The following is a 105,499-nucleotide window of genomic DNA, read 5'->3' on the forward strand; positions in this document are numbered from 1 at the left end:
GGGCTGAGGTAGCCACGGTCGAACTGCATGCCCTCGACCACGTCGGTCTCGGTCTCGAGGCCTTTGTTCTCTTCGACAGTGATGACACCCTCGTTGCCGACTTTCTGCATCGCTTCTGCGATCTGACGGCCAATTTCGGCCTCGCCATTGGCAGAAATGGTGCCGACCTGCGCCACTTCGGCGCTGTCGGTCACGGGACGGGCGGCTTTGCGGATGGCTTCGACGACCTTGGCGGTGGCCAGGTCGATGCCGCGCTTCAGATCCATCGGGTTCATGCCGGCGGCAACCGATTTCATGCCTTCCTTGACGATGGCCTGGGCCAGAACGGTGGCGGTGGTGGTGCCGTCGCCTGCTTCGTCATTGGTGCGGCTGGCGACTTCTTTCACCATCTGCGCGCCCATGTTCTCGAACTTGTTTTCCAGTTCGATTTCCTTGGCAACCGTTACACCGTCCTTGGTGATGCGCGGTGCGCCGAAGGATTTCTCGATCACGACATTGCGGCCTTTGGGGCCGAGGGTAACCTTGACGGCATCCGCGAGGATGTTGACGCCCTTAAGCATCTGGTTCCGGGCTTCTGTGCCGAACTTGACGTCCTTAGCAGCCATTTTGCTTGCTCCTGGTTGTCTGAATTTCTGTTATCTGCGAGCGCCTCAGGCGATGATGCCGAGAATGTCGCTTTCCTTCATGATCAACAGCTCTTGGCCGTCGAGCGTGATCTCGGTGCCCGACCATTTGCCGAACAGCACGCGGTCGCCAGCCTTGACGTCCATTTTCACGCGCTTGCCGTCTTCGTCACGGGCACCGGCGCCAACAGCGATGATCTCGCCTTCGGCGGGCTTTTCTTTGGCGCTATCGGGGATGATAAGACCGCCCTTGGTTTTCTCGTCGCCTTCGATGCGGCGCACAAGCACACGGTCGTGCAGCGGAGTGAATGCCATCTCTGAACGCTCCTTGGTTCATATGTTTCGCAAATATTAGCACTCACCTTCATCGAGTGCTAACGTGCTGGATTTAAGGAACGCCCCTGACAGTGTCAACTGCCGCTATGCGAAATTATCATGACACCCGCCAACATGCCGCCCGCCCCCGTGACAAGCCCCGGCGCGGGCCGTATAAAGCGCGCGATTGACCTGAAATAACCGGACGCATCACATGACCATCAAAGTCTTCGGCCACAAATCCCCCGACACCGATTCCACCGGATCGCCGCTGATCTGGGCGTGGTATCTGTCTGAAGTAAAAGGCACACCCGCCGAGGCCAGGCTGTTGGGCGAACCCAATACCGAAGCCGCCTTTGTCCTGAAACGCTGGGGCTTTGATCAGCCGGAAATCATCAGCGATGTCGCCGCTGGCGACAAGGTTGTCGTGGTCGATACCAACAACGTCGCCGAATTGCCGCCCTCTATCAACGAGGCGGACGTGATCGAAGTAATCGACCATCACCTGCTGCAGGGCGGCCTGAAAACCAAAGGCCCGATTACCATTACCATCCGGCCGCTGGCCTGCACCGCGACAGTCATGTTCGACCTGATGGGCGATGACGCGGCAAAGATGCCCGAAAATATCAAGTGCCTGATGCTGTCTTGCATCCTGTCGGACACGCTTGAATTCCGCTCGCCCACCACAACGCCGCATGACCGCGCCGTTGCACAACAGCTGGCATCGGAACTGGGCATTTCCATCCCCGATTATGCGGCCGAATTATTCGCTGCAAAATCCGATGTTTCCGCCTTTTCCGAGGCCGAGCTGCTGCGCATGGACAGCAAGGAATACAGCATCGCCGGCAAGGACTTCCGGGTATCGGTTCTGGAAACCACGGCGCCCAAGGTCGTGCTGGATCGCAAGGAGGCCCTTATGGCGGCCATGCCGGGTGTCGCCAGCGAAGATGGCGCCGATCAGGTCTTGTTGTTCGTAGTGGATATCCTGAACGAAGAAGCCACGCTTTTGGTGCCCAATGATCTGGTCAAGACCATCGCCGAAAAATCCTTTGGCGCGACTGTTGCGGGCGATACGGTTGTTCTGCCCGGCATCATGAGCCGGAAAAAACAGATCATCCCGAACCTGAAGCTGTAACCACGGCACAGACAACAAGGGGTGCGACCGGCACCCCTTTCAATGAAAGCGCAATCATGACCCGGCTGATCGAAACCCTGCAAGAAGTATCCGCCGGATATGATGCGCTTTTCGTCGATCTTTGGGGCTGCGTTCATAACGGACGCACGCCTTTCCCTGCCGCGGTGATGGCCCTGCAACGCTATCGTGCAAACGGTGGCATCGTCATTCTGGTCACCAACGCCCCGCGCCACCGCGAAAGCGTGGCCGCCCAGCTGGATCGCATCGGTGTCGCCCGCGATTGCTGGGACAGCATCGCCACATCCGGTGACAGCGCACGCGCTGCGATGTATCGCGGCGTGGTCGGCGAAAAGGTGTTCTATATCGGCGAACCAAGCGACCACAGCTTTTTTGACCCGATCCAGATCGTCGAGGATCCGGTCGCCATTGAACGTGTCCCGCTGGATCAGGCCGAAGGCATCGTCTGCACCGGTCCCTTCGACCCCCATGCAGACCCGGCCAACCTGCGCCCGCAATTCCTGTATGCCAAACAAAAAGGCCTGAAACTGCTTTGCGCCAACCCCGATATCGTGGTGGACCGGGGCGAAAGCCGTGAATGGTGCGCGGGTGCCCTTGCCGCGCTTTATATGGATATGGGCGGGGAATCGCTGTATTTCGGCAAGCCGCATCCGCCGATCTATGATCTGGCCCGTCGTCGGCTGAGGCAGATCGCGCAAGTGCCCGATGATCGTATTCTGTGCATCGGAGATGGAATCGAAACCGATATTCGCGGGGCTATGGGCGAAGGGCTGGACAGCCTGTTCATCACCGGCGGATTATCGGCACTGGAAACCGGCACACATTACCAGCCCGACCCAACCATGCTGACGGCATTCCTGAACAAGGCCCAAGCCGCCCCCGATTTCGCCATTGGCTTCCTGCGATAGTCTATTGAAATATAATTTCAAAAATGAACATTCATTCATAAGATTATTTCTATCTTTTCTTGCGCCCTGCAATTTCGCTCGCTAACATTCCCTTATATTGCTCAGGGGAACAGGATGCTGGAAGAAATCACGCGCGGGTCGATCTTCGTCGAAGATATCGAAATCGGGATGCAGCGGCGGCTGCGCAAGGAAGTGACAATGCAGGACATCCAGATGTTCGCCAATGTCAGCCTGGATCACAACCCGGTGCATCTTGACGATGATTTTGCCAAAACGACCCGGTTCAAGGGCTGCGTCGCCCATGGCATGCTCAGCGCGGGCCTGATATCGGCGGTGATCGGCGAACAGCTTCCCGGTCACGGCTCTGTCTATATGGGCCAGACGCTGCGGTTCATGGCCCCCGTTCGCCCCGGCGATATCGTCGTGGCCGAGGTCGAAGTCACAGGCGTTGATCGCGAGCGCCACCGGGTTAGCCTTGATTGTCGCTGCATGGTGGGCGATACGGTCGTCATAAAGGGCGAAGCGCTGGTATTGGCGCCCAGCCGAAAATCTGAATAGACGGCCCCGTTTATCGGTGCCAGCGCTTTGGGACCGATGAAAACCATATCCGCATGGACCGGCCTTGACCCTGAAGATCGCGGTGCCAGCGCCGCGATCGGCAATTTCGATGGCATCCACCTGGGCCATCAGGCCGTGATCGACCAGGCCCGCACATCCGCGCAGACCCTTGGCGCGCCGCTGGGTGTCGTGACCTTCGAACCTCACCCCCGCGAATATTTCACCCCCCACGCCCCCGCCTTTCGCCTGATGAACGCTGAATCCAAGCGCAACCGGCTGGCCAAGCTTGGGGTGGACCTTCTGTATCAATTGCCGTTCAACGCACAGATGGCCGCCCTGCCCCCGCGCGCCTTTGCACAGGATGTGCTGGCCGACGGGCTGGGGCTGCGGCACGTCGTGGTCGGCGCCGATTTCTGCTTTGGCAAGGCACGCGCCGGCTGCGTCGATGATCTGGTGCGCTTCGGGGCGGAAATGGGCTTTGGCGTTACGATATCGACGCTGCTGGAAGGCGATGCCGGCGCAGTCTCGTCCACCGCGATCCGTGATGCAATCAGCCAGGGCCGCCCCCGCGACGCCGCTGCCATGCTTGGCCATTGGCATCGTATCGAAGGCGAGGTGATCCATGGCCACCAGCGCGGGCGTGAGTTGGGCTTTCCCACCGCGAACATGAACTTGGATGGGCTTCACCTGCCGAAATTCGGGGTATATGCGGTAAAGGTCGATGTGCTGGAAGGCCCGCACAAGGGCAGCCATATCGGTGCGGCGTCGATCGGGGTGCGGCCGATGTTCGGGGAAAACCGGCCCAACTGCGAAACCTTCCTGTTCGATTTCAGCGGCGATCTATACGGTGCGCATCTGTCGGTCGCGCTTGTAGAATATCTGCGGCCGGAATTGACATTTGACGGGCTGGCACCATTCATCGCCCAGATGCAGCGTGACTGCGATCAGGCCCGCGCCATTCTTGCCGCACTGTAACGCGCCCCCCAACCCGCGAAGGCCCGCGCCGATGAAAGACCCGATCAACCGCGACGGCCTGCGCCCCAAATTCTGGGAACGGGTTCCCATGAAAAACATGGCCCCCCGCGAATGGGAGGCCCTATGCGACGGCTGCGGCAAATGTTGCCTCAACAAGCTTGAGGATGCCGATACCGGCGAGGTGGTATTCACCCGCATCGCCTGTCGTCTGCTGGATGATGAAACCTGCCGCTGCGCCCATTACGAGGTGCGCAAGACCATCGTGCCGGAATGCGTGGTTCTGAAACCGGGTACCATCGCCGAGGTGGCCTATTGGATGCCGGCGACATGTGCATATCGGCTTATTTACGAAGGCAAACCGCTTTATGACTGGCATCCGCTGATCTCGGGCGATCCCGAAAGCGTGCACCGGGCGGGGGTTTCCGTGCGGGGCTGGACCGTCCCGGAATTCGACGTGCCCGAAGAAGACTGGGAAGACTATGTTATCGACGAAGAAATATGATCGTCTCCCCAACGCTGCGTCACCCGCCCTTGTCGCCGGTCTTTCCTCTGCCCTCATGCCAGACAAGGTTTGCAACCGCGTCATCGGGTGGTAAGCGATGTCAACGTCACGAATCCGTCATTTGACACTGCTGCCGCGGGGATCTGCACATGCCGTCTATCACTGAACCTAAACTGATTTCCGGCAATGCCAACCGGCCGCTGGCGCTGGCCATCGCGCGCCGGATGTCGATGCATCGCGGCATGAATGTCGGCCTGGTCGAGGCCCGCGTCGAACGCTTCAACGATCAGGAAATCTTTGTCGAGGTATACGAAAACGTCCGTGGCGAGGATATGTTCATCATCCAGCCCACGTCACGCCCCGCCAATGACAACCTGATGGAATTGCTGATCATTGCCGACGCACTGCGCCGGTCTTCGGCCTCGCGCATCACCGCCGTGATCCCCTATTTCGGCTATGCTCGTCAGGATCGCCGCACCAAGGCCCGCACGCCGATTTCCGCCAAGCTTGTCGCCAATATGCTGGTCGAGGCCGGCATCGAACGCATTCTGACGATGGACCTGCATGCCGTTCAGATTCAGGGCTTTTTCGATATTCCGGTCGATAACCTCTATGCTTCGCCGATTTTCGCGCTGGATATCCAGCACCAGTTCCGCGACTGCATGGATGATCTGATGGTGGTGTCGCCCGATGTTGGGGGCGTGGCGCGCGCACGCGAACTGGCCCAGCGGATCAACGCGCCGCTGTCGATCGTGGACAAACGCCGGGAAAAGGCCGGCGAGGTCGCGGAAATGACAGTTATCGGCAATGTGCAGGGCAAGAAATGTATCATCGTCGATGACATGTGCGACACGGCCGGCACATTGTGCAAAGCCGCCGCCGTGCTGACCGAGGCCGGCGCGACCGAGGTGCACGCCTATACAAGCCACGGCGTCCTGTCGGGCCCGGCTGTTTCGAATATCACCAATTCAGTGCTCAAAAGCCTTGTCATCACGGATTCGATCCAGCCCACCGAAGCGGTGAAGGCCACCCCGAATATTCGTATCGTGCCGACCGCGCCAATCTTTGCGCAGGCCATCATGAATATCTGGCATGGCACCTCGGTATCGTCGCTGTTTGAACATGAAACCCTGTCGCCCATCTACGAGGGCATGTTCAACGGCTAGGGCCTTCGAAAAGACCAGCCTAGTAGAGCTCCCAGTCGTCCTCTGCAGCCACCGGCCCGATTGCGATCCAATCGGCGCGTATACGGGCCACCCGCGTGTCGCCCCATGTGCGGAACACGATGTCGAACCCAGTGGGGGTGACATTTTCCGATGTCAGGTCGGCACGTGGGTTTGTCTTGCGATCCATGTCCCACATGGCGATGTGGACGCTGACGATCGGCGCATCGCGAAAGGGTTCGCTGAATACAACCGGCCAGCGCGCCATACGCGGCCCGGTTCCGGTCCACATCACCCCGTCATGTTCGAAATCTGAAAACAGGGTCTCTGAGCCCTGATCGACTCCGACAAAACGCGCGTCAAACCTGCGCATGGATGCTCCTTCTTCTCCCTTGCGTCTGCATAGTGACGAAAAACGGCAGGAATTCGACCCGAAAAGACAAAAGGCCCCGCAAGCGGAGCCTTTTGCGAACATCGTTCCGCATGGAATGTCAGGCGTTGGGCAGCTTGGGCTCCAGCCCGATGTAACCACCGATTGCGACCATGTCAGCCAGAAGCTTGGCCGCTGAATCGACCATATCGGGATGCGCTTCCTTGTGAAGCGCATGCGCCTTGGCCACCATTGCGTCTATCACCTCTTGCGTCACCTCTTCCGACGGAAAGGCCTCTTCGGCCAGAACCGAAGTGCCGTCATTCGAAATCTCGGCAAAGCCGCCGGTCACGACGTAATGCTTCGTACCTTCACTGCTGACCACTTCCAGAACGCCGGGGCGCAGGGATGTAATCAGCGGCGCGTGATTCGCCATAATCGTCAGATCGCCCTCGGACCCGGGCACCCGAACGGCAGTGGCCTGAACGGAAACCAGCCGGCGCTCGGGCGAAACCAGATCGAATTGCATCGTATCAGCCATAAAGGCCCCCTTTAGGCAGCTGCTGCCATTTTCTCGGCTTTGGCGATCACATCCTCGATGTCACCGACCATATAGAAGGCGGCTTCGGGCAGGTGATCGTATTCGCCGGCAACGACAGCCTTGAACGAGGCAATGGTTTTTTCCAGCGGAACCTGAACACCGTCCGAACCGGTGAATACCTTGGCCACGTCGAAGGGCTGCGACAGGAAGCGCTGGATCTTGCGGGCGCGGGCCACGGTCAGCTTGTCCTCTTCGCTCAGCTCGTCCATGCCCAGGATGGCGATGATGTCCTGCAGCGACTTGTAGCGCTGAAGAATACCCTGCACATCACGGGCGACTTGGTAATGCTCTTCACCCAGAATCTGCGGATCCATCAGGCGCGAGGTGCTGTCCAACGGGTCCACCGCCGGATAGATCCCCAATTCCGAAATGGCGCGCGACAACGTGGTCGTGGCATCAAGGTGCGCAAATGACGTGGCCGGTGCGGGGTCGGTCAAGTCGTCCGCAGGCACATAGATCGCCTGAACCGAAGTGATCGAACCGGCGCGGGTCGAGGTGATACGCTCTTGCAGGGCACCCATGTCGGTGGCCAGCGTCGGCTGGTAACCCACCGCCGAAGGAATACGGCCCAGCAGCGCCGACACTTCCGAACCCGCCTGGGTAAAGCGGAAGATGTTGTCGACGAAGAACAGAACGTCGGTGCCGGACTGGTCGCGGAATTGTTCTGCCAGCGTCAGGCCGGTCAGCGCGACGCGGGCACGCGCACCCGGCGGCTCGTTCATCTGGCCATAGACCAGGGCCACCTTGGATTCTTCCAGGTTATCGATGTTGATAACACCGGCTTCGATGAATTCGTGATACAGGTCGTTGCCTTCACGGGTCCGTTCGCCCACACCGGCAAAAACCGAAAAGCCCGAATGCACCTTGGCGATGTTGTTGATCAGTTCCTGGATCAGAACCGTCTTGCCCACGCCGGCACCGCCGAACAGGCCGATCTTGCCGCCCTTGGCGTAAGGGGCCAGCAGGTCGATGACCTTGATCCCGGTCACCAGAATTTCCGATGCTGCCGCTTGCTCTGAAAAATCGGGCGCCGGGCGGTGGATGGCGCGGGTTTCGTCCGCATTCACCGGGCCTTTTTCGTCGATCGGCTCACCGATGACATTCATGATCCGGCCCAAGGTCGCGTTGCCGACGGGCACGGAAATGGCGGTGCCGGTATCGGTGACCTTTGCGCCGCGAACCAGACCTTCGGTCATGTCCATCGCGATGGTCCGCACGGTGCCCTCGCCCAGGTGTTGGGCAACTTCCAGCACCAGACGCTTGCCGTTGTTATCAGTTTCCAATGCGTTCAGAATCTGGGGAAGCTCGTCTTCGAACTGTACGTCCACGACGGCGCCGATCACCTGCGTGACTTTGCCCACTGCGTTTGCCATGTTTCGTCTCCGGTTCCTTAGAGCGCTTCGGCGCCCGAAATAATCTCGATAAGTTCTTTGGTGATCGCGGCCTGACGCGAGCGGTTATAGACGATCGTCAGCTTGTCGATCATCTCGCCGGCGTTGCGCGTCGCGCTGTCCATCGCGCTCATCCGCGCGCCCTGTTCCGACGCCCCGTTTTCAAGCAGTGCCGTGAACAGCTGCGTGGCGATGTTGCGCGGCAAAAGATCGGCCAGGATACCCTCTTCCGACGGTTCGTAATCATAGGCCGTTCCCAGCGCGGGCGCATCGGCCGATTGATCGTCGAACACAGCCGGGATGATCTGCTGCGCGGTCGGCACCTGCGATATCACCGATTTGAATTCGGCATAGAATATCGTCGCAATGTCGAACTCACCGGCATCAAAGCGTGTCAGAATATCCCGCGCGATGCTTTGAGCATTGGTGTAACCCACACGCTTGACCTCGGACAGATCGACATGCGCGACGAAATACTGGCTGTATTCGCGCTTGAGCTGTTCGCGACCCTTCTTGCCGATGGTCATGATCTTGACCGTCTTGCCAGCCGCGATCAGTTCGTTAATGCGCTGGCGTGCCAGGCGCACGATGGTCGTATTGAACCCGCCGCACAACCCGCGCTCGGATGTCATGACCACCAGAAGGTGGGTCTGGTCGGAACCGGTCCCGGCCAGCAGGCGCGGGGCCGTTTCGGACCCTTTGACAGAGTTCGCAAGACCGCTCATTACGGCGGTCATGCGTTCGGCATAGGGGCGGGCCGCTTCGGCCGCCTCTTGCGCGCGGCGCAACTTGGCCGCGGCGACCATCTGCATGGCCTTCGTGATCTTTCGCGTCGACTTGACGCTGCCGATCCGGTTCTTGAGGTCCTTTAGGCTTGGCATCTATCCGATCCTTACCCGCCCTCAGGCGAAATCTTTGGCGAATGCGTCCAGCGCGGCCCTGATCTTGTCCTCCAGCTCGCCCTTCACCTTGCGGTCGTTATTGGTGATGTCGGCCAGCAGGTCGGCATGTTTCTGGCGCAGATGTGCCAGCAGGCCCGCCTCGAAACGGCCCACCGATTTCACCGGGATCTTGTCCAGATAACCGTTGGTGCCGGCATAGATCACGCAGACGATTTCCGCATTGGTCAGCGGCGCGTATTGCGGCTGTTTCATCAGCTCGGTCAGGCGCGCGCCACGGTTCAGCAGCTTTTGCGTGGACGCATCCAGATCGGACCCGAACTGCGCAAAGGCCGCCATTTCGCGATACTGTGCCAGTTCCAGCTTGACCGGACCCGCGACCGATTTCATCGCGTTGGTCTGGGCAGCAGACCCCACGCGGCTGACCGACAGACCGGTATTCACGGCCGGGCGGATACCCTGATAGAACAGGTCGGTTTCAAGGAATATCTGGCCATCGGTGATCGAGATCACGTTGGTCGGAATATAGGCCGAAACGTCACCCGCCTGGGTTTCGATGATCGGCAGCGCGGTCAGCGAACCGGCACCGTTATCTTCGTTCAGCTTCGCCGAACGCTCCAGCAGGCGCGAGTGCAGATAGAACACGTCGCCCGGATAGGCTTCGCGGCCCGGCGGACGGCGCAGCAGCAGCGACATCTGACGATAGGCAACGGCCTGCTTGGACAGATCGTCATAGATGATCAGGGCATGGCGGCCATTGTCGCGGAAAAACTCGGCCATCGCGGTGGCCGAATAGGGGGCCAGGAACTGCATCGGCGCGGGGTCGGACGCGGTGGCAGCGACGATGATCGTGTAATCAATCGCGCCGGTTTCTTCCAGCTTCTTGACCAGCTGCGCCACGGTCGAGCGTTTCTGCCCGATGGCGACATAGATACAATAAAGCTTCTTGCTTTCGTCATCGCCGGCAGCGTCGTTATACGATTTCTGGTTCAGGATCGTATCCAGCGCGATGGCGGTCTTGCCGGTCTGACGGTCGCCGATGATCAGCTCGCGCTGGCCCCGGCCAACCGGGATCATGGCGTCAACCGATTTCAGACCGGTGGCCATCGGTTCGTGCACCGATTTGCGCGGGATGATGCCCGGCGCCTTGACGTCGGCCACGCGGCGCTCGGATGACGCGATCGGGCCCTTGCCGTCGATCGGGTTCCCCAGGCCATCGACAACCCGGCCCAGCAACGCATCACCGGCGGGCACGTCCACGATCGACTTGGTCCGTTTGACGACATCGCCTTCCTTGATGTCGCGGTCGGCGCCGAAAATAACGATACCCACGTTGTCTGCTTCAAGGTTCAGGGCCATCCCGCGAATGCCGCCGGGGAATTCGACCATTTCACCGGCCTGGACATTGTCCAGCCCGTGAACGCGCGCGATACCGTCACCGACGGACAGCACACGGCCAACCTCGGCAACCTCTGCTTCCTGACCGAAATTCTTGATCTGCTCCTTGAGGATCGCAGAGATCTCAGCTGCTTGGATACCCATTTATCCGACCTCTTTCATGGTGTTCTGAAGTGCTGCAAGCCGCGAGCGGATCGAGGTGTCGATCATCTTCGAGCCTACTTTGACAATGAGACCGCCGATAAGGCTTTCATCGACGGCCATGTTGATCTTTATTTCCTTGCCCAGGCTGGCTTTCAGCGACGCGGCCAGCTTGGCCTTCTGGTCGTCGCTCAGAACCTTGGCAGCGGTCACATCGGCGGTGACCTCGCCTTTCCTGTCGGCAATCATGCTGCGCAGGGCGGCGGCCATTTGCGGCAGCACGAACAGGCGCCGCTTTGATGCCATCAGACCCAGCGTATTTGCCAACAGCGGCGTCAATTCCGCACGCGCGGCGATCGCTGCAACGGCGCGGGCCTGTTCTTCGCGCGAATAGATCGGCGACGAGATCAGGTCGCGAAATTCCGCACTGTCCGCCAGCGCGCCCTCGATTGAATCGAGATCACGCTCGAGCGCGACGAGTTGTTTATCTTGGTCGGCCAGTTCAAAGACCGCCTTGGCATAGCGCGCAGCTATGCCGGATGAGATCGAAGCTGGTTCGGACACGTCCACCCTTCCGATGTAAATCGCCCCTTGATGCCGCTGTTGCGACGAGGCTTGCTCATGTTGCGTGCCACAGGCGGCACGCAGCCGAAATCGGCGTGGGTGTAGCAGAGCCCGTTCACCCTCGCAACCGCCAAGAACACTGTCGCGTGATCGCATTCAAGGCTTAATTTGCGATGTCCGACGCTATCATTGGCAACGTTTCGGCCGATGCGCAGAATCAAGGCAGGATTTCCGCTCGGGATTCGGGCGCGCCGGCGTTTCAGATCGGCTCGGCAGAGGGTCTGGGCAGGCCGTCCAGCACCCGCAGGGGATGTCTTTCCGCCACGTCGGCGCGCAGCCCGCTGGGGTTATAAACCTGCTTTGACGCCTCGACCATCAGCACCCCCCCTGCGTAATAGGCCGACAACCTGCGCCCCGCGCGCTCGACCAGCGCCGAGGTCTTGAGCCAGAACCGTTTTGTGCTGGGCGGGGCATAAAGTGCGGCACGGTGGCCTTCAGGCTGGAAGCCGTGCATCTTCAACTGCGCCTCAAGCTGGCCCAGCGTATAGGGCCGCCCGAACCCGAAAGGCGTGCCATCGCGCCGCGCCCAAAGTCCGGACCGGTTCGGCACGATGAACAATGCGCGCCCACCCGGCCCCAGCACGCGCGCGCATTCTTCCAGCAAGGCGGCCGGGTGCTCGCTGGTTTCCAGCCCGTGCATCAAGATCAGCTTGTCCACCATGCCATTGGGCAACGGCCAGCGCGTTTCTTCCGACAGGACCGATACATTGGCCATACCGGCCGGCCAGGGCATCACACCCTGCTGGCCCGGCATCACCGCCACAACCCGTCGCGCATCGGCCAGATAGGGGCGCAGCAAGGGTGCCGCAAACCCGAAACCCGCCACGGATTGCCCCTTGGCCTCAGGCCATATCTGCAGCACCTGATCCCGTATCGCACGCTGCGCCACCCGCCCCAGATTGGTGCGATAATAGAAATTCCGAAGCTCAAGTACGTCCAGATGCATTGCGGCCCGCCCATGGATCGGCAACAGTCAGTAAACAGAATAGACAAGCAGAGACAGAATGCCATGCCCATTGAAATTGTCACCGTCCCCTGCCTGCAGGATAATTATGCCTATATTGTGAAAGGGCCCGATGGCGTCTGCCTGATCGACGCCCCCCAGGCCGCCCCGATCATCGCCGCGCTTGCCAGCCGCGGCTGGCAACCCGACAGCCTGCTGATCACCCATCATCACAATGACCATGTGGCCGGGGTGGACGAACTGCGCGCCCTATACGGCTGTCAGGTAATGGGCCCCGCCGCCGAACAGGCCAGACTGCCCGACCTTGACCGCGCGCTGTCGGATGGCGATGTCATCGGCGCGGACGATGCCCAGATCGTGGCCCTGTCGGTGCCGGGCCACACGATGGGCCACATGGCCTATTACTTTCCTGCGGCTGCGGCCGTTTTCACCGCCGACAGCCTGATGGCGCTGGGCTGCGGGCGGCTGTTCGAAGGCACGCCGGAAATGATGTGGGACAGCCTGAGCAAACTTGCCGCGCTGCCGGGGGAAACAATGGTTTATTCTGGCCATGAATATACGGCGGCCAACGCAAAATTCGCACTGACCATTGAACCGGACAATCAGGCGCTTATTTCTCGGGCAGAACAGATCGACAAGGCGCGCAGTCAGGGGCAGGCGACCGTGCCCTGTGAACTGTCGCTGGAACTGGCGACAAATCCGTTTCTGCGCGCCTCGAACCCGCAGATAAAACAACTTGTTGGCATGACAGGTGCGCCCGATGCACAGGTCTTTGCCGAGATACGCCGCCGCAAGGATAATTTCCGCGCCTGAACACGCGGGCCTTGCTCACGTAAAACGCCCAATTGTTACGCGAACGCGCAACAGGTGATCAAAATTGATCAGAAAAGACTTGAAGACCGGCCTTAAAAACCGAAGCTTAATCATATGAGGCCTAGGTCCGAACGGGGTGACACCCGATCTGCCGCACAGGAAAGGAGCACTGAACGTGCCTGCATTTTCACATAGCCTGGAGCAGTCCATTCACGCAGCGCTGGCGCTTGCCAACGCACGGCGCCACGAACTGGCAACGCTGGAACATCTGTTGCTGGCCCTCATTGACGAACCCGATGCGGCCAAGGTGATGACTGCCTGTTCGGTCGATCTGGAAGACCTGCGCGAAACCCTCGTGGAATTCATCGACGAGGAATTGTCGACGCTGGTTACCGACATCGAAGGGTCCGAGGCTGTTCCGACAGCCGCCTTTCAGCGTGTGATTCAACGCGCCGCGATCCATGTCCAATCTTCGGGCCGCACCGAAGTCACCGGCGCCAATGTTCTGGTCGCCATCTTCGCCGAGCGTGAATCCAATGCCGCGTTTTTCCTGCAGCAACAGGAAATGACCCGTTACGACGCGGTGAATTTCATTGCCCATGGCGTGGCCAAGAATCCCAGCTTCGGCGAATCCCGCCCCATCACCGGTGCGCCGGAATTCGATGACGAAGCACAGTCTGCCGCCAGCCCCCATACCGAAGAGGCCGAAGCCAAGGAATCGGCGCTGGCCAAATATTGCGTCGATCTGAATGCGAAGTCGCGCAAGGGGGATATCGACCCGCTGATCGGCCGCGAGATGGAAGTCGAGCGCTGCATTCAGGTGTTGTGCCGCCGTCGCAAGAACAACCCGCTGCTGGTCGGTGACCCCGGTGTTGGCAAGACCGCCATCGCCGAAGGTCTGGCGCTGAAGATCACCCGCGGCGAAACACCCGAGGTTCTGTCGAAATCCACGATCTATTCGCTGGATATGGGCGCATTGCTGGCCGGCACCCGCTATCGCGGCGATTTCGAGGAACGGCTGAAAGCCGTGGTGACCGAGTTGGAAAACCATCCCGACGCCATCCTGTTCATCGACGAGATCCACACCGTGATCGGTGCAGGGGCTACGTCAGGCGGGGCGATGGATGCCTCCAACCTGCTGAAACCCGCGCTGCAGGGCGGCAAGCTGCGCTGCATGGGCTCGACCACCTACAAGGAATTCCGCCAGCATTTCGAAAAGGACCGTGCCCTGTCGCGCCGGTTCCAGAAGATCGACGTGAACGAACCTTCGGTCGATGACGCGGTAAAGATCCTGCAAGGGCTGAAACCCTATTTCGAGGACCACCACCACATCAAATACACCTCAGACGCGATCAAGTCCGCGGTGGAACTGTCAGCGCGCTATATCCACGACCGCAAACTGCCCGACAAGGCCATCGACGTGATCGACGAGGCCGGAGCGGCCCAGCATCTGGTTGCCAGCGCCAAACGGCGCAAGACCATCGGCACCAAGGAAATCGAGGCCGTCGTGGCCAAGATCGCGCGCATCCCGCCCAAGAACGTATCCAAAGACGACGCGACCGTTCTCAAGGATCTGGAAGGCAGCCTGAAGCGTGTGGTCTTTGGCCAGGACAATGCGATCGAGGCGCTGTCTTCGGCGATCAAACTGGCACGCGCAGGCCTGCGCGAACCGGAAAAACCGATCGGCAACTATCTGTTCGCAGGCCCCACCGGCGTTGGCAAGACCGAGGTCGCCAAACAACTGGCCGATGTGCTGGGCGTGGAATTGCTGCGCTTCGATATGTCCGAATATATGGAAAAACACGCCGTATCGCGTCTGATCGGTGCGCCGCCGGGCTATGTCGGCTTCGATCAGGGCGGCATGCTGACAGATGGCGTCGATCAGCACCCGCATTGCGTGTTGCTGCTGGATGAAATGGAAAAGGCGCATCCGGATGTCTATAACATTCTTCTGCAGGTCATGGATCACGGCAAGCTGACCGATCACAACGGCCGGACAGTCGATTTCCGCAACGTGGTCCTGATCATGACCTCGAATGCCGGGGCCGCCGAACAGGCCAAATCCGCCATCGGCTTCGGCCGCGACCGGCGCACCGGCGAGGATACCGCCGCGATCGAGCGCACCTTCACGCCGGAATTCCGAAACCGGCTGGATGCGGTGATCAGCTTCGCGCCGCTGCCAAAAGAGGTCATCCTGCAGGTCGTCGAAAAATTCGTGCTGCAACTCGAGGCCCAGTTGATGGATCGCAATGTCCATATCGAACTGACCCCGGCCGCCGCCGAATGGCTGGCCGACAAGGGTTACGACGACAAGATGGGTGCCCGCCCCCTTGGCCGGGTGATCCAGGAGCACATCAAGAAACCGCTGGCCGAAGAGTTGCTGTTTGGGAAACTCGCGAAAGGCGGCACTGTCTTTGTCAGCGTCAAGGATGGACAGATTGTTCTGGAAGTCGAAGAGCCGGCCAAAAGACAGCTTTCCTCAAAGAAACCCCCTCTGCTGACTGCAGAGTAATAGTCAGATAAAACCAAGATAGCCCGGCGCAAACGTGCCGGGCTATGCTTTTGTTGGGCGGGCGAGGGGCCAGCCCCTCGCGCACCCCGGGGTATTTTTCCAAGAATAAACAGCAGGGTTATCCTTGGTCCAAATACCCGTTGCGACGACAGACCCGGGCGCGCCACGATCGGTCAGCGTTCGGTCAGCTTCAATTCGATGCGCCGGTTCTGGGTCAGGGCTTCGGGGCTGTCGCCTGTGGCAACAGGCCGGTATTCGCCGAATCCGGTCGCAGCCAGGCGTTCAGGCGGGAAGCCCAGAACATCTGTCATATACCGCACCACCGACAGGGCACGTCCCTGGCTGAGTTCCCAGTTGTCGCGATACTGCCCCAGCCCGGACAAGGGTGTATTGTCGGTATGGCCATCGACGCGGATGATCCAGTCGATGGCAGGCGGGATCTGATCGGATATGTCACGCAGGATGGACACGACATTGGCGATCTGCGCCTTGCCTTCAGCCGACAGTTCGGCCGAGGCCGGCTCGAACAGAACCTCGGATGAAAACACGAAACGGTCGCCCACGATCCGCACACCCTCGCGCCCGGCCAGAACTTCGCGCAGTTTTCCGAAAAACTCGGAACGGTAGTTTTCCAGATTCTTGGCACGGTTTTTCAGCGCCTCGGCTTCGGCCTCGAGGCGCAGGCGCTCGGCCTCTTCCAGGGCGGCGCGGGCTTTTTCCTTGGCGGCCACCTGCGCCAGTGCGGCATTCAGCCGATTGCCCAGCGATTCAAGCTGAACCTGTGCGCTCGCATCACGGCTGCTGGCTTCGTCCAGCAAGGATTGCAGTGATCCAAGCTGCGCACGCAACGCGGCAACCTGCTGGTTCAGAACCTCGACCTTGCGCAGGCTTTCGGCGGATTTGTCCTGTTCTTCGGCCAGTTCTGCCTTGGCGGCATTCAGCAGCGCCGCGTCGCGATCGGCCTGCGACAGGGTGCCTGTCGCGCGCTGTTCGGCCTCGGCCTGCGCCAGACGTGCGGCGGCAAGAAGGGTCAGCGTCTCTTCGGCGCGCTTGCGCTGTTCTTCCAGCGCCAGCGTCATCGCCGTCAGTTCGGCACCTGAATTCTGCAGCTTGTCGCGCAGCGCCTGCGCGGCGGCGGCCTCGGCCAGGCGGGCGGCCTCTTCGTCCGACAGCTTTTGCTGCAGCGTATCGACCTGCCCGGCAAGCGCGGCTGATTTCGCGCCCTCCTGCGCCGCCTCGCGCTGCAGATCCGCGATCATGGCGGCAAGGGCATCGCGCCGGGCTGCCGCCAGCCGCGCGGCCTCGACCTGGGCATCGACCTCGGTTCGCAACTGTGACAGCGCCAGTTGCAGCTGTTCCTGTTCGCTTAGAAGTTCGTCGCGCTGCTCTTCCAGGGCCTGCCCACGTTTCAGCGCATCGTCACGCTGGGCCAGCAAACCGGCGACCTGCGCCTCGAACGAAGTTATCCGCGCATTGGCCGCGCCAAGTTCGGCATCCTTGCCTTCCATCTGTGCGGTCAGGGTCGCAATCAGGCTCGATTGCGACCTGGCCTGTTCCTGCGCGGCAGAAAGATCGCTTTCCAATGCAAAGCTGCGCTGTTGTTCCAGGCCCAATGCCCGCGACAGGGCTGCCAGTTCGGTGTTCAGCTCGCTCAGTTCCGTGGCCTGGCCGGTGATCGTTTCGCGCAGCATGAACTGGACGATCATGAAGATCGACAGCACGAACATCAGCACCAGCAACAGCGCCGTCATGGCATCGACAAAACCGGGCCAAATACTGGCCTGGAAGCGGGCCCCGGTGCGGCGGTTCAGGGCCATGACCCTATTCCTCCGGATCGCCTGTGGCGTCGCGAATGACCTGTATCAGAACCCGCAGATCGCCACGAAGGTCGGTCAGGGCCTCCTGACGACCGGCCGAGATCTCTTCCAGAATGCGCAACAGTTGCACGTCGATGGACCGCAGGCGCATGCGGCTTTCGGCATCGACATGGGCGCCGCCCTCTTCTTCGCGCCGGGACAGAAGATCGGCGACACGATCCTGCCCTTCCCCAAGCCGGCCAAGAGCCGCGATCGTTGCCGCAGGGTCAAGACGCGCCGTCAGCGTTTCGACGGCGGCGGTCAGCGCGTCAACCCGTTGTTCCGATGCCGCGCGGCGTTCTTCCGCCTGCGCCATCAGGCTGTGCAATGCCGCAATCTGCTGGGCGTTCTGATCGGCCATTCGCTCCAGCGCGAAGGTCAGATCTGTGCCGTCGCTTTCACCATCGCCGATTGCAACCCCAAGCCGGGTGATGCCGGACAACCATTCTTCCAGCTCGCGATAGAACCGGTTCTGGCCATGGCCTGCGAACAATTCCAGCAAGCCCACGACCAGCGAGCCGGCCAGGCCCAGAAGCGAGGATGAAAACGCTGTCCCCATGCCCCCAAGTTGCGCCTCGAGCCCGGACATCAGGCGCCCGAAGACCGCAACCGCGTCTTCACCCGGATTGGGGGCCAGCGAACGGATGGTTTCCACGACGGCCGGCACCGTCGTCGCCAGCCCGTAAAATGTGCCCAGCAAACCCAGGAAAATCAGCAGGCTGGCCAGATATCGGGTGATGTCGCGGGCTTCCTCGATCCGGGTTGCCACCGATTCAAGGATGGAACGCCCCGAAGAGGCATTGATCTGCATTTCGGCCCCGCGCGCGCGCAGCAATGCCGCCAGCGGCGCCAGCAGGCGGGGGGCCGTGGTCAACTCGTGCCCCGGGCGATGGGCTGCGAAACCTTCGATCCAGTTGACCGAGGCGATCAGTTGCAACACCTGCCAGAAACAGGCCAGCACGCCGAAGATGAAAACCAGGGCGATGATGCCGTTCAGAAACGGGTTTGACAGGAAGACCGACGCCACGCGGGGATAGGCGACATAGGCCCCGAAAGAGAACAGCCCGACAGACACCAGCATGAGAATGATCTGGCGGACCGGCTGGGAAAACTGGGGCTGGGATTGGCTTTGGGTCATGCTCATGTATCGGGTCCGGGCCCGTTGATCCTGCCTGAACACTAGGCGAACCGTCCGCAGCCCACAACACGCAAATATGGATGTTGCACTAACTGCGCCGCTGCGCCGAGATTTCATCCACGCGCTTCGCCAGCGACTGCAAATCGGGGTCGCTGATCCCAAGATCATGCAGATGCGCAACGGTGTTGGCCAGATAATCGCGGTTGGGGCCGCGTCCACCGACGGCGCGGGCGATGATACCTGCCTGGTCTTCCAGCGGCAGCCCGCCGCAATATTGCACATGGTCCGGGTCAATGACGAATGTAAGGGCCTGAACCCGGCGTCCGTCAGCCAGATCAACAGGCAAGTCCGCCTCGAGATAGGCCGATGAAATCAGTTCCCGTTCACGCAGATAGACCAGTGTTTCTGCCTCGGTGCCCGGCACCGCGCGAATGGCGACGCCTGCGCACACGGCATTCGGTGCCGCATCCAGCGCCAGCACCAGCCCGGGATCGGCCCGTGTGCCCCGATGATGGATCGAGCGCATACAAAAGCTGCGATGCCAGCCGCTCAGGCGCGCAACCTGTCGTTCCGCGATTGCAAAACCGGGACTCCAGATCAGCGATCCGTATCCGAAAACCCACAGGGGTGGTCCATCCATTGCACTGGCCCTCTTGTCCGCAGAACTGTAAACATCGTCCCAGGTCAAGAAAAGAGGCGGCAATGCGCAAACTGATCGGGGTGGTGATTGTCGCGGGGCTTGTATGGGCGGGCTATTGGTTCGTGGCGGCCCGCACGGTCAAGTCGGGGCTGACACAATGGCTGGGGGCGCAGCAGGCGGCAGGTTTGCAGGTTTCCTATACCGATCTGGCCGTCGCCGGCTTTCCCAACCGGCTGGACAGCACGCTGCACGATCTGCGCATCACCGACCCGGCGAATGGCATCGGCTGGCAGGCCCCCTTTGTGCAAATTCTGGCGCTCAGCTATCGACCCAACCGGGTGATCGTCGTCTTCCCCCATGACCAGATCATCGACACAGGCCTGGGCCAGATCGCCATAGCCAGCACCGATATGCGCGCCAGCGCCACCTTCCGTCCAGCGCCCAGCCTGCCGCTGGATCACTCGGCTTTGGTGGCCCAGGGCCTGCGACTGACCGGGGCGCCGGGGCACAGCCTGTCGGCCGATGATCTGCGCTTTGCCACCCGCGCTGTTGTGGGGCTGACCGACACACATCGGATCGGCCTTGCTGCAAGCGGCCTGACCCTGTCACAAGATCTGTGGAACCAGATGCTGCCAGGCACCCCCCTGCCGGCGGGCACAGGCCAGATCAATCTGGACGCCGATCTTGCACTCGACGCGCCGCTGGATCGTTTCGCGCTGTCCACCCCCCCGAATTTGACGGCGATCGACCTGAAGTCCTTGGTGCTGCAATGGGGCGACATTCGGCTGAATGCCAGCGGCACTCTGACCGCATCCGGCATCGGTCTGGCGGAAGGCACAGTGATGCTGCGCGCTGAAAACTGGCGGCAGGTCATTCCACTGGCCGTCACCGCGGGCCTTCTGGATGCCTCTGCGGCCCCTCGGGTTGAACAGGCGCTGTCCTTGCTGGCAGGTCTGGATGGCGACAAGGCGACGCTGGACCTGCCCCTGACCTTTCGCAACGGGTTGACCAGCCTTGGCCCCGTGCCGCTAGGTGCCGCCCCCCGCCTGCGCCGCTATTGATCACGGCGCCGATGGCGGATCACTGGCAATAAGGCCCTGACCGGCGCACAGTAATATCCACATGGATATGATCGGCGTGATGCTGGTCTGCGTTGGGGCCCAGAACCGTGCCGAACGGGCCGCAGGCGCTGCGATGCATCCAGCGCAACACGCTGGCCTGCGCCGGATCGCGCCACCCGTCCAGCACCGTAAACGCCGTACCGTCTTTCAGCGTGACACCCGAGACATCTATCGCCCGGCCCCGCGCATGTTCCGAGACCTTGGCGCGAGGCTGGTTGTTACGGGTCCGGCACGTGTAACTGCCCGCGATTTCCAGCGATCGCAGCCCGCCGCCCAACCGCCCGACCGTCGGCTTGATACCTTCCTGAACCCAGCGGCGCAGCGCCTGCGCGGTGTCGCAATCCACCACCACCGGCTGGCTGAGCGCGACACCATCCACCCAGCGCACCCGCACCGGGGCAGCGATGTCGCAGGCGTCGAACTTGGCTTTGATCGGCGCCAGAACATCCCCCTGCAATTTGGGATCGCCACACAGGCCATTCTTGCGGGGCACGCTGGAAACGGGGGCGGCAGACACCGCCATATCCGCGCCGGAAAGCGGGCGCGGCGGCGGCGGGATCGTCGCCATCGCAGGCAGGTCGGCCCCGGCCAAACCACCGGTTTGCGTTGTTGACTCATGCACCTGCGGCACAGCTGCGGTCTCGGCGAATGCGGTCCCGCCCGCCCACAGCATGATCGCCGCGACAGCCGAGCCCGCGCGGGTCATCCCGGCCTCTTGGCGCGCCCGAAATCGGGGGCTTCGGTATCCTGACCCGCCTCGATAATGCCGCGCCGTATCGCGCGGGTGCGGGTGAAATAGGCCTGCAACAACGCGCCATCCCCGGTGCGGATCGCGCGTTGCAGCGCGAACAGTTCCTCGGTGAAGCGACCCAGAATCTCCAGCGTCGCGTCCTTGTTGTTCAGGAATACATCGCGCCACATGATCGGATCGGATGCTGCGATGCGGGTGAAATCGCGAAACCCCGCAGCCGAGTATTTCACGACTTCGCTGTCGGTCACCCGGCGCAAGTCATCAGCCACACCCACCATCGTATAGGCAATCAGATGCGGTGCATGGCTGGTGACAGCCAGCACCAGATCATGGTGATCGGCATCCATTTCATCGACATGCGCGCCCATGGCTTCCCACAACCGGCGCAACCGATCCACCGCGGCGGGGTCACTGCCGGGCACGGGCACCAGCAGGCACCAGCGGTTTTCAAACAATTCGGCAAAGCCTGAACGCGGGCCGGAATGTTCCGTGCCGGCCAGCGGATGGCCCGGCACGAATTGCACGCCATCCGGGATATGCGGGGCCACCGCATCAATCACCGCGCGCTTGACCGATCCCACATCGGTAACGGTTGCCCCCGGCTTCAGATGCGGCGCCATCTGTTCGGCCACCTCGCCCATCGCGCCGACCGGCACGGCCAGCACGATCAGATCAGCGCCCTGCACGGCTTCGGCCACGCTGTCGACCACGCGATCACACAGGCCGATATCGACCGCGATCGCCCGCGTTTCAGCGGATCGCGCGGTGCCGACAATTTCACCGGCCAGCCCGCCACGCCGCATCGCCAGGGCCATCGACCCCGCGATCAGGCCCAGCCCGACCAGCGCAACACGATTATACAACATTGTCATTGCGCCTGCCCCTTGAAGGCCCGCACCGCATGCGCGACGCGGCGACAGGATGCTTCGTCACCGACCGTTATACGCAGACAATTGGGCAAACCATAACCGCCGACACGCCGCACCAGAATGCCTTGGGTTTTCAAGAATGCATCACACGCCTCGGCCTCGGCGGCCGATGCAAAGCGCGCCAGCACGAAATTCGCCGTGGATGTATCCGACGGCACGCCGATTTCGGCCAGTGCCTCGGCCAGCCAGGCCCGGCAGCGGGCGTTTTCGGCCCGACATTTGGCGACATAATCCTGATCGCGCACGGCAGCCTCGGCGGTGGCCATCTGCACCTCGGACAGGTTGAAGGGCTGGCGCAGCCGGTTCAGCACCTCGATGATCGGGCGCGGCGCATAGCCCCAGCCAACCCGCAAGCCGCCCAACCCGTATATCTTCGAAAAAGTGCGCGTCATCACCACATTGTCATGGCTTTCGACCAGCGAAGCCCCGCCATCATAGCCTTCGACAAATTCGGTATAGGCCCCGTCATGCACCAGAATGGCACCGGAGGGCAGCCCGGCGGCCAGTCGCGCGACTTCGTTACCGCCGATCATCGTGCCCGTGGGATTTGCCGGGTTGGCGATGAACACAATCTTGGTGCGTTCCGTGCAGGCCGCCAGTATCGCATCCACATCCACGGTGCGTTCGCGTTCAGCCACCTTGACAGGTGTCGCCCCCACGGCATGGGCCAGGATCGGATACATCGAAAACCCGTGTTCGGTATAGATCACCTCATCCCCCGGACCGGCAAAGCCCTGGGCCACGAATTGCAAAATCTCATCCGATCCGACACCGCAAATAATGCGGTCTGCATCCAGGCCATGCACCTCGGCGATTGCGGTGCGCAGGGCGGTGTGATCGGTGTTGGGATAGCGGTGCAACTGATGCACGGTGCGCGCGAATGCCTCGCGCGCCTTGTCCGACGGGCCGAACGGGTTTTCGTTCGACGACAGCTTGATCACATCCGAAACACCGTCCAGATGCGACTGACCGCCCTGATACAGGGCGATCTCCATGATACCAGGCTGTGGCACGATCTGCGACATGGGACCCTCCGGCTTGGCCGGGTTCTAGACGCAAGCCCAAGCCATGACCAGCAGGAAACCGCTGACCATGCCGCAGGTGTTGCGAAAATTCCGCGCGCGCCTCACGACGCCAGAACATTCACGAATTGCCAGGGGTCGCTTTCGTCGATCTCTTCGGTGAATTGCGACCAGCGTTTGGTCAGTGGCGTCCAGTCGGTGTAATGCGCCTCGACCGGCCCCAGATAGGGTCGCTGCACCTGCAGACACCGCGCATGATCCATCTCGTCGGCCTCGACAATCCCGGCATCGGGGTTTTCCAGCGCCCAGACCATTCCGGCCAACACCGCCGATGTCACCTGCAACCCGGTCGCATTCTGAAACGGCGCCAGCTTGCGGGTTTCCTGAATCGACAGGCGCGACCCATACCACAGCGCGTTCTTCTCATGCCCGTACAGCAGCACGCCCAGCTCGTCTATGCCATCAACGATCTCGTTCTCGTCCAGAATTTTCAGCGTTTCCTGCACCATCCCGGAACCCAGCGTTTCATGAAACGATAAAACCGCGTCGTCACAGGGGTGATAGGCATAATGGCAGGTCGGCCGATATTCGGGGTCGGATGCATCCCCCACCGTATAATAATCGGAAATCGAGATCGCCTCGTTATGGGTCACAAGAAACCCGTATTGCGGGCCCGGCGTCGGGCACCATGTATGCACCTTGGTCAGGGCGCCGGGCTGGTCCATCCAGATCCCGGCCTGACACCCGGCCTGATTGCGATGCCCATTGGGCGGGAACCAGCGCTCATGCGTGCCCCAGCCCAGTTCGGCCGGTTGAAACCCCTCGGCGATGAACCCCTCGACCGACCATGTGTTCACAAAGGTGCCGATCGGCTTGTGCACCACCGATTTCTGAGTGTCGCGCTCGGCGATATGCACGCCCTTCACGCCCAGCGACTGCATCAGGCGCGCCCAGCCCGCACGGCTGTCGGGAATCGCGGCCGGACGGCCCAGATCGGCGGCCAGGGTCAGCAACGCCTCCTTGACGAACCACGACACCATGCCCGGATTTGCCCCGCAACACGACACCGCTGTCGTGCCCCCCGGATTGGCGCGCTTTTCCGCCAGAACCGTCTCGCGCAGCGCGTAATTTGTGCGGGCGGCATTGTCGGTGGTTTCGAAATAGAACCCCGCCCAGGGTTCCGTCACCGTGTCGATATAGGGCACACCCATTTCACGACACAGCCGCATGATATCCAGCGATGATGTATCGACCGACAGGTTGACGCAAAATCCCTTGCCCGCCTCCAGCCTCGCCCCAAGAACGGCGCGGTAATTGTCGGGCGTCAACGCGTCCTGCACATGGGTGATGCCCCGTTGCACCATGAAGACATGATGCTCGTCCGAAGGCTCGATCACCACCACCCGCCTGGGATCATATTCGAAATGCCGCTCGATCAGCGGCAGCGTGCCGCGCCCGATCGACCCGAATCCTATGATGACAATCGGGCCGTCAATGCGGCCATAGCTGGGATACGAGGGCATTCAGCGCTTCCTTCCATAAGTGCAGGTCGTCCGGCCCACCTTACCCGAACGGCTGTCGCCTGCCAGCCTTGCACCGGCTTCCAGCATGTAAAACTCGGCGATTGCCACAAAACTGTCCACTTGGCCAAGCACGCACCACTTTCCCCCATCACCTTGGCGCAAATACTCGCCCGCCGCAGGCGAGCGAAGCCGCGCAAGCGGCGCCCCATGACCTGACGCCGCAGGCGTCGCCATTCAAGGCTCGAAACGAAAAGACCCGCCTTGCGGCGGGTCCCTGTCATCTTGATGAACCGAAAAGGATCAGTTTTTGGCGTAGAATTCCACAACCAGGTTCGGTTCCATCACCACCGGATAAGGCACATCCGACAGGCCCGGCGTGCGGGTGAAGACGGCCGTCATCTTGGAATGATCGACTTCCAGGTAATCCGGCACATCGCGTTCGGCCAGTTGCACGGCCTCCAGCACCAGCGCCATCTGCTTGGAACGATCCCGCACTTCGATCTTGTCGCCTTCGGACACCCGATAAGAGGCGATGTTCACACGCTTTCCGTTCACGGTCACATGGCCATGGTTCACGAACTGGCGCGCGGCAAAGATGGTCGGCACGAACTTGGCGCGATACACGACCGCGTCCAGGCGGCGCTCCAGCAGGCCGATCAGGTTTTCACCGGTATCGCCCTTCACGCGCTCGGCCTCGGCATAAATGCGGCGGAACTGCTTTTCAGTCACATCGCCGTAATAGCCCTTCAGCTTTTGCTTGGCGCGCAGCTGAGTGCCGAAATCGGACAATTTGCCCTTGCGGCGCTGACCGTGCTGGCCGGGGCCGTATTCGCGACGGTTGACGGGGGATTTCGGGCGGCCCCAGATGTTTTCACCCATCCGGCGGTCAATCTTGTACTTGGCAGAGGTGCGTTTTGTCACCGTCTGATCTCCTTCTGCAGGCGATACCCATGCGGATATCCATGAAGGGCGTTGTCCTTCTCCGCGATTCCGCGCGGATGACAGGCATCCCCTTGCGGGGGCCACCAACACCAATGAATAAACCGGCCCAAAACGGACCGGAATGGCGGGCTTATAACCCCCGCCAGCCCAGAGTCAATGCCGCAGCCCGCCCTCATACTGCAAAATCGCGGCCTCGGCGGCGGTCAGATTGCGGCGCGCAAAATCGCCATAGGCAAACCGATCGCGATCAATGGCCGGAAACCGGCCCAGCAGCCGTTGCAATTGATCCGGGCTGACACTGTCGAGCGACGTATTGGCCGGGTGGAAGCTTTCGGTTTCGACACCGTTCGCCCAGACCACCTGATGTGCGTCCAGCATCAGATGGATATAGGTCACCTCGGCCAATCCATGATCCACCAGAATGGAATGGTCATTGATCAGATCCTCGGCCGCAACCAGAACCTCGGGCGTCTGAAACAATGTCTGCGCGGCACGCCCCCTGATCAAGACGCGGTGCTGGGGGGACACGATCAGATCATCGCCCGGGCGGTCATCCCCCAGCGCCCCGGCCCGGATACGAACCGGGCGCAGATGCGGCATGGCATAAAGCCGCGCACCAGACATGCGCCGGCGGCCCTTCCACTGAATTTCGCGCGGGCCATTGTCTTTGGTCAGAATGAAATCGCCCTCGTCCAGATCCTGCACGGGGCGCGCGCCTTCGGGTGTGTCGATCAGCGTTCCCGCCGCAAAACAGATTACCCCGGCCTGGTCGCCCGGCCGGCGCTGTGGCTGCGGATGATCGGCGATGCAGCGCACCACCCACATTTCCACCCGTTCGGGCGGCAATTCGTCCAGAAACATCAACAGCGGCGGCCGCCCCGGCCCGGTGACGATTTCCGTTGCCACATAAGACCGCCGTCCATCCGAAACGACAAAGCCACGGTCTGCCAGCGGATGTGCCGGTTCTTCGTCCAGTGACCGCATTGGGTCCAGCGCCACCCCGACCAACCGGTGAACCGATTTCGCCGCCCTTTTGCGAAGGTCGGCCTCGCCATCTGAATCGTCCAGCCGAAGAAGATCCGCCGGTCCATCCAGCCGCATTGCCTGACCCGTCCTGACCCAGGACGCTCCTACCGTCAAAGCATCGACCGATGCACCCTGCACACCGTCTATTTCAGTCTGTGACCATGGAATGACGAACGTGCCTCGAAAGCCCGTTTTCATACCTGCCTGCCTCTGTTTCTTTTTTTATTGCAGGCAAGCTAGCACAACATGTCAATTCTGGGAAGCCACCCGTTTCATGAAACGAATCAGAACTTCAGCCGCAGGTCCAGCGATCCGACCAACTGTTCGTCAGTCTGGGAGCGGAACTCTTTTCCAAGCCATGTAATACCATAAAACAGCCCGACCGAACCGGTCTGAAACCGAACGCCCGCACGCAGCCGTTTGCGCAGCGGTGTCAGGTCATACCCTCCTGAAGACGGCAGATAGGCGCTGTAACCAACCAGCGCCATATCACCGCCAACAATGAATTCCGCCCCCGAGGCAATGCCCGGAATACCGCTGAACACCTGCCCCGTCACCATATCGCGCAGCCCCATGCTGCCCATGGACAACGTTCCGAAAACAAGATCGCCACCGATCCGGACAAGGCTTTCAACGCCAAGCTGCGCCTCGATAAAGGGCATCGCGCGGATATCGGTCCCGATCCAGACAGGACGCACCGCCTGTGCCAGAACGGTGGGATATACCGCATTGCCCAACTGATTTGACAGTGCCGCCGAGGGCGAAGGCTCACCTAACCAGTCGTGCATGCGGGCATGAAACCGCCCGACCCCCGTCTGCGGACCGACAAAGACCAGATCGGCCCCCAGCGCATAATCTGTCGCAGCGCGGTTGAAATGTGTATGAACCCCGAACGACATGATCCCCGCATAGCGGCGATCACCTGGCTTGGGGCTGTTCAGGCTGTCGGGGGCGATGATCTCGCTCTGGAAACGGTATTCCAGTATTTCTCCCGGTGCATCGGGAAGTTTGCCGCTCCACGCAGGCCCCCGTATCGCGCTCAGACGATAAGATCCGCTGCGCCAGCGATCCTTGCCGTCCCCCAGATAGTCGTTATTGAAGATTGTCCCATAGCCCAGCGTATGTCGCTCTTGGGCGGCGGCCTTCCCAAATGGAAGCATCACCAAAACCAGCACAGCCCAGATGAGCGTTCTCATACAGAGCCCTCCGATTGAATTTGTATTTCATATTCGCGCTGCGGTCGAAGTTACGAAAGCTGTTCACGATTGCACAGCGTGCAAATACGCAAACACGGTTTCGCATAACGTGTTTGCGCGCCTTGATGAAACAGATCGGCCTGTCTTACAGACCGTTCAACCGCACTTGGAATGGCCGCAACTGGCGCAGGTCAGACAGCCCTCGATCATGCGCAGGTCATACTGGCCGCAACTGGGGCAGGCCGGGCCGCGCGGGCGCTCACCCACCGCCATCGCCTCCGACTGCGGATCGGTCTTCAGCCCCATGCCCTCGCCATCAATGAAGCCGATACTGACCAGATGGCGTTCGATGACGCCACCAATGGCCGCCAGGATGCTGGGCACGTATTTGCCCTGCATCCAGGCCCCGCCGCGCGGGTCGAACACGGCTTTCAACTCCTCGACGACGAAGGACACATCGCCGCCGCGCCGGAACACCGCCGAAATCATCCGGGTCAGCGCCACCGTCCAGGCGAAATGCTCCATATTCTTGGAGTTGATGAACACCTCGAACGGGCGGCGGCGTCCGGCCATCACTATATCATTGATGGTGATATAGATCGCATGTTCGCTGTCGGGCCATTTCAGTTTATAGGTATTCCCCTCAAGCGCCTGCGGCCGGTCCAGCGGCTCAGACATATAGATGACCTCGGCGCCGGTTTCGGCCTCGGGCATCTTTTCGGATTTTTCCGACACCGCCAGAACCGAGCCCGTCACATCGTTAGGCCGATAGGTGGTGCAACCTTTGCACCCCGTTTCATAAGCCTGCAAATACACACCCTTGAATGCGTCAAAGCTGATATCGACGGGACAATTGATCGTTTTGGATATGCTTGAATCGATCCATTTCTGCGCGGCGGCCTGCATGCGCACATGGTCCAGCGGCGCCAGGGTCTGGGCATTGACGAAATAGCCGGGCAAAGGCGCATCGCCGAATTTTTCGCGCCACATCTGCACCGCGTAATCGACCACCTCTTCTTCGGTGCGCGAGCCGTCCTTTTGCAGCACCTTGCGGGTATAGGCATAGGCAAAGACCGGTTCGATCCCGCTGGACACATTGCCTGCATAAAGGCTGATCGTGCCGGTGGGGGCGATGGATGTCAGCAACGCATTGCGGATGCCATGGGTGCGGATGGCGTCGCGCACATCGGCGTCCATCTGCGCCATATTGCCCGAGGCCAGGAATTTTTCCGCATCAAACAGCGGGAATGGCCCCTTTTCGCGGGCAAGATCGACCGAGGCGAGATATGAGGCCCGCGCGATGCGGTGCAGCCATGCCTCGGTCTTACGGGCGGCCTCCTCTGACCCGTAACGCAGCCCGACCATCAACAGCGCGTCGGCCAGCCCCGTCACTCCCAGCCCGATACGGCGCTTGGTGCGGGCCTCTTCGGCCTGCTGGGGCAATGGAAAGCGGGACGCATCCACGACATTGTCCATCATGCGCACGGCGGTGGCGGTCAGATCGTCCAGCGCATCCTCGTCCAGTGCCGCATCCGGTCCGAACGGGTCGCGCACCAGCCGCGCCAGATTGATGCTGCCCAGCAGGCAGGCGCCATAGGGTGGCAGGGGCTGTTCGCCGCAAGGATTGGTGGCGGCGATGGTTTCGCAATAGGCCAGGTTGTTCATTGCGTTGATGCGGTCGATAAAGATCACGCCGGGTTCGGCATAATCATAGGTCGCCCGCATGATCTTGTTCCACAGATCGCGCGCCTGCACCGTATGATAGATCGTCCCATCGAACACCAGATCCCAGCCCGCATCGGCCTTGACCGCCGCCATGAAGGCATCGGTCACCAGAACCGACAGATTGAAGTTGCGCAAACGCGCCGCATCCTGCTTGGCGGTGATGAACTGTTCGACATCGGGATGGTCGCACCGCATCGTCGCCATCATCGCGCCACGACGTGACCCCGCCGACATGATCGTGCGGCACATCGCGTCCCAGACATCCATGAACGACAGCGGGCCCGAAGCATCGGCGGCCACGCCCTTGACCCCAGCCCCCTTGGGCCGGATCGTGCTGAAATCATAACCTATGCCGCCACCCTGCTGCATGGTCAGCGCCGCCTCGCGCAGCATGTCGAAAATGCCGCCCATGCTGTCGGGGATCGTGCCCATGACAAAGCAGTTGAACAGCGTGACGCTGCGCGCGGTGCCGGCCCCCGCTGTGATCCGGCCCGCCGGCAGATATTTGAAATCTTCCAGCGCGCTATAGAATTTTTCTTCCCACTGTCCGGGGTCGTTTTCGGGGGCCGCCAGCGCCCGCGCGATCCGCCGCCATGTATCCTCGACGGTTACGTCCCGAGGCGTGCCATCGGCATCCTTCAGGCGGTATTTCATATCCCAGATCTGTTCGGCAATCGGGGCGGCAAAGCGGGTCATCGTTGGGTCCTTGATCCGGTCGGGAAGGGCTGACAAGATACGCGCTCGGGCAGCGTTCCGCAACAAGATGTGCGGGGCGGCCCGCCTTAAACACGATCTTGAGGGCTTTGATGCCGCAACCCTATGTCAATCTGGTAAAGCTTTGCGTCGGCGCCGATCAGGTCAGCGATCTGACCGACTGGCAAAGCGCGCGTTTCGCCGATACCGGCACCCCGCCGCGCCATGTCACCCGGATGTGGCCGAAGCGGGCCGATGAATTGCTGAACGGCGGCAGCCTTTACTGGGTGTTCAAGGGGCTGATCCTGGCCCGTCAGCGCATCGTGGCACTGGACGAGGTGCCGGGGAGTGATGGCATCACCCGCTGCGGCATCGTGCTGGAGCGCGATGTGGTGCTGACAGAATCGGTGCCTCGCCGCCCGTTTCAGGGCTGGCGCTATCTGTCCGCCGCCGACGCGCCGCGCGATCTGACGCAGGCGCGGGCGGGCGACGATACCCTGCCCCCGTCGCTAAGCGCGGCCCTGGCCGATATCGGGGTGCGATAGGAAGAAAATTCACGAATTTTCTTGCCGCGAAAAATCTTCGGGAAGATTTTTCTGGCGACCCTGCTAATCCTCGATGCCCAACCGGTCACACAGCGCGCGGAAATCGGCGCGCATCTGGTCGCTCCACCCCGTCCGGCGCGACCGGAACAGCGTCGCCTGGCTTTTGTGAACGCAGCCATCGGACAGGATTTTCAGGTGATTGGCGCGCAACGTGTCGCCGGTCGAGGTGATGTCCGCGATCGCTTCGGCCGTCAGGTTCTTGACTGTGCCTTCGGTCGCGCCCTGGCTGTCCACCAGTTGATAGTCGGCCACACCCGCATCGCGCAGGAAATCGCGGATCAGCCGGTGATATTTGGTGGCGATCCGCAGCCGGAAGCCATGGCGCGCCCGAAAGGCCGCCGCCGCGGCGTCCAGATCATCCAGCGTATCGACATCGGCCCAGCATTGCGGCACCGCGATCACCAGATCGGCATGGCCAAACCCCATCGGGGTCAGTTCACGCACCCGGTTTTCCCAATCGGCCAGCTTGTCGCGCACCAGATCGGACCCGGTCACGCCCAGCTGGATCCGCCCAGCGGCAAGTTCACGCGGGATCTCGCCCGCCGACAGCAGCACCAGTTCGACCCCGTCGATACCTGCGACAGCACCGGCATATTCACGTTCCGACCCGCTGCGCGACAGGGTCACGCCACGTTCGGCGAACCAGTCGAAGGTCTTTTCCATCAGCCGCCCTTTGGACGGCACGCCCAGCTTCAGCGTCATTGCGCAGCCCCCGACAGCATCAGCATCAGTTCGGGGCGCAGCACCCCGCCCACTGCCGGAATGGCCCGCCCCTGCCCCAGCACGCGGGTCAGCGCGTCATATCGCCCGCCGCTGGCCACAGGTGGCAGATCGGGCCGCGCCTCGGCGTAAAAGCCGAAAACGAAGCCGTCATAATATTCCAGTGTGGTGCGGCCATAGCTGGCTTCAAAATCCAGACGGTCCACATCCACCCCGCGCGCCGTCAACGCGGTCAGACGCCGGTCGAACAGGGTGACGGCAGGGGCGATATTGGGCAGATCCACCGCGATATCGCGCAGATGTTCCAGCGCATTGGGCGCGGTTTCCCGCAGCGACAGGATATGGTCCAGAATCTCGACCTCGCCCTCGGAAATCGCCGGCAGATCGGCATCCTCTTGCAAGGTGGCGATCCGGGCCGCGACCTCGTCGCGGGCGCGCAGGCCGATCCCGGCCCCGGCCTGATCCAGCAGCGCCTCAACCCCGATCCGATCGACCTGATCCAACAGCCGCAGACGGCTTTCGGGCACCGGGCTGCGCCCGCCGAACCGGTCCAGCAGCGTGCGGAACCGGCGCGGTCGCCACAGATGACGTTTGAGCGCCGCCTTGCGCTTGTCCGATGTGGTCAGCCCATCGACGGCGGCCAGCAAAATGCCGATATCGCCGGTCGCGGCGCGCAGGTTCAGCGGGGCCAGAAGCTCGGCGAACAGGGCAAAGACCTCGGCATCGGCCGCTGCCGGATCGCTGCCGTCAAAGACTTCAAAACCGACCTGGATATATTCGCTGGACCGGCCAAGATCCTGTTCCTGTTTGCGAAAAACCTCGCCCATATAGGTATAGCGCGCAGGTTCCGCCCCGCCTGCCATATGGGCCTGCACCACGGGCACGGTGAAATCGGGCCGCAGCATCTGTTCGCCGCGCAGCGGATCGGCGGTGACATAGGCACGCGCGCGGATGTCTTCGCCGTAAAGGTCCAGCAGGGTTTCGGCGGGCTGCAGGATGTCAGCCTCGACCGGCACGGCCCCTGCCGCCTGAAACGCGGCGAACAGGCGTTCGGCCTTGGCGCGGATGGCGGGTTTATCGGTCATTGGCCCAATATCCGGCGGACCTGCGCCACCAGATCGGCGCGGGGCACCTCGATCTGGGCGGGCTGGGATTTCCATTCCTCGACACTGGCGCTGGCGGCGATTTTCGCGCCCAGGATCAGGTCCTTGATCTGGACGACACCGCGCGCGGCCTCGTCGCTGCCCTGGATGATCGCGGCGGGGGATGCGCGTTTATCGGCGTATTTCAACTGGTTGCCAAAGTTTTTCGGGTTACCCAGATAGACCTCGGCGCGGATACCGGCGGCGCGCAGTTCCGACGCCATCGCCAGATAATCAGCCATCCGGTCGCGGTCCATCACGGTCACGATCACGGGGCCTTCAGCAGCGGTGCCGATCCGGCCCTTTTCGCGCAGGGCGGCCAGCAGGCGGTCAACGCCGATGGACACACCTGTTGCAGGCACCTTTTGCCCGGTAAAGCGTTCCACCAGATCGTCATAGCGCCCGCCGCCCGCGACCGAGCCGAACTGGCGCTTGTTGCCCTTTTCATCAAGGATTTCAAAGGTCAGTTCCGCCTCATAGACGGGGCCGGTGTAATAGCCGAGGCCGCGCACGACCGAGGGGTCGATGACGATTTGATCAGCGGCATAGCCCCCCGAGCCCAGAAGATTTGACATCTCCTTAAGTTCTTCAACTCCAGCTAGTCCTTGGTCGGAGCCTCGAACAATTTCTGCTAGATATGAAAGGGTGAAGGTATTCTTCACACGCGCCGAACCCGGAGTGTGACTCTCGCCCCTTGCCCTACCGGCGCCCCGCTCAAGTGAGAGCGCATGAGCAACGTCTTTGAAATACTGGCGTCCCTGTTCAGCCTGATCGGCTGCAGTCCAGTATCCCTCCATTCGGTCAAGCACCGATTTTGGCGCCTCAACAAAGGTCATAACAATGTCAACCTGCTCGGCTGATAGTTCCGCGCCCTTCGTAAAGTCCCCACTCTCATCCTTCCGGCCCTTGCCCAGCAGCGCCCGCACACCTTCCGGCCCCAACCGGTCCAACTTGTCGATGGCGCGCAGGACGATGCCGCGTTCGGCCTCTTTATCGTCACCGGCAAGGCCCGCCACCTCCATCACCCCGTTCAAAACCTTCCGGTTATTCACCCGCACGATATAGTCGCCGCGGGCAATCCCCACGGCCTCTAACGTATCGGCCAGCATGGCACAAATCTCGGCATCCGCCGCCACGCTTGCCGACCCGACCGTATCGGCATCGCATTGATAAAACTGCCGATACCGCCCCGGCCCCGGCTTTTCGTTGCGCCACACCGGGCCCATCGTGAACCGACGATAGGGGCTGGGCAGGTCATTGCGATATTGCGCCGCCACCCGCGCCAGCGGCGCTGTCATGTCATAGCGCAGCGCCAGCCAGCCGCTGTCTTCTTCCTGCCAGGCGAACACGCCTTCGTTCGGGCGATCGACATCGGGCAGAAATTTTCCCAGCGCCTCGACCGTCTCCACGGCAGGCGTTTCCAGCGGGTCAAAGCCATAGCGATGATAAACCTCTGCGATCGTGGCCAGCATGGCATTGCGTTCGGTCACATCCGTGCCGAAATAGTCACGAAAGCCCTTGGGCGTTTCCGCCTTGGGGCGCCGGGGTTTGTTATCCTTGGCCATCGCCGTTTCCTGCCATATGGGTCCGGGCGGGGCATAGCGGATGGCGAGCATCGGGGCAAGCCGGGCTATGATATCGGGGCGTCACAGCCCCCGAACGCAGGAGAACCACCATGATCGAAGACCAGCTCACCGCGCTTGAGGAACGCATCGCCCATTTGACCGCTGCAATGGACGATCTTTCGGATATCATAACGGCGCAGGGGCGCGAGATTGCGCTGCTGACCAACCGCGTTCGAATGCTGATGGAGCGCGAGGCAGAACGGGAATTCGATGCAGGCGGCACCGTCCCCCTGGCCGACCAAAAACCGCCCCACTGGTAGGTCTCAGACCTCTTCCACCATGATCACACCCGGCAATGACTTGATCGCCCCGCGAATTTGCGGGGTCACGGGGTAATCATCGGGCAGATCGATCTCGACCTCGCCGGGCAGGCCCGACGCCATAAGACAAAACTGCACCGGCCCCCCCGGCCGCGTCGCCTGAGCCCGCGCGCCGTTCAGCACATTGGCCACCGGAGAAATGGCCGCAGGCGCATCAATATAGATCCGCAACCCCGCGCCGCCCGCATCGGCCACAACCAGGTCTATTGGCTGAACCGACTGGGCCAGCAGCTTCAGCTGATCGGATTCCAGCTCGGCCTTGACGACAAGAACCACGTTCGTTCCCGTCTCGAGATGCTCGCGCGCGGTTTCCAGAACATCCGAAAACAGCGTGACCTCATACAGGCCGGTCGGGTCGGAAAGCTGGGCAAAGGCAAAGCGGTTTCCCTTGGCCGATTTGCGTTCCTGCCGCCCCGAAACCGACCCGGCAATCTTGCCTATGAATGCGCCGCTTTGCGCCTTTTGCATCACCTCGGCCAGCGTCAGCACCTGCTTGCGCTTCAGCGCGCCCATGTAATCGTCCAGCGGATGCCCCGACAGATAGAACCCGATGGCCTTGTGTTCCTCGGCCAGACGTTCGTTAGGCAGCCAGTCCGCCACGGGCGACAGGCGCGGTTCGGGCAGGTCGTCGCCTGCCTCGCCGAACAGAGAAACCTGATTTGAGGAACGCTGTTCATGGATGGCCGCGGAATAGTTCACCAGCGCATCCAGGCTGTCGAACACCCGGCGGCGGTTCGGATCAAGCTCATCGAACGCGCCAGCGCGGGCCAGCATTTCCATCGGGCGCTTGCCGATACGTTTCAGATCAACCCGGCGGGCAAAATCATAAAGCGTGGCAAAGGGTTTGTCGCCCCGCCCGGTCACGATCAGGCCCATGGCATCGGCACCAACGTTTTTCAGCGCGCCCAGCCCGTAAACCAGCCGCCCTTCCGACACACCGAACAGCGCGTCGGATCGGTTGACGCAGGGCGGCACGATCTCAATCTCTAACCCGCGGCGCACCTCTTCGGCATAGGTGTTCAGCTTGTCCGTCAGATGGATATCGCAATTCATGACGGCGGCCATGAATTCAACGGGGTAATTAGCCTTCAGATATCCGGTTTGATAGCTGACCACAGCATAGGCGGCGGCGTGGGACTTGTTGAAGCCGTAATTGGCGAATTTCTCCAGCAGGTCGAAAACCTCACCCGCCTTTTTCTTGTCGACCCCGTTGGCGGTTGCGCCCGCAATGAATTTCGGGCGTTCCTTGGCCATTTCCTCGGCGATCTTCTTGCCCATTGCGCGGCGCAAAAGATCGGCACCGCCAAGGCTGTAACCAGCCATTTCCTGCGCGATCTGCATCACCTGTTCCTGATAGACGATGATGCCTTGCGTTTCCTTCAGGGTGTGGTCGATCAGCGGGTGGATGCTCTCCAGTTCCTTCAGCCCGTTTTTCACCTGGCAATAGGTCGGGATATTTTCCATCGGGCCGGGACGATACAGCGCCACCAGCGCCACAATATCCTCGATACAGGTCGGACGCATCTGGCGCAGCGCGTCCATCATGCCCGAGCTTTCAACCTGAAACACCGCGACGGTCTTTGCACTGGCGTAAAGATCATAGGTCTTCTTGTCATCGAGCGGGATCAGCCCGATGTCGATCTCGATACCGCGCCGCTTCAGCAATTCCAGCGCGCCCTGAATGACGGTCAGGGTCTTCAGCCCCAGAAAGTCAAACTTGACCAGCCCGGCCTGTTCCACCCATTTCATGTTGAACTGGGTGGCGGGCATGTCGGAACGCGGGTCCTGATACAGCGGCACCAGCTCATCCAGCGGGCGGTCGCCGATCACCACACCGGCGGCATGGGTCGAGGCGTTGCGCAGCAAGCCTTCGACCTGCTGGCCATACTCCAGCAGGCGGGCGACAACCTCTTCGGCCTTGGCCTCCTCGCGCAGGCGGGGCTCGTCGGCCAGCGCCTTTTCGATGCTGACGGGCTTGACGCCTTCGACCGGGATCATTTTCGACAGCCGGTCCACCTGACCATAGGGCATCTGCAATACCCGGCCGATATCGCGCACGGCGGCCTTGGACAAAAGCGCGCCAAAGGTGATGATCTGCGCCACCTTTTCGCGACCATATTTGGCCTGCACATACTGGATCACCTCTTCGCGGCGATCCATGCAGAAATCGATGTCGAAGTCGGGCATCGACACCCGTTCAGGGTTCAAAAACCGTTCAAACAGCAGGGAATACCGCAGCGGGTCCAGATCGGTGATGGTCAGCGCATAGGCCACCAGTGAGCCGGCCCCCGACCCGCGACCGGGACCAACCGGAATGTCGTGATCCTTGGCCCATTTGATGAAATCGGCCACGATCAGGAAATAACCGGGGAAGCCCATGCTGGTGATGATGTCCAGCTCGAACTCCAGCCGCGCCTCATACTCGGCGACGGGCGCGGCATGCGGAATTACCGCCAACCGGTCGGCCAGCCCGGCGCGGGCCTGACGGCGCAGTTCTTCCACCTCGTCATCCGCGAATTTCGGCAGGATTGGCGCGCGCCGTTCGGCCATTACCGCACAGCGGCGGGCGATCTCGATCGTATTCTCCAATGCCTCGGGCAGATCGGCGAACAGGGTCGCCATTTCCTGCGGCGTTTTGAAATAATGCTGGGGCGTCAGGCGGCGGCGCGGGCCGGATTGATCGACATAGGCGCCCTCGGCGATGCAGATCAGCGCATCATGCGCCTCGTACATTTTTGCATCGGGAAAATAGACATCATTGGTCGCAACCAGCGGCAGGCCCATCGCATAGGCGATCTCGATATGGCCGGGTTCGGTCATGGCCTCGGCCTCGGGCAGCCCGCCCTCGCCGGGGTGGCGCTGCAATTCCACATAAAGCCGCGTGGGATAGATCTGCGCAAGCCGCGCAACCAAGGCCTCGGCCTTGATGCGCTGACCGGCCAGCAATAACCGCCCCACAGGCCCGTCGGGACCACCCGACAGGCAGATCAGCCCGTCGGCATATTGCGCCAGATCATCCACCGTGACCTGCGGCAGCGCCCCGGCCTTGCCCAGATACAATGCCGAATTCAGTTTCAGCAGATTGCCGTATCCCGCCTCGTCCTGCGCCAGCAATACAATCGGTGCCGGCGGACGCGGCTTTTCGCCCGGCGCGGCGGGATCATGATCAAGGCTGATCTGGCACCCGATGATCGGCTGAACCCCGGCCCCGGACGCAGCCACTGAAAATTCCAGGGCTGCGAACATGTTGTTTGTGTCCGTGACCGCCACGGCGGGCATACCTGCAGCAAGGCACAAGCCCGGCAGTTTCTTGATGCGCACCGCGCCTTCCAGCAGCGAATATTCGGTATGCACACGCAGATGGATGAATCGGGGAGGGCTGGTCATGCGATCAGACTACTGCGGCGGGCACGCGACAGGAAGGCGCTAATTTGTACGCGCGGCCCGGTCAGCACGCCTCTGCACGTAGATCGGTTACAGTGCCCTGGTAATAGGCCTGATACCCGTCGGGATAGACATAGCCCACCTCGGCCTCACCCGGCACGCGGCGCGGCCCGATCTGTCGGTAGTCGCTGAAAATCCCGCGCCAATCGCGCAGGACGGTCAGGCCGTCTTCTGTGGCGGGTCGATCTTTCGCTTCGGCCGATGCGATATCGCCATGCTCATCGAATAGCAGGTCAACCGATACATCCTGCCCCTTCACCCGCAGGGAAACCCGCGCGCGATCAGGGGCCACCATCTGCCAATGCAATTCCGGATTGCCCAGAATCGCATCGGGCGCCCAGGGCAATTCGGCCAGATACCGCATCGCCTCGGCGCGCGTCACGTCAGGGCCGGTGGCATTCGCCACCCGGATCATCCCCAGCAGCCACACCTGCAACCCGCCCTGCCCGGCCACAAAACTGTCGCTGACCCGCATCAGCGTAAACGGCCCGCGCCGCTGCCTTGCCATCCAGACAAAACCCGGCGCGCCGCTAGAGATGCGTTGCCGCGCCGTCAATCCGGTAAAAGGACCATCCTTTTTCAGCCGGATCCGCGCCACCTGACGCAGATGCAGCCCGCAAGCAGGCCCGGAGGCATCTGCCCCGCCGCGCAGGGCAAAGGCGCGCACCAGTGGTGGCAGGCCAGCCGACACATCGCGCGGCAAGGGCGTTGCGTCCATACCCGCCATCAACGCCGCGCGCGCCCGCGCGGCCTGAAACAGACCGAAAGACAATGCCCCGATCACCACAAGGGCGATACCCAATATAAACAGGAATGAAACGCGCATCCCGCACCTCGGCTTTGCTGCATCAGTTTAGCCAACCCGGACCCGGTGCAAATGATCCAGCGCAAAACCCGCCTGCACAAACAGCAGGCCCATGCGGGCGCCTGATCCCAAAATGCGGGTCTGGTCGCGCTCAATGCTTGCCAAGCCGGTTCATTCCCGCTTTGCTGCCCCTATCACAGGCCACATCCCCACTTTACGCCGCATCGGGTGGGGAGGACAGGGCCGGACCCAGACAGCGGCGGGTTTCGTGAATGCAGATAGAGTTTCTTCTGAACGGAGAGACGATGCGCGTGGCCGATCAACCGCCGACGCGCACCTTGCTGGACTGGCTGCGTGAAAATCGCCGCCTGACCGGCACCAAGGAAGGCTGCAACGAGGGCGATTGCGGCGCCTGCACCGTGATGGTGTCCGATGGCAAGGGCGCGCGGGCCCTGAACGCCTGTATCCTGTTTCTGCCGCAACTGCATGGCAAGGCCGTGCGCACCGTCGAAGGCATCAGCGGGCCGGATGGCGCGCTGCATCCCGTGCAACAGGCAATGGTGGATCATCACGGATCGCAATGCGGGTTTTGCACGCCCGGTTTCGTGGTCTCGATGGCAGTGGCGCATCTGAATGGCGCGACCGATCACGACGAACAATTGGCCGGCAACCTGTGCCGCTGCACTGGCTATGCCCCGATCATCCGCGCGGCGCAGGCTGCCCAGACCGCCCCGGTTCCAGACTGGATGGCCGACAAACCCCCCGTTCCCGCATCGCCCCCGCCCGAGGCAGACCAGCCCTTCGCCCTGCCGCGCAGCGCCGATGAACTGGCTGCCTGGTATTCCAACAACCCGGGCGGCACACTGATCGGTGGCGCCACAGATGTGGGCCTGTGGGTGACGAAACAGATGCGCGATCTGGGCCCGGTCGCGTTTCTGGGTGGCTGTGACGATCTGAAAACCATCAGCGTCACCGACACCGATATTCGCATCGGGGCCGGTGTCACCATCACCGATCTGGGTGCGCTGATGCAGGAACATCACCCTGATTTTGCCGCGATGATCCGCCGATACGGATCGGTCCAGGTGCGCAATGCCGCCACGCTGGGGGGCAATATCGCCAACGGATCGCCCATTGGTGACGGCCCGCCCGCGCTGATCGCGCTGGGGGCCAGCCTGCACCTGCGCCGGGCCGGCCGGCGGCGCGTGATCGCGCTGGAGGACTTCTTTGTCGATTATGGCAAGCAGGACCGCAAAGAGGGCGAATTTGTCGAGGCCATCAGCATCCCGCGCCAACCCGACCGGCTGAAGTGTTATAAGGTGTCAAAACGCTTCGATCAGGATATTTCGGCCCTGTGCGGCTGTTTCAATATCACCGTGGAAGACGGCATCGTGACGGGGGCACGCATCGCCTTTGGCGGCATGGCGGGCACGCCCAGACGCGCGACCCATGTCGAAGATACCCTTATCGGGCAAAGCTGGGATAGTGATACCATCACCACCGCGTGGGAAGCCTGGGAAGAGGATTTTCAACCGCTCAGCGATATGCGGGCCTCGGCGCAATACCGGCTGGATGCGGCGCGGGGCCTTTTGGCGCGGTATTACCATGAAGATCAGGGAACGCAGACCCGCGTGCAGGCGGTGCAGGCATGAGCGTGGGCAGCCCCCTGCCCCATGATGGGGCGCATCTTCATGTGACCGGGCAGGCCCGCTATGTCGATGATATTCCGGCGCCGGGGCCCGCGCTGCATCTGGCATTCGGGCTGTCGGCGGTGGCGCGCGGCACGCTGGTATCAATGGATCTGGACCCGGTGCGCGCAGCGCCCGGCGTGGTGGCGGTGCTGACGGCGCTGGACCTGCCCGGCGCCAATGATGTATCGCCTTCAGCCCATGACGAACCCCTGCTCAGCACGGGCGAGGTATATTACGCGGGCCAGCCCATATTCCTGGTGGTGGCCAACAGCCATCTGGCCGCGCGCCGGGCGGCGCGGCTGGCCGAAGTGGAGTATGCCGAAAAACCCGCCGTGCTGAGCATTGATGATGCGCTGACGGCAGGCAGCCTGTTCGAGGATGGCCCCCGCATCTGGGAAAAAGGGGATGCATCAGCCGCCATTGACGCCGCCCCGCGCCAGATCAGCGGCACCATCGAGATCGGCGGACAGGAACATTTCTATTTGGAAGGTCAGGCCGCGATGGCGGTGCCGCAGGAAGGCGGCGATATGGTCGTCTATTCCTCGACTCAGCACCCGACCGAAATTCAGCACAAGGTGGCCGAGGCCCTGGCGCGCCCGATGAACGCCGTTCGGGTTGAATGCCGCCGGATGGGCGGCGCCTTTGGCGGCAAGGAAAGCCAGGGTAATGCGCTGGCCGTCGCCTGTGCGGTGGCCGCGCAACTGACGGGGCAGGCCTGCCGGATGCGATACGATCGTGACGACGATATGATGATCACCGGCAAGCGGCATGATTTTCGGATCAAATACCGCGTGGGGTTTGACGCGGGGGGCCGGATCGCCGGGGTTGAGTTCGTCCAATATGCGCGCTGCGGCTGGTCGATGGATCTGTCGCTGCCGGTCGCGGACCGGGCCATGCTGCATGCCGACAATGCCTATCATCTGCCCGCCTGCCGGATCGAAAGTCACCGACTGAAGACCAACACGCAATCGGCGACGGCGTTTCGCGGCTTTGGCGGGCCGCAGGGCATGGTGGGGATCGAGCGGGTGCTGGATCATGTCGCCCATGCGGTTGGCCGCGATCCGTTGGACGTGCGGCGGCTGAATTTCTATGCCCCGCAGGTGGAGGGGGCGGATGCCTCCGGCGGGGGTATTTCGACCAAGAATAAGCGCAAGGCGACAGTTTCTGATGGGCATACCGACCTGACATCGCGCGGGGCGCCGCCTGATCCGGGCGGGGTGCCCATGGTGCCGACAGGCGTGCAGACCACGCCCTATCACATGGCGGTCGAGGATTTCGTGCTGCATGATCTGGTGGCTGAACTGGCGGATACGGCCGATTACGCGGCGCGCCGGGCCGCCATTGCCGATTGGAACGCGACCAGCCCGATCCTGAAGCGCGGCATTGCACTGACGCCGGTGAAATTCGGCATATCGTTCACGCTGACCCATCTGAACCAGGCCGGGGCGCTTGTGCATGTGTATCAGGATGGGTCGATCCATATGAACCACGGCGGCACTGAAATGGGTCAGGGCCTGTTTCAGAAAGTCGCGCAGGTGGCCGCCAGCAGTTTCGGGGTGGATATCCGCGCGGTGAAGATCACCGCGACCGATACCGGCAAGGTGCCCAATACATCGGCCACCGCGGCATCGAGTGGATCGGATTTGAACGGTATGGCCGTGAAAGCCGCCTGTGACACGATCCGCGAGCGGATCGCCGCGCATTTGGCCGAGCTGCATCAGACTGACCCCGCCCAGGTCTTCTTTGAAAACGGCAAGGTCTTTGTCGGCACGCAGGAGATGAGCTTTGCCCAGGCTGCCGCCAGCGCCTATCAGGCGCGGGTCAGCCTGTCGGCCACCGGGTTTTACGCCACGCCCAAGCTGGAATGGGATCGCATCGCCGGCAAGGGGCGGCCGTTCTTCTATTTCGCCTATGGGGCGGCGGTGACCGAGGTGGTCGTTGACATATTGACGGGTGAGAACCGCATATTGCGGGCGGATATCCTGCATGATGCCGGGACCAGCCTGAACCCGGCACTGGACATCGGGCAGATCGAGGGCGGATTTGTGCAGGGCGCGGGCTGGCTGACGACCGAGGAACTGGTCTGGGATGCCAGGGGGCGGCTGCGCACGCACGCCCCATCAACCTACAAGATCCCGGCCTGTTCGGACCGGCCCGCCCTGTTCAACGTGGCGCTGTGGTCCAGGGGACGCAACCGCGAGGAAACCATTTACAGGTCCAAGGCGGTGGGCGAGCCGCCGCTGATGCTGGGTATATCGGCGCTGATGGCACTATCGGATGCGGTTGCAGCCTGTGGCGCGGATTATCCCGCGCTGGATGCGCCCGCCACGGCCGAGCGCCTTTTGGCCGCAATGCAACGGGTGCGCGCATGAGCATCGACCGGGCCGAACTGGCAGAAAAGGTGGCGCTGCATGGCCGGGTGGCGCGGGTTGTGGTGGCCGCTGTCGATGGATCGGCCCCGCGCGAGGTGGGGGCGGCGATGCTGGTCTGGGCGGGCGGGCAGTCTGGCACCATCGGCGGCGGCGCGCTGGAACATTCTGCTGCGCAACAGGCACGCCGCTTGCTGGCGGACGGGCCGGGACCGCGCCTGCACCGCATCCCGCTGGGCCCCGCGCTGGGGCAGTGCTGCGGTGGCGCCGTGCAGATCCTGACCGAGTTATTCGATCAGTCCGCCGTTCTGGAATTGCCCGAACATGTTCATGCACGCCCCGTCATCGCCGGAACGGCCATGCCGTTTGCAGTCAGGCGAATGCTCCACCGGGCACGTGCATCCGGCCAGCCACCGTCGCCGGGCCTGATATCTGGCTGGATGGTGGAACCGATCACAGCCCCCGCCACAATGCTGTGGATCCATGGCGCGGGCCATGTCGGGCGGGCACTGGTGGCTGTTCTGGCCCCCCTGCCGGGCTTTGCCATCACCTGGGTCGATACAGCGGCCGACCGTTTTCCCGAAGACGTGCCTGCCGGGGTGACAAAACTGGTCGCCGCAATCCCTTCCGATGCGGTGCCCCGGGCGCCCGCAGACGCGCATCACCTGATCCTGACCTATTCCCACGCGCTGGATCTGGCGCTGTGCCACAGCCTGTTATGCCACGGATTTGCCAGTGCGGGTTTGATCGGCTCGGCAACGAAATGGGCCCGGTTCCGCAGCCGGCTGTCGCAACTGGGGCATTCCGATGCCCATATTGCACGCATCTGCTGCCCCATCGGGCAACCGTCACTGGGCAAACACCCACAGGCCATTGCCGTGGGCGTGGCCTCGGCGCTACTGTCGCAACACCGGGAAAGACAGGCCATGGGGGGCACTGCGGGGTGAAGACACTGCTGACCATCGAAGGGCTGACCAAGGCCTATCCCGGCGTCATCGCCAATCAGGATGTGTCCTTTACCATTGCCGAAGGCGAGGTTCACGCCTTGCTGGGCGAAAACGGCGCCGGTAAATCGACGCTGGTCAAGATGATCTATGGGTTGGTCAAACCCGATTCCGGGCGCATGGTCCTGCACGGCCAGACCTATGCGCCGACGGAACCCCGCGCCGCCCGTGCTGCCGGGGTGGCGATGGTGTTTCAACATTTTTCACTGTTCGATGCGCTGAACGTGGCCGAGAATATTGCTCTTGGCATGGAAAATCCGCCCCCCCAGGGCCAATTGGCGGCCAAAATCCGCGCCGTCAGCGAAACCTATGGCCTGCCTTTGGACCCATCGCGCATGGTGGGCGATCTGTCGGCTGGCGAACGCCAGCGGGTGGAGATCATCCGATGTCTGCTGCAGGATCCCAGGCTGCTGATCATGGATGAACCCACCAGCGTTCTGACCCCGCAGGAAGTGCAGATCCTGTTCACCACCCTGCGCAAACTGTCTGCCGAAGGCACCGCGATACTCTATATCTCGCACAAGCTGGAAGAAATCCGCAGCCTGTGCGACCGGGCCACGATTCTGCGGCGCGGGCAGGTGGTCGGCAGTTGCAACCCGCGCGAAACCTCGGCTGCTGAACTGGCGGAAATGATGATTGGCGCCAAATTGCAGCCCCCACGCCGCATGGACAAGACGCCGGGCGATATTGTCCTTCAGGTCGATGACCTGGTCCTGACCCCGGCCGACCCGTTTGGAACGCATCTCAGGAATATCAGCTTCACGCTGCGCAGCGGAGAAATCCTTGGCATAGGCGGCGTCGCCGGAAATGGTCAGGACGAATTGCTGGCGGCCCTCTCGGGAGAGGCGCTGACAACCTCGGGCGCCATCACGTTGCGCGATCAGCCGATAGGGCATCTGGGGCCCAGCGCACGCCGCCGCATCGCCGTCCTGTCTGCACCCGAAGAACGGCTGGGCCACGCGGCCGCCCCCGATATGAACCTGACTGAAAACGCTGTCCTGACCGGCGCGATACGCGAACGCCTGACGGCAGGCGGTTTTCTGAAATGGCCCGCCGCACGCGCCTTTGCGGATAGGATCATACAAACCTTCGATGTCCGCACCCCCGGCGCCCAGAACACCGCACGCTCTCTGTCGGGGGGCAATCTGCAAAAATTCGTGATCGGGCGCGAAGTTCTGCAACGCCCCGACATATTGGTCGTGAACCAGCCCACCTGGGGCGTGGATGCCTCGGCAGCCGCGGCCATCAGGCAATCCTTGCTGGATCTGGCAAGCGATGGCGCGGCAATCATCGTCATAAGCCAGGATCTGGACGAGCTGCTGGAAATCTCTGACCGTTTCGCCGCCCTCAACGAGGGCCGCCTTTCCCCGCCAAGACCGGCACAGGGTCTGGGAATGGAAGAAATCGGCCTGATGATGGGTGGCGCCCACGGTATGGAGGTGGCGCATGTATAATGGAAGCTGCGCCATAGGCGCCTTCGGCGAGGGTATTTGGACCAAGAATAAGCACAGGGTTTATTCTTGGCCCAAATACCCATTCTCTTGCGGTCGCCTGTACGATCAGGGGGCGGCAACATGATCCGGCTGGAAAAGCGGGCGGCGCCTTCGCGGATCTGGATGATCGCGACCCCCTTTCTGGCGGTCTTGCTGACCATGCTGGCGGGCGGCGTGCTGTTCATGGCATTGGGCAAGGATCCGATCCTGGCAATCCGCACGATTTTCTGGGATCCGGTCCTTGGCGAATTCGCATCCTATTACCGCGGGCAATTGCTGGTGAAGGCGACCCCGCTGATCCTGATCGCGATCGGGCTAAGCCTGGGGTTTCGTGCCGGAATATGGAATATCGGCGCCGAAGGGCAGTATATCATCGGCGCTGTCTGCGGCGCTGCGGTCGGGCTGGCCTTTTACCCTGCGCAACACTGGTATGTTTTGCCGCTGATGGTGATCGCGGGCGCGCTGGGCGGATGGGCCTGGGCGATGATCCCGGCGCTGTTGAAAGTGCGTTTCGGCACGAACGAGATACTGGTTTCACTGATGCTGGTCTATGTGGCCGAGCATGTGCTGGCCTCGATGGCATTGGGCGCTTTGAAAAATCCCGAGGGGCATGGTTTCCCCGGATCGCGCAACCTTGCGCAATATGACAGTGCATCAAGCTGGCTTTGGGAAAGCGCGGGTCTGCATTGGGGCGGCGTGGCGGCCCTGCTGGCGGTGATCTGTGCCTATATCCTGTTGAATCGCCATATGCTGGGGTTCCAGATCCGGCTGACCGGACAAAGCCCGCGCGCGGCGCGCTTTGCTGGTGTCAACCCGAATGCGCTGATCCTGTTCTGCATGGGGGCGTCCGGCGCGCTGGCAGGTCTGGCGGGCCTGTTCGAGGTATCCGGCCCGGCCGGGCAGATCAGCATTGATTTCAATATCGGCTATGGCTTTACGGCCATCATCGTTGCCTTCCTTGGGCGCCTGCATCCGGTGGGCATCCTGCTGGCCGGGCTGCTTATGGGCCTGACCTATATCGGTGGCAGTCTGGCCCAGCTTGTGTTGGGGCTGCCTGCGGCTTCGATCCAGGCGTTTCAGGGCATGCTGTTGTTTTTCCTGCTGGGCGTCGATTTTCTGACCCATTTTCGTGTTCGTTTTACCAGATCAGAGGTTGCCTGATGGACCTGTCCGCCATTAACCCCGCCATATTGATCGCATCCCTGATGATCGCGGCGACGCCCATCCTGCTGGCGGCACTGGGCGAGATGGTGGTGGAAAAGGCCGGGGTGCTGAATCTGGGCGTCGAGGGCATGATGATCGTTGGTGCGATTTGCGGATTTGCCATCACGATCGAAACGGGCAGCCCCGCCCTGGGCTTTGTTGCGGCGGCGGCAGGAGGGGCTGTCCTGGCGCTGATATTCGGGGTTCTGACCCAGATTCTGTTGGCCAACCAGGTTGCAACCGGCCTTGCGCTGACGTTGTTCGGGCTGGGGCTGTCGGCGCTGCTGGGCCAGGGCTATACCGGGCTCAAGCCACCCGCTGTGCCGCAACTGGACCTTGGAACGTTATCCGATATTCCGGTGCTGGGCCGTATCGTATTTTCGCATGATATCATCGTCTATATGTCGATCGCGCTGGTGGTCGGGCTGTGGGCTTTTCTGAAATACAGCCGCGCCGGGCTGGTCTTGCGGGCGGTCGGCGAAAACCACGACGCTGCCCATGCACTGGGATACAAGGTCGTGCGGATCCGGCTGATGGCGATTGCCTTTGGCGGGGCCTGTGCCGGGTTGGGCGGGGCCTATCTGTCGCTGGTGCGGGTGCCGCAATGGACCAATGGCATGACCGCAGGCGCGGGCTGGATCGCACTGGCGATTGTGGTTTTCGCCTCGTGGAAACCAGCGCGTGTCTTGCTGGGTGCATATCTTTTCGGCGGCGTGACGGTTTTGCAGCTGAACCTTCAGGCGGCAGGGGTTGCGATTCCTGCCGCCTACTTGTCGATGAGCCCGTATTTGATAACGATTATCGTGCTGGTAATCATCTCGGCCGATCGCAGCCGGGCCGCCCTGAACGCGCCCGGCTCGCTTGGCCGCGTTTTTCATGCCTCAAGCTAGGGGCGCTGTGTCAACTTCGGGCCTGTGCCCGCACCTAAGGGGAGTAACCAAATGAAACGCAGAACATTATTGGCCGGGATGGCACTTGCCGTCAGCATGGGCACTGCCGCCCTTGCTGCCGACAAGGTCAAGGTCGGCTTTATTTACGTGGGCCCAAAGAATGATGGCGGCTGGAGCCAGCATCACCACGAAGCGGCCATGAAGATGAAGGAACATTTCGGCGACAAGGTCGAACTGATCGAACAGGAAAGCGTGCCGGAAGGTGCCGACGCCGAAGCCACGATGACCCAGATGGCGCTGTCGGGCGTCAATCTGATCTTCACCACATCCTTCGGCTATATGGACCCGACGATCAACGTGGCCAAGAAATTTCCCAAGGTGAAATTCGAACACGCCACCGGATATAAGACCGCCGATAACGTGTCGGTCTATTCCGCGCGCTTTTACGAAGGCCGCGCCGTGACCGGTTTTCTGGCTGGCAAGATGACCAAGACAGGCAAGATCGGCTATATCGCCTCTTTCCCGATCCCCGAGGTCATTCGCGGCATCAACTCGACCTATATCCACGCCAAGAAGGCCAATCCCGATGTCCAGCTTTCGGTGATCTGGGTCAGCACCTGGTATGACCCGGCCAAAGAGGCCGACGCCACGCAGGCGCTGCTGGATCAGGGCGTGGACGTTGTTCTGGCCCATACCGATTCCACCGCCCCGCTGGCCGTGCTGAAAAAGGCGGGTGGGTTCGGATTTGGCCAGGCCGCCGACATGGCCGAATATGCCCCCGCCCCGCGCATTTCGTCGATCATCGACGAATGGGCGCCTTATTACATCGACCGCGTGCAGGCGGTGCTGGACGGCACCTGGACCAGCGTGAACACCTGGCAGGGCATCAAGGACGGCATGGTCGGCATCGGCGAGTTTTCGGATGCGATCCCCGCCGAAGTGCGGGCCGAGGCCGAGGCGCTGAAAAAATCCATCGAGGATGGCAGCTATCATCCCTTCACCGGCCCGCTGAATAAGCAGGACGGAACGCCCTGGCTGGCCGCCGGTGAAGTGGCCGATGACGGCACGCTGGCCGGCATGGGCTTTTACGTCGAAGGCGTGGTGGGCGATATTCCCAAATAGTCCGCGCCAAGAACGACAAAATGAAAGCCCCCGCGCATACGGGGGCTTTTTTGTCAGGCGGTTTGCAGACTGGTCAGAAAGGCGCGCCAGTCACCGAATTCGGTGATATCCCGTGCGCCGCTGATCCCGGCCTGTTCGCAGATAAAACCCTGCACCGTTCCACCATCGGCCAGCATCAGCGTGCCTATGCCCAAGGGGGCGGGAATGGTTTTCATGAAACTGCCGAACCCCGCTTGCGGCATTTCCCAAATCTCCAGCGCGATCGGCGCGCCCTGCCCCGGATCGCGCACCAGACCGGGGCGAAATGGCGGCCCGCCCGCCAGCGCATAAAACCGGTAATCGGCGCTGGTCTGCGCCTTGCGCAAGAACCGCGCGCCGCGCAGGGTCAGATCCTTGTTCAGCGGCAGCCCGGACATATGCGCACCGCAGACGGCCAGCCGAATGGTATCGTCTTTCGCCTTGGCGGCCCCAGATGGGGGTGGCACGGTCCAGCCCGTGGCGCCCAGGGTGCGTCTGCCGACCCGTTCCAACCCGCGCGCGGCGGCCGCGATCAGGGCATCCTGCCCAGTGGGGGCCAACAACGTCACCCCGCCGGGCCGCCCGTCGGGCCGCGCCGGGGTCGGCACGGCGATACCGCACATATCCATCAGGTTCACGAAATTGGTATAGGTGCCCAGATTGGAATTCGGGGTGATCGGATCGGCCTGCAAATCGGCCAGCGAATAGAATGTCGGCATCGTCGGCACGCACAGCAGATCGACCTTTTCCAATTGCGGCTGGGCGGCGCGGATCAGGTCTTTCAACTGGTACATGCCACGAAAGGCGTCGGTCGCGCTCAGGCTTTCGGCCTTGGTGATGATCTGGCGCGTCACCGGCAACACGGCCCCCGGATCGCGCGCCAGCAGGTCTTCGATCACGGCATAGCGTTCGGCGACCCAGGCGCCTTGATACAGCATATCGGCCACAGCATAGAGCGGCGCGAAATCAACCTCGGTCACGCTTGCGCCCGATGTGCGCAACGCCGCGACTGACGCGCCGAATGACTGCGCCTGCACCGTATCGCCAAAAAACCGGATCGTGTCGGCACTGGGGATGCCGATTTTCAGACCCGGTGGCACCTCGGCCAGATCGGGGGCCGGGATGGCGCGGGCATAGCTGTCGGCGGGGTCAAACCCGGCGGCGGCCTGATAGGCGGCATAGGCGTCATCGACCGTCAGCGCGAAGACCGAAATCGTATCCAGACTGCGGCAGGCAGGCACCAGACCCGTTGCCGACAATACACCCAGCGAGGGCTTGAGCCCCACGATATTGTTCAGCGCCGCCGGCACCCGCCCCGATCCTGCAGTATCGGTGCCCAGCGCGAAACTGACGATGCCATGGGCCACAGCGACGGCAGACCCTGACGACGACCCACCCGGCACGATCAGCGGATCAATCGCGTTGCGCGGCACCCCATAAGGCGAACGCACCCCCACCAGCCCGGTGGCGAACTGATCCAGATTGGTTTTCCCGATGACGATCGCGCCTGCCGCGCGCAGCCGGGCCACCACGAAGGCATCGGCCTGCGCATCATAGGCAAAAGCCGGGCAGGCGGCCGTGGTGGGCATTCCGGCCACGTCGATATTGTCTTTGACCGCAAATGGGATGCCCCATAACGGGCGCGCTGGGTCATGATCACCCAGGGTGGCCGCTGCAGCGTGAAGGTCATCGCGGCTGGCAAGATGCAGAAATATGGCAGGATCACCAACCGCAGCGATCCGGTCAAACACCATGTCGATCATTCGGGCGGGGGTCAGGCCATCGGCATAAGCCTGCTGAAGAGCAGGCAAGGTGAACGGCAAATGATCCAAATGAATACTCCTTCATCGCGGGCGCATGTTTTCAACCTCGCGCGGCGGAAGGGTTAGAACAAATGCTAATAATACACTAAAGTGGTGCAAATTATGCACCGCTCGGGGGATCATATGAAACATCTTCAGGATTTCGACTTTATCGAGGCCGTGATGCGCGCGGGATCCATCCGCAAGGCGGCCGAGGATATGAATATCACGGCATCCGCGCTGAACCGGCGGATCAACCGGTTCGAGGATGAATTCGGTTACGAAATATTCGAACGCCTTGCGCGCGGGGTGCGCCTGAACCCGGCGGGCGAGATGCTGATCCAGCATATACGGGCCCAGCGGTCCGATCTGGCGCGCCTGCAATCGCAGGTCGCCGATCTGGCGGGTGAACGGCGCGGGCATGTGTCGATCGCTTGCTCGCAGGCCTTGTTGCCCTATTTCCTGCCGGACCAAATCGCGCAATACCGGCGCGACCACCCCGGCGTGACGTTCAGCGTCAATGTCCGCGACCGGGTGCAGGCGGAACGCGAACTCAGCACCTTTCGCAGCGATATCGCGCTGGTGTTCGAACCCCGCCATCTGGTCGACTTCGAGGTGATCGCCGCTGTGACGCAGCCGATATTCGCGCTGATGCGGGCCGATCATCCGCTGGCGCGGCACGAAACTGTCAGGCTGCGCGAATGTTTGGCACACCCGCATGTCGCGCCTGATCCCTCCTTTGGTGTGCGAATGCTGCTGGACGAGGCCGCGAAAAAAACCAGTTCCAGCCGGGTATCGCCCATCGCGGAATCGGAATCCTTCGATTTCATGCGCCATTATGTGCTGCATGAAAACGCGATCAGCTTTCAGTTTCCCATCGGCCTGAACCCGCAACCCGAAACAGGTCTGGCGATGCGTCCGCTTTCGGCGCGCGATGTCGAGCCGGGCAACCTGTTACTGGGCCAGTTGCGCGGGCGCACGCTGCCCGTGGCCTCGGCACGGTTCGTGCACCAGTTGACACAAGCCCTGGAAGCCGCACCGGTTTGACACATGCCGAACAAGCGGTGCATCACATGCACCGGTCTAGCCTGAAAATAGCATAAGTCAGAACCGCTCATCCGATCTATGGTTGATTCCATGGATTGGACACCGGCCGATCTTCGATGCAGGGGGCTGCATCCCTGCCCCTTCGCGCGAACCACCCTGCGGCCGGCAAAGGAGAGTGCTGATGTCAAACACCCGAAATATCTCGCGCCGCGGTTTTCTGAATTCGACCGCCGCACTGGCAGGCGCCGCGGCCCTGGGCGCAACCCTGCCGGTGGGCCGCGCATTGGCGGCCACTGACCTGACCGTGGGCTTCATCTATGTCGGGCCCAAGGACGACTATGGCTATAACCAGGCCCATGCCGAAGGCGCCGCAGCGGTCAAGGAAATGGCTGGCGTCACCGTCGTCGAAGAAGAAAACGTGCCCGAGACCAACGATGTGCAGAACACCATGCAGTCGATGATCAATTTCGATGGGGCATCACTGTTGTTCCCGACCTCTTTTGGCTATTTCAACCCGCATATTCTGGAACTTGCGCCGAAATTCCCCGATGTGCGGTTTGAACATGCGGGCGGCCTGTGGAACCCGGCAACCGACCCCAAGAACGTGGGATCGTATTTCGGCTATATCGGAATGGGCCAGTTCCTGAACGGTATTGCCGCCGGACATGCGACCAAATCCAAGAAAATCGGCTTCGTCGCGGCAAAGCCGATCCCGCAGGTTCTGCTGAATATCAATTCGTTCCTGCTGGGCGCGCGTCAGGTCGATCCGACGATCACCTGTCAGGTGATCTTTACCGGCGAATGGTCGCTGGCCGTGAAAGAGGCCGAAGCAACCAACGCGCTGTGCGATCAGGGCTGTGATGTGATCACCTGCCATGTGGACGGTCCAAAGGTGGTGATCGAAACCGCTGCCGGGCGCGGGGCCTATGTTTGCGGCTATCACGCCAACCAAAGCCCGCTGGCGCCAGAAAAATATCTGACCGGGGCCGAATGGAACTGGGCCAATGTCTATACCAAGATGGTGAAAACCACATTGGAGGGCGGCATGATCGACAATTTCGTACGCGGCGGCCTGGCTGAAGGTTTCATCAAGATGAGCCCCCTCGGCCCCGCCGTATCGGATGCCGCGCGCGCCCAGTTCGAAGATACGAAAGCCAAGATCATGGCGGGCGGCTATGCCGTGATCAACGGACCGATGAAGGATAACAAGGGCAATGTGATCGCCACCGAAGGGCAATCCTTCGTTGAAACCGACGTGGCGCTGGAAAGCATGGATTACCTTGTTGACGGCGTTCTTGGGTCGACCAGCTAGGGAACAGCGCCATGACGGCAGCCACGCATATCCCCGCCCCGACGCGGCGCGCATCCTTCCTGCAGGACATGGTGCCCCGTCTGGAAGGGGTCGCCATCCCGCTGGGGGCGCTGCTGGTCGGAATGGCGGTGTTTTCGCTGTTCCTGCTGATCATGGGCAAATCACCGGCCGATTTTTACGGGCTGGTCTACAAGGCCGGGTTCAGCTCGGCCTTTTCCTGGCAAAACACGCTGTCGCGGGTATCGCCGCTGTTGCTGGCGGCGCTTTGCGTTGCGCTGCCGGCGCGGCTGGGTCTGGTGGTGATCGGCGGCGAAGGCGCAATTGCGTTGGGTGGCCTGGCGGCGGCTGTAACCGGCACATGGCTGGCCGCGGCGCCGTCTTTTATCGGATTCATAGGCATGGGCCTGGCCGGCGCGGCGATGGGCGGCATATGGATCGGCGCTGTGGGGGCGTTGCGGTTCAAACGCGGCGTGAACGAAACCATTGCCTCGCTTTTGATGGCCTATATCGCGATTGCCCTGATGAACCATCTGGTCGAAGGCCCGTTCCGCGATCCGGCCAGTCTGAACAAACCCTCGACTACGCCGCTGCCCGCGCATCTGCGCATGGGCGATATTCCCATCGGCATTGATGTGCATTGGGGATTTGCGGCGGGCATCATCGCCTGCATCCTGTGCTGGGTGCTGATCGAGCGCACCACGATCGGCTTTGCCGCACGCATAGCGGGCGACAATGTGCGCGCAGCACAGGTGCAGGGCCTGCCGGTCGGCAGGCTGATCATCGGCTTCACCGCATTGGGCGGTGCCTTTGCCGGGCTGGCGGGGATGTTCGAAGTGTCGGCCATTCACGGATCGGCCAATGGATCATTGATCGCCGGATATGGCTATACCGGCATCCTGATCGCGTTTCTGGCCCGCCACAACCCGCTGGCCATCATTCCGGTGGCCATCCTGCTGGCCGGATTCGAGGCCTCCAGCGGATTGATCCAGCGCCGGATGGACCTGCCCGATGCAACAATACTGGTCATGGAGGGTATCGTGTTCGTCGTCATCCTGCTCAGCGAAACGTTGTATGGCCGGTTCCGGGTCTTTACCCCGGCCTTTTGGGCGGTGAAATCATGAGCACGGTCGCCGATATCGGGCTGTGGGGCGTGCCGCTGGCCATTCTGGGCGGGGCGATACGGGTCTCCACGCCGTTCCTGTTCGTTTCGCTGGGCGAATGCCTGACCGAACGATCGGGCCGCATCAATCTGGGGCTGGAAGGCACGCTGATCTTTGGCGCAATGACAGGCTATGCCATCGCATATAACAGCGGGTCTGCCTGGCTGGGGGTGCTGGCGGCGGCCCTGGCGGGCATGGTGTTCGGGCTGTTCCACGGCTGGGTGTGCAAATTCAAGGGCGTGAACGACATCGCCATCGGCATTGCCATGATGTTGCTGGGCATGGGTTTGGCGTTCTTTTTCGGCAAACCCTATATCCAGCCGGTCGCGCCCGATCTGCCGTCGATCCCCCTTGGCTGGTGGTCGGGCATATCGCAGGTGCAGGCGGCATTGCAGATCAATGCCCTGTTTCTGATCGGGGCGGCGTTTGCGGTGTTTCTGACATGGATGTTCAGATCCACCCGGATCGGGCTGATCCTGCGGGTGGTCGGCGACAGCACCGATGCCGCCCGCGCCATGGGGCTGGACCCCAATCTGGTGCGCCTGCTGGCCACGGCGGCGGGCGGCGCGTTGGCGGGTATCGGCGGGGCCTATCTGTCGCTCTATTATCCCGGCAGCTGGAACGAAGGCGTTTCATCCGGTCAGGGCCTGATGGCGGTTGCCCTGGTGATTTTCGCGCGCTGGAACCCGATGAACTGTTTCTGGGCCGCACTTCTGTTTGGCGGCGCTGGTGCACTGGGGCCGGCGCTGCAATCGGTGGGGGTAACGCAGGGCTATTACCTGTTCTTCGCGGCACCTTACGTGCTGACGCTGGGCCTGCTGATCGCCACATCATCGCCCAACAAGGCGATGGAAGGCGCGCCGGGCGAGCTGAGCATTACCAAATGACCGCCCCAAGGATGACAAGACGAAAGGAAACATGGTGACCCATATTGACGCCGATCCCTATCGCTGGCCCTGGAACGGCGATCTGCGCCCCGAAAATACGGCGCTGATCATTATCGACATGCAGACCGATTTCTGCGGCACCGGCGGTTATGTCGATTCGATGGGCTATGACCTGTCCCTGACACAGGCCCCGATCGAACCGATCAAGGGCCTTCTGGCCACGATGCGCGACAAGGGATACCTGATCATCCATACCCGCGAAGGCCACCGCCCCGATCTGGCCGACCTGCCCCCCAACAAGCGCTGGCGCAGTCAGCAGATCGGGGCTGGCATCGGCGATGCCGGGCCCTGCGGCAAGATCCTCATCCGGGGCGAGCCGGGCTGGGACATCATCCCGGAGCTTTACCCCAGAGATGGCGAGCCGATCATAGACAAACCCGGCAAGGGCAGCTTCTGCGCCACCGATCTGGAACTGCTGCTGCGCACGCGCGGCATCGACAATATCATCCTGACCGGCATCACCACCGATGTCTGCGTCCATACCACGATGCGCGAAGCCAATGATCGCGGTTTCGAATGTCTGCTTGTCGAAGATTGTTGCGGTGCCACAGACAAAGGCAATCATGATGCCGCCGTCAAGATGGTCAAGATGCAGGGCGGTGTATTCGGCGCGGTTTCCCACAGCGCGTCCCTGATCGCGGCGCTGCCATGACGCGGCGCGCAACCACACCACGCGGCGCGGTCGGGATAGAGGCCGTGGGGATGACCATGCGCTTTGGCGATTTCACCGCGCTGGACAATGTGTCGATCAACATTCCGGCCGGGACGTTTCACGCCCTTCTGGGCGAAAACGGCGCGGGAAAATCGACACTGGTGAAATGCATCATGGGCTTTTATCACGCCACCTCGGGCGATGTTCTGGTCGCCGGACAAGAAGCCAGGATGACCGATCCACGCATTGCCCATGATCTGGGGCTGGGCATGGTCTATCAGCATTTCACGCTGGTCCCGTCGCTGACGGCCGCCGAAAACCTGGTTATCAGCCGGGCCGATGCCCCGGGCGTGATCAACTGGGCCAGAGAACGCGCAGAACTGGCGGCGTTCATGGACGGCATGCCATTCAAGGTGCCGCTGGACCAACCCGTCAAGCGGCTGGCGGCGGGCGAAAAGCAAAAGCTGGAAATTCTCAAACAGCTGTATCTGGGCCGCAGGTTCCTGATCCTTGACGAACCGACATCGGTTCTGACCCCTGCCGAAGCGACCGAGGTTCTGGGCCATGTCCGCGCCCTGACCCAGGCGGGCGAAATTTCGGTGCTCATGATTACCCACAAGTTTCGCGAAGTCACCAGCTTTGCTGATGACGTGACGGTTCTGCGGCGCGGCAAACATGCGGGCGGCGGGGCGGTCACCGATCTGACCACCGCCGATATGGCCCGGATGATGATGGGCGCAGACCCCGAAATATCCGAGGTGAAACGCACGGGCACCCGTGGAGATGCCATTCTGAAACTGGACGGAATTCAGGCTGACGACCGGTCGAGACTGAAAGAGATCAGAATTGACGATATCGCCGTTCATGGCGGCGAAATCCTGGGAATCGCCGGGGTGTCCGGCAATGGCCAGATGGAATTGATGGAGATTCTGACAGGCCAGCGCCCGCTGAAAGGCGGCACAGTTCGCGTCAAAGGAACGCCGTTCACGGCCACCCGCGCTGAAGCCAAGGCGCATAAGGTGCGCTATCTGCCTGAAGAGCCGCTGCAAAACGCCTGCGCCCCGAAGATGAGCGTGGCCGAAAACCTGGCCTTTCGGCTGTTCGATGTCGGGACCGGCCCGCGCCCGCGGTTCTGGAAAAGCAATCGCCGGATCGCCGCCAATGCCGATGCGATGATCGCCCAGTTCAAGGTCAAGACCGCCTCGCCTCAAAGCCCGATCGCAGCCCTTTCGGGCGGCAATGTCCAGCGCGCGGTGCTGGCGCGCGAACTGACCGGTGATGTCGATCTGCTGATCGTGTCCAACCCCTGTTTCGGCCTGGACTTTGCCGCCGTCGCCACCATCCGCGAGAAAATCGTCGAGGCCCGCAATCGCGGCGCGGCGGTGCTGCTGATCAGCGAGGATCTGGATGAAATTCTGGAACTGTCCGACCGCATTCTGGTGATGTCCGAAGGGCATATCGCCTTTGAAACGACCGCCGCGCAGGCCGATGTGGCCGAAATCGGTGGCTATATGGCGGGGCATGCGTGATGCCATTGATCCGGGCCGAACCGTTTGATTTTGCCTTTGATCCCGACAGTATCGGATTGGTGGTGATCGACATGCAGCGCGATTTTGTCGAACCGGGCGGCTTTGGCGCCTCGCTTGGCAATGATGTGGCGCTGTTGCGTGCGATCATCCCGACCACAAGACGCCTGATCGACGGCTTTCGCGCCGCGGGCCTGCCGGTGATCCACACCCGCGAATGCCATCGCGCCGATCTGTCTGACCTGCCCCCCGCCAAACGCAACCGGGGCAATCCCGCCCTGCGCATCGGCGATCCGGGCCCTATGGGGCGTATCCTGATCGCCGGCGAACCCGGCGCGGATATCATCCCCGAGCTTTATCCGATCGAGGGTGAAACCGTGATCGACAAACCCGGCAAAGGCGCGTTTTACGCCACCTCCTTTGCGCAGGTTCTGGCTGAAAAGGGCCTGCGACAACTAATCTTCGCCGGGGTCACAACCGAGGTCTGCGTGCAGACCACCATGCGCGAGGCCAATGACCGCGGCTATGATTGCCTGTTGGCAACCGATGCAACCGAAAGCTATTTCCCCGCCTTCAAACAGGCCGCCATCGACATGATCCGCGCCCAGGGCGCCATTGTCGGCTGGACCGCGCCCACCGATGATATTCTGGGGGCCTTGGCATGACCGCCCTGCCCGACACGCGCCAATTGCTGAACGGCGGCTGGCGCGACCTGGCATATGAACCGTTCAAACCGGGCATTACCGTGCATTGGATTCGCCGCGACGATCCGCAGATCGCCGTTCTGCGCTATGAACGGGGGGCCGCCGCCCCGCGCCACCGCCATGCCGGGGTTGAAACCATTCTTGTGCTGGACGGGTCACAAAGCGACGATAATGGCACCTATCGGGCGGGCGATTTCATTATCAACTCGATCGGGTCGGAACATCGTGTCTGGTCGGACGAAGGTTGCGCGGCGCTGTTGCAATGGGAAAAGCCCGTTCAGTTTCTGTGACCGGCCCTGGCACAGATAGACCTATTTAGACGGCCAGCGAAACTGCGCGGGTTCCTTGGCGATAAAGCGGCGGATGGCTTCGCGTGCGAAATCGCTGCCCACTGCGATGGCCTGGGCGCTGGCCTCATAATCCAGCATCTGCGTCAGATCGCTTTGCAACGACATTTGCAGCGCCATTTTCGACAGGCCCGCAGCCGTGGGCGAGCCAGAGGCAAAGCCGGCAGCCATGGCACGGGCACGCGGCAGCAGATCCTCAGGTGACAACACCTCCAGCGCGATGCCCAGATCGCGCGCCTCATCGGCACGGACTTCGCGCGCGGACAGGATCAGCTCCTTTGCCCGTTGCAGGCCCACGACGCGCGGCAATGTGTAATAGGCGGCCACATCCGGCACGAACCCGATACGGTGGAACACCATGCAGAACCGCGCCCGGTCCGAGGCCAATACGATATCCGCCATCAGCGCAATGCTGAAGCCCGCACCATAGGCAACACCATCCACCGCCACGATCAGCGGCTTGTCCAGCGCCATGATTGCCTTTGCCAGATCCTTGTATTTTCGCATGCCGGCAAGGCGTGTTTCAGGCGTGCTGGGCGCCCCCTGCGACGCTGCCTTCAGATCGCCACCAGAACAGAAATCCTGCCCCGCGCCGGTCAAGACCACGGCCCGCGCGCCGCTGTCATGCCCCAGATCGGTGAACAGCGCCGTCAGCTCGGCCGTCATAGCGGGATTGAGCGCGTTCTTCGACTCGGGCCGGTTCAGGTTGACGGTCACACAGCCCGCATCGTCACGGTCCACCTGCAATGTTTCATATGACATATATTTCCCCCATTTTGCCCGGTTATACCCTATATGGATTCCTCAACAACGACGTGTTGACCTTTGCAGCGGACTCTTTCATATTCCGCGCGTTAGAACAACGTTTCTATACGGCTTGATTGATGCCACAGCAGTTGAAGGGATAAGGTTATCATATGACGATACGTCGCAAGGCCTGCATTGCGGGCGCGTATGAGCATCCGACGCGCAAGGCGCCGGACAAGACGGTTGCACAACTGCATGCGGAATGCGCGCGGGGGGCTTTGCAGGATGCAGGGCTGACGCTGGAAGATGTCGATGGATATTTCTGCGCCGGCGATGCACCGGGGCTGGGCGCCAACAGCATGGCCGACTATCTGGGCCTGACCGGTTTGCGCCACATCGACACGACCGATACCGGCGGTTCCGCCTATCTGCTGCACGTATCCCACGCCGCCCAGGCCATCGCGATGGGCAAATGCCGTGTGGCGCTGATCACACTGGCCGGACGGCCACGCAGCACCCCGGTCACAGTCGGTGTCGGCGCGCGGATGGTCACCGATGACACCCCCGATGGCCCCTGGGAAATGCCCTTTGGCCCGGTGACGGTAAACAATTACGCGCTGGTTGCCGCGCGTCACATGTATGAATACGGCACGACCAGCGAACAGCTGGCCTGGATCAAGGTCGCCGCAGCCGCCCACGCCCAACACAACCCGCATGCAATGCTGAAATCGCCCGTAACGGTCGAGGAAGTGCTGGAATCGCCCATGATTTCCGATCCGCTGCACAAGCTGGATTGCTGCGTGGTCAGTGACGGCGGCGGGGCGCTGGTCGTGGTGCATCCCGATATCGCGCGCAGCCTGAATCGCCCGGTGATCAACGTTCTGGGTGCGGGCGAGGCGATCAAGGGCACGCTGAATGGCCAGGTTGATCTGACATGGTCGGCGGCGGCGCGATCTGGGCCGGTGGCTTTTGCCGAAGCGGGGGTCAAGCCGGGCGATATCCAATATGCCTCGATCTATGACAGCTTCACGATCACCGTGCTGATGCAGCTGGAAGATCTGGGGTTTTGCGAAAAGGGTCAGGGCGGGAAATTTGTGGCCGATGGCAATCTGATTTCGAGCGTGGGCAAGCTGCCGTTCAACACCGATGGCGGCGGGCTGTGCAACAACCACCCGGCCAATCGCGGCGGCATCACCAAAGTGATCGAGGCAGTGCGCCAGCTGCGCGGCGAGGCCCACCCCAAGGTTCAGGTGCCCAACTGCACGCTGGCCCTGGCACAGGGCACCGGCGGGCTGTTGGGGTCGCGCCACGGCAGCGGAACATTGATCATGGAACGGGGATGAAAGAGATGAGCACACCATATCAGGACAGACCAATCCCCGATCCGGTCATTGATGCGGCAACCGAACCGTTCTTTGAGGCGGCAAAAACCGGCGTTCTGCGCCTGCGCAAATGCACGGATTGCGGCAAACCGCATTGGTATCCCCGCCCGGTTTGCCCCTATTGCATGGGCGATACCGAATGGGTGGATGCAGCGGGAACCGGCACGATCTATTCGGTCAGCGTCACCCGCCGCGCCGGCCCCATCCCTTATGCGCTGGCCTATGTCACGCTGGACGAAGGCGTGACGGTGCTGACCAATATCGTCGATTGCGATCTAGATACGGTCAAGATCGGCCAAAAGGTGAGGGTTGCGTTCAAACCATCGCAAAACGGAACAAGCATTCCGATGTTTGCACCCGCATCCTGATGCAGAGCGAATTGAAAACCCTGACCTTCAGCGTGACGGATCAGGTTGGCTGGATCAGGCTGACCCGTCCAGAAAAGCATAATCCATTGGATATGGATTTGCGCAAGGATCTGATGCAGGTCCTCGACCGCCTGCGCGAGGATCACGAAATCAGGGTTGTCGTTCTTGCTGGCAGCGATGGCGCATTCTGCGCAGGCGGAAACCTGAAACTGCTTCGGGAAAATGCCGAAGCAGGCACCGCCTATTGGCATCAGCGCATCAAGACCGGATTGCGCATGATCGAAGATCTGCTGAATCTTGGCAAACCATTGATTGCGGTTGTGGATGGTCCGGCCTTCGGCGCGGGCTTTTCGCTGGCGCTGGCGGCCGATCTGGTACTGGCGACGCCACGTGCGCGGTTCGCGATGTCATATCTCAAACTTGGGCTGATACCCGACCTTGGGCCGCTTTACCTGTTGCCCCGCATCGTCGGGTTGCAACGCGCAAAGGAACTGATCCTGTCGGCGCGCGTCATTGATGCCGCCGAAGCCCAGGCGCTGGGCATCGTCATGGAACTGCAAGGCAGCGGCACCATCGAGGCGCGCGCGCAAGAACTTGCGCTCAGCATGGCGAAAATTTCCCCGACCGCGCTGTCGATGACGAAGGCGATACTGAACCTGTCGATGGATACAGACCGCGCCTCGCTGTTCGCGATGGAAGCACTGGGACAGGCCGCAGCCTTCGCCTCACCCGAGCCGATCGAGGCCATTGACATGATGCTGAACAAGCAAATGCCCCCTTTCAAGGGCTTTCCAAAGCTAGGCGACTGACTGTTCTTTTCACCGGCTGGTGCAAGCAGGAACGGTCGGCGTTGATCACAATCATCATCGTCGCTATCCATGGTTCATCATTGGACTTCGGGGAGGAAGCGACATGGTCACACTGTTTCACAGCGCCCGCGCGCGTTCGCTGCGGCCTCTTTGGGCGCTGGAAGAACTGGGGCTGGAATACAACCTGGAAATGCGGGCCTTTCCGCCGCGCCAGCAGCCCGAATATATCAAGATGAACCCGCTGGGCACGGTGCCCTTCCTGATTGATGGCGATATCGTCATGCATGAATCCGTCGCCATGTGCCATTATCTGGCTTCGCGCTATGGCCCGTCCGATCTGGCGCTGACCCCGGCCGAGGCCGAATTTGGGCCCTTCCTGAACTGGCTGACCTTTGGCGAGGCATCGCTGACCAGCGCGCTTAGCCTGGTGATCCATTATGGCGGCTGGTACAGCAAGACCCACCCCGAGGTGATCGACCACCCCGATGTGACCGAATATTATCGGGACAGCTTTTTCAAGGCGCTGAACACGGTCGAAACCGCGATGCGCGGGCGCGATTATCTGGTGGGCGGGCGCTTTACGGTGGCCGATATCAGTGTGGGCTATAATTTCCGGCTGCTGGAAATGCTGGGCCTGCTGGGCGATGTCTCGCCCGCGATGCAGGCCTATTGGGCGCGGCTGTCTGCCCGTCCAGCCTATCGCAAGACCCAAGAAATCAACGCAGCCTTTCAGGCGGCCCCGGCCTGACCCCTCAGATCAGCGACGCATGAATATCGGCAGCGCGGGCGGCCAGATCAGGATGCGCGCCCTCTATCGGTTTGGCCCCCTTGTCGCGCATTTCGGCAAAGGGCGCGGCGGCCATGCCCAGACCTTGCAGGATCTGCGCCTGATAGGCCGGATCGCGGCACAGGGCCTCGTATGATACAAACTGCACCGCATCCCCCAGCCGGTCCTTGATACCCCGCAGGTGGTCATAGCTGGCGATCCAGACCTGCAGCCAGTAATCCAGCGTCATCGGATCGGATGTCGGGCGGCCCTCGAACAGAAACGGCTTGTGCGCCTTGCCAAATTCATGATGGCCCAGCCATTTGAAATAGCTTTCCTCGAACCCGTCGGCCGTCTGAAACCGTTTGTGCTGTGACAGCAGGCTGGCGGCATGTTGCAGCGGGTCGCGCACCGGCACCAGAAAGCGCGCATTGGGCAGGGTCGCGGCCAGGGATGGCAAGCGCAGGATATTGTTGTTGTTCTTCGACAGATAGCGGGCCTTGCCGGTGCGGCGCAGGATCAGGCTTATGTAATCGGCAAAGCCGTCCAGTTCTTCCTGATAGGGTTTGTGAACCGTCAGGCCTTTGTCGGTGATGTAATCCTTGCCACAGGTCACCCGCCAATACACTTCGTCCAGCGCCTCGGGGCTGTCCAGATCGACCTGGATACCATCGCCATGGGCGCGGTCCTTGGCCTCCATCTTGCTGTGGCGCGACATGTTGGCCCACAGGTTGGGCGCCATCACAAAGGGCATGTCGCGATAGGTCAGCGACCCGAACGCGCCTGATCCATACAGCTCTCGCGTCAATATCGTGGTGCCGGCCCGCGCCAGCCCGCAGATGAACACATGATCGCCGTTACGGGCGTCTGGTGATTGCTTCAGGTAACGACCGCGTTCCAGATCGTGAATCATTTCCGGCAGAACCGGCGCGCCCAGCGCCAGCCGGTGCAGCAACTTGTCAGTGGTGGAATAATCTGACGCTTCAGCGTTCTTTTTTCCGCCGCGCGTGCGCAGCCACAGATAGGCGACAGACCCGACCAGCATGGCGACGATCACCACCGGCCGCGCCAGATCGGCAATCAACCCGGCAAAGCCCGTCGGGTAGATCACACCGATCAACGCATAGGGCAGAACCACCAGCATCAGCATCCCGAGGATCAGAATGCAGGCCATGGCGATCCGCATGGCAAAGGCAGGCAGCACCCGTTCCTTCCAGTGATCGGATATGCGGCTGCTCGACACGGTGCGGGCGGCTTTGCGCGAATAGGCTGTCACACGCGAAAGCGTCACCCCGAAAGGCACCGCTTTCAGGATTTCACAGGCGATCAGCGTAGCCAGGCCGATCAGAACCCAGTTCATTCAGGGGTGCCATCATTGCCGGCATCGGCGCTGGGGGTTTTCTTGCGCTTTCTGAGCGTACGCTTGATCGGATAATAGATCACCGCGAACAGGGCCAGAAAAACAGAGCCTATCACCCCGAACACGGCCGCAATTGCACCCGCCCCCAGGCCCGGCCCGACATAGGCCTGCGCCGCGACGGGCAGGATCATCATGAGGGATGCTATCAAAATGGTGCGTTTAGTATCCATGGCTATCTTCCGTTGCTAGGATCAGTCAGTTATCGCAGTTCGCGGATCTCAGTTCCTTCAATGCCGCATCGCCTTGCGCCTTGGGCACATAGCGCACCCAGCCCAAAAGATACGGCAAGCCATCCTTCGCACCATTAACATATTCAAGCGCAACCCTGCCGTCTGCGTCAAAAATCAGAACCCGGCCAAATTCCGCCTCTTCCACCAGCATCTGCCCCGATGGCAGTATGGTGAACAGGCCTTCGGCCAGGGTCGCGAACTCTTCGCGGCGAAAGGCATCGCTGAGCGGCTTGCTGACAGTATCGGTGGCGAAATCGTAGATCATCACCTCGCTGCCCGGCTCTACGCTGGGGCCGGCGGGCTTGGAATACATGTTGTTGTTGAAGATGCCGATATGGGTATCGTCAATGATATCAACATCATGCTGAAACGACCATGGGCCGGTCTTCAGCCAGATGACCTTATCCGTTGAGGGGCGATACAAAACAATCGTGGATTTATGACGGATGCTGAGAAATACATCGCCCTGCTTCCAATAGGGACCGTCAGACATGACCGGCTGAATATCGTTCAGGTGTATAGGATCATCATTATACCCTGCATTCACGCCAAACAGCAGGTATTGCAAACCGTTATCTACCAGGATCTGCGAAACCGATTTCGTGAACAGGATTTCACCATCCGGTGACACCTGCGTAATGGCATCGTCACGATAATCATTCGGGGCACCATTGAAGCGCACCGGATCATATGTCTCGGGGATCCAGAAATTGCCATCAGGGCCCATCTCGGTAGAATGGTGGAACAACGCGTCATTCCGCCAGACCGTATTGCCACAAGCATTCAGACGGACCAGCGGCGTTGCGATATCCTTGACGATCAGATCGCCATTATCAGTCATATACGGATGGATATGGCGATAATGCTCGTTTGAAAATGGAACATTCTGATACTTGGCGCTCCAATTCACGCCTTCGAACATTTCATTCGGGTCCGGGTCCCAGGTGAACCTGGTTTCCTGTGTCGACAGATCGACCAGATCGACCACATGGCGCCGGCGGTCGCCGTCATAGCGGCTGAGCAGCAGATAACCTTCCACCCCCGCCTGGCCCGAGGTTGCCGCCCCAGACCATCCAGCGCGATTCTTGAACCGGACATTGCCCCACATCTGCGCGACCATCCGATCTTCGGGGTTCATGATCTTTTCGATGACATTGGGCAGGTCGGCCACATTATAAGCAACATCGCCCACCGCGCCGAACCTGTCATATCCCAGCGCGCGGGTCCGTACCACGATCCCGAAACCGACCAGACCCACAACGATCAGAATGAAAAGGGGAAGCAGCACCCAGACGGGTATCTTGCGAAACAGCAGGCGTTCCATCGACAATTCTTTTCCTTCGCTGGCGCAACGGCAATACTGGGGGCGCGCAGTAACGATCGCGCGCAACGCTCTCATATTATTCACAGTTTAGTCAACGCCGCACCTGCAAAGTCGCCAATATTTCACACAATGGCGGGCTGTGGATAATTATGCCCGGCGGATTGTTTATCATTTCGGCCCAATGCGCCGAACGGACGAAATTGGTTCGGAATCGGGGCATGGCCACATCACGGTTTCTCTTTTCCAGCCTGCACACTCGGCCTATCAGGGCGTATGGTATATGCGCTTTCATCGCTGTCCGATCTTGACTGTCTGCCCTTCGATCAGGTGATCGACGTGCGGTCACCGGCGGAATTCGCCCAGGACCATGTTCCCGGCGCGATAAACTTGCCGGTTCTCAGCAACGAGGAACGTGCCCATGTTGGCACGATCTACAAACAGCAAAGCCCATTTCTGGCCCGCAAGATCGGCGCGGCGCTGGTGGCACGCAATGCAGCGCATCACCTGGAAACCACACTGGCCGACAAGCCAAAGGGCTATCGCCCGCTGGTCTATTGCTGGCGCGGCGGCCAGCGGTCTGGCGCGCTGGCCCTGATCCTGCGGCAGGTTGGCTGGCAGGCCGAAACGATCGACGGCGGCTATCGCAGTTTTCGCCGTCTGGTGCAGCAGGCGCTTTACGATGCGCCCTGGCCCGGCCCCGTCGTGGTTCTGGATGGCAATACCGGCACGGCCAAGACCGAATTGCTGGCCCTGTTGTCTGAAAAAGGTGAACAGGTCATTGATCTGGAAGACCTTGCAAATCACCGCGGCTCGCTGTTTGGCGCGCGCACCGACAGCCAGCCCGATCAGAAAGCCTTTGAAACCGCGCTGGCGATGCAGGCTGCGCAGCTTGACTCGGACCGACCGATTCTGGTCGAGGCTGAATCGAACAAGATCGGACGTATCAACCTGCCCCCATCCCTTTGGCGCGCGATGATGACCGCGCCGCGCCTGACCGTCACCGCCCCCCTGCCTGCCCGTGCGCGCTACCTTACGCAGACATATGGCGATATCATCGCAGACCACGCGCGGCTTATCGCTACGCTGGCCTCGCTGCGCCCGCTGCATCCGCGCGACCGTATCGAAGACTGGCAAAAGCTGGCCGAAACTGGCGACTATGAAACACTGGCCGCATCATTGATGCAAAATCATTATGATCCGCGCTATGAACGGCAACGAGCGCGCTTTTGCGATCTGCCATCAATGACGGTGCAACTTGACGATCTGGGGGCCGCCTCGCTGGCAGTGGCGGTTGCCGACATCAAGGCCAAGGCGGCCATGCTTATTTCAGGGTAATAAGCGGGCCGCCCCGAATGATTTCGCCGATGATCCGGGCCGGAAATCCGCAGTCAGTCAGTTGCCCCAGCACCTGTTGCGCCCGATCTGCGGGCAGGCTGGCCAGCAATCCACCCGCTGTCTGCGGATCGACCAGCAGCGCATGTAACGGATTGGCGCGCTCTGCGCCCGTGATCGCATCCAGCATTTCGGAATTCTGGGGAAACAGCGACGAACGGATACCGGAACGGGCCAGATCCAGTGCGCCATCCATCAAGGGCACCTGCCCGGCGCGCAGGATCGCCCCAACCTGCGACGCCCGCAAGATCGTCAGCAAATGCCCGACCAGCCCATAGCCTGTCACATCGGTCATCGCATTTGCCACCGGCGCCAGTATCGCCGCCGCATCCCCCTGCGGCACGGACAAAAGCCGAAGGACCGTGGCAATATCATCGCCATGCGCCAGCCCCTGCATTTCAGCGGCAAACAGCGTGCCGCTGCCGATCGGACGGGTCAGGATCAGCACATCGCCCGGCACGGCGCCCTGCAACCCGGTGACTCGTCCCTCGCACAGGCCGGTCACGGTGAATCCAACCGTCAGCTCGGCCCCGACCGATGTGTGCCCGCCCACCAGATCGGCCCCGGCGGCGCGAAAGACGGCGCTGGCGGCGGTCTCGATCTCGCGCAGCATATGCTGCTGCATCGTGCCGCGCATCCTTGGCAGGATGATGGTGGCCAGCGCCGCCTGCGGTTTGGCCCCCATCGCCCAGACATCGCCCAGCGCATGCAGCGCCGCGATCCGGGACAAGATGAAAGGGTCTTCGGTAAAGGCCCGGAAATGATCCGACGTGATCACCTGACGCGACGCGCCGAATTTCAGCACCGCCGCATCATCCCCCACACCATGCAACACATCGCCCCGCGCCGGTGGCGGCAGATCGGCCAGCCCCGAGCGCAGCACATCGCCGCCCGGCTTGGCGGCGCATCCCCCACAGGGTGGCGCACCGGCCAGATCTTCGGCCACGCCCAGCGTCATATGCGCGGGCAAATCGGCGACCAGATTCATCGGGGGATAGGTTCGGAACTTGTCCATGAACTTGCGGTCAATCCGGTCTTTCCAGCGCCACAGAAAATCGCCTTCCAGGCGTAATCCCAACTTGTCCGCAACGGCATGCTGTCTGCCCGTCGATATCAGCTTCAGATAATCGCGCTGCGGATGATATGCCCGGCGCGCGCGACCCGTCAGATCGGCGCGCAGGTTGTGATACAGAACCGGCGCCTGCCGAACGGCAAAGACACCCGCCTTGGGCCGGGGGGCATAGGTCATATGCGCGCAATCCCCGACCGCATAGATAGCGGGATCATTCAGCGCCCGCAGATCTGGACCGATATCGACAAAACCATCGGTCAGTTGCAATCCTGAGCTTGTCAGCCAGCCCTGCGGCCGGCTTCCGGCGGCGCCAATGACCAGGCTGGCAGGGATATCCGTGCCACCCGCCAGCGTGACGCCCTTTTCGGTAACAGCCGTGATATCGGCATTGGTGCGCAATTCCACCCCTTGTGCCGCCATCTGGGCCAGTATCGCCCGGCGCGCGCCCGATCCGATGCCACGCAGCGCCATATCACCCGCCTCAAGCAGCACAACCCGTCCGCCGGCACCCAGCCGATGCGCCGCCGCCAGCGCCAGTTCCGCCCCGGCAACCCCCGCCCCGATCACCGCCACCAGCGGCGCAGCGCGGCCCCGGGCGACATCCTGCACGAAAGCGGCCCAGCGATCCGCGAACGGGCCCAGCGGTTTTGCCGGCACCGCATGATCGGCAAAGCCCGTCATCTGTGGCAAGTCCGAACTGATGCCGATATCGAGGCTGGCAATATCGTACAAGACAGGCGGACGGCCCTCGACATGGATCAGGTGCTGTTCCCGGTCGATCCCCGTCGCGCGGCCCAATATCAGCCGCGCCCCGGCGAAACGGGCCAGGCGCACCAGGTCGATTTCCAGATCCGCCGGGCCGTAATGCCCGGCCACCACCCCGGGCAGCATACCAGAATAGGGTGCGCTTGGCCCCGGATTGACAAGGGTCAGCCGGGTGCCGGGCAACGGGTTCATACCCCATTTGCGCAAGACCAGCGCATGGCTATGCCCGCCCCCGATCAGGACGACATCGCGCGTCAATGGCATTACGGCAGGTTTCATGTTTCGGTCTCTGGTGCCAGCCATACCTAGCCGCCACCGCCCGGCAGGAAAAGGCATTGCGCAAGTATATGCCACATTTCGCATGTATCCCGGCATTTTCGCGGCACCCGGTCCCCACCGCCGCCCGTCTTGACAAAGCAACGAAGCGGCGCTTAGGTCCGCGCACCCCACAGGCAACCCGCGAAAGGCCGACAGCATGTGGACCGTTTTGCGGACATTGATCATTGGCGGGCTGGGTGCTGCGGCCGCGTTTTACCTGTCGGTGCCGGTGCCGTTCCTGACAGGTCCGGTTGCGCTGGTGACGTTATGCGCCCTGTCGGGGCTGGCAGTCACCATTCCCGAACAACTGCGCAATATCGTTTTTGTCGTCATCGGCATGAACATGGGCGCCGCCGTCACCCCCGAGGCGGTCGAGAACGCCGCCCGATGGCCGGGCAGCCTGATCATGCTGGCGCTGTCGATCACGGTGATCTTTCTGGGCGGGGCCTGGCTGATGCGGCGGGTGTTCGGGCTGGATCTTATGTCGTCCTTGCTGACGGCGGTGCCGGGGCATCTGAGCTTTGTCATCAGTCTGTCGGCCGAAACCAGGGCCGATATTCCGCGCGTCATGATGATACAGACCATGCGGGTTCTGACACTGACCCTTGCCGTGCCGCTGCTGGCCCCTTTCCTGTCAGACGGACCGCTGCCCGCAATGCGCCCCATGGCGCAGGTCATGACGCTGCCGGTGCTGGCGCTGTTGCTGGCACTGTCGGTTCTGGTGGGCCTGGTTTTCCAGCGGCTGCGCGTTCCTGCGGCGCTGTTGCTGGGCGGCATGGCGGTCTCGTCCCTGTCGCATGGTTCAGGGCTGATCGACGGGGGCGTGCCCCGCTGGCTGTCGATCCCGGCCTTTACCATCATGGGCACGCTGATCGGCGCGCGGTTCAGCGGCATCACCTTCGCCATGGTGGCCAGGTCTTTCGCCTCGTCTGCCCTGCTCAGCGTCTTTTCGGTGCTGGTCTCGCTGGCGGCCGCGCTGGCCACGGCGCGCCTGTTCGATCTGCCCGTCATGATGGTGCTGATCGCCTTCGCGCCGGGTGGGCTGGAAACCATGATGGCAATGTCGGTTCTGCTGAATGCCAACCCGGCCTATGTCGCCGCGCATCACGTGTTCCGGCTGTTCTTCCTGACCTTCCTGATCCCGATCATTGTCACGCGGGCAAAGGCGCGGCTTTAGCTGTCATTCGCGCGCGCGCAACACATGCGCCGGGCGCATGGCCAGCGGGCGCAGCGCGAACAGCAACCCCGCCAGCAACGTGGCCATGATGCCGCCCGCTATGATCAACAGGGCCGAAAGCGGCTCGAACACATAGCTTTCCTTCATCACGAACACCATCACGGCCCAACCGGCAATCGCGCCGGCAACAACGGCCACCACGCCAGCCGCCGCACCCAACAGCGCCGAGCGCAGCGCGAAATAGGCCAGAATTTGCGACCGCACCGCGCCGACCGTCTTCAGCACGGCGGCCTCGTATATACGCGCCCGCGCGCCCGCCGCTGCCGCACCGATCAAGACGAAAACCCCGGTGACCAATGTCGCCAATGCGCCATAGGTGATCGCGGCAGCCAGCCCGCGCAGAACCTCGGACACGCGGCCAATGGCGTCGCGCACCGATATGGCCGTGATATTGGGATAGGCTGTCGCCAGATCGCGCAACAACGGCGCCTCGGCCTGGGGTGCGGCGTAGATGGTTGAAATCAATGTATGCGGGGCACCGGCTAGTGCTGATGGGTTCATCGCCATGACGAAACCGATGCCCGCGGTCGAAAAATCGACGACACGAAAGCTGGTGATGGTGGCGTCGATGTCGCGGCCCAGGATGTTGACGGTGATCTGGTCACCCAGGCTCAGGCCGATCTCTGTGGCCTCTTCCTCGGCGAAACTGACCTGCGGCGGGCCATCATATCCCCGCGGCCACCAGGCCCCGGCGGTGATGCGCGTATCATCGGGCGGAGAATCGGAAAATGTCACGCCCCGATCGCCCGTGACAACCCAGTGATCGCCCGCCACCTGTCGTGCCGGCAGGCCATTGAGACGGGTAATGACCCCCCGCAGCATCGGCGCGGTCTGGACCTTTGTCACGCCAGGGTCGTTCTGGACCCGGTCCAGATAGCCTTGCACCTGATCGGGTTGAATATCGACGATGAAGAATGACGGCGCGATATCGGGCAATTCGCCGGAAATCGCACGGTTCAGATTCGCGTCGATCTGCCCGACAGCCGCCAGAACCGACAGCCCCAACCCCAGCGACAACACGACCGAAACAGCCTCGCCGCCTGGCCCGCCGACAGCGCCCAGCGCCAGCCGCAACGCAGTGCGCCCGCGCAGCCACCGCGCCCGCGCACCGCGCCGCGATACCGCACGCAGCCCCTGCGCCGCCAGAACCAGAACCAGCAAGGCGCCAACGATGCCAACCGCGGCCCAAAGCGCCAGCCGGGGCACGCCGGAAAACCACGCCGCAACCCCGATCAGCCCCCCCGCCAGGGCCAGCGTGATCAGCGCAACCGGCCAGCCCGGCCAGCCCCGCACCTGCCCGCCCGCATCGCGGAACAGTGCCGCCGCGCGCACCGCGCGGGCGCGCGCCAACGGCCACAGACTGAACAGCAACGCGGTCAGAACACCATAAAGCGCGGCCTCGGCCAGGGGGGCGGCGTGAAGGCCGAATTGCGCCGGCAAGGGCAAACGGGCATCAATCAGCGGCGCCACCGCCAGCGGCAGCACGGCGCCCAGCGCCAACCCGATCGTGATCCCCAATGCCGCAAGCGCCCCGATCTGGATAAGGTAGGCGGCAAAGATCGTCCGCCCTTCGGCACCAAGGGTTTTCAAGATCGCGATCACCTCGGTCTTGCTGTCGATATAGGCGCGTACGGCCGCCGAAACGCCCACGCCCCCCACCGCCAGGCCTGCAAGGCCGACCAGCACCAGAAAGCTGCCCAGCCGATCGACGAATTCCCGCATGCCGGGGGCCGCGTTACGGCTGTCGCGCCAGCGCATGCCGCTGTCACGAAACTGCGCCTCAGCCGTGGACCGCAACGCTGCCAGATCGCTGCCCGCGGGCAGTTTCATCCGATATTCGGTTTCAAACAACGTGCCCGGCGCCAACAGGCCTGATCCGTCCAGCGCGGCGCTGCGCAGGATGATCGGCGGCCCAAACCCGAACCCGCCACCAGCATCGTCGGGCATGCGCAACAGCCGCGCGGTCAGGGTAAATTCCTTGGTGCCCAGGCGAAACCTGTCGCCCACCGCCAGCCCCAGCCGGTCGGCCAGCAGCGGCGCCATCACGGCACCCTCGCCCGCCAATGCTACATCCAGCGTGATGGAAGGTTCCAGCTGCACCGCACCGTAAAGCGGATACAATCCGTCAACGCCCTTGACCTCGGTCAGGGCGCGCTCGGCCCCGATGGGGCGATCGACCACTGCCATGGACCGGAAACTGACCAGTTCCGACACCTGCGCCGCATTGGCCTGCATCCAGTCGCGCTCCGCCGCGCTGGCATAGCGATAGGTCATCTGCATCATCGCATCGCCGCCCAGCAGCACCGCGCCCTGGCTTTTCAGCCCGTCTTCGATCCCGACACGCACAGACCCGACCGCCGCAATCGCGGCCACACCCAGCGCCAGGCAGATCAGGAAGATACGAAACCCCGCGATCCCGCCGCGCAATTCCCGCCGGGCGATCCTGAAGGCGTTTCTCATTCGGCGGCCTGCCGTGCGGCATCAACCCGGCCATCGGTCAGCCCGACAATCCGGTCGCATCGCTCGGCCAGGTCGCGCGCGTGGGTGACCAGAATCAACGTCGCGCCATGTGCATCGCGCAAACCGAACAACAGATCCATGATCGCCTGCCCGTTGGCACCATCCAGATTGCCGGTGGGTTCATCCGCCAGCAAGATATCTGGGCGCGGCGCGGCGGCGCGGGCCAGCGCCACGCGCTGTTGCTCGCCCCCGGACATCTGGGCGGGATAGTGATCCAGCCGCGCGCCCAGCCCCACGGCGCGCAATTCATCGGCGGCGCGGTCAAACGCATCGCGGTGCCCGGCCAGTTCCAGCGGGGTCGCCACGTTTTCCAGCGCGGTCATGGTCGGGATCAGGTGGAAAGATTGAAACACAACGCCCATATGTTGTCGGCGAAAGCGGGCAAGCTGGTCTTCGTTCATCACGGTCAGATCATGGCCCAGCGCCATCACACTGCCTGCCGTGGCGCGTTCCAACCCGCCCATAAGCATAAGGAGCGACGACTTGCCCGACCCCGACGGCCCGATCAGCCCCAGCGACTGTCCGCGCGGCACATCCAGCGTGATGCCGTGCAGAATCTCGACCGGGCCGGCATTGCCGGTCAAGGTAAGGGTAACATCTTTCAGCGAAAGGATCGGCGCGGTCATGAAGGGCTTTCGGTCAAGGGCGGTCCCCGTTCGATATGGGGCATGGCGGCAGATGCGCAAGATTTGGGTGGCAATCGGCGTGGCAATCTTTGCGGCGGGTGTTGCATCTGCCGATCCGCTGCGGCTTGTGGCCCTGGGGGACAGCCTGACGCAGGGCTATGGCTTGCCGCAGGAAGACGGATTCGTCCCGCAGTTGCAGCGATGGCTGACAGAAAAGGGCGCGGATGTTGTCATCACCAACGCCGGCGTCTCTGGCGATACCACGGCGGGCGGGCTGTCGCGCGTGAACTGGACACTGTCGGGCGGGGCCGATGCGATGATCGTGGCGCTGGGTGGCAATGATATGCTGCGCGGCATTGATCCGGCTGTCAGCCGCGCCAATCTGGATGGAATTTTGCGCGCAGCAACCGAAAAGAACGTGCCGGTTCTGTTGGTCGGCATGTCGGCGCCGGGCAATTACGGCCCCGATTACAAGGCCGCGTTTGAAGGCATGTATCCTGATCTGGCAGACAGGCATCAGGCGCTTCTCTATCCGGACTTCCTGCAGGCATTGCTGGACCAGGGCAATCTGGCCGAAACCCGGCAGACTTATATTCAGGCTGATGGCATACATCCAAATGCCGCAGGCGTGCGCCTGATCGTGGCGGCCATGGGGCCATCGGTGCTGGAACTGCTGGAGCGTGCCCGCTAGACCGCGAAAAACCCGCTTCCGGCACGTGCCAGCAATGCAGCCGCCAACGTCCGGCCCATTTCGGGGCCATCCGCGACCGGGCCGCGCATTTCGTCGGCGATGCAATCCGACCCGTCGGTGCGCAAGATCTCTCCGCGCAGGCGCAACACGCCCTGATCCAGTTCCGCCAATCCGCCGATGGGCGTTTCGCACGATCCGTCCAGCGCGGCCAGAAAGGCGCGCTCGGCCGCCAACCGCTGGCCGGTTTCAGTGTCGTGGATGGCGGCAAGCATCATTTCGGCACGGTTGTCATCCGCGCGCCGTTCAATCCCTATGGCGCCCTGCGCAACAGCGGGCAACATGTCGTCAGGGGAAATTGCGCCGCGCGCGACATGCGCCATGCCCAGCCGGTTCAGCCCGGCCATTGCCAGAAAGGTCGCCATTGCCACGCCGTCATCCAGCTTTTTCAGCCGGGTCTGCACATTGCCGCGAAATTCGACAACGTTCAGATCGGGCCGCCGAAACAACAGTTGCGCGCGTCGCCGCAGGCTGGAGGTGCCCACCACCGCCCCCTGCGGCAGATCGGACAGCCCCGCGATGGCCGGCGATACAAAGACATCACGCACATCTTCGCGCGGCAGATAACAATCCAGAACCAGCCCGGCGGGCTGGTCCACCGGCATATCCTTCATTGAATGCACGGCGATGTCGATGTCACCCGACAGCATCGCATCTTCGATTTCCTTGGTGAACAGCCCCTTGCCGCCGATTTCCTTCAGCGGCCGGTCAAGAACACGGTCGCCTGTGGTTTTGATCACCACGATATCAAACGCCTGTTCGGGCAGATCAAAGGCGGCCGCCAGCCGCGTGCGGGTTTCATGCGCCTGCGCCAGCGCCAGCGGCGATCCGCGGGTGCCGATCTTCAGCGGGGCCTGCAAAGAGGGAAGCATCTGTGACATGTCCAAGGTTCTAACCGCGCCGCCGGGCGCTGACAATGCCACCCCGCCCTTGACATGCCGCCACAGGCAGGGGACGACCGCAGGACGTATTTTCACGGGGGGGAACCGATGGCCGAGACCAAGAAACTGATGCGCGCGCTGGCCGGCCAGGTGCAGGATGTCCCGCCGGTCTGGATGATGCGTCAGGCAGGGCGTTACCTGCCGGAATACCGCGCCACACGGGCGCAGGCGGGCGATTTCCTGTCGCTGTGCTATAACCCCGATCTGGCGGCCGAGGTCACGCTGCAACCGATCCGCCGCTATGGCTTCGATGCCGCGATCCTGTTTGCCGATATCCTGTTGGTGCCACAGGCGCTGGGGGCTGATCTGTGGTTCGTCACGGGCGAAGGCCCCCGCCTGTCGACGATCACAACGCCCGATGATTTCAAGGCCCTGCGCCCGGTGGAGGACATCCACGAAACGCTGGCACCCGTCTATGAAACGCTGCGTATCCTGACCCGCGCCCTGCCGCGCGAAACCGCGCTGATCGGATTTGCCGGGGCGCCGTGGACGGTGGCCACTTATATGATTGCCGGGCGCGGCACGCCCGATCAGAGGCCTGCGCATGCCCTGATGGCCGCGGACCCTGCCACGTTCGATGCGCTGATCGCCCGGATCACTGCCGCCACCATCGAATATCTATGCGCGCAGATCGAGGCGGGTGCCGAGGTGGTCAAACTGTTCGACAGCTGGGCGGGGTCGCTGAAGGGCGATGCGTTCGATCGTTATGCGCTGGACCCCGCGCGGCAAATCATCGCGGCGATCAAGGCGCGCCATCCCGGCGTGCCGGTCATCGCCTTCCCGCGCGAAGCCGGTGGTCGCTATATCGGCTTTGCAAGGGCGACCGGGGCCGATTGCGTGGCGCTGGACAATTCGGTTTCAGCAGACTGGGCCGCGCAGCATGTTCAGCCCGATGGCTGCGTGCAAGGCAATCTTGCACCGCATCACATGGTGACGGGCGGGCAGGCGCTGGTGGATGAAACACGTCGCATCGTCGATGCCTTTTCCGGCGGGCCGCATATCTTCAATCTGGGTCACGGGATCACCCCCGATGCCGACCCCGACAACGTGCAACGCATGATCGACGCGATCCGCGGCTAATCGAAAGTTCCCGACACGCGCCCCAACAGCATGAAGGCGCGCGCCGTGCGGGTTTCGGCCAGATCGCTGATATCCTGATCGGTGGCGCGCTGTTCAAAATCGGTCAGCGTGCGATCGAACTGGCGCAGGAAATGATGCGCGGTATCGCGAAAGATCGGATCTTGCCGCATCCGCCCGGCGGTCAGCGCCAGGCAGGACCGATCGCGCACCCCGCCCAGGCCTGATATCGCCGGGCCACGCTCGCCCTGCGCGAACTTGCGCCAGATATCCGGCCGGGCGCGATCAGGGCGCAGATCGTCCATATAGATACCGTCCTGGCTGAGCAGCGTCAGCACATCCTGCGCGGCACGCACCAGTTTGGCGGCGGCGCGGTCTTTCAGGGCCCGGCGCAGGGCATCAAAGCCGGCCTTGTCCTCGGCGGTTTCCGGAAAATTCAGCGCCCGGATGAAATCGGCGGTCGCCAGCGGCGGCGCCAGATCTTCGGCCGATGTGCCCAGCGCAAGCGAGGGTTGCGAATCGTCTCCCTGCGCGCGGAAGGGAACCGGCGGCAAATCGGTTCGCGTGCGGCTGGTTGCAAAGGTCGCGATCGCGGTTTCCGCCTGCTTCTGGGCCAGTGCGATTTCGTCCAGTTTCTTTTCGACCGTAGGGCGGACGTTCATGCGCGCGGTTTGCTGCTGTTCGATATAGGCATGCCGCATCGCATCAATCGCCGCCTGCAACCGGGTCGATTCCTGCCGGATGATCCGGGCGCTTTTGGCCGCAGAGGCCCCGACCCAGATCAGCGCCACCGGCATGGTGATCGCCAGGAACGTCAGCAAGAACGTGATCGGGTCGAACTGCGTATTATCCGACGATGCCGCCACAAGAAAGAAAATGCCCGCGGCCAGCAGCCAGGTCAGGCTCAGCACCGTGGCGATGATATCGGCCACGCTCCAGCCCGACGCCCTGGCCTTTGCCCCGAAAATACCAAGCGGGACCGGCTGTTTGTGATTCTGGTCTGCCATACTGGGACGTCCCCGACCTTGCCTGTCAGACGTAACTTATGCTCAGGATTTCATAGCTTTTCTCGCCGCCCGGCGTCTTGACCTCGACACTGTCACCTTCGTCCTTGCCGATCAAGGCGCGCGCGAGAGGCGAGCGGATATTCAGCAAGCCCTTTTCGATATCGGCTTCGGCTTCGCCCACGATCTGATATACGCGTTCCTCATCGGTGTCTTCGTCAACCAGCTTTACGGTGGCCCCGAATTTGACAGAGCCCGACAGCCGGCTTGGGTCGATGACCTCGGCCCGCGACAGCAGGCCTTCCAGTTCCTTGACGCGTCCTTCGATGAAGCTCTGCTTTTCCCGCGCGGCGTGGTATTCGGCGTTTTCGGACAGGTCGCCATGTTCACGGGCTTCGGCGATCGCCCGGATGACGGCGGGACGCTCCACGGATTTCAGTTGTTTCAACTCGGCCTCTAGCGCGGCATTGCCGGCACGGGTCATCGGTACTTTTTCCATGGCTCACATCAGATGTTTGAAAGCGGCGCGCCCGGCTTGGGCACACCGCTGATGAACAGATACAATACCTGACCCCAGCGGGATGCGGATTGCAAGAGGGCCATTCCGCATTCACGATATGGCCGTGGCAGGAACCACATCCTCGCGGCAATGTTTGGTTACAATTGACGGTCCATGGCGCAATAAGATAACTCTCGCATGAATTGACGGGCATGAAGGCGCACAGCGCGAAAGGTATACTGATGACGCAGATCGAACGCGAAACGATGGAAGTTGACGTGGTAATCGTCGGGGCCGGCCCGGCCGGACTGTCCGCCGCCATTCGTTTGAAGCAGCTTGATGCCGATCTGAATGTCGTCGTGCTGGAAAAAGGGTCCGAAGTCGGCGCACATATCCTGTCGGGCGCGGTGCTGGATCCCTGCGGCCTGAACGCGCTGATCCCCGATTGGAAAGAAAAAGGCGCGCCCCTGAACGTGCCCGTGACCGAGGACAATTTTTACGTTCTGGGTGAGGCGGGCAAGGTGCGCGTGCCCAACTGGCCGATGCCGCCACTTATGAACAACCACGGCAATTACATCGTTTCGATGGGCAATGTCTGCCGCTGGATGGCCGAGCAGGCCGAAGAACTGGGCGTGGAAATTTTCCCCGGCATGTCCTGCTCCGAACTGGTTTATGGCGAAAACGGCGAAGTCAAAGGCGTCGTCGCCGGTGAATTCGGCAAGAACCCCGATGGCACCCCCGGCGATGCCTATGAACCCGGAATGGAACTGCACGGCAAATACGTGTTCCTGTCCGAAGGCGTGCGCGGCTCACTGAGCAAAGAGGTGATGGCGAAATACGATCTCTCGAAGGGCCATGAACCGCAAAAATTCGGCCTTGGGATGAAAGAGATCTGGGAGATCGACCCCGCCAAGCATCGCCCCGGCACCGTGACCCATACGATGGGCTGGCCACTGGGCAGCAATGCAGGCGGCGGGTCGTTCATCTATCACCTTGATAACAATCAGGTTTACGTGGGCTTTGTCGTCCACCTGAACTACAAGAACCCATATCTTTATCCATATATGGAATTCCAGCGCTTCAAGCATCATCCGATGGTGGCCGAACTGCTGGAAGGCGGCAAACGCGTGGCATATGGCGCGCGCGCCATTTCCGAAGGCGGCTGGCAGTCGGTGCCCAAGGTGGTGTTCCCGGGGGGCGCTTTGCTGGGCTGTTCGGCGGGTCTGGTCAACGTGCCGCGCATCAAGGGCAACCACAACGCCATGCTGTCGGGCAAGGCTGCGGCCGAAGCCGCCTATGACGCCATTCAGGCGGGCCGTTCGGGGGATGAATTGACCGCCTATGAAACCGATCTGCGCACGGGGCCGATTGCGAAAGACCTGAAAAAGGTGCGCAACGTCAAACCCCTGTGGTCGAAATTCGGGCTGACCACCTCGCTGGTGGTCGGCGGGTTCGACATGTGGACAAACAATATTCTGGGCCTGTCGGTGCTGGGCACGCTGAAACATGGCAAGACCGACGCCGCCGCCACGGGCGAGGCCAAGGATTTCAAGCCGATCGACTATCCCAAGCCCGATGGCAAGCTGTCCTTTGACCGGCTGACCAACGTGGCCTTCTCGTTCACCAATCACGAAGAAAGCCAGCCTGCGCATCTGAAGCTGAAAGACCCCAGTATTCCCGTCGGGGTAAACCTGCCGAAATTCGCGGGGCCGTCGGCGCGTTATTGCCCGGCGGGGGTCTATGAATTCGTGGGGGAAGGTGCCGACACGCGGTTCGTGATCAACTTTCAGAACTGCGTGCATTGCAAGACCTGCGACATCAAGGACCCCAGCCAGAACATCAACTGGACAGTTCCGCAGGGCGGCGACGGGCCAAACTATCCGAATATGTAACAGTCATGTCATGCGGGCGGCGATTTCGCCGCCCATCCATTGCCATGATCGCTGCGCATGACTACGATTCGAACGCAGTCTGACCGGAGTGACCCCTTTGCCCCTGATCCTTTCGCGCAAGTTCGCCGCAGCGGCGCTGGCCCTGGCCGTGTTTTCCTCGGATGTGCAGGCGCAGGGGCTGGCCGGCCCTTATCTGGCCGCGCATCATGCCAGCAAGTTCAGCGATTATGCCGCAGCTGCGCAATATTATTCGCAGGCCCTGGCCGCCGATCCCACAAATCGCGAATTGTCGGAAAGCGCGATCATGTCTTTTGTCGGCCTGGGCCGCATTGACGGCGCGATTCCCGTTGCACGGCACATCCTCCAGGGCGGTGTGGACGTTCAGGTTGCCAATCTGATCTTGCTGGCAGATCAGCTGAAACGTGGTGATTATGCCGCCGCGCTGGCAGATCAGGCCGCGGGCCGGGATTTCGGGCCATTGGTGGACGGGCTGGTATCGGCATGGTGTAATTTCGGCCAGGGTCGCATGTCCGAAGCGGTGGCCGCCTTTGACACCGTGGCCGCCGAAAAGGGACTGGGTGCCTTTGGTTTGTATCATAAGGCACTTGCCTTGGCCGCGGTCGGCGATTTCGAAGGCGCGGGGGCAATTTTCGCCAGTGACGCCGGCAGCGCATTGCTGCGCACGCGGCGCGGGGCGCTGGCTTATGTTCAGGTTCTCAGCCAACTGGAACGCACCGACGAGGCCGTGACCCTTCTCGACACCACCTTCGGAACCGAGCTGGACCCCGGCATGCAGGCCCTGCGCGAACGCCTGACCGCCAAGCAGGCCCTGCCTTTCGACACGATCCGCAACGCCCAGGACGGGTTGGCCGAGGTTTTCTTTACCGTCGCCAGCGCACTGAACAATGACGGATCGGATGTGTTTGCCCTGCTTTATTCACGGCTGGCCGAATATCTGCGCACCGATCATGTGGATGCGATCCTGCTGACATCGGGCCTGCTGGAGGCGCAGGATCAGTTCGATCTGGCGACCGCAAGCTATCTGCGCGTGCCCGCCAGCGACCCTGCCTTTTACGCCGCCGAACTGGGCCGCGCCGAAACGCTGGAAAAATCCGGCAAGGACGATGCCGCCGTAGAGGTGCTGACCCAACTGGCCAAGACCCATGCACAGGTGCCGATCGTTCATGTCACACTGGGCGATATGCTCAGCCGCCAGAAACGTTACGCCGAGTCGATCCGCGCCTATGATGCCGCCATCGCATTGCTGGGGCCGGCCGAGCCACCGCATTGGGTTGTGTATTACGCCCGCGGTATCGCGCAGGAACGCGAAAAGAACTGGCCGCGCGCCGAATCCGACTTTCGCACCGCCCTTGATCTGAACCCCGGTCAGCCGCAGGTGCTGAACTATCTGGGTTATTCCTATGTCGAAAAGGGCCAGAACCTCGATGAGGCCCTGGACATGATTGAACGCGCTGTCGCCGCCCAACCCGACAGCGGCTATATCACCGACAGCCTTGGCTGGGCGTTCTTCCAGCTTGGCCGCTATGAAGAAGCCGTGCCGCAAATGGAACGCGCGGTCGAATTGCTGCCGGTTGATCCGGTTGTGAACGATCATCTGGGCGATGTGCTGTGGGCTGTCGGCCGACGGCTGGAGGCCGAATTTCAATGGCGCCGCGCGCTGTCCTTTGACCCCGAGGAAACCGACGCCCGGCGCATCCGGCGCAAGCTAGAGGTCGGGCTGGATGCGGTGCTGGCCGAAGAGGGGAAAAAACCCTTGTCGGTGGCGCATGGCGACTGAGGCTTTTGCCCCCGCCAAGGTCAATCTGACATTGCATGTGACCGGGCGGCGGCCTGATGGCTATCACCTGCTGGACAGTCTGGTTGTCTTTGCGGATGCCGGTGACCTGCTGCGGGTCGAGGCAGGCCCGGCGCTGTCGCTGGCTGTGACCGGCCCCGAATCCGCCGGGCTGGAGGATGGCGAGAAAAACCTGGTTCACCGCGCCGCCCGCCTGTTCCGTGCCGACCGGCCAGCACATCTGACCCTGATGAAACGATTGCCGGTGGCCGCGGGCATCGGCGGGGGATCTGCCGATGCCGCCGCCGCCTTGCGGCTGCTGTCCCGGTTCTGGGACCGTCCCCTGCCCTTGATGACCGATGTTCAGGCATTGGGCGCGGATGTGCCGGTTTGCGTGGCCAGCCAGCCCGCCCGGATGCAGGGCATCGGCGAAATCCTGTCACCTGCGCCCCCCTTGCCGCCCCTTTTCGCGATACTGGTCAATCCGCGCGTATCGCTGCCCACCCCGGCGGTTTTCAATGCGCTGCAAAGCCGCGACAACGCGCCGATGCGGGCCGAACTGCCCCGCTGGCGCACGGTCAGGGGGTTCTGCAACTGGCTGCGCGCCCAACGCAATGATCTGCAAGCCCCCGCCATCGCGCTTGCCCCGGTGATCGCCGAGGTGCTGAACGAGATTTCCAAGACCGGCAGCATGGTTTCGCGCATGTCGGGATCGGGGGCCACCTGTTTCGGACTGTACGAAACCGAACAGCAGGCGCAGGCCGCAAGGGTAAAAATTCTGGCGGATCATCCAGATTGGTGGATCGTCGACACCACGTTTGACCCGGATTTGTGGCCGGTCAGCTGACCCGCTCGACGACGAAATCGGCGATGTCGCGCAAGACGCGGCGCAATTCGTGATCGGGCAACCCTTGCAGGGCATCCTTGGCGCGATCGGCCCAGAGTAACGCCTCGGCCCGCGTGTCGTCGAGCGCGCGGTGCCTGTCCAGCAGGTCCAGCGCATGTTCCAGATCGCCGGGCCGCTGGTCGCCTTTTTCTATGACACGGGCCCAGAACGCGCGTTGTTCCGCATCGGCCTTGGCCACGGCCTTGATCACCGGCAGGGTCAACTTGCGCTCGCGGAAATCGTCGCCGATATTCTTGCCCGTCGCGTTCGACCCCCAGTAATCCAGAACGTCATCTACGATCTGAAAGCTGATCCCCAACGCATCGCCATATGTATACAGCGCCGCGATATCGGCCTCGGGCGCATTGGCGATTACGGCCCCGGACTGCGTGGCGGCGGCAAATAGCGCCGCGGTCTTGCCGCGCACGATCTGCAGATAGGTGGATTCGCCCGTTGCCAGGCTTTGCGAAGCGGTCAGTTGCAGAACCTCGCCTTCGGCAATGGTCGCCGAGGCGTTCGACAAGATATCCAGCACGCGCAATGATCCGGTTTCGACCATCAACTGAAAGGACCGTGCGAACAGATAATCGCCCACCAGAACCGATGATTTGTTGTCCCATAACAGGTTCGCGGTTGGTCGCCCGCGCCTCTGGCCGCTTTGGTCGACCACATCATCATGCAGCAAGGTGGCGGTGTGAATGAATTCAACCGTCGCCGCCAGGTGAATATGATAGGGGCCATCATAGCCGAACAGGCGCGCCGCCGCCAATGTCAGCATCGGGCGCAACCGCTTGCCGCCCGCATCAATCAGATGCGCCGAGACCTCTGGTATCCGGGGCGCGTGTTCCGAGGCCATGCGTTCGGCGATCAGCCTATTCACCTGTGCCAGTTCGGACGCAAGAAGATCGCTCAACCGCTCGTGCGGCTTGGTGGTCCCCATCACGCTCTTGTCACTTCTCTCGACAAACACGTTCGCCTGCCCTTAAGTCCTTGGGTATGAAAGAGCTGCTTTGCACAAACGATCCCACACTTGTGGCTTTCGCCACCGCGCTCCTTCAGGGCGAGGGAATAGACTGCTTTCCGCTTGATGTCCACATGAGCGTCCTTGAAGGCTCCATCGGCATATTGCCGCGGCGGGTAATGGTGCGCGATGCAGATCTGGCCAGGGCACAGGTCGTGTTGCGCGACAATGATATTCCGGTTGTGGGCGATCCCTGAATGACGATTGCCGATGCCACATTGACCTGCGACGATTTTCTGGGTGGCCGGTTGCGTGTCTGGCAACCGCGCAAAGGCTATCGCGCGGGCGTCGATCCGGTCTTTCTGGCCGCATCCGTTCCGGCCCGATCCGGCCAAAGCATACTTGAACTTGGCTGTGGGGTTGGCGTGGCCAGCCTGTGCCTGGCCAGTCGGGTGCCGGGGCTGACCCTGACCGGGGTCGAACGCCAGCCCTTCTATGCCGATCTGGCACGGCGGAACGCCGCCGAAAACGCTGTGCCCCTCGACGTGACAGAGGCCGACCTTGCTGATCTGCCCGCCACATTGCGTCAGCGCAGCTTTGACCATGTCATCGCCAATCCCCCCTATTTCCTGCGCAGTCGCGGCACGCCTGCCCCGGATGCCATACGCGAAGGCGCATTGGGCGAAGATACGGCGCTGGCGATCTGGCTCGACGTTGCATTGCGCCGCCTGATGCCGGGCGGAATGCTGACCATGGTTTTGCAAGCCACCCGCCTGCCGGATGTTCTGGCGCTGCTGCAATGGCGCGCCGGCGTTTCGGTTCTGCCACTTGCGCCACGGATCGGGCGGCCGGCCCGCCTGATTCTGCTGCGCGCCACCAAGGGCGGGGGCGCCCCCTTTACCTTGCTGGCGCCGGTGGTTCTGCACCAGGGCCACCAGCATGACGGCGATCGGGAAAGCTATACCGGGCAGGTTCTCGACGTTTTGCGTAACGGCGCGGCACTGCCATGGAACACCGCCTGAGCCTTGGCCAAATGTTGCCGAAGCTGGGGATATGTTGAAACAATTGTATCGAATGCGTGACAGAGTGATGATTCTGTGATGCACTGAACCCGTTCATAATCTGGCAGAGGAGAACGCCCATGACCATGAGTTCGCATTTGCAGGAACTCCGTAAAAAGCATCAAATCCTTTCGGAACATGTGGAACAGGCGCAACGCCGACCGGGTTCCGATGATCTTCGGATTGCAGAACTCAAGAAACAAAAACTTCGACTGAAAGAACAGATCGAACGTTTGTCACAGGGCTAACAAAGAATGTCATACGGAAAGGGCCGCGCATACCAGCGCGGCCCTTGTCGCAATGGCTGATCGATTATACGAAAAGCTGTCCACCATTGGCGGAAATCGTGGAACCGGTAATGAATCCGGCGTCATCAGACGCCAGAAATACCACGCAGCGCGCGATCTCTTCGACCTCGCCCAGCCGCCCCACCGGTATCTGCGCAATGATCGAGTCACGCACTTTTTCCGGCACCGCCATCACCATCTCAGTGGCGATATAGCCCGGACATATCGCATTCACGGTGATCCCGGCGCGCGCGCCTTCCTGCGCCAGAGCCTTGGTAAAGCCAAGATCGCCGGCCTTGGCCGCCGAATAGTTGGCCTGCCCTGCCTGCCCCTTTTGCCCGTTGATCGACGAAATCGTGATGATGCGGCCAAATTTGCGGTCGCGCATACCGGTCCACAGGGGGTGCGTCATGTTGAATACGCCGGTCAGGTTGGTGTCGATGACCTCTTTCCACTGTTGCGGCGTCATGCGGTGGAACATGGCATCGCGGGTGATCCCGGCATTGTTGACCAGAACCTCGATCGGCCCCAGATCGGCCTCGACCCGCGCAATGCCCGCGGCGCAGGCGTCATAGTCGGCAACCGACCACTTATAGGTCGGAATGCCGGTCTCGGCGGTGAACTCTGCGGCGGCCTGATCATTCCCGGCATAGTTCGCGGCAACGCTGTATCCCGCCGCTTTCAACGCCTTGCTGATTGCGGCTCCGATCCCGCGTGTGCCTCCGGTAACGATTGCGACTCTGGCCATGGTATCCCCCTGAAAATGCTGCGCCTGCAGCAATCATATTACAAATATGATCTGGCAGGCGCAACAATATTACGAAGCCTTGCGGAAGTTTATGGCCGCTCCAGGCACATCGCAACGCCCATACCGCCGCCGATGCACAATGTTGCCAGACCTTTTTTCGCGTCACGCCGCTTCATCTCGAACAACAGCGTATTCAGGATTCGGCAGCCCGAGGCACCAATGGGATGACCGATGGCGATAGCGCCGCCATTAACATTGACGATCTCGGGATTCCAGCCCATGTCCTTGTTGACGGCACAGGCCTGGGCCGCGAAAGCCTCGTTCGCCTCGACAAGATCCAGATCGGCGGCCGACCAGCCCGCCTTTTCCAGCGCCTTGCGACTGGCGAATATCGGGCCAACACCCATGATCGAAGGGTCCAGCCCCGCCGTTGCATAGGATGCGATACGCGCCAGCGGCTCCAACCCTCGCTTTTCCGCTTCGGCCGCGCTCATCAGCAGAACAGCCGCCGCACCATCATTGATGCCCGACGCATTGCCCGCGGTCACCGATCCGTCCTTGGCAAAGGCCGCCCGCAGCTTTTGCATCGATTCCAGCGTGGCGCCATGGCGGATGTATTCATCGCTGTCGACCACGATGTCGCCCTTGCGCGTCTTGACGGTGAAGGGGGTGATTTCATCGGTGAATTTTCCGGCCTTTTGCGCGGCTTCGGCCTTGTTCTGGCTGGCCAGCGCGAATTCGTCCTGCGCCTCGCGGCTGATCTGCCATTGCTGGGCCACGTTTTCAGCGGTCTGCCCCATGTGATAGCCGTTGAACGCATCCCACAGCCCATCACGGATCATGGTGTCGATCATGCTGAGATCGCCCATTTTCTGACCCGCCCGCAAATAGGCCGCATGGGGCGCCAGCGACATGTTTTCCTGCCCGCCCGCGGCAACGATGGCGGCATCGCCAAGCTGGATGTGCTGGGCGGCCAGGGCCACGGTGCGCAGGCCCGATCCGCAAACCTGGTTGATGCTCCACGCTGCCGATTCCTTGGGAAGACCGGCATTGATATGGGCCTGACGTGCCGGGTTCTGGCCCTGACCTGCCGTCAGAACCTGGCCCAGAATGGTTTCCGATACTTCGGATTTGTCGATACCGGCGCGGGCAACCACGGCCTCCAGCACCGCTGCACCCAGATCATGGGCCGGGGTATTGGCAAAGGCACCGTTAAAGCTGCCAACCGGCGTGCGGGCCGCGGAAACGATCACTACATTCGTCATGGGTTCTATCCTCTCCCCTTCAGGTTGCGATGGGGCGGCACCGCGTGGCGTTGGCCCCTTGCGTTCAACTGAATTGGTAAGGCTTTGATGCTGCCGCTGCAATGTCGTTGTGGCCGCACCACCCGTCAGGCGCGTTGTTTCGCGGATTTGCCCCTGGCCCAGGGCGGCGTTACGCTGGGCGCGCCCAGGAAATAGCCCTGCAGGCAGCCAACCCCGGCCCGGCGCAAAAATTCGGCATCGGCGGCGGTTTCAACCGTTTCGGCGACGCTCAGCATATCCAGATGGCCGGCGAGCGCCAGCATGGCCTGCACCATGACCTGATTGTCGGGGCTTTGGTGGATGCCGCGGATGAACTGGCCGTCGATCTTGACGATATCGAACATGAAATCACGCAGATACCGGAATGACGTATGTTCCGCGCCGAAATTATCCAGCGCAAAGGTTATGCCGCGCTGACGCAGGTCCTTGATGAAAACGATCACAAGCTCGGGCATTTGCAGGGCCGATTTTTCGTTCACCTCAAGGATCAGGCGACGGGCGATTGTCGGATGCTGTGCCAGCCCGTTGTTCAGCGTCTGCGTCCAGCGCGGATAGCCGATCGACCGCGCCGACATGTTGATCGACAACCGCAGGCCCGGCGCGCGGGCCAGGGCGACCAGCCCCATTTCCAGCGCCACGCAATCGATCATGCGGCCCAGTTCATCGGCCTCGACCGCGGCGATGAAGTCGCGCGCGGGGATGATTCGCCCGGTGCGGTCCAGAATGCGGATCAGCCCTTCGTAGAACACCGGGCGGCCCCTGCCACTGGCCGCGACGACAGGCTGATAGGCCAGCATGACATCGCGATCCTGCACCGCACGCCGCACCGTATCGAGTATGCTGCTGTCCCGCTGCGCCACTGCCGCCGAAAGCGGCGTGTCGTCAATATCACGGGTCGGTGGTTCCTGGTGCAGTTTTCTGGGTCGCATGTCATCCTCGGGCCGCAATACAGGCAGGTTCCACGCCCAAGGTTAAGGCGAGTTTAAATGTCGAATTTTTCCTGTTCCGTGCTAAACGCTGTGCTGCGCTGAAAGGGGGCCGTATGACGATACGCTGTGGGTGGTGCGGCCAGGATCCGCTTTATATGACCTATCACGACACCGAATGGGGCGTGCCGGAATACAACAGCCGCGCCCTGTGGGAAAAGCTGATCCTGGATGGGTTTCAGGCCGGGCTTTCCTGGATCACGATCCTGCGAAAACGCGACAACTTTCGGGCGGCCTTTGCCGGTTTCGACCCCGATGTGATCGCACAATGGGACGAACCCGAAGTAGCCAGATTGCTGGCCGATCCCGGCATCATTCGCCATCGCGGCAAGATCGAGGCCACGATCACCAATGCCCGCGCGTGGCAGAACATCGAGGCTGACATGGGCTTTGACCGGTTCTTGTGGCGTTATGTCGATGACTGCCCGGTTCAGAACCGGTTTGACAGGATGGACCAGATCCCGGCTGAAACGCCCCTGTCGCGCCAGATATCGAAAGACCTCAAAAAGGCGGGTTTCAAGTTCTGCGGACCGACCATCGTCTATGCCTTCATGCAGGCGGTTGGCATGGTCAACGATCACATCGTGACATGCCATGTGCATGACCGGCTTTCGGGCGGTAAACCCTAGTCGCCGCCCTGCGCGATCAGCGCCGCCACGATCGCCCTGGCGCTGTCGCTGTCCCATTCCGCATCACCGATCAGCCGCGCGATTTCGCGGCCCTCGGGATCGACCAGAATACTGACAGGCAGAGCCATCACGCCGACCTGCCGGGCCAGCTCTTGATTTGGATCGCGCAGGATATGCAGATCGTCGATCCCGTATTCCGCCAGAAATTTCTTGACCGCGGGCAACGGATTGGGGCCGGTCGCAATGGCCACGACACCAAAATCATCGCCGCCCAATTCCAGTTGCAGCCGGTTCAGGCCAGCCATTTCGCGGCGGCACGGATCACACCATGTGGCCCAGAAATTGATCAGCATATACTTTCCGTAAAGCTCGCTCAGGCGCTGCGGGCTGTCGTCGAGGGTCAAAAACGTCACGTCCGGCAGCGGTTTTGGCTGCGCGTGGAACGACAACTTGCGCAAACTGCCGTCGCGCAGGGCCTCCAGTGCCGTGGTATCGGCAAGGGCGGCATTTGCACCAAACGCAAGGGCCGTATAAAGGACGATCAGACGAAGCAGGCGCATATTCCCTCCGAAGGGGTTGTTCATGACCAAAGACACATCCAACGCCATGTGGGGCGGGCGCTTTGCCGCCGGACCGGACGCGATCATGCAGGCGATCAATGCCTCGATCGGGTTCGATCAGCGGCTGGCACGGCAGGATATCGAAGGCTCCCGCGCCCATGCGGCGATGCTGGCCCAGACGGGCATCATCACTGATAGCGATGCAAAGGCGATCCGGGAAGGTCTGCTCACGGTCTTGTCAGAGATCGAGGGCGGTCAGTTCGCCTTTTCCACCGCACTTGAAGACATCCACATGAATGTCGAGGCGCGGCTGAAGGATATGATCGGCGAACCGGCGGGCCGTCTGCATACCGCGCGGTCACGCAACGATCAGGTCGCCACCGATTTCCGCCTTTGGGTGCGCGATCAGGCAGATGCGGCGATCACGGGCCTGCGCGCCCTGATGCGGGCGCTGCTGGCGCAGGCCGATGCCGGGGCCGATTGGGTCATGCCCGGCTTTACCCATCTGCAAACCGCACAGCCGGTGACCTGGGGCCATCACATGATGGCCTATGTCGAAATGTTCGCCCGCGATATGGGCCGGTTTGCCGATGCCCGCACGCGGATGAACGAATCCCCCCTTGGGGCAGCGGCGCTGGCCGGCACATCCTTTCCGATCGACCGGCATATGACGGCCACCGCACTGGGCTTTGACCGCCCGATGGCCAATTCGCTGGATGCAGTATCGGACCGCGATTTCGCGCTGGAATTTCTGGCCGCGGCCAGCATCTGCGCCATGCACCTGTCGCGCTTCGCCGAAGAGCTGGTGATCTGGTCCTCGGCCCAGTTTCGTTTCGTCACCCTGTCGGACCGGTTTTCGACCGGCTCCAGCATCATGCCGCAGAAAAAGAACCCCGACGCCGCCGAACTGATCCGCGCCAAGATCGGGCGGATATTCGGCGCGAATGTCGCGCTGATGATGGTGATGAAGGGCCTGCCGCTGGCCTATTCAAAGGACATGCAGGAAGACAAGGAACAGGTGTTTGACGCTGCCGACAACCTGATGCTGGCCCTGGCGGCGATGGAGGGCATGGTGCGCGACATGACGGCCAATGTGCCCGCACTGGAACGCGCGGCAGCCAGCGGCTTTTCGACCGCCACCGATCTGGCCGACTGGCTGGTCCGCGCGCTGGGTATGCCGTTCCGCGAGGCGCATCATGTCACCGGCACGCTGGTGGCCATGGCCGAGAAAAAGGGTTGCGATCTGCCCGATCTGACGCTGGCCGAAATGCAGGGTGTTCACGCTGCAATTACGGATGACGTATTCGCCGTGCTGGGCGTGAAAAACTCGGTCGCGAGCCGAACCAGCTATGGCGGCACGGCACCGGCGCAGGTGCGCGCCCAGATCGCCCGTTGGCAGGAGACCCTGAAATGAAGTTGATCCTGATCCTGGCCGCCGCAGCCCTTGCCGCCTGCGGCGCCGATGGCCCCCCGTTGAAACCGCGCCTGGGCGTCGGGGTCAGCGTCGGGTCTGGCGGCATCAGCACCGGGGCAAGCGCGGGGGTGAATGCCGGGCCTGTAACAGTGGCCGTCGGGCTGTAAAGACCAAGACACAGGGAGAAGATCATGCCAATGACGAAGGATGAAGCACGGTCCGAAGCGCGCCGCCAGATCTGCGATCTCAAGGCCCGCTATTGCCGCTATATCGACACCAAGCTTTGGGACCGCCTGCCAACGCTGTATCGCCCGGATGCAACATTCGAGGGCTTTGGTTCTGCGCCGCCGGGGGCCGATGTCAGCGTGTTCGTCAATGGCGTCTCGACCAGATTGCAAACCGCGATCTCCGTCCATCACTGCCATATGCCCGAAATCACCTTCCAGACGGCCAGCAAGGCCCGCGCGATCTGGGCGATGGAGGATTACGTGGAATGGCCCGAAGGCACCGAGGTGCGCGAGGTGCCCGGCCATCGCGGCTTCAAGGGCTATGGCCATTACGAAGAAGAATACGCACTGACAGAGGGCAAATGGCTGATCACCTTCATGCGGCTGACACGCCTGCGCATTGATCCGCTGCCAAACGGGCGCCCGGCCCCGAAATTCGGGTTCAAATCCGCGTCGCCAGATTGGCTGTTATGGACCTGACCCCCCGGCAGCCAGTGATTTAACCCCCAGGCATGGGCGGGCTGCGTTGCGCCCGGCCCGCCATGTGAATTGCATTGCCCCACGCTTGTGCTAAAGCGCGGGGCATGGATCATTTTCTGTATCACAATGGCATCCTGCATGCCGAAGACGTGCCCCTGCCCCGCATCGCCGCGCAGGTCGGCACGCCGTTCTATTGCTATTCCACGGCAACTCTGACCCGCCATTACCGCCTGTTTGACGAGGCTCTGGCAGGCATGGATCATCTGATCTGCTATGCCATGAAGGCCAATTCCAATCAGGCAGTACTGCGGCTGATGGCGGGCCTTGGCGCGGGGGTCGATGTGGTGTCGGGTGGTGAATATGCCCGTGCCCGCGCAGCCGGCTTTGCGGGCGACAAGATCGTATTTTCCGGCGTCGGCAAAACCCGCGACGAAATGCGCGCGGCCCTGCTGGGTGGGATCCGCCAGTTCAACCTTGAATCAGAGCCTGAAATGCTGGCCCTGAACGAAGTGGCCCTGTCGCTGGGTGTCGTGGCGCCGGTCACGATCCGGGTTAATCCCGATGTCGATGCCAAGACCCATGAAAAGATCGCCACCGGCAAATCGGAAAACAAGTTCGGCATTCCGATCGCGCGCGCGCGCGCCGTTTACGCCGAAGCCGCCGCCTTGCCAGGGCTGGCGGTGGTCGGCATCGACGTGCATATCGGATCGCAACTGACCGATCTGGAACCGTTCCGGCAGGCCTATCTGAAGGTGGCCGAACTGACGCGCATCTTGCGCGCCGATGGTCATGATATCCGCCGCCTTGATCTGGGGGGCGGGCTGGGTATCCCCTATGAACGCGCCAATACGGCGCCGCCATTGCCCATCGAATACGGCCAGTTGGTGCAAGAGGTTCTGGGCGATCTGGATTGCGAGATCGAGATAGAACCCGGACGCCTGATCGCGGGAAATGCCGGGGTGCTGGTGGCATCGGTCATTTACGTGAAACACGGTGAGGGGCGCGATTTTCTGATCGTGGATGCCGCCATGAACGATCTGGTGCGCCCGTCGATGTATGGCGCGCATCATGACATCGTTCCGGTGGTGGAACCGGCCCCCGGTCTGGATCCCGCACGCTATGACGTGGTCGGCCCGGTCTGCGAATCAGGCGACACCTTTGCGAAGAGCCGCCTGATGCCGATACTGATGCCCGATGACCTTGTGGCATTCCGCAGCGCGGGCGCATATGGCGCGGTCATGGCGTCGGAATACAATACCCGCCCCCTGATCCCCGAAGTTCTGGTGCATGGGGATCAATTCGCCGTCATTCGGGCAAGGCCAAGCTTTGACGAGATCATAAACCGCGATACCATTCCTGAATGGCTGTGACCGGCGCCTGTGCCCAAGTCGCACCCGGACAGGAGCATGACTGGCATCGACCGCACCCGTGAAACCGCGCTGCGCGCGCTGATCCGCCCCTTGCGTCTGACGCAAATGGGTATGGTCGCCGAACGCGCCACCCAGGCATTCTGGCCGTTCTGGACCATCGCCCTGGCGGTCCTGGCGCTGCTTGCCTTCGGTGTGCAGGATCATCTGTCAGCCTGGGCGCTGTGGGGTGCATTTGGTGTTGCAGGCGCGGGGCTGGCGGGCAGTCTGGCCTGGGGGTTGCGCCGGTTTCGCTGGCCTGATGCGGCACAGGCCCTTGCCCGGCTGGACAGTACCCTGCCCGGACGCAGCATTACGGCGCTGACCGATCAACAAGCCATCGGCGCCACCGACCCGGCATCGCAGGCGGTCTGGCAGCTGCATATGCGCCGCGTTGCCGACAGCCTGCGCGCCGTGCGCCCGGCCCGGCCCGATCTGCGACTTTCGCGTAATGATCCGTTCGGATTGCGCTATGTCGCGGTGATCGGCTTTGTCGCGGCGCTTGCCTTCGGGTCGTTGTGGCGGGTGGCGGAAATCGGTGGCACGGCCGCCGGACCCGCCGCCGCACTCGCCAGCGGCCCCGCTTGGGAAGGCTGGGTAGAGCCCCCTGCCTATACCGGGAAACCCACACTGTATCTGAACGACATCGCGGCGGGCGAACTGGCGGCCCCGCTGGGAAGCCGCGTGGTGCTTCGGTTCTATGGCGCACCCGGCATGCTCAAGGTTGACGAAACCGTTTCCGGCGGCACGACCGGCGAAAATGACATGGCCCCCAGCTTTGACATCACCAAAGACGGGCTGATCGATATCGACGGCCCGGGTGGGCGGCGCTGGAGCGTGACGATTACCCCCGACACCGCCCCGGTCGTGGACTTTGCCGGCGAGATGGGGCGCCCCGCCAATGGCGAGATGCAGCAACCCTTTACCGCAGGCGATGATTATGGCGTCGTCGCGGGAAATGCCACGATTACACTGGATTTGAACGGGGTGACACGCCTTTTCGGGCTGGCCACCGAACCCGATGCGCGTGCGCCTTTGGTGCTGGACCTGCCTATGCCGATCTCGGGCGCGCGCGATGCGTTCACCGAAACGCTGGTGGATAACCTGTCGCAACATCCATGGGCGGGCCTGCCTGTTCAGATCACGCTGGCTGTCACGGATGCACGCGGCCAGTCGGGGCAGACCCAGCCCTTACCGGTGATCTTGCCGGGGCGGCGGTTTTTCGATCCGCTGGCCAAGGCGATCATCGAACAGCGCCGCGATCTGCTTTGGGCGCGCGGCAACGGGCCGCAGGTGGCGCAGGTGCTGCGCGCGATCAGCTATCAACCCGATGACATCTTCCGCGACCCCCGCGCCTATCTGCAATTGCGCGTGGCGATCCGGCGGCTTGAGACAGGCATTGCCGATACCCTGACCCCCGAAAAGCAGGACGAAATCGCACAGGTGCTGTGGGACATCGCCACCCTGATCGAAGACGGCAACCTGTCTGACGCCCGCGAAAGGCTGAAACGTGCGCAAGACAGGCTGTCCGAGGCCATGCGCAACGGCGCCAGCGATGCCGAAATTGCCGACCTGATGCAGGAGCTGCGCGAGGCGATGGATGACTATCTGCGCCAACTGGCGCAGAACCCGCAGCCCGACGATCAGCAGCAGGCGCAAAATCAGGACATGCAGCAGATCACCGGCGACCAGTTGCAGCAGATGCTGGACCAGATCCAGGAACTGATGGAGCAAGGCCGCATGGCCGAGGCCCAGGCGCTGATGGATCAACTGGCGCAGATGATGGAAAACATGCAGGTCACTCAGGGCCAGGGCGGCGGACAGGGGCAGGGCCAGCAGGCGCTGCAGGGGCTGTCGGAAACGTTGCGCGACCAACAGGACCTGTCCGATGATGCCTTCCGCGATCTGCAGGAACAGTTCAATCCCGGCGGCCAGAATGGCCCGGGACAGGGCCAGCAGCAAGGTGGTCAGGGCGATGGCCAGCAACAGGGCCAGTCACCGGGCGAACGACAGCAACAATCGCTGGCTGACCGCCAGCAGGCGCTGCGCGATGAATTGCAACGCCAGCAGCAGGGCCTGCCAGGCATTGGCGGGGCCGAAGGCCAGGCCACCCGCGAGGCGCTGGATCGTGCCGGCCGGGCGATGGAACAGGCCGAGGATTCGCTGCGCCAGAATGACATACCCGGCGCACTGGATCGTCAGGCGCAGGCAATGGACGCCTTGCGCGACGGCATCCGCGATCTGGGCGACGCGCTGGCCCAGTTGCAACAAGACCAGCAACCCGGCCAGCAGGGTCGCGCGATGGGAAGCGATAGCCGTGGCATGCCGCGCGATCCGCTGGGGCGCGAATTGGGGGCGCTGGGGCGACTTGGCACCGATGAAAACATGCTGCAAGGCGAAGATGTATATGGGCGGGCGCGCAAATTGCTGGATGAAATCCGCCGCCGTTCAGCCGATCAAAGCCGCCCCGAGGCAGAGCGCGATTATCTCAAACGTCTGCTGGACAGGTTCTAGCCTCGCACGCCATTCCGACCCTGAACCGGCCCTCAGCCCCGGGTTTTCCAAGCGAACCAGAGCGCGATAAGGGCCAGCGCCACGCTCAGCGCGCGCCGGATGATCCGGCTGCGCCGCTCGTCCAGCAGCAGGGTCCGCGCCGCGCCGGCAAGGGTGACGATCGCCGCATGGATCACCGTCGCGGCCAGCACATAGATCAGCGACAACAGCAGCGTCTGTTCAACCACCCGCCCGTCTGGCACCACAAAACCCGGCAGAACCGCTATATAGAAAACCGCCGCCTTGGGGTTCAGCAGATTGGTCACAAGACCACGGCGGAAAAAGCGTGCCATATCGGCACCGTCGGGCGCGGCTTCCATTTCGCCATCGGCATCGCGCCAGCCGTCCCAGGCCAGCCATAACAGATAAATGACCCCGCCCCAGCGCAGGATCTGGTACATGACCGGCGAGGCCGAGATCACCGCCGCCAGCCCCAGCGCCGTCGCCAGCCCGACAATCGCCAACCCCAGCGCCACACCGGCCACGGCCGCATAACCCAGCCGCCGCCCCCGCGTTGCCGCGACCACAGCCAGATAGGCCATGTTCGGCCCCGGCGTCAGTTCGATGATGACCGAAGTCAGGGCGAAACCGGCCAGTGCCTCGACGGGAAGACCGAACATCACCGCCACACTGGCCACATCATCGCAACCGCCCCGATCCTAGACCCATTTGGCCAGCGGCGGCAGGCTCATCAGCACCGCGTCGGCATCATGGCCGGTTTCCAGCCCGAATTTGGTGCCGCGATCATAGACCAGATTATATTCGGCATAGAGACCGCGATGGATCAGCTGCGCGTCCTTGTGACCGGCATCCCAGGGCGATATCCGGCGTTTTTCGATCAGTGGCACGAAGGCTGGCAGAAACGCCCGCCCCACATCCTGTATGAAGGCGAAATCCGCCTCCCAGTCGCCGGTGTTGTGATCGTCCAGGAATATCCCGCCAACCCCACGCGCCCGCCCCCGGTGCGGCACAAAGAAATAGTCATCGGCCCATGCCTTGAACCGCAGGTAATAGGCCGGGTCGTGCCGGTCACAATGCTGTTGCTGTATCGCGTGAAAGTGGGCGGTATCTTCGGCATATTCGATACAGGGGTTCAGATCCGACCCGCCGCCGAACCACCAGGCATGCGGGGTCCAGAACATCCGCGTATTCATATGCACCGCCGGACAATGGGGGTTTTGCATATGGGCCACAAGGCTGATCCCGCTGGCCCAGAACCGGGGATCGCTGTCCATTCCTGGCACGCCGCGCGCGGCCATGGCCGCCTGCGCCCGCGCGCCCAGCGTGCCATGAACTGTGGACACGTTCACACCGACCTTTTCGAATACACGCCCGCCGCGCATCACGCTCATCAACCCGCCGCCCGCATCGGTGCCATCGTCGGATTTGCGCGTGGTTGGCGTCACCACGAACCTGCCCGCAGGCTGATCGGCCAGTGGCCCGGTCACGTGATTGTCTTCCAATGTTTCGAAGGCTGTCACGATATCGTCGCGCAGGGTGCGAAACCAGCCAGCCGCGCGGGTCTTGTTCCAGTCGAATGAAAGGGTCATCGGGGCCTCGTCCTGTTGCGGCTCTGGCCTAGCAGTTTCAGCAATTTGCTGCCAGTACCGCATTAGTGAATTGTCGCCCGCCGTGACAATCCTATATGTGATGAAACCCTTGCCGGAGTCATCCATGCGCCGCCTTGTCCTGCTTCTGCTTTTACCGCTGGCCGCCTGCGCCACCCAGCGCCAGCAATGTGACCGCGCCGCTACGCGCGACCTTTCCGTGGTGTCGGCGCTGATAACGGAAACCGAACAGAACATCGCGCGCGGCTATGCCATTCAGCGCGAAGAACGCATCCGCCCAACCGTGCAGTTCTGCCTTGGCAGCCGTCAAGAGGGCAATCGCACCGTGACATCGGGCTTGGTGTTCTGCGACACGTTCGAAACCGAAACGATAGAAACCCCCGTAGCCATCGACCTGAAGGCAGAAAAGGCCAAGCTGGACGGCCTGCGCGCCAAACAGGTGGAATTGCACCGCTTGGCCAGTATTCAACTGGCCGCATGCGCCGCCCAATACCCCGAAAATTAATGGGCCGGGGCGCTGACCGGATCCAGAAGGGTCCGGCCGCCGTCCACTGTCACGATCTGTCCGGTGACAAAGGCCGCGGCGTCCGACGCCAGATATTGCACGGTTTCCGTCAATTCATCCGCGCTTGCGATCCGCGACAGGGGCGTATGCGCGCGGATATCGGCGCGATAGTCTGAATGTTCTTTCAACGCCCCTTGCAGGCTGGCGCTCAGCACCGATCCAAAGGCCACCGCGTTCACGCGGATGCGATTCGCCGCCAGCGCAACCGCCAGCGACCGCGTCATCTGATCCAGCGCAGCGCAACTGATGGAATAGCCCAGCAATTCCGGATGAGTGCGCCGCGCGGCGATCGACGAAATGTTCACGATGCAGCCCGCAGAGCCGTCTTCCTGACCGGCCTCTTCGGCCTGTCGGATCATGCGCTTGGCGATCACCTGGCTAAGACGCAAACTGGCCAGCAGGTTCTGCTGCAACAATTGCTCTACCGCATCATCATCCGGGTTCAGCGGGTCGGAAACCAGCATCTGCCGGCTGGCATTGATCAGGATATCCACCCGGTCGAAGGCATCAATCGTGGCGGAAAGCAGGTTCGCGATTGTCAGCCTTTCGCGCAGATCACCGGCGAAATAGCGAATATTGCCCTCTTGCCCGGCTTCTTCGCCGATCTCGGCCACCAGACGGGCTTCGTCCATATCGGCGAACATCACATTGGCGCCCTGATCCGCGAAATGGCGTGCGATCGACAGGCCAACACCATTGGCCGCGCCGGTAACGATGACAGTCTTGCCCGCGATGGAAAAGCTCATGGATATTGCTCCTGATTCTTCGGGGTAAGGTTAAAGCGATTCATTGCCGCGGGCGAGTTGGGCGCAGCGGATGGCAAGCCCGCAGAATCTTGAACGAAGCATCGCCCGCCACCTCGGCCATGTCGCGGAAATGTTCGGCGATGCTGCGCTCGTATGGCAGGTGACGGTTCGCAACCATCCACAACTGGCCAGAGGGTGCCAGCATCTGCGCCGCAGCGATGATAAAGGCCGCCCCCAGCGCCGGATCAGCCGCCCGCGATGTGTGAAACGGCGGGTTCATGACCACCGCGTCCAGGGTCACCCCAGGGGCATATGTCGTGGCATCGGCCCAGTGGAATCTTGCGCGTGGATCGGCCACGTTCAGGCGCGCGCAATCCAGCGCAGCCTGTTCGGCCTCGACCAGATGCAGTTCTTTTATGGCCGGACAGCGCGACAATACCTGCGCCGAAAGATATCCCCAGCCCGCCCCCAGATCGGCCACCCGCCCCTTCAGACCGGCCGGCAGGCTCGCTGCCAACAGGGCCGATCCCTTGTCGATACCATCTGCGGAAAACACGCCTGGTATGGTCGTGAACCCGGCCTGCAAATGCGTGACCTCGGGCATCCACGGCAGAAACGCAGCCGGATCGCCACTTACACTGAACAATTTGCCATGCGCCTTTGACAGGGGCGCGCCAACCTGCCCCAGCTTGCGGCAGTCGCGCAGCAAACTGTCGATCCCGTCGGTTTTCTGCCCGTCCACCAGAACCGGCCCGCCCGCAGTCAACGTGATCGCCTGCGCGATCAGCGCGCGGGCCTGTTGCTTGGCGCGCGGAACGCAAACAAGCGCCGCTGCATAGCTGGCATCGGCTTTGGTGACACAATGATAGCCGCGCCCGGCCCAGGCATCGTAATCCGGGCGAAAGCCCTGAATCACCTGCACCCGCTTTTGCGGCAGCGCAGACAGGTCAGCACCGGCCGACGGACGAAAAACGGCAATGACGCCATCATCCGGCAAGACAACCATACCGGATTCCAGCGCAAGGGTAAGACGGCTGTCAGGCATGAGCGGCGCGCAGGGCGCCTTATTCCTTTTCCATGGTGCACTGCAACGGGTGCTGATGGCGGCGGGCGAAATCCATCACCTGGCCCACCTTTGTCTCGGCCACCTCGTGCGAAAAAACACCGACAACGGCAAGGCCTTTCTTGTGAACGGTCAGCATCAATTCGAAGGCCTGCGCGTGCGACATGTTGAAGAACCGCTCCAGCACATGCACGACGAATTCCATCGGCGTATAGTCGTCGTTCAGGATCAGCACCTTGTACAACGGCGGGCGCGCCGTTTTCGGGCGCGTCTTGGTGATGACACTGGCATCACTGTCATTGTCACCCGGCTTGTCGGACATGACCGGTGCATGGTGGATCACCAAACCCAGACCCCGCATTTCAAATGGTTTCGCTGTTCGCACAGATATATATGCTAGATGGGGCGCGTGAAAAGGGGGGACCCGCCCAGCGCCCCGGACTCATGCAAAGGATCGGCAATTTGACCCGCGCGCTGACAACGATCGGCTTCGATGCAGATGATACCCTGTGGCAGAATGAACAATTCTTTCGCCTGACCCAGGATCGATTCGCCGAACTTCTGGCCGATTTCACCGAACCCGATCACCTGATGGAGCGGCTTTTGGCTGCAGAACGCCGCAACCTGGGGCATTATGGCTATGGCATAAAGGGCTTCGTCCTGTCGATGATCGAAACCGCCATCGAGGTAACCCACGAACAGGTTCCGGCACATGTCATCGCACAGCTTCTGGCGGCGGGTCAGGACATGTTGCAACACCCGATTGAACTGCTGCCCCATGTGCGCCCTGTCATTGAAAAACTGTCCGATGATCACCGTCTGCTGGTCATCACAAAGGGCGATCTTCTGGATCAGGAACGGAAGCTGGCCCAATCCGGACTGGGAGAACTGTTCGACTGGGTCGAGATCGTGTCGGAAAAGACGGCCCGGACCTATGCCGGAATTTTCGCCCGCCACGGCGACGGGGCGGCGCGTGCGATGATGGTGGGAAATTCGCTGCGCTCTGATGTCATCCCCGCGCTTCAGGCCGGCGCCTGGGGCGTATTCGTGCCCCATGATCTGACATGGGTGCTGGAACATGCCGAACGGCCAGCGGAACATCACAGGTTTCACGAAATTCGCGGCCTTGCCGACCTGACAAACCTTGTCGACCGCCTGACCTGATATATTGTGGCTGGCCTTATGGCCCACGCTATATCTTTGCTGCCACACTGATCGTCTGAAAGACATTGAAAATCAGGTGTTTTGTGCGGCGGTTGTCTATGCTAAGCTGAATGAAACAAAAAGAACCGACCGGAAAAATCCGGCGGGCCGAGGCAGTAAAAAGGCAACCACCGTGCGAAACCCACAGGGGCAGTCCGCCCGTATCCGGCTTCGAATCCTGTTCGCAATCCTGCTGTTGGCAGCGCTGCCCTTGCGCGCTGTCGCCGCCCCCTATGCGGGTTACGTGGTCGATGCGCGCACTGGCGAGGTTCTATATGAAAGCAATGCCGATGCCCGGCTGCATCCGGCATCCCTGACCAAGATGATGACGCTGTATATCGCCTTCGAGGCGATCCAGAACGGCGAAATTTCCGAAGATACGATGGTCACGATTTCCCGGAACGCCGCCGCCGAACCACCGTCGAAACTGGGGCTGAAAGCAGGCCAGAAGATCCAGTTCCGCTATCTTCTGCGCGCGGCCGCCGTCAAATCGGCCAATGATGCCGCAACCGCGATCGGCGAGGCGCTGGAAGGTTCCGAAGCCGCCTTTGCCCGGCGCATGACCCGCACCGCCAAGGCCCTCGGCATGAGCCGCTCTACCTTTCGCAATGCCCACGGCCTGACCGAGCAGGGGCATTTGTCGACAGCGCGCGACATGACGACGCTGGGGCGGCACCTGTTCTATGACTATCCGCAATATTACAACATGTTCTCTCGCGTCGAGACCGATGCCGGGATCAAGGAAGTCCGCAGTTCGAATCGGCGGTTCCTGGGCAGCTATAACGGCGCCGATGGCATCAAGACCGGCTATACAGTCGCCGCCGGCTTCAATCTGGTGGCATCGGCCGAACGCGGCGGCAAGAGGATCATCGCAACCGTTTTTGGCGGCCAAAGCTCGGCCTCGCGCAATGCCAAGGTCGTGGAACTGCTGGATCTGGGCTTTCGCAAGGCCCCGACCCGCGTGGCCGCACGGCCAACCACCCCGCCCCCCTATATGGGCAAGGGCAGCGACTCCGGTCCCAAGACCATCACTGTCGCGACCAGCCTGACCCGCTCGCCGGTGCCGCCCTCCCGCCCGGCAGTCAATCCGCCCAAGGAAATGCTGGTGGCAATGCAGGGCAGTATTCTTGACGCGATCAAAGAGGCCAACGCCCCCGCGGACCAGGCAACGCCGGATCAGCCCGAACCGGCCCAAATCGCCTCGGCCGCCGTTCTGCAGGCGGTTCCGGTTCCGGCGCTTCGCCCTGAAACCGGCACCGCCCCCGCCGCGCAACCCCCTGCCCCCGTCGCAATGGCCGAAAACACGGCTGAGTCCGTTTCCGTCCCCATGTCGGCTCCGCGCCTTCGCCCAACGCAGATTGCCTTGGCATCGGTTGAAAAATCCGCCCCGGCGCAGCCGCAACCCGATACAGCGCCAGAGGTTGTCACCCGCATGTCCAGTTCGGGTGGTCGCTATTGGGGAATTACCGTGGGGCGCTATAACTCACGCTATCAGGCCGAACGCGAATTGCTGCAAACCGCCCTCAAGGAACTCGGCACGCTTGATGGCGCCCTGCGCAAGGTCAGCCAGACCAGCCGCGGATACGAGGCCAACTTTGTCGGCATGAGTCAGGAAGAGGCCGCACTCGCCTGCCGCCGCCTGCAGGCCCGCGGCACCGATTGCACCGCCTTCGGCCCCTCGTCGTGACCCCTCATCTTCTTGGTCAAAATACTCGCGCGCAGCGCAGCCTGCGCCCCGAACGGGGCGCAGCAATAAGAACGATGACCCGAACCGGGCGGCTGTCCGCAAGCGGTCAGGGGCGGGGGTGATCGTCCCAATCGGGGCTCAGAATGCGACGGCTGTCGCCTTCGGGGTCATCGAACTGCCGGCTGCGCAGCGCCCAGAAGAACGCAACCAGACCCAGCCCTCCCAACAGCAGCGACACCGGAATAAGATAAGCCAGAATTTGCATGACCCTATCTTACCCGCAATGCGTTCAAAGATACAGTGATCGACGAGACCGACATCGCCAGCGCTGCGGCCAGCGGCGTGGCAAAACCCAACAGGGCCACCGGCACCGCGATCAGGTTATAGCCTGCCGCGATGGCGAAATTCTCACGGATGCGCCGGGTGGCGCTGCGCGCGGTCACCACCGCATCGGGCAAGGGTGACAGGTCTGTGCCCATCAGCACGATATCCGATGCAACCCGCGCCGCATCCAATGCGCTGGCTGGCGAGATCGACACATGCGCCCCCGCCAGTGCGGCCGTATCGTTCAGCCCGTCGCCCACCATCAGCACCCGGTGTCCCTGGGCGGTCAGTTCGGCAATGAAATCTGCCTTGTCGGCGGGCAGCGCACCCGCCTGCCAATGATCCAGCCCCAATTCAGCCGCCAGCGCCGCCACCGGGCCTGCGGAATCGCCTGATATCAGATGCACCGCCATGCCCTGCGCCTTCAGCGCCGCAATGGCCTGCCGCGCGCCCGGGCGCGGTGTATCTGCAAAGGTAAAGGCCAGCGGTGCCGCGTCACCGATGCGCAACCATGCGGCGGTCATGGCGCCCGGCGCGGCCCCCAGCCATTCGGCGCGCCCAAGGCGCACAACCTGCCCGGCCCATATCCCTTCGATCCCGTATCCCGGCACCTCTTTCAGGCCATTCAGGCTGGCCGGGCGCAGTCCTGCCGCCCGTGCGGCCCGCGCCAACGCCTGCGCCAACGGATGCGATGATGCCTCGGCCAGCGCCAGGGCGATGGCGGTCACCTCGCGCGGATGATCCGCCAGGTTGGTGGCTTGTGGCATACCCAGCGTCAGGGTGCCGGTCTTGTCGAACACCACGGTGTCCACCTCGGCCAGTCGTTCCAGCGCCGTGCCGTGCTTGATCAGCATCCCGCGCCGGAACAGCCGCCCCGAGGCCGCCGTGGTCACCGCCGGAACGGCCAGCCCCAGCGCGCAGGGGCAGGTGATGATCAGCACAGCCACCGCGATGTTCAACGCCAGACGCAGATCGCCCGATATCGCCCACCACACCGCAAGGGCCACCGCCGCCAGCAGATGCACGCCCGGTGCATAGATCCGCGCGGCACGATCCGCCAGCGATGTGTATCGGTTCTTGGCAATCTCGGCCATCGCCACCAGATCTGCCAGCCGGTGCAGCGAACTGTCGCGCCCGGCGGCGATCACGCGCAGGCTTATCGGGCCGGTCAGGTTGATCTCTCCTGCGTTCAGCGCCATGCCCGGCATGGCGAAAACCGGCAGGGTTTCCCCAGTCAGCAAGGATCGGTCGATCTCGGTCTGGCCCTCGGTCACCACCCCGTCCACCGGCACACGGGCACCGGGACGCACACGAAGGATATCGCCGGCGGCCAGATCGGCGATCGCCACGGTTTCCTCGCCCTCGGCCGTCAGGCGAATGGCGCGCGGCACTTCCAGCGCGGCCAGTTCCTGTGCCGCAGACCGGGCCACGGCGCGGGTGCGGTGATCCAGCCAGCGCCCCGCCAACAGGAAAAACGTCAGCGACAGCGCAGCATCGAAATAGGCGTGCTGGCCGTGCTGCATGGTTTCATACAGTGACATCGCACCCGCCAGGCCGATGGCCAGCGATATCGGCACATCCATGTTCAACCGCCCCGCCCGCAGCGCGGTGAACGCATTGCGGAAAAACGGCTGGGCGGAAAAGGCGATTGTCGGCAGGGCGATGGCCGCCGACACCCAGTGGAACAGATCGCGTGTGGCATCCGTCGCCCCCGACCAGACGGCCACCGACAACAGCATGACATTCATCATGGCAAAGCCAGCCACGGCCAGACGCATCAGCAGATCGCGCCCGGCGCGGTCGGTCGCGGTGGCGGACAATGTGCCTGCGTCCAGCTCGTGCGCCTCATACCCCAGCGCATCCAGCGCGGCGATAAGATCGGTCGCCGTTACGCCGGGGGCGGCGTCGATGCTGACACGTTTCAACGTCAGATTCACGCGGGCCGATCTGACACCGGGTGCAGCGTTCAGCCCCCGTTCAACGGCTGATATGCAGCCCGCGCAATGGATCGTCGGCAAGGACAGCAACACCTGCCCCACCTGCGGGGCCGTTGCCAGCGCCTGTGCCGCCGGTGTTACCGAACAGGCCGGACAGGCGGATATGGGCGCGCTGAGTGTCGCCATCACTATCCCCGCACGAAAAGATCAATGCGCTGGCGAAATGGCGTGCCATCTTCGGCAATGGCATCGACATGCATCATCCATTTGCCCTGCGTCAGCGAAACCGGTGCACTGAACCGCCCGTTATAGCCCACGAATTCCGGCCGGATATCATCGCGGGCCTCGGTCGTGCGGCCCACCAGAACGGTCAGATTCTGCGGAAGGGCCGCATTGCCGTCGGCATCCCGAAAGGTCAGCGTCAGCTCTCCCCGCTCGTAATGGCTCTCGATCACCCAGCCCAGCCGGTTTTGCGCCACGCGGCGGGTATCGAACTCCTGGCTGGCCACATAGGAATTTTCAACCTCAAGCCCCGGAAAGGTTCCGATCGCCTGGGACGCCATATAAAGATTCACCCCGATGATCACGGCAAAGGCCGATGCGGTAAAGATGAACACCTTGCGGCCTGTCAGTGGCTTGGCTGTCATTTGGTTGCTCCGTTAAACACTGTATCGGATGAGGCGCGCGTCTGGGCCACGACATCTTCGGCCCAGATACGAATTTCGGTACGCTCGGCCTTTGCCGCCATACTGTTGGCAGGCGCCGTCACATAAACCCGCTGCAGTTTCGTCGCATCGGCTGGAACTGTCACGGTCTGATCTGTCGATCCTTCCAGCGTGACGATCAGCGGCACCCCTGCGGTGACCGTAACCTCGAAGGCGCGATCGCTGCCCAGCTTGTTGCGCAGGCGCACGTCATAGGTATTCCGGATAGACCCGTCCGACAGCATCACATAGGTCGGATTGCGCACCGGCGATACCGTCAGGTCGATATCGGACCGGATGAACAGCGCCACCAGCAAGGCCACCCCGACCGCCGACCACAGCACCGTGTAAACGATGGTGCGCGGGCGCAAGGCGTGACGCCAGGCCGGTTTGGGGGGCAGGCCGCCGCGTTCGCGCGACTCGTCCGTCAGAGCCATGTAATCAATCAGACCGCGCGGCTTGCCGATCTTCGTCATTACATCGTCGCAGGCGTCGATACAAAGCGCACAGGTGATACAGGCCAGTTGCTGACCCTCGCGGATATCGATCCCCATCGGGCAGACATTCACGCAGGCGTTGCAATCGATGCAATCGCCCAGCTTATCGGCCCCTTCGGCCTTGCGATGCTTGCCGCGCGGCTCGCCCCGCCACGAACGATAGGCCACGGTCAGCGTGTCTTCATCCATCATCGCGGCCTGAATGCGCGGCCAGGGGCACATATAGATGCAGATCTGCTCGCGCATGAAACCGCCAAAGATGAAAGTCGTGGCCGTCATCACGAGGATCGTGCCATAGGCGACCGGCGGCGCGCTGAAATTCACCAGGTTCTGCAACAGCGTTGGCGCATC

Annotated in this window: 99 protein-coding genes; 49 read left to right on the forward strand and 50 right to left on the reverse strand. The window is 62.1% G+C overall.

Annotated features, from left to right (window positions below; genetic code table 11):
* Nucleotides 1-605: TCP-1/cpn60 chaperonin family protein (locus ACTCHC_RS05100; RefSeq protein ID WP_463021391.1), on the reverse strand; the 605-nt coding region annotated here is incomplete at its 3' end.
* Nucleotides 606-650: 45 nt separating this feature from the next.
* Nucleotides 651-938 carry a co-chaperone GroES gene (locus ACTCHC_RS05105; protein WP_463021392.1) on the reverse strand — a complete coding sequence of 96 codons (288 nt, stop codon included), beginning with the start codon at nucleotides 936-938 and terminating at the stop codon, nucleotides 651-653.
* A gap of 214 nt (nucleotides 939-1,152) precedes the next feature.
* On the opposite strand from ACTCHC_RS05105, the gene ACTCHC_RS05110 reads away from it, so the two are divergent.
* The 6 genes from ACTCHC_RS05110 to ACTCHC_RS05135 all read left to right on the forward strand — a co-directional run bounded on the left by ACTCHC_RS05110 (nucleotide 1,153) and on the right by ACTCHC_RS05135 (nucleotide 6,200).
* A complete protein-coding gene (locus ACTCHC_RS05110) occupies nucleotides 1,153-2,073 on the forward strand; it encodes a manganese-dependent inorganic pyrophosphatase (protein WP_463021393.1) in 921 nt (306 codons plus the stop codon).
* Between the two features lie 56 nt (nucleotides 2,074-2,129).
* The gene (locus ACTCHC_RS05115; protein ID WP_463021394.1) at nucleotides 2,130-2,999 is read left to right on the forward strand and encodes a TIGR01459 family HAD-type hydrolase; all 870 of its coding nucleotides are present in this window, start codon (nucleotides 2,130-2,132) and stop codon (nucleotides 2,997-2,999) included.
* A gap of 114 nt (nucleotides 3,000-3,113) precedes the next feature.
* Nucleotides 3,114-3,557: a MaoC family dehydratase gene (locus ACTCHC_RS05120; RefSeq protein WP_463021395.1), complete on the forward strand. Its 444-nt coding sequence runs from the start codon at nucleotides 3,114-3,116 to the stop codon at nucleotides 3,555-3,557.
* Nucleotides 3,558-3,593: 36 nt separating this feature from the next.
* The gene (locus ACTCHC_RS05125) at nucleotides 3,594-4,532 is read left to right on the forward strand and encodes a bifunctional riboflavin kinase/FAD synthetase (protein ID WP_463021396.1); all 939 of its coding nucleotides are present in this window, start codon (nucleotides 3,594-3,596) and stop codon (nucleotides 4,530-4,532) included.
* Nucleotides 4,533-4,563: 31 nt separating this feature from the next.
* Nucleotides 4,564-5,034 (forward strand): YcgN family cysteine cluster protein, encoded by a 471-nt coding sequence (locus tag ACTCHC_RS05130; protein WP_463021397.1) that lies wholly within the window; start codon nucleotides 4,564-4,566, stop codon nucleotides 5,032-5,034.
* A 149-nt stretch (nucleotides 5,035-5,183) separates the two neighbouring features.
* The gene (locus ACTCHC_RS05135; protein WP_463021398.1) at nucleotides 5,184-6,200 is read left to right on the forward strand and encodes a ribose-phosphate pyrophosphokinase; all 1,017 of its coding nucleotides are present in this window, start codon (nucleotides 5,184-5,186) and stop codon (nucleotides 6,198-6,200) included.
* Nucleotides 6,201-6,219: 19 nt separating this feature from the next.
* Here the strand turns inward: ACTCHC_RS05135 and ACTCHC_RS05140 are convergent, their stop codons facing one another.
* The 7 genes from ACTCHC_RS05140 to ACTCHC_RS05170 form a co-directional block, all read right to left on the reverse strand.
* Nucleotides 6,220-6,570, reverse strand: a complete 351-nt coding sequence (locus ACTCHC_RS05140; RefSeq protein ID WP_463021399.1) for an H-type lectin domain-containing protein — start codon at nucleotides 6,568-6,570, stop codon at nucleotides 6,220-6,222.
* A 118-nt stretch (nucleotides 6,571-6,688) separates the two neighbouring features.
* Complete coding sequence (locus tag ACTCHC_RS05145) at nucleotides 6,689-7,108, reverse strand: F0F1 ATP synthase subunit epsilon (protein WP_463021400.1); 420 nt, start codon at nucleotides 7,106-7,108, stop codon at nucleotides 6,689-6,691.
* Between the two features lie 11 nt (nucleotides 7,109-7,119).
* A complete protein-coding gene (gene atpD, locus ACTCHC_RS05150) occupies nucleotides 7,120-8,541 on the reverse strand; it encodes a F0F1 ATP synthase subunit beta (RefSeq protein WP_463021401.1) in 1,422 nt (473 codons plus the stop codon).
* Nucleotides 8,542-8,558: 17 nt separating this feature from the next.
* Nucleotides 8,559-9,440, reverse strand: coding sequence for a F0F1 ATP synthase subunit gamma (locus ACTCHC_RS05155; protein ID WP_463021402.1), 882 nt, complete (start codon nucleotides 9,438-9,440; stop codon nucleotides 8,559-8,561).
* A gap of 21 nt (nucleotides 9,441-9,461) precedes the next feature.
* Nucleotides 9,462-11,000 (reverse strand): F0F1 ATP synthase subunit alpha, encoded by a 1,539-nt coding sequence (gene atpA / locus ACTCHC_RS05160; RefSeq protein WP_463021403.1) that lies wholly within the window; start codon nucleotides 10,998-11,000, stop codon nucleotides 9,462-9,464.
* A complete protein-coding gene (locus ACTCHC_RS05165; protein WP_463021488.1) occupies nucleotides 11,001-11,561 on the reverse strand; it encodes a F0F1 ATP synthase subunit delta in 561 nt (186 codons plus the stop codon).
* Between the two features lie 259 nt (nucleotides 11,562-11,820).
* Nucleotides 11,821-12,567 (reverse strand): class I SAM-dependent methyltransferase, encoded by a 747-nt coding sequence (locus ACTCHC_RS05170; RefSeq protein ID WP_463021404.1) that lies wholly within the window; start codon nucleotides 12,565-12,567, stop codon nucleotides 11,821-11,823.
* Nucleotides 12,568-12,630: 63 nt separating this feature from the next.
* Between ACTCHC_RS05170 and gloB the strand changes: the two genes are divergently transcribed.
* Complete coding sequence (gene gloB, locus ACTCHC_RS05175) at nucleotides 12,631-13,398, forward strand: hydroxyacylglutathione hydrolase (RefSeq protein WP_463021405.1); 768 nt, start codon at nucleotides 12,631-12,633, stop codon at nucleotides 13,396-13,398.
* 175 nt (nucleotides 13,399-13,573) lie between these two features.
* On the forward strand, nucleotides 13,574-15,910 hold the full coding sequence (clpA, locus tag ACTCHC_RS05180; RefSeq protein WP_463021406.1) for an ATP-dependent Clp protease ATP-binding subunit ClpA: 2,337 nt from the start codon (nucleotides 13,574-13,576) through the stop codon (nucleotides 15,908-15,910).
* Between the two features lie 173 nt (nucleotides 15,911-16,083).
* On the opposite strand, the gene ACTCHC_RS05185 is transcribed toward clpA, so the two are convergent.
* From ACTCHC_RS05185 to ACTCHC_RS05195, 3 genes are all read right to left on the reverse strand, one after another.
* A complete protein-coding gene (locus ACTCHC_RS05185) occupies nucleotides 16,084-17,727 on the reverse strand; it encodes a peptidoglycan -binding protein (RefSeq protein WP_463021407.1) in 1,644 nt (547 codons plus the stop codon).
* 4 nt (nucleotides 17,728-17,731) lie between these two features.
* Nucleotides 17,732-18,910 carry a biopolymer transporter ExbB gene (locus ACTCHC_RS05190; protein WP_463021408.1) on the reverse strand — a complete coding sequence of 393 codons (1,179 nt, stop codon included), beginning with the start codon at nucleotides 18,908-18,910 and terminating at the stop codon, nucleotides 17,732-17,734.
* A gap of 82 nt (nucleotides 18,911-18,992) precedes the next feature.
* Nucleotides 18,993-19,544 carry a gamma-glutamylcyclotransferase gene (locus tag ACTCHC_RS05195; protein WP_463021409.1) on the reverse strand — a complete coding sequence of 184 codons (552 nt, stop codon included), beginning with the start codon at nucleotides 19,542-19,544 and terminating at the stop codon, nucleotides 18,993-18,995.
* A 62-nt stretch (nucleotides 19,545-19,606) separates the two neighbouring features.
* On the opposite strand from ACTCHC_RS05195, the gene ACTCHC_RS05200 reads away from it, so the two are divergent.
* Entirely contained in the window at nucleotides 19,607-20,605 is a 999-nt protein-coding gene (locus ACTCHC_RS05200) for a DUF2125 domain-containing protein (protein ID WP_463021410.1), read from the forward strand.
* A gap of 19 nt (nucleotides 20,606-20,624) precedes the next feature.
* On the opposite strand, the gene ACTCHC_RS05205 is transcribed toward ACTCHC_RS05200, so the two are convergent.
* The 8 genes from ACTCHC_RS05205 to ACTCHC_RS05240 all read right to left on the reverse strand — a co-directional run bounded on the left by ACTCHC_RS05205 (nucleotide 20,625) and on the right by ACTCHC_RS05240 (nucleotide 30,475).
* Entirely contained in the window at nucleotides 20,625-21,371 is a 747-nt protein-coding gene (locus tag ACTCHC_RS05205) for an extensin-like domain-containing protein (protein WP_463021411.1), read from the reverse strand.
* Nucleotides 21,368-22,288: a prephenate/arogenate dehydrogenase family protein gene (locus tag ACTCHC_RS05210; RefSeq protein ID WP_463021412.1), complete on the reverse strand. Its 921-nt coding sequence runs from the start codon at nucleotides 22,286-22,288 to the stop codon at nucleotides 21,368-21,370. Before ACTCHC_RS05210 ends, ACTCHC_RS05205 begins: the two co-directional genes overlap by 4 nt.
* The gene (hisC, locus tag ACTCHC_RS05215) at nucleotides 22,285-23,370 is read right to left on the reverse strand and encodes a histidinol-phosphate transaminase (protein WP_463021413.1); all 1,086 of its coding nucleotides are present in this window, start codon (nucleotides 23,368-23,370) and stop codon (nucleotides 22,285-22,287) included. Before hisC ends, ACTCHC_RS05210 begins: the two co-directional genes overlap by 4 nt.
* A 101-nt stretch (nucleotides 23,371-23,471) precedes the next feature.
* The gene (locus tag ACTCHC_RS05220) at nucleotides 23,472-24,890 is read right to left on the reverse strand and encodes a homospermidine synthase (protein WP_463021414.1); all 1,419 of its coding nucleotides are present in this window, start codon (nucleotides 24,888-24,890) and stop codon (nucleotides 23,472-23,474) included.
* Between the two features lie 300 nt (nucleotides 24,891-25,190).
* Nucleotides 25,191-25,811, reverse strand: a complete 621-nt coding sequence (gene rpsD, locus ACTCHC_RS05225; protein ID WP_463021415.1) for a 30S ribosomal protein S4 — start codon at nucleotides 25,809-25,811, stop codon at nucleotides 25,191-25,193.
* A 174-nt stretch (nucleotides 25,812-25,985) separates the two neighbouring features.
* Complete coding sequence (locus ACTCHC_RS05230) at nucleotides 25,986-27,056, reverse strand: Hint domain-containing protein (protein WP_463021416.1); 1,071 nt, start codon at nucleotides 27,054-27,056, stop codon at nucleotides 25,986-25,988.
* Between the two features lie 86 nt (nucleotides 27,057-27,142).
* A complete protein-coding gene (locus ACTCHC_RS05235) occupies nucleotides 27,143-28,054 on the reverse strand; it encodes a lipid A-modifier LpxR family protein (RefSeq protein ID WP_463021417.1) in 912 nt (303 codons plus the stop codon).
* Between the two features lie 156 nt (nucleotides 28,055-28,210).
* Nucleotides 28,211-30,475 (reverse strand): adenosylcobalamin-dependent ribonucleoside-diphosphate reductase, encoded by a 2,265-nt coding sequence (locus tag ACTCHC_RS05240; protein WP_463021418.1) that lies wholly within the window; start codon nucleotides 30,473-30,475, stop codon nucleotides 28,211-28,213.
* A gap of 110 nt (nucleotides 30,476-30,585) precedes the next feature.
* On the opposite strand from ACTCHC_RS05240, the gene ACTCHC_RS05245 reads away from it, so the two are divergent.
* Nucleotides 30,586-31,017, forward strand: coding sequence for a DUF1489 family protein (locus ACTCHC_RS05245; protein WP_463021419.1), 432 nt, complete (start codon nucleotides 30,586-30,588; stop codon nucleotides 31,015-31,017).
* A gap of 63 nt (nucleotides 31,018-31,080) precedes the next feature.
* Here ACTCHC_RS05245 and hisG read toward each other — a convergent pair whose 3' ends face one another.
* Genes hisG through ACTCHC_RS05260 form a run of 3 tightly spaced genes read right to left on the reverse strand, consistent with a single transcriptional unit; the run spans nucleotide 31,081 to nucleotide 34,504 of the window.
* A complete protein-coding gene (gene hisG, locus ACTCHC_RS05250; RefSeq protein ID WP_463021420.1) occupies nucleotides 31,081-31,779 on the reverse strand; it encodes an ATP phosphoribosyltransferase in 699 nt (232 codons plus the stop codon).
* The gene (locus ACTCHC_RS05255; RefSeq protein WP_463021421.1) at nucleotides 31,776-32,882 is read right to left on the reverse strand and encodes an ATP phosphoribosyltransferase regulatory subunit; all 1,107 of its coding nucleotides are present in this window, start codon (nucleotides 32,880-32,882) and stop codon (nucleotides 31,776-31,778) included. Before ACTCHC_RS05255 ends, hisG begins: the two co-directional genes overlap by 4 nt.
* Entirely contained in the window at nucleotides 32,879-34,504 is a 1,626-nt protein-coding gene (locus ACTCHC_RS05260) for a histidine--tRNA ligase (protein ID WP_463021422.1), read from the reverse strand. The genes ACTCHC_RS05255 and ACTCHC_RS05260 overlap by 4 nt, the downstream gene beginning before the upstream one ends.
* Nucleotides 34,505-34,614: 110 nt before the next feature.
* Between ACTCHC_RS05260 and ACTCHC_RS05265 the strand changes: the two genes are divergently transcribed.
* Nucleotides 34,615-34,824 (forward strand): SlyX family protein, encoded by a 210-nt coding sequence (locus tag ACTCHC_RS05265; RefSeq protein WP_463021423.1) that lies wholly within the window; start codon nucleotides 34,615-34,617, stop codon nucleotides 34,822-34,824.
* 3 nt (nucleotides 34,825-34,827) lie between these two features.
* On the opposite strand, the gene dnaE is transcribed toward ACTCHC_RS05265, so the two are convergent.
* Together dnaE and ACTCHC_RS05275 are read right to left on the reverse strand one after the other, a co-directional pair.
* Entirely contained in the window at nucleotides 34,828-38,271 is a 3,444-nt protein-coding gene (gene dnaE, locus ACTCHC_RS05270; protein WP_463021424.1) for a DNA polymerase III subunit alpha, read from the reverse strand.
* 61 nt (nucleotides 38,272-38,332) lie between these two features.
* The gene (locus ACTCHC_RS05275; RefSeq protein WP_463021425.1) at nucleotides 38,333-39,154 is read right to left on the reverse strand and encodes a DUF6544 family protein; all 822 of its coding nucleotides are present in this window, start codon (nucleotides 39,152-39,154) and stop codon (nucleotides 38,333-38,335) included.
* Nucleotides 39,155-39,405: 251 nt separating this feature from the next.
* Here ACTCHC_RS05275 and xdhA point away from each other — a divergent pair, with 251 nt between their 5' ends.
* The 7 genes from xdhA to ACTCHC_RS05310 all read left to right on the forward strand — a co-directional run bounded on the left by xdhA (nucleotide 39,406) and on the right by ACTCHC_RS05310 (nucleotide 48,905).
* On the forward strand, nucleotides 39,406-40,785 hold the full coding sequence (xdhA, locus tag ACTCHC_RS05280) for a xanthine dehydrogenase small subunit (protein ID WP_463021426.1): 1,380 nt from the start codon (nucleotides 39,406-39,408) through the stop codon (nucleotides 40,783-40,785).
* Entirely contained in the window at nucleotides 40,782-43,196 is a 2,415-nt protein-coding gene (gene xdhB, locus ACTCHC_RS05285; protein ID WP_463021427.1) for a xanthine dehydrogenase molybdopterin binding subunit, read from the forward strand. The genes xdhA and xdhB overlap by 4 nt, the downstream gene beginning before the upstream one ends.
* Nucleotides 43,193-44,140 carry a xanthine dehydrogenase accessory protein XdhC gene (gene xdhC / locus ACTCHC_RS05290; protein ID WP_463021428.1) on the forward strand — a complete coding sequence of 316 codons (948 nt, stop codon included), beginning with the start codon at nucleotides 43,193-43,195 and terminating at the stop codon, nucleotides 44,138-44,140. The genes xdhB and xdhC overlap by 4 nt, the downstream gene beginning before the upstream one ends.
* A complete protein-coding gene (locus ACTCHC_RS05295) occupies nucleotides 44,137-45,651 on the forward strand; it encodes an ABC transporter ATP-binding protein (protein ID WP_463021429.1) in 1,515 nt (504 codons plus the stop codon). The genes xdhC and ACTCHC_RS05295 overlap by 4 nt, the downstream gene beginning before the upstream one ends.
* Before the next feature lie 120 nt (nucleotides 45,652-45,771).
* On the forward strand, nucleotides 45,772-46,851 hold the full coding sequence (locus ACTCHC_RS05300; RefSeq protein ID WP_463021430.1) for an ABC transporter permease: 1,080 nt from the start codon (nucleotides 45,772-45,774) through the stop codon (nucleotides 46,849-46,851).
* Entirely contained in the window at nucleotides 46,851-47,783 is a 933-nt protein-coding gene (locus ACTCHC_RS05305) for an ABC transporter permease (RefSeq protein ID WP_463021431.1), read from the forward strand. The genes ACTCHC_RS05300 and ACTCHC_RS05305 overlap by 1 nt, the downstream gene beginning before the upstream one ends.
* Nucleotides 47,784-47,834: 51 nt before the next feature.
* Nucleotides 47,835-48,905, forward strand: a complete 1,071-nt coding sequence (locus ACTCHC_RS05310; RefSeq protein WP_463021432.1) for a BMP family ABC transporter substrate-binding protein — start codon at nucleotides 47,835-47,837, stop codon at nucleotides 48,903-48,905.
* Nucleotides 48,906-48,958: 53 nt separating this feature from the next.
* Here ACTCHC_RS05310 and atzF read toward each other — a convergent pair whose 3' ends face one another.
* Nucleotides 48,959-50,755 carry an allophanate hydrolase gene (gene atzF / locus ACTCHC_RS05315; protein ID WP_463021433.1) on the reverse strand — a complete coding sequence of 599 codons (1,797 nt, stop codon included), beginning with the start codon at nucleotides 50,753-50,755 and terminating at the stop codon, nucleotides 48,959-48,961.
* A 114-nt stretch (nucleotides 50,756-50,869) separates the two neighbouring features.
* Here atzF and ACTCHC_RS05320 point away from each other — a divergent pair, with 114 nt between their 5' ends.
* The 8 genes from ACTCHC_RS05320 to ACTCHC_RS05355 all read left to right on the forward strand — a co-directional run bounded on the left by ACTCHC_RS05320 (nucleotide 50,870) and on the right by ACTCHC_RS05355 (nucleotide 58,363).
* The gene (locus ACTCHC_RS05320) at nucleotides 50,870-51,772 is read left to right on the forward strand and encodes a LysR family transcriptional regulator (protein ID WP_463021434.1); all 903 of its coding nucleotides are present in this window, start codon (nucleotides 50,870-50,872) and stop codon (nucleotides 51,770-51,772) included.
* Between the two features lie 181 nt (nucleotides 51,773-51,953).
* Nucleotides 51,954-53,084, forward strand: coding sequence for a BMP family ABC transporter substrate-binding protein (locus tag ACTCHC_RS05325; RefSeq protein WP_463021435.1), 1,131 nt, complete (start codon nucleotides 51,954-51,956; stop codon nucleotides 53,082-53,084).
* Between the two features lie 11 nt (nucleotides 53,085-53,095).
* The gene (locus ACTCHC_RS05330; protein WP_463021436.1) at nucleotides 53,096-54,205 is read left to right on the forward strand and encodes an ABC transporter permease; all 1,110 of its coding nucleotides are present in this window, start codon (nucleotides 53,096-53,098) and stop codon (nucleotides 54,203-54,205) included.
* Nucleotides 54,202-55,131, forward strand: a complete 930-nt coding sequence (locus ACTCHC_RS05335; RefSeq protein ID WP_463021437.1) for an ABC transporter permease — start codon at nucleotides 54,202-54,204, stop codon at nucleotides 55,129-55,131. The genes ACTCHC_RS05330 and ACTCHC_RS05335 overlap by 4 nt, the downstream gene beginning before the upstream one ends.
* A gap of 34 nt (nucleotides 55,132-55,165) precedes the next feature.
* Nucleotides 55,166-55,843 carry a biuret amidohydrolase gene (biuH, locus tag ACTCHC_RS05340; protein ID WP_463021438.1) on the forward strand — a complete coding sequence of 226 codons (678 nt, stop codon included), beginning with the start codon at nucleotides 55,166-55,168 and terminating at the stop codon, nucleotides 55,841-55,843.
* Nucleotides 55,840-57,372: an ABC transporter ATP-binding protein gene (locus tag ACTCHC_RS05345; RefSeq protein WP_463021439.1), complete on the forward strand. Its 1,533-nt coding sequence runs from the start codon at nucleotides 55,840-55,842 to the stop codon at nucleotides 57,370-57,372. Before biuH ends, ACTCHC_RS05345 begins: the two co-directional genes overlap by 4 nt.
* Nucleotides 57,372-58,034, forward strand: coding sequence for a cysteine hydrolase family protein (locus ACTCHC_RS05350; protein ID WP_463021440.1), 663 nt, complete (start codon nucleotides 57,372-57,374; stop codon nucleotides 58,032-58,034). The genes ACTCHC_RS05345 and ACTCHC_RS05350 overlap by 1 nt, the downstream gene beginning before the upstream one ends.
* Nucleotides 58,031-58,363, forward strand: coding sequence for a cupin domain-containing protein (locus ACTCHC_RS05355; protein WP_463021441.1), 333 nt, complete (start codon nucleotides 58,031-58,033; stop codon nucleotides 58,361-58,363). Before ACTCHC_RS05350 ends, ACTCHC_RS05355 begins: the two co-directional genes overlap by 4 nt.
* Before the next feature lie 21 nt (nucleotides 58,364-58,384).
* Here the strand turns inward: ACTCHC_RS05355 and ACTCHC_RS05360 are convergent, their stop codons facing one another.
* Nucleotides 58,385-59,182 (reverse strand): enoyl-CoA hydratase/isomerase family protein, encoded by a 798-nt coding sequence (locus ACTCHC_RS05360; RefSeq protein WP_463021442.1) that lies wholly within the window; start codon nucleotides 59,180-59,182, stop codon nucleotides 58,385-58,387.
* A gap of 155 nt (nucleotides 59,183-59,337) precedes the next feature.
* Between ACTCHC_RS05360 and ACTCHC_RS05365 the strand changes: the two genes are divergently transcribed.
* The 4 genes from ACTCHC_RS05365 to ACTCHC_RS05380 all read left to right on the forward strand — a co-directional run bounded on the left by ACTCHC_RS05365 (nucleotide 59,338) and on the right by ACTCHC_RS05380 (nucleotide 62,474).
* Nucleotides 59,338-60,510: a thiolase domain-containing protein gene (locus tag ACTCHC_RS05365; RefSeq protein ID WP_463021443.1), complete on the forward strand. Its 1,173-nt coding sequence runs from the start codon at nucleotides 59,338-59,340 to the stop codon at nucleotides 60,508-60,510.
* A gap of 5 nt (nucleotides 60,511-60,515) precedes the next feature.
* Entirely contained in the window at nucleotides 60,516-60,917 is a 402-nt protein-coding gene (locus ACTCHC_RS05370; RefSeq protein WP_463021444.1) for a Zn-ribbon domain-containing OB-fold protein, read from the forward strand.
* Nucleotides 60,918-60,928: 11 nt separating this feature from the next.
* Entirely contained in the window at nucleotides 60,929-61,726 is a 798-nt protein-coding gene (locus tag ACTCHC_RS05375) for an enoyl-CoA hydratase/isomerase family protein (RefSeq protein ID WP_463021445.1), read from the forward strand.
* A gap of 103 nt (nucleotides 61,727-61,829) precedes the next feature.
* On the forward strand, nucleotides 61,830-62,474 hold the full coding sequence (locus ACTCHC_RS05380) for a glutathione S-transferase family protein (RefSeq protein ID WP_463021446.1): 645 nt from the start codon (nucleotides 61,830-61,832) through the stop codon (nucleotides 62,472-62,474).
* 4 nt (nucleotides 62,475-62,478) lie between these two features.
* Here the strand turns inward: ACTCHC_RS05380 and ACTCHC_RS05385 are convergent, their stop codons facing one another.
* Genes ACTCHC_RS05385 through ACTCHC_RS05395 form a run of 3 tightly spaced genes read right to left on the reverse strand, consistent with a single transcriptional unit; the run spans nucleotide 62,479 to nucleotide 65,466 of the window.
* The gene (locus ACTCHC_RS05385; RefSeq protein WP_463021447.1) at nucleotides 62,479-63,852 is read right to left on the reverse strand and encodes a sulfotransferase; all 1,374 of its coding nucleotides are present in this window, start codon (nucleotides 63,850-63,852) and stop codon (nucleotides 62,479-62,481) included.
* Nucleotides 63,849-64,082 carry a hypothetical protein gene (locus ACTCHC_RS05390; RefSeq protein ID WP_463021448.1) on the reverse strand — a complete coding sequence of 78 codons (234 nt, stop codon included), beginning with the start codon at nucleotides 64,080-64,082 and terminating at the stop codon, nucleotides 63,849-63,851. Before ACTCHC_RS05390 ends, ACTCHC_RS05385 begins: the two co-directional genes overlap by 4 nt.
* 25 nt (nucleotides 64,083-64,107) lie before the next feature.
* Entirely contained in the window at nucleotides 64,108-65,466 is a 1,359-nt protein-coding gene (locus tag ACTCHC_RS05395; protein ID WP_463021449.1) for an arylsulfotransferase family protein, read from the reverse strand.
* A gap of 273 nt (nucleotides 65,467-65,739) precedes the next feature.
* Here ACTCHC_RS05395 and mnmH point away from each other — a divergent pair, with 273 nt between their 5' ends.
* Nucleotides 65,740-66,801 carry a tRNA 2-selenouridine(34) synthase MnmH gene (gene mnmH, locus ACTCHC_RS05400; RefSeq protein WP_463021450.1) on the forward strand — a complete coding sequence of 354 codons (1,062 nt, stop codon included), beginning with the start codon at nucleotides 65,740-65,742 and terminating at the stop codon, nucleotides 66,799-66,801.
* Here mnmH and selD read toward each other — a convergent pair.
* Nucleotides 66,788-68,974, reverse strand: coding sequence for a selenide, water dikinase SelD (gene selD / locus ACTCHC_RS05405; RefSeq protein ID WP_463021451.1), 2,187 nt, complete (start codon nucleotides 68,972-68,974; stop codon nucleotides 66,788-66,790). The genes mnmH and selD overlap by 14 nt on opposite strands.
* A gap of 196 nt (nucleotides 68,975-69,170) precedes the next feature.
* On the opposite strand from selD, the gene ACTCHC_RS05410 reads away from it, so the two are divergent.
* A complete protein-coding gene (locus tag ACTCHC_RS05410) occupies nucleotides 69,171-70,190 on the forward strand; it encodes an AbrB family transcriptional regulator (RefSeq protein ID WP_463021452.1) in 1,020 nt (339 codons plus the stop codon).
* A 3-nt stretch (nucleotides 70,191-70,193) separates the two neighbouring features.
* Here ACTCHC_RS05410 and ACTCHC_RS05415 read toward each other — a convergent pair whose 3' ends face one another.
* Together ACTCHC_RS05415 and ACTCHC_RS05420 are read right to left on the reverse strand one after the other, a co-directional pair.
* Complete coding sequence (locus ACTCHC_RS05415) at nucleotides 70,194-72,710, reverse strand: ABC transporter permease (protein WP_463021453.1); 2,517 nt, start codon at nucleotides 72,708-72,710, stop codon at nucleotides 70,194-70,196.
* Nucleotides 72,707-73,396, reverse strand: a complete 690-nt coding sequence (locus ACTCHC_RS05420; protein ID WP_463021454.1) for an ABC transporter ATP-binding protein — start codon at nucleotides 73,394-73,396, stop codon at nucleotides 72,707-72,709. Before ACTCHC_RS05420 ends, ACTCHC_RS05415 begins: the two co-directional genes overlap by 4 nt.
* Nucleotides 73,397-73,448: 52 nt before the next feature.
* On the opposite strand from ACTCHC_RS05420, the gene ACTCHC_RS05425 reads away from it, so the two are divergent.
* Nucleotides 73,449-74,087 carry an arylesterase gene (locus tag ACTCHC_RS05425; protein ID WP_463021455.1) on the forward strand — a complete coding sequence of 213 codons (639 nt, stop codon included), beginning with the start codon at nucleotides 73,449-73,451 and terminating at the stop codon, nucleotides 74,085-74,087.
* On the opposite strand, the gene hemC is transcribed toward ACTCHC_RS05425, so the two are convergent.
* Nucleotides 74,084-75,025 (reverse strand): hydroxymethylbilane synthase, encoded by a 942-nt coding sequence (hemC, locus tag ACTCHC_RS05430; protein ID WP_463021456.1) that lies wholly within the window; start codon nucleotides 75,023-75,025, stop codon nucleotides 74,084-74,086. The genes ACTCHC_RS05425 and hemC overlap by 4 nt on opposite strands.
* A 108-nt stretch (nucleotides 75,026-75,133) precedes the next feature.
* On the opposite strand from hemC, the gene hemE reads away from it, so the two are divergent.
* The gene (hemE, locus tag ACTCHC_RS05435; RefSeq protein ID WP_463021457.1) at nucleotides 75,134-76,165 is read left to right on the forward strand and encodes a uroporphyrinogen decarboxylase; all 1,032 of its coding nucleotides are present in this window, start codon (nucleotides 75,134-75,136) and stop codon (nucleotides 76,163-76,165) included.
* Here the strand turns inward: hemE and ACTCHC_RS05440 are convergent.
* Together ACTCHC_RS05440 and greA are read right to left on the reverse strand one after the other, a co-directional pair.
* On the reverse strand, nucleotides 76,162-77,169 hold the full coding sequence (locus tag ACTCHC_RS05440; RefSeq protein ID WP_463021458.1) for a hypothetical protein: 1,008 nt from the start codon (nucleotides 77,167-77,169) through the stop codon (nucleotides 76,162-76,164). The genes hemE and ACTCHC_RS05440 overlap by 4 nt on opposite strands.
* Nucleotides 77,170-77,194: 25 nt before the next feature.
* Complete coding sequence (gene greA, locus ACTCHC_RS05445) at nucleotides 77,195-77,665, reverse strand: transcription elongation factor GreA (RefSeq protein WP_463021459.1); 471 nt, start codon at nucleotides 77,663-77,665, stop codon at nucleotides 77,195-77,197.
* 242 nt (nucleotides 77,666-77,907) lie between these two features.
* Between greA and ACTCHC_RS05450 the strand changes: the two genes are divergently transcribed.
* The 3 genes from ACTCHC_RS05450 to ACTCHC_RS05460 all read left to right on the forward strand — a co-directional run bounded on the left by ACTCHC_RS05450 (nucleotide 77,908) and on the right by ACTCHC_RS05460 (nucleotide 82,199).
* Entirely contained in the window at nucleotides 77,908-79,557 is a 1,650-nt protein-coding gene (locus ACTCHC_RS05450) for an electron transfer flavoprotein-ubiquinone oxidoreductase (protein WP_463021460.1), read from the forward strand.
* A gap of 97 nt (nucleotides 79,558-79,654) precedes the next feature.
* Complete coding sequence (locus ACTCHC_RS05455) at nucleotides 79,655-81,355, forward strand: tetratricopeptide repeat protein (RefSeq protein ID WP_463021461.1); 1,701 nt, start codon at nucleotides 79,655-79,657, stop codon at nucleotides 81,353-81,355.
* The gene (locus ACTCHC_RS05460) at nucleotides 81,345-82,199 is read left to right on the forward strand and encodes a 4-(cytidine 5'-diphospho)-2-C-methyl-D-erythritol kinase (RefSeq protein ID WP_463021462.1); all 855 of its coding nucleotides are present in this window, start codon (nucleotides 81,345-81,347) and stop codon (nucleotides 82,197-82,199) included. Before ACTCHC_RS05455 ends, ACTCHC_RS05460 begins: the two co-directional genes overlap by 11 nt.
* On the opposite strand, the gene ACTCHC_RS05465 is transcribed toward ACTCHC_RS05460, so the two are convergent.
* Nucleotides 82,192-83,178 carry a polyprenyl synthetase family protein gene (locus tag ACTCHC_RS05465; RefSeq protein ID WP_463021463.1) on the reverse strand — a complete coding sequence of 329 codons (987 nt, stop codon included), beginning with the start codon at nucleotides 83,176-83,178 and terminating at the stop codon, nucleotides 82,192-82,194. The genes ACTCHC_RS05460 and ACTCHC_RS05465 overlap by 8 nt on opposite strands.
* A 56-nt stretch (nucleotides 83,179-83,234) precedes the next feature.
* Between ACTCHC_RS05465 and ACTCHC_RS05470 the strand changes: the two genes are divergently transcribed.
* From ACTCHC_RS05470 to ACTCHC_RS05480, 3 genes are all read left to right on the forward strand, one after another.
* Nucleotides 83,235-83,456, forward strand: coding sequence for a putative signal transducing protein (locus ACTCHC_RS05470; protein ID WP_463021464.1), 222 nt, complete (start codon nucleotides 83,235-83,237; stop codon nucleotides 83,454-83,456).
* Complete coding sequence (locus ACTCHC_RS05475) at nucleotides 83,457-84,221, forward strand: tRNA1(Val) (adenine(37)-N6)-methyltransferase (protein ID WP_463021465.1); 765 nt, start codon at nucleotides 83,457-83,459, stop codon at nucleotides 84,219-84,221.
* A gap of 119 nt (nucleotides 84,222-84,340) precedes the next feature.
* Nucleotides 84,341-84,508 carry a YdcH family protein gene (locus ACTCHC_RS05480; protein ID WP_463021466.1) on the forward strand — a complete coding sequence of 56 codons (168 nt, stop codon included), beginning with the start codon at nucleotides 84,341-84,343 and terminating at the stop codon, nucleotides 84,506-84,508.
* A gap of 64 nt (nucleotides 84,509-84,572) precedes the next feature.
* Here ACTCHC_RS05480 and phbB read toward each other — a convergent pair whose 3' ends face one another.
* From phbB to ACTCHC_RS05495, 3 genes are all read right to left on the reverse strand, one after another.
* Nucleotides 84,573-85,295: an acetoacetyl-CoA reductase gene (phbB, locus tag ACTCHC_RS05485; protein WP_463021467.1), complete on the reverse strand. Its 723-nt coding sequence runs from the start codon at nucleotides 85,293-85,295 to the stop codon at nucleotides 84,573-84,575.
* 89 nt (nucleotides 85,296-85,384) lie between these two features.
* Entirely contained in the window at nucleotides 85,385-86,560 is a 1,176-nt protein-coding gene (locus ACTCHC_RS05490) for an acetyl-CoA C-acetyltransferase (RefSeq protein ID WP_463021468.1), read from the reverse strand.
* A gap of 125 nt (nucleotides 86,561-86,685) precedes the next feature.
* On the reverse strand, nucleotides 86,686-87,528 hold the full coding sequence (locus ACTCHC_RS05495; RefSeq protein ID WP_463021469.1) for an EAL domain-containing protein: 843 nt from the start codon (nucleotides 87,526-87,528) through the stop codon (nucleotides 86,686-86,688).
* A 113-nt stretch (nucleotides 87,529-87,641) separates the two neighbouring features.
* Here ACTCHC_RS05495 and ACTCHC_RS05500 point away from each other — a divergent pair, with 113 nt between their 5' ends.
* Entirely contained in the window at nucleotides 87,642-88,214 is a 573-nt protein-coding gene (locus tag ACTCHC_RS05500) for a DNA-3-methyladenine glycosylase I (RefSeq protein WP_463021470.1), read from the forward strand.
* Here the strand turns inward: ACTCHC_RS05500 and ACTCHC_RS05505 are convergent.
* On the reverse strand, nucleotides 88,211-88,774 hold the full coding sequence (locus ACTCHC_RS05505; protein WP_463021471.1) for a TlpA disulfide reductase family protein: 564 nt from the start codon (nucleotides 88,772-88,774) through the stop codon (nucleotides 88,211-88,213). The two genes, ACTCHC_RS05500 and ACTCHC_RS05505, sit on opposite strands and share 4 nt — an antisense overlap.
* Nucleotides 88,775-88,796: 22 nt before the next feature.
* Here ACTCHC_RS05505 and argH point away from each other — a divergent pair, with 22 nt between their 5' ends.
* From argH to ACTCHC_RS05530, 5 genes are all read left to right on the forward strand, one after another.
* Nucleotides 88,797-90,188, forward strand: a complete 1,392-nt coding sequence (gene argH / locus ACTCHC_RS05510) for an argininosuccinate lyase (protein ID WP_463021472.1) — start codon at nucleotides 88,797-88,799, stop codon at nucleotides 90,186-90,188.
* On the forward strand, nucleotides 90,185-90,355 hold the full coding sequence (locus tag ACTCHC_RS05515) for a hypothetical protein (RefSeq protein WP_463021473.1): 171 nt from the start codon (nucleotides 90,185-90,187) through the stop codon (nucleotides 90,353-90,355). The genes argH and ACTCHC_RS05515 overlap by 4 nt, the downstream gene beginning before the upstream one ends.
* A 30-nt stretch (nucleotides 90,356-90,385) precedes the next feature.
* Nucleotides 90,386-90,895, forward strand: a complete 510-nt coding sequence (locus tag ACTCHC_RS05520; RefSeq protein ID WP_463021474.1) for a nuclear transport factor 2 family protein — start codon at nucleotides 90,386-90,388, stop codon at nucleotides 90,893-90,895.
* Nucleotides 90,896-90,999: 104 nt separating this feature from the next.
* Nucleotides 91,000-92,265, forward strand: a complete 1,266-nt coding sequence (lysA, locus tag ACTCHC_RS05525) for a diaminopimelate decarboxylase (protein WP_463021475.1) — start codon at nucleotides 91,000-91,002, stop codon at nucleotides 92,263-92,265.
* A gap of 36 nt (nucleotides 92,266-92,301) precedes the next feature.
* A complete protein-coding gene (locus ACTCHC_RS05530) occupies nucleotides 92,302-94,815 on the forward strand; it encodes a TIGR02302 family protein (RefSeq protein ID WP_463021476.1) in 2,514 nt (837 codons plus the stop codon).
* A gap of 32 nt (nucleotides 94,816-94,847) precedes the next feature.
* On the opposite strand, the gene ACTCHC_RS05535 is transcribed toward ACTCHC_RS05530, so the two are convergent.
* Both ACTCHC_RS05535 and hemF read right to left on the reverse strand, forming a co-directional pair.
* Nucleotides 94,848-95,474, reverse strand: a complete 627-nt coding sequence (locus tag ACTCHC_RS05535) for a LysE family translocator (protein WP_463021477.1) — start codon at nucleotides 95,472-95,474, stop codon at nucleotides 94,848-94,850.
* Between the two features lie 39 nt (nucleotides 95,475-95,513).
* Nucleotides 95,514-96,404: an oxygen-dependent coproporphyrinogen oxidase gene (gene hemF, locus ACTCHC_RS05540; RefSeq protein ID WP_463021478.1), complete on the reverse strand. Its 891-nt coding sequence runs from the start codon at nucleotides 96,402-96,404 to the stop codon at nucleotides 95,514-95,516.
* Nucleotides 96,405-96,528: 124 nt separating this feature from the next.
* On the opposite strand from hemF, the gene ACTCHC_RS05545 reads away from it, so the two are divergent.
* Nucleotides 96,529-96,927, forward strand: coding sequence for a hypothetical protein (locus ACTCHC_RS05545; protein WP_463021479.1), 399 nt, complete (start codon nucleotides 96,529-96,531; stop codon nucleotides 96,925-96,927).
* Here ACTCHC_RS05545 and ACTCHC_RS05550 read toward each other — a convergent pair.
* The 3 genes from ACTCHC_RS05550 to clpS are packed head-to-tail and all read right to left on the reverse strand — an operon-like array spanning nucleotide 96,924 to nucleotide 99,118.
* Nucleotides 96,924-97,733: an SDR family NAD(P)-dependent oxidoreductase gene (locus tag ACTCHC_RS05550; protein WP_463021480.1), complete on the reverse strand. Its 810-nt coding sequence runs from the start codon at nucleotides 97,731-97,733 to the stop codon at nucleotides 96,924-96,926. The genes ACTCHC_RS05545 and ACTCHC_RS05550 overlap by 4 nt on opposite strands.
* 40 nt (nucleotides 97,734-97,773) lie before the next feature.
* Nucleotides 97,774-98,778: a class I SAM-dependent methyltransferase gene (locus ACTCHC_RS05555; protein WP_463021481.1), complete on the reverse strand. Its 1,005-nt coding sequence runs from the start codon at nucleotides 98,776-98,778 to the stop codon at nucleotides 97,774-97,776.
* Nucleotides 98,779-98,797: 19 nt separating this feature from the next.
* A complete protein-coding gene (gene clpS, locus ACTCHC_RS05560) occupies nucleotides 98,798-99,118 on the reverse strand; it encodes an ATP-dependent Clp protease adapter ClpS (RefSeq protein ID WP_463021489.1) in 321 nt (106 codons plus the stop codon).
* Between the two features lie 140 nt (nucleotides 99,119-99,258).
* Between clpS and ACTCHC_RS05565 the strand changes: the two genes are divergently transcribed.
* Nucleotides 99,259-99,960 (forward strand): HAD family hydrolase, encoded by a 702-nt coding sequence (locus ACTCHC_RS05565; RefSeq protein WP_463021482.1) that lies wholly within the window; start codon nucleotides 99,259-99,261, stop codon nucleotides 99,958-99,960.
* A 172-nt stretch (nucleotides 99,961-100,132) separates the two neighbouring features.
* On the forward strand, nucleotides 100,133-101,686 hold the full coding sequence (locus ACTCHC_RS05570) for a D-alanyl-D-alanine carboxypeptidase family protein (protein ID WP_463021483.1): 1,554 nt from the start codon (nucleotides 100,133-100,135) through the stop codon (nucleotides 101,684-101,686).
* Between the two features lie 106 nt (nucleotides 101,687-101,792).
* Here the strand turns inward: ACTCHC_RS05570 and ccoS are convergent, their stop codons facing one another.
* The 4 genes from ccoS to ccoG form a co-directional block, all read right to left on the reverse strand.
* Nucleotides 101,793-101,951 carry a cbb3-type cytochrome oxidase assembly protein CcoS gene (ccoS, locus tag ACTCHC_RS05575; protein WP_463021484.1) on the reverse strand — a complete coding sequence of 53 codons (159 nt, stop codon included), beginning with the start codon at nucleotides 101,949-101,951 and terminating at the stop codon, nucleotides 101,793-101,795.
* Nucleotides 101,952-101,955: 4 nt separating this feature from the next.
* On the reverse strand, nucleotides 101,956-104,133 hold the full coding sequence (locus tag ACTCHC_RS05580; RefSeq protein ID WP_463021485.1) for a heavy metal translocating P-type ATPase: 2,178 nt from the start codon (nucleotides 104,131-104,133) through the stop codon (nucleotides 101,956-101,958).
* Between the two features lie 2 nt (nucleotides 104,134-104,135).
* Nucleotides 104,136-104,594, reverse strand: coding sequence for a FixH family protein (locus ACTCHC_RS05585; RefSeq protein ID WP_463021486.1), 459 nt, complete (start codon nucleotides 104,592-104,594; stop codon nucleotides 104,136-104,138).
* On the reverse strand, nucleotides 104,591-105,499 hold a 909-nt coding region (gene ccoG / locus ACTCHC_RS05590), incomplete at its 5' end, for a cytochrome c oxidase accessory protein CcoG (RefSeq protein ID WP_463021487.1). The genes ACTCHC_RS05585 and ccoG, both read right to left, overlap by 4 nt.

This window comes from Actibacterium sp. (genome assembly GCF_055134745.1).

Excerpts from the sequence above, each read along its gene's own strand:
- ACTCHC_RS05105 (WP_463021392.1), bottom strand. The coding sequence starts at position 938 with ATGGCATTCACTCCGCTGCACGACCGTGTGCTTGTGCGCCGCATCGAA.
- ACTCHC_RS05110 (WP_463021393.1), top strand. The coding sequence starts at position 1,153 with ATGACCATCAAAGTCTTCGGCCACAAATCCCCCGACACCGATTCCACC.
- ACTCHC_RS05115 (WP_463021394.1), top strand. The coding sequence starts at position 2,130 with ATGACCCGGCTGATCGAAACCCTGCAAGAAGTATCCGCCGGATATGAT.
- ACTCHC_RS05120 (WP_463021395.1), top strand. The coding sequence starts at position 3,114 with ATGCTGGAAGAAATCACGCGCGGGTCGATCTTCGTCGAAGATATCGAA.
- ACTCHC_RS05125 (WP_463021396.1), top strand. The coding sequence starts at position 3,594 with ATGAAAACCATATCCGCATGGACCGGCCTTGACCCTGAAGATCGCGGT.
- ACTCHC_RS05130 (WP_463021397.1), top strand. The coding sequence starts at position 4,564 with ATGAAAGACCCGATCAACCGCGACGGCCTGCGCCCCAAATTCTGGGAA.
- ACTCHC_RS05135 (WP_463021398.1), top strand. The coding sequence starts at position 5,184 with ATGCCGTCTATCACTGAACCTAAACTGATTTCCGGCAATGCCAACCGG.
- ACTCHC_RS05140 (WP_463021399.1), bottom strand. The coding sequence starts at position 6,570 with ATGCGCAGGTTTGACGCGCGTTTTGTCGGAGTCGATCAGGGCTCAGAG.
- ACTCHC_RS05145 (WP_463021400.1), bottom strand. The coding sequence starts at position 7,108 with ATGGCTGATACGATGCAATTCGATCTGGTTTCGCCCGAGCGCCGGCTG.
- atpD (WP_463021401.1), bottom strand. The coding sequence starts at position 8,541 with ATGGCAAACGCAGTGGGCAAAGTCACGCAGGTGATCGGCGCCGTCGTG.
- ACTCHC_RS05155 (WP_463021402.1), bottom strand. The coding sequence starts at position 9,440 with ATGCCAAGCCTAAAGGACCTCAAGAACCGGATCGGCAGCGTCAAGTCG.
- atpA (WP_463021403.1), bottom strand. The coding sequence starts at position 11,000 with ATGGGTATCCAAGCAGCTGAGATCTCTGCGATCCTCAAGGAGCAGATC.
- ACTCHC_RS05170 (WP_463021404.1), bottom strand. The coding sequence starts at position 12,567 with ATGCATCTGGACGTACTTGAGCTTCGGAATTTCTATTATCGCACCAAT.
- gloB (WP_463021405.1), top strand. The coding sequence starts at position 12,631 with ATGCCCATTGAAATTGTCACCGTCCCCTGCCTGCAGGATAATTATGCC.
- ACTCHC_RS05185 (WP_463021407.1), bottom strand. The coding sequence starts at position 17,727 with ATGGCCCTGAACCGCCGCACCGGGGCCCGCTTCCAGGCCAGTATTTGG.
- ACTCHC_RS05190 (WP_463021408.1), bottom strand. The coding sequence starts at position 18,910 with ATGAGCATGACCCAAAGCCAATCCCAGCCCCAGTTTTCCCAGCCGGTC.
- ACTCHC_RS05195 (WP_463021409.1), bottom strand. The coding sequence starts at position 19,544 with ATGGATGGACCACCCCTGTGGGTTTTCGGATACGGATCGCTGATCTGG.
- ACTCHC_RS05200 (WP_463021410.1), top strand. The coding sequence starts at position 19,607 with ATGCGCAAACTGATCGGGGTGGTGATTGTCGCGGGGCTTGTATGGGCG.
- ACTCHC_RS05205 (WP_463021411.1), bottom strand. The coding sequence starts at position 21,371 with ATGACCCGCGCGGGCTCGGCTGTCGCGGCGATCATGCTGTGGGCGGGC.
- ACTCHC_RS05210 (WP_463021412.1), bottom strand. The coding sequence starts at position 22,288 with ATGACAATGTTGTATAATCGTGTTGCGCTGGTCGGGCTGGGCCTGATC.
- hisC (WP_463021413.1), bottom strand. The coding sequence starts at position 23,370 with ATGTCGCAGATCGTGCCACAGCCTGGTATCATGGAGATCGCCCTGTAT.
- ACTCHC_RS05220 (WP_463021414.1), bottom strand. The coding sequence starts at position 24,890 with ATGCCCTCGTATCCCAGCTATGGCCGCATTGACGGCCCGATTGTCATC.
- ACTCHC_RS05230 (WP_463021416.1), bottom strand. The coding sequence starts at position 27,056 with ATGAAAACGGGCTTTCGAGGCACGTTCGTCATTCCATGGTCACAGACT.
- ACTCHC_RS05235 (WP_463021417.1), bottom strand. The coding sequence starts at position 28,054 with ATGAGAACGCTCATCTGGGCTGTGCTGGTTTTGGTGATGCTTCCATTT.
- ACTCHC_RS05240 (WP_463021418.1), bottom strand. The coding sequence starts at position 30,475 with ATGACCCGCTTTGCCGCCCCGATTGCCGAACAGATCTGGGATATGAAA.
- ACTCHC_RS05245 (WP_463021419.1), top strand. The coding sequence starts at position 30,586 with ATGCCGCAACCCTATGTCAATCTGGTAAAGCTTTGCGTCGGCGCCGAT.
- hisG (WP_463021420.1), bottom strand. The coding sequence starts at position 31,779 with ATGACGCTGAAGCTGGGCGTGCCGTCCAAAGGGCGGCTGATGGAAAAG.
- ACTCHC_RS05255 (WP_463021421.1), bottom strand. The coding sequence starts at position 32,882 with ATGACCGATAAACCCGCCATCCGCGCCAAGGCCGAACGCCTGTTCGCC.
- ACTCHC_RS05260 (WP_463021422.1), bottom strand. The coding sequence starts at position 34,504 with ATGGCCAAGGATAACAAACCCCGGCGCCCCAAGGCGGAAACGCCCAAG.
- ACTCHC_RS05265 (WP_463021423.1), top strand. The coding sequence starts at position 34,615 with ATGATCGAAGACCAGCTCACCGCGCTTGAGGAACGCATCGCCCATTTG.
- dnaE (WP_463021424.1), bottom strand. The coding sequence starts at position 38,271 with ATGACCAGCCCTCCCCGATTCATCCATCTGCGTGTGCATACCGAATAT.
- ACTCHC_RS05275 (WP_463021425.1), bottom strand. The coding sequence starts at position 39,154 with ATGCGCGTTTCATTCCTGTTTATATTGGGTATCGCCCTTGTGGTGATC.
- xdhA (WP_463021426.1), top strand. The coding sequence starts at position 39,406 with ATGCAGATAGAGTTTCTTCTGAACGGAGAGACGATGCGCGTGGCCGAT.
- xdhB (WP_463021427.1), top strand. The coding sequence starts at position 40,782 with ATGAGCGTGGGCAGCCCCCTGCCCCATGATGGGGCGCATCTTCATGTG.
- xdhC (WP_463021428.1), top strand. The coding sequence starts at position 43,193 with ATGAGCATCGACCGGGCCGAACTGGCAGAAAAGGTGGCGCTGCATGGC.
- ACTCHC_RS05300 (WP_463021430.1), top strand. The coding sequence starts at position 45,772 with ATGATCCGGCTGGAAAAGCGGGCGGCGCCTTCGCGGATCTGGATGATC.
- ACTCHC_RS05305 (WP_463021431.1), top strand. The coding sequence starts at position 46,851 with ATGGACCTGTCCGCCATTAACCCCGCCATATTGATCGCATCCCTGATG.
- ACTCHC_RS05310 (WP_463021432.1), top strand. The coding sequence starts at position 47,835 with ATGAAACGCAGAACATTATTGGCCGGGATGGCACTTGCCGTCAGCATG.
- ACTCHC_RS05320 (WP_463021434.1), top strand. The coding sequence starts at position 50,870 with ATGAAACATCTTCAGGATTTCGACTTTATCGAGGCCGTGATGCGCGCG.
- ACTCHC_RS05325 (WP_463021435.1), top strand. The coding sequence starts at position 51,954 with ATGTCAAACACCCGAAATATCTCGCGCCGCGGTTTTCTGAATTCGACC.
- ACTCHC_RS05330 (WP_463021436.1), top strand. The coding sequence starts at position 53,096 with ATGACGGCAGCCACGCATATCCCCGCCCCGACGCGGCGCGCATCCTTC.
- ACTCHC_RS05335 (WP_463021437.1), top strand. The coding sequence starts at position 54,202 with ATGAGCACGGTCGCCGATATCGGGCTGTGGGGCGTGCCGCTGGCCATT.
- ACTCHC_RS05345 (WP_463021439.1), top strand. The coding sequence starts at position 55,840 with ATGACGCGGCGCGCAACCACACCACGCGGCGCGGTCGGGATAGAGGCC.
- ACTCHC_RS05350 (WP_463021440.1), top strand. The coding sequence starts at position 57,372 with ATGCCATTGATCCGGGCCGAACCGTTTGATTTTGCCTTTGATCCCGAC.
- ACTCHC_RS05355 (WP_463021441.1), top strand. The coding sequence starts at position 58,031 with ATGACCGCCCTGCCCGACACGCGCCAATTGCTGAACGGCGGCTGGCGC.
- ACTCHC_RS05360 (WP_463021442.1), bottom strand. The coding sequence starts at position 59,182 with ATGTCATATGAAACATTGCAGGTGGACCGTGACGATGCGGGCTGTGTG.
- ACTCHC_RS05365 (WP_463021443.1), top strand. The coding sequence starts at position 59,338 with ATGACGATACGTCGCAAGGCCTGCATTGCGGGCGCGTATGAGCATCCG.
- ACTCHC_RS05370 (WP_463021444.1), top strand. The coding sequence starts at position 60,516 with ATGAGCACACCATATCAGGACAGACCAATCCCCGATCCGGTCATTGAT.
- ACTCHC_RS05380 (WP_463021446.1), top strand. The coding sequence starts at position 61,830 with ATGGTCACACTGTTTCACAGCGCCCGCGCGCGTTCGCTGCGGCCTCTT.
- ACTCHC_RS05385 (WP_463021447.1), bottom strand. The coding sequence starts at position 63,852 with ATGAACTGGGTTCTGATCGGCCTGGCTACGCTGATCGCCTGTGAAATC.
- ACTCHC_RS05390 (WP_463021448.1), bottom strand. The coding sequence starts at position 64,082 with ATGGATACTAAACGCACCATTTTGATAGCATCCCTCATGATGATCCTG.
- ACTCHC_RS05395 (WP_463021449.1), bottom strand. The coding sequence starts at position 65,466 with ATGGAACGCCTGCTGTTTCGCAAGATACCCGTCTGGGTGCTGCTTCCC.
- mnmH (WP_463021450.1), top strand. The coding sequence starts at position 65,740 with ATGGTATATGCGCTTTCATCGCTGTCCGATCTTGACTGTCTGCCCTTC.
- selD (WP_463021451.1), bottom strand. The coding sequence starts at position 68,974 with ATGAAACCTGCCGTAATGCCATTGACGCGCGATGTCGTCCTGATCGGG.
- ACTCHC_RS05410 (WP_463021452.1), top strand. The coding sequence starts at position 69,171 with ATGTGGACCGTTTTGCGGACATTGATCATTGGCGGGCTGGGTGCTGCG.
- ACTCHC_RS05415 (WP_463021453.1), bottom strand. The coding sequence starts at position 72,710 with ATGAGAAACGCCTTCAGGATCGCCCGGCGGGAATTGCGCGGCGGGATC.
- ACTCHC_RS05420 (WP_463021454.1), bottom strand. The coding sequence starts at position 73,396 with ATGACCGCGCCGATCCTTTCGCTGAAAGATGTTACCCTTACCTTGACC.
- ACTCHC_RS05425 (WP_463021455.1), top strand. The coding sequence starts at position 73,449 with ATGCGCAAGATTTGGGTGGCAATCGGCGTGGCAATCTTTGCGGCGGGT.
- hemC (WP_463021456.1), bottom strand. The coding sequence starts at position 75,025 with ATGTCACAGATGCTTCCCTCTTTGCAGGCCCCGCTGAAGATCGGCACC.
- hemE (WP_463021457.1), top strand. The coding sequence starts at position 75,134 with ATGGCCGAGACCAAGAAACTGATGCGCGCGCTGGCCGGCCAGGTGCAG.
- ACTCHC_RS05440 (WP_463021458.1), bottom strand. The coding sequence starts at position 77,169 with ATGGCAGACCAGAATCACAAACAGCCGGTCCCGCTTGGTATTTTCGGG.
- greA (WP_463021459.1), bottom strand. The coding sequence starts at position 77,665 with ATGGAAAAAGTACCGATGACCCGTGCCGGCAATGCCGCGCTAGAGGCC.
- ACTCHC_RS05450 (WP_463021460.1), top strand. The coding sequence starts at position 77,908 with ATGACGCAGATCGAACGCGAAACGATGGAAGTTGACGTGGTAATCGTC.
- ACTCHC_RS05460 (WP_463021462.1), top strand. The coding sequence starts at position 81,345 with ATGGCGACTGAGGCTTTTGCCCCCGCCAAGGTCAATCTGACATTGCAT.
- ACTCHC_RS05465 (WP_463021463.1), bottom strand. The coding sequence starts at position 83,178 with ATGGGGACCACCAAGCCGCACGAGCGGTTGAGCGATCTTCTTGCGTCC.
- ACTCHC_RS05470 (WP_463021464.1), top strand. The coding sequence starts at position 83,235 with ATGAAAGAGCTGCTTTGCACAAACGATCCCACACTTGTGGCTTTCGCC.
- ACTCHC_RS05475 (WP_463021465.1), top strand. The coding sequence starts at position 83,457 with ATGACGATTGCCGATGCCACATTGACCTGCGACGATTTTCTGGGTGGC.
- ACTCHC_RS05480 (WP_463021466.1), top strand. The coding sequence starts at position 84,341 with ATGACCATGAGTTCGCATTTGCAGGAACTCCGTAAAAAGCATCAAATC.
- phbB (WP_463021467.1), bottom strand. The coding sequence starts at position 85,295 with ATGGCCAGAGTCGCAATCGTTACCGGAGGCACACGCGGGATCGGAGCC.
- ACTCHC_RS05490 (WP_463021468.1), bottom strand. The coding sequence starts at position 86,560 with ATGACGAATGTAGTGATCGTTTCCGCGGCCCGCACGCCGGTTGGCAGC.
- ACTCHC_RS05495 (WP_463021469.1), bottom strand. The coding sequence starts at position 87,528 with ATGCGACCCAGAAAACTGCACCAGGAACCACCGACCCGTGATATTGAC.
- ACTCHC_RS05500 (WP_463021470.1), top strand. The coding sequence starts at position 87,642 with ATGACGATACGCTGTGGGTGGTGCGGCCAGGATCCGCTTTATATGACC.
- ACTCHC_RS05505 (WP_463021471.1), bottom strand. The coding sequence starts at position 88,774 with ATGCGCCTGCTTCGTCTGATCGTCCTTTATACGGCCCTTGCGTTTGGT.
- argH (WP_463021472.1), top strand. The coding sequence starts at position 88,797 with ATGACCAAAGACACATCCAACGCCATGTGGGGCGGGCGCTTTGCCGCC.
- ACTCHC_RS05515 (WP_463021473.1), top strand. The coding sequence starts at position 90,185 with ATGAAGTTGATCCTGATCCTGGCCGCCGCAGCCCTTGCCGCCTGCGGC.
- ACTCHC_RS05520 (WP_463021474.1), top strand. The coding sequence starts at position 90,386 with ATGACGAAGGATGAAGCACGGTCCGAAGCGCGCCGCCAGATCTGCGAT.
- lysA (WP_463021475.1), top strand. The coding sequence starts at position 91,000 with ATGGATCATTTTCTGTATCACAATGGCATCCTGCATGCCGAAGACGTG.
- ACTCHC_RS05530 (WP_463021476.1), top strand. The coding sequence starts at position 92,302 with ATGACTGGCATCGACCGCACCCGTGAAACCGCGCTGCGCGCGCTGATC.
- ACTCHC_RS05535 (WP_463021477.1), bottom strand. The coding sequence starts at position 95,474 with ATGTTCGGTCTTCCCGTCGAGGCACTGGCCGGTTTCGCCCTGACTTCG.
- hemF (WP_463021478.1), bottom strand. The coding sequence starts at position 96,404 with ATGACCCTTTCATTCGACTGGAACAAGACCCGCGCGGCTGGCTGGTTT.
- ACTCHC_RS05545 (WP_463021479.1), top strand. The coding sequence starts at position 96,529 with ATGCGCCGCCTTGTCCTGCTTCTGCTTTTACCGCTGGCCGCCTGCGCC.
- ACTCHC_RS05550 (WP_463021480.1), bottom strand. The coding sequence starts at position 97,733 with ATGAGCTTTTCCATCGCGGGCAAGACTGTCATCGTTACCGGCGCGGCC.
- ACTCHC_RS05555 (WP_463021481.1), bottom strand. The coding sequence starts at position 98,778 with ATGCCTGACAGCCGTCTTACCCTTGCGCTGGAATCCGGTATGGTTGTC.
- clpS (WP_463021489.1), bottom strand. The coding sequence starts at position 99,118 with ATGTCCGACAAGCCGGGTGACAATGACAGTGATGCCAGTGTCATCACC.
- ccoS (WP_463021484.1), bottom strand. The coding sequence starts at position 101,951 with ATGCAAATTCTGGCTTATCTTATTCCGGTGTCGCTGCTGTTGGGAGGG.
- ACTCHC_RS05580 (WP_463021485.1), bottom strand. The coding sequence starts at position 104,133 with ATGGCGACACTCAGCGCGCCCATATCCGCCTGTCCGGCCTGTTCGGTA.
- ACTCHC_RS05585 (WP_463021486.1), bottom strand. The coding sequence starts at position 104,594 with ATGACAGCCAAGCCACTGACAGGCCGCAAGGTGTTCATCTTTACCGCA.